Genomic DNA, 115,343 nt, shown 5'->3' with positions numbered 1-115,343 from the left:
GGCCGGCTTCGCGGGCGACCATCCGGCCGGCCTCCGGCTGGCGCCCCTCGTGACGGACGCGCCCGGCGCCCGCCAGGACCGGCGTGCGTGCTGCGGCACGATGAACCTGCCCGAATACCACGACGTCGAACGGGTGCTGCAGGCCGAAGCGGATGCGCTGGCGCGCTGGTGCGCGGCGCACGGCCGTCCCGGCGCCGCCCCTGCCGCCCCCGTTGCGCTGGCGACGGTCACGGTGACGGACGACAGGGGCGCCGCCGTCGGGACCACGGCGGTGATGCACCTGCCGGCGCCGGACAAGCGCCCCGTGCCCCCGGCGCAACCACTGCCGGACGGCACCCGGCCAGCCGCGCCGTAAGGCCGCGCCGCGGCGGCGACGGATCCGCGGACGGGCCCGCGCAGGCCCCTTTCCGCAGCCGGCACGGGCGTACCGACCACATTTGCTTATGTGTATTGTGTATAAGCCTGATTTGTCGTAGAAGCAGAATTGCCCTAAAATACAGTGCTTTGCCGCGTCCGGCGAACGCTCTGTAGAAAATCACACGCCGCCGCTTCCACTCATTGATAGGACTGTTATGACCCACGTTGTCACCGAATCGTGCATCCGTTGTCGCTATACCGATTGCGTGGATGTATGCCCGGTAGATTGTTTCCGGGAAGGCCCGAATTTCCTCGCGATTGACCCGGACGAGTGCATCGACTGCGCCGTGTGCGTGGCGGAATGCCCGGTCAACGCGATCTATGCGGAAGAGGACGTGCCGTCGGACCAGCAGCAATTCATCAAGCTCAACGTCGACCTGGCGCGCAACTGGCCGTCGATCACCAAGACGAAGCCGGCCCTGCCCGACGCGGACGAGTGGAAAGACGTCAAGAGCAAGCTGGACCAGCTGGCCCGCTAATACGTTCGTGAGCGCCGGCCGCCGGAGCGCGGGGCGGCGGCCGCCACGGCCAGCGTCCTTTGCCGGCCCCTGCAGGCGTGCGCCGTTCGTGGCACACTATCCGCCCTCGCCCTACCACAGCACATAATTTTCAGGAAATCTAGCATGACTACGACCCCCGAAGCGGGCACCATCGCTCCCAACAGCTCCTTTGCCGGCGCCATCGAAGCCGATGCCGTGATCATCGGCGCGGGCCCGGTCGGCCTGTTCCAGGTGTTCGAGCTGGGCCTGCTGGAGATCAAAGCCCACGTGATCGATTCGCTGCCGGCCGTCGGCGGCCAGTGCGTGGAGCTGTATCCGGACAAGCCGATCTACGACATCCCGGCCGTGCCAGTCTGCACGGGCCAGGAACTGACCGACAACCTGCTCAAGCAGATCGAGCCGTTCGAGCCCACGTTCCACCTGGGCCAGGAAGTCACCACCGTCCAGCGCCGTGAAGACCACCGCTTCAACGTCGAGACGTCGACCGGCACCCGCTTCATCACCAAGACGATCTTCATCGCGGCCGGCGTCGGTTCGTTCCAGGCGCGCACGATCAAGGTCGACGGCATCGACAAGTTCGACAACAGCCAGCTGTTCTACCGCGTCAAGGACCCGAGCCTGTTCGAAGGCAAGAACCTCGTCATCTGCGGCGGCGGCGACTCCGCGCTGGACTGGGCCCTGAACTTCGTCGGCAAGGCCGAGTCGGTCGTGCTGGTGCACCGCCGCGAAGATTTCCGCGCCGCACCGGCTTCCGTCGCCAAGATGAAACAGCTGTGCGAAGACTATGAAATGCAGCTGATCATCGGCCAGGTCACCGGTTTCGACGAGAAGGACGGCCAGCTGTCCGAAGTCAAGGTCACGGGCGCCGACGGCGTCACGCGTCGTGTCCCGCTGGACATGCTGATGGTGTTCTTCGGCCTGTCGCCGAAGCTGGGTCCGATCGCCGAATGGGGCCTGGACATCGAACGCCGCCAGCTGAAGGTCATGGACACGGAAAAGTTCGAAACGAACGTGCCGGGCATCTTCGCCGTGGGCGACATCAACACCTACCCGGGCAAGAAGAAGCTGATCCTGTCGGGCTTCCACGAAGCCGCGCTGGCCGCCTTCGGCGCCGCGCCGTACATCTTCCCGGACAAGAAGATCCACATGCAGTACACGACCACGTCGCCGAAGCTGCACAAGATCCTCGGCGTCGAAACGCCTGTGTTCGACTGATCGTTCCGTAACGGTTGTACGACGAAAATGCCCCGCCGATGCGGGGCATTTTTCTTATGTACTGCACTTAACGAACCAGCCTCGGACAACTGTGATACAAGTTGTGCAATGCAGTAAATGAACAATTGTGACTCAAATCTTAGTTGCCCCAAGCCAAGCAGAATGAGCCTATAATTGACCGAACACGTAGCGCAAACGTTTGCAATTGCGCACAGAGTCATGAAGGAAATAATTATGCTTTACCAACTGCACGAGATGCAACGCTCCTTCCTGAACCCGCTGATGCAGTGGGCCGATGCCTCTGCCAAACTGTTTTCGAATCCAGTCTCGCCGTTCGCGCACACCCCGTTCTCGCAGCGTATCGCTGCCGGCTACGAGTTGATGTACCGCCTCGGCAAGGACTATGAGAAACCTGCTTTCGGCCTGACTTCGACCATCATCGACGGGAAGACGGTCGGCATCATGGAACGCGCTGTCGTCAGCAAGCCGTTCTGCAAGCTGATGCATTTCAAGAAAGACATGAGCGACGGCGACTTCGCCGCCCTCAAGCAGCCGACGGTGCTCGTCGTCGCCCCGCTGTCGGGCCACCATGCGACCTTGTTGCGCGACACCGTCCGCGCGCTGCTGCCGGACCAGGACGTTTTCATCACCGACTGGGTCGACGCGCGCATGGTGCCGCTGTCGGACGGCCCGTTCCACCTGGACGACTACATTTATTACGTGCAGGACTTCATCCGCCACCTCGGCCCGGACGTGCACGTGATCTCCGTGTGCCAGCCGACCGTGCCCGTGCTGGCCGCGATCTCGCTGATGGCAACGAACAAGGATGCCAAACTGCCGAAGTCGATGGTCATGATGGGCGGCCCGATCGACCCGCGCAAATCGCCGACCGCGGTCAACGACCTGGCCGTCGAAAAACCGTACTCGTGGTTCGAGAACACGGTGATCTATGCCGTGCCGGGCAATTACCCGGGCTTCGGCCGCAAGGTGTACCCGGGCTTCCTGCAGCACGCCGGCTTCATCGCGATGAACCCGGGCCGTCACGCCCAGAGCCACCGCGAGTTCTACCAGCACCTCGTGCGCGGCGACGACGATTCGGCGGAAGCGCACCGCAAGTTCTACGACGAGTACAACGCCGTCCTCGACATGCCGGCCGAGTACTACCTGGAAACGATTAAAACGGTATTCCAGGAAACCCGCCTGCCGAAAGGCACGTGGGAAGTCGGCGGCCAGCTCGTGCGTCCGCAGGACATCAAGGACGTCGCGCTGTTCACCATCGAAGGCGAACTGGACGACATCTCCGGCGCCGGCCAGACCCATGCCGCGCACGACCTGTGCTCGAGCATCCCGGCCGACAAGCAGCAGCAGTTCACGGCGCCGAAGTGCGGCCACTACGGCATCTTCTCCGGCCGCCGCTGGCGCGAGATCATCTGCCCGATGATCGGCCAGTTCATCCGCAAGAACGCCTGATCCGCCCGGCGGATTCGCGACGATGCCGCGGCCCGTGCCGCGGCATTTTTTATTGGGCCGCGGCTTACGCGGCTTTTTTTTATTTGCCCGCGGGGTACGCGGCTTTTTTTACTTGCCCGCGGCGTGCGCGGCACGATAGCGCTGCAACTCGTCGCCGAGCCAGCGGCCGCTCGGCACCGGCTGGGCCGTCCCGCAACGTACCTCGTAGGCCTTGCCGCTCATGCTGCTCGCGGTGGCCGCCCGCGTGATGAACGCCTGGGTGTCCGGCACGAGGTCGCGCTTTTGCAGGTAGGCGTATTTTTCCTCGAGGTGGGCGCGGGCCTTTTGCGCGTCGTACCACGTGCCGTTACGGTTGAACTGGCAGCCGGAGTGGCCCAGGTAGTCGAGCAGGTGGGCGACTTCGTCGCGCGTGCGCGCGTCTTCGGCCGCGAACGCGGACGGGCCGGCGGCCAGCGCGGCAAGGATGCCCACTGCGCACAGGCGGCGGGCAAGGTTCAGCAGCTTCGATGTCATCGGATCAAAATGGGCAGGTTATTCACCCGCCCAGTGTAAGCGATCAGGCCGCGTCGTGCCGCTTGCCGGCCTCGATCGTCCAGTGCAGGCCGAAGCGGTCGACGACGGTGCCGAACACCTCCGCCCACGCCGTCGCGCGCAGCGGGATCAGCACGGTGCCGCCGTCGGCCAGCGCGGCCAGCGTCCGCTCAGCCTCGTCGGCCGACGCGCAGGACAACGTTACCGAGATGCCCTGGAAGCCCGGACTGACGCCGTGGCCGTCGGCCAGGTAGAAGCGGAGACCGCCGATGACGAGGCCCGCGCGCAACGTGCGGTGCGCGGTGCCGGGCTTGACGTGGGCAGCGTCGACGATGTCGCCGACGCGATGGTGGAACAGGATGTCGGCGCCGATGGCGTCGCGGTAGAAGGACAGTGCTAGGTCGCACGCGCCCGGGAAGTACAACGTAGGTATCGCTTGCATGATTGCTCGCTCGATGATGGCTAGACTGGCCCACCGAGCGGCATCATGCGGTCAACATGACGACAGTCGGGCCTCGTGTGCGCTCGGCGGGAATGCGGTGTTCACGATGGCCCTCCTTTCTTCAGTTGAATGCCCGTCAAGTCTAGACCAGATGTCCGCCCAGTTCAAGATGTGCGGCATTTCGACGGGCCCCGGCTTTTAGCGGATAATGACGGTTTATCCAGATTCGAAGCAGCACCGCCGTGACCAAGACGCTCGCCGACCAGATCGAAGACCTGCTGCCGCAGACCCAGTGCACCAAATGCGGCTACCCTGCCTGCCGCCCGTACGCGGAGGCGATCGCGCGCGGCGAGGCCGAGATCAACCAGTGCCCGCCCGGCGGCATGGAAGGCGTGGCGCGGCTCGCGCGCGCGACGGGCCGTCCCGTCATCCCGATCAATCCGGCCAACGGCGTCGAGCGCCCGCGCCCCGTCGCGTTCATCGACGAAAGCCTGTGCATCGGCTGCACGTTGTGCATCCAGGCCTGCCCCGTCGACGCGATCCTCGGCGCGGCCAAGCAGATGCACACGATCCTGCCCAGCCTGTGCACGGGCTGCGACCTGTGCGTGGCGCCCTGCCCCGTCGACTGCATCGCGATGATTCCGCGCACCGACGACCCCGCACACGAGCCTACCGGCTGGGCCGCATGGTCGCAGGAACAGGCCGACGCGGCGCGCGCCCGTCACGATTTCCGCACGGAGCGCCTGCGCCGCGAAAAGGAAGAGAACGACGCGCGTCTCGCCGCCAAGGCCGTCGAAAAGATGCGCGCCGTGACGGCGGAACAGACGAATACGGCGGAAGAGCTGGCGGAAAAAGAACGCAAGCGGGCCATCATCGCGGCCGCCATCGAACGCGCGAAACAGAAAGCCGCCTCGGACAAGAAAGACTGACGCATCGATGAATCCCGCCAAACGCCTCGCCATCTTCACGCGCTTCCGCGACGCCAATCCACATCCGACCACCGAACTCGAATACACGACGCCGTTCGAACTGCTGATCGCCGTGCTGCTGTCCGCGCAGTCGACGGACGTGGGCGTCAACAAGGCCACGCGCAAGCTGTACCCGGTGGCGAACACGCCGCAGGCGATCCTCGACCTGGGCCTCGACGAACTCAAGACGTACATCTCGACGATCGGCCTGTACAACAACAAGGCCAAGAACGTCATCGCCACGTGCGAGATCCTCGTCAACCAGTACGGCGGCGACGTGCCCCGTTCGCGCGAGGCGCTGGAAGCGCTGCCCGGCGTGGGCCGCAAGACGGCGAACGTCGTGCTGAACACGGCGTTCGGCGAACCGACGATGGCCGTCGACACGCACATCTTCCGCGTGGCGAACCGCACGAAGATCGCCCCCGGCAAGAACGTCGACGAGGTGGAGATGAAGCTGCTGAAATTCGTGCCGAAGGAATTCCTGCACGACGCCCACCACTGGCTGATCCTGCACGGTCGCTACACGTGCGTGTCGCGCAAGCCCAAGTGCTGGAACTGCATCATCAACGACCTGTGCGAGTACAAGGACAAGACCCCGGCGCCGGCCGACGCGTGACGCCCGTCACTTCGTCAGGACCAGCGAAAAGAAGATCCGCGTCGGCCCGTTCGACAGCTTGAAGAACAGCTTGTTGCGGCCCTTCCTGAAGTGCACCCTGCGCTTGCCCTCGCTCAGGTTGTAGTCGCGCACGAAGGTATTCCGCGTCTCGTAGACCTGGCCGAAGAACCAGTCCTTGTGGACGTTCCCGCCTGCCCAGGCCAGCCTGTCGTTGAGCCACAGCTGTGCATCGTCGTCGGCGCCGACCCAGATCGTCAGGTCCTGGTCCGCGTCGATCATCAACTCCGTATAGCCGTAGTACACGGCGTCTTCCGCGTGCACGGGCGGCATCAACGGATAGCGTGCCATGTCGACGTAATCCCATGTGACGACGCGCCCGCCCTTGCCGCGGTAGGCGGCGTCCAGCACCACGCCCTGCTCGGGCGGATGGCGGTAGTTGGCAAACACGCCCTCGCCGTGGCGGCCGTCGAACGGCCCGATCACATACCAGCGGTTGACCCAGACGCGGTTCGCGTACGTGCCGCCGGGGCCGATGATGCGGCCCGCGCCCTTGACCATGGTGGCCGCGTCGACCTCGGGAACGTGGCCGACGCCATCGTCCAGGAAGGGACGCAAGCCGTCGCCGGCGTATGCCTTCGTCACGCGGTCCGGCAGGTCGGGGTTCTTGAATGCGGCGATCCGGTCCAGCATGACGGTGCCCGCGCCACTGGTCGTCCCGTCCCCGATGCCTTTTCCAATCTTGCCGCGGCCATTCGCATTCGCATTGGCATTGGCATTGGCGTTGGTGTTGGCGTTGCCTTTGCCTTTGCCGGCATCGCGCTGCGCTCCGGCCGACGCGTCCGCCGCGACCTGCACGCCGTTCTGCTGCTGTTCCAGTTGCTGGCGACGCTGTTCCAGCGCGGCGCGTGCCTTCGCTTCGAGCTTCTCGATCTGGGCCGCCGCGTCGGCCGCATCCTTCGGCTCGGGCGCGGGCGGCTCGTCGGGTGCGGGCGCCTTCGCGATCTGTTCCAGCGCCTTGTCCTTCGGGATGCCGAGCAGTTGCGCCAGCCGTTCGGCCTTCGCGTCGCGCTCGAGTTCATCGATCTTGCGCGACAATTCCTTCGCCTGTTTCAGCAACTCGTCCGGCGCCTTGGGCTGCGCGCTGAATTGCACCTCGTCGTCCTTGCTCGGAGCAGGACGCGCGGCCGCGCTTTGTTCGAGCAGCGACTTGATCCGCTCCATATCGTGCACGCGCTTGTCGAGGCGGGCCTGTGCCGTCAGACGCGCGCCCACTTCGACCTGCCGTTGCTGCCGCTCGATACGGAGGTGTTCGATGTGCCGGCTGCCCAGGTGGACCAGCACGGCGAGCGGCACCGCATGCAGCACGAACGACAACAGCAGGAACGGATGCCGCCGCACGTGCTCGAGCAGCGCCGTGCGGGGAGCCGGGGCGTCGTCGAGGACCATCTTCAGCGCGTGTGCATCGACACGTGCGTGAGACCCTCGAACTGGCACAGCTCGAGCACGTGCACGATGTCCTGGTAGCGCGTGGACTGGTCGCCGTCGATGCGCACCGGACGCGCCGGATCGCGCGCCGCTTCACGCTTCAGGAGGTCGTGCAAGGCCTGCGTCGACACGGCCTTGCGGTCGACGTACAACGCACCGCCCGCGTCGACGCCGATGACGAGCGGCGCCGGGCTCGCGGCGGCGCGGTCGAGGGTGACCTGCGACGTCGGCAGCACGATGGTCATGTCCTTTTCCGGCTTCTCGCCGTCCGGGTGCCGGAACGACGTCGCCACCATGAAGTACATCAGCAGGAAGAAGATGCAGTCGATCAGGGCGATCAGGCCGATCTCGGGCTGCTCGTCGTCGCCGAGATCAATGCGCATGGACGACCTCCAAGGTGCGCGCCGGCATGCCGTCCAGCACGCGGTTCAACTGGCGCTCCAGCGCGATCCCGATGCCGACCATGCGATTGCGGAAGACGTGGTGCATGGCCAGCGACGGCAGCGCCACCGACAGGCCGGCCGCCGTGTTGACGAGGGCTTTCGAGATGCCGCCCGCGAGCAGGGTCGGATCGCCCATGCCGTTGAAGGCGATCACGTGGAACGATTCGATCATGCCGACGACGGTGCCCAGCAGGCCGACGATGGGCGCGACGGTCGCGACGACGTTCAGCGCATACGCCTTGTGCTGCTGCAGGCGCAATTCGACGCCCGCCATCTCGGCGACGCGCGCGGCCAGCTTCTCGGGCGGCAGATGGCGCTGCTCGACCATCCAGCCGAGGATGCGCGCGAGGCTGCTGTCGCCGTCTCCCACGCGTGCGCGCAACTGGTCGAAGCGCCCGGTGCGCCACAGGTTTTCCGCCTCCTCGGCCAGGTCGGGCGGTGCCACCTTCCGCAGCCGGAAATTCACGAGCCGCTCGAGCGTCACGGCCACTGACAGCACGGACAGCGCGCCGATCAGGAAGATGGCCACGCCGCCATGGACCAGTTCCGAACCGATGTTCAGGTCCTGCGCGTGGGCCGGCAACGTGAACAGAGACAGGCAAAACAGACCAAGGCGCGGCAGTCGGGGCATCGTCTTCCTCTCGTGGAAATCGTGGCAGTGCCCGCCAATCTAACACAGGATGATCGCAATATTGCGATACTTTCTTCCATTTCTGAGCATAATTTTTACCATTAAATGGAAATTCATAATGCCAGACGAGGGTTGCCCACATGAAATTGCCAGACGTTATAAAATTTCTGACAACACCTAACGCGCGGAGGCGGCAACGATGTATTCCCACGTATTTGTCGGCACTGCCGATTTCGACAGGGCACTCGCGTTCTACGAACCGCTGATGGCGGCACTCGGCATGGAACAGCGCTTCTGCGACCGGTCACGTCCATGGGCTGGCTGGCAGGTGCCTGGCCAGGCGCGTCCGCTGTTCCTGATCGGCGCCCCGTACGACGGCGCGCCCCATGTACCGGGCAACGGCCAGATGACGGCCTTCCTGGCGCCCGACCGGGCGACCGTCGATGCCGCCCACGCGCTCGCGCTCGCGCACGGCGGCAGCGACGAGGGACCGCCCGCGCTGCGCCCCGACTACCACGCGAACTATTACGGCGCGTATCTGCGCGACCCGGACGGCAACAAGCTGTGCGTGGTGTGCCACGATGCGTCCTCCGACAACCAAGCCTGAAGGATCTGGCCATGCTCCTGCCCCACCTCACCGGCGCCCATGCGCTCCTCGGTTACACCGCGTTCGCGATCGGTGTCGCGAGCCCCGGCCCCAGCGTGCTCGCCGTCATGGGCACGGCGATGGCGCAGGGCCGCGCGCGGGCGCTGGCCCTCGCGTCCGGCGTCGTCTGCGGCTCGCTGTGCTGGGGCCTGTGCGCCGCGTTCGGCCTCGCCGCGCTGATGGAACGCTGGTCCGGCGCGCTCGCCATCGTCAAGGCGATCGGCGGCTTGTACCTATTGTGGATGGCCTGGGGTGCTGCGCGCAGGATGCGCGGCGCGGCGCGCCTGGAGGCGGCGGCGCCCGTCGCGGAAGGCTACGCACGCACGTGCGCGCGCGGCGTGGCCATGCACCTGACGAATCCGAAGGCAATCGTCGTCTGGCTGTCGGTGGTGTCGTTGGCCCTGCCGGCGGGCGCGCGCCAGGAAGATGCGCTGGCGTTCGTCGTCTCGTGCGCGTCGCTGAGCGCGACGATCTTCTGCTGCTACGCGCTGGCCTTTTCGACGGCCGCCGCGCGCCGTGCCTATCGCGCAGCCGAGCGCTGGGTGAACGCCGTGCTGGCGGGCGTGTTCGCGTACGCGGGCGTGCGCATGCTGATCGCGAGCCAGGCGCGCTGACGCCGGGGTGACAATCCGCGTATTTATCGCGGCCTGGGGCGTGCTACAGTCACGGCCGCCCGACCATCACAGCGAGATGCCATGCCCCGTGCCATTCCCCGCGCCACCGCGCTCCCCGTCCTCCTGATCGCGCTGGCGGCCTGCGGCCGCAAGCCGGCGACCGACACCAACGAGACGCTCGCGAAGGCACGCCAGGAAGCACAAGCCATACAAGCCAGGCTCGCGGCGCTGCCGCCCCAGTGCACGGTCGGCGATGCTGGCGGCACGGCGGGCCAATGGATCGATTCGCGCAATGGCGCAGGCGAGCCGGGTCAGCCCTACACGTATGTCTTCACGTTCAAGACACCCGTGCGGACCGGTGCCTTCCGCATCGCGCTGAACGCGAAAGCTGCGCAGAACCTCGAGAAAGTGGAAACCCGCGACGCCGGGGGCGCGTGGACCGCTGCCTGGACCGGCGCCCCGGCGGGCGCGCCGGCCGGCTGCGAGTTCGTGAAGATGGCGCAGCGGTTCGAGGCGGGCGCGCGCGAGGTTGCCGCGCTGCGCATCATCGTCCGTCCCGACACGGAAAAAGTCGTCGTCGCCGACCCGGGCCTGCTGCAAGCCGACTGAGCGCCGGGTGACCAACCGCGCATTGACCGATGCGCGTGGCTCGGCGGGGATCAGAGCAGGACGAGATTATCCCGATGCACGAGCTCGGGCGCCTCGACGTAGCCGAGGATGCCTTCGATCTCGCTGGATGCATGGCGCATGATGCGTTTGACTTCGCCGCTCGTGTAGTTGGTGAGGCCGCGCGCGATCTCGTGGCCCGCTTCGTCCACGCAGCCCACGAGGGCGCCGCGTCCGAATTCGCCGCGCACCGCGGTGACGCCGATCGGCAGCAGCGACTTGCCTTCCTTCGCCAGCTTCTGCACGGCGCCGGCATCCAGCACGAGCTGCCCGACGGTGTGCAGGTGGTCGACCATCCACTGGCGGCGTGCCGTCAGGCGCGCGGTCGGTGCCGTCAGCTGCGTGCCGATCGCTTCGCCGTGCGCGAGGCGCGTGAGGACGTTGTCTTCGCGGCCCCACGCGATCACCGTGTGGGCGCCGGAGCGCGCGGCGCGCTTCGCGGCCAATACCTTCGTCAGCATGCCGCCGCGGCCGATGCTGCTGCCGGCGCCGCCGGCCATCGCTTCCAGCGACGTGTCGCCGGCCTGCGCCTCTTCGATCAGGCGCGCGGCCGGGTCCTTGCGCGGATCGGCCGAGTACAGGCCCTTCTGGTCCGTCAGGATGACGAGGGCGTCCGCCTCGATCAGGTTCGCGACCAGAGCGCCCAGGGTGTCGTTGTCGCCGAACTTGATCTCGTCCGTGACGACGGTGTCGTTCTCGTTGATGATCGGGACGACGCCGAGGCGCAGCAAGGTGGTGAGCGTGGAGCGCGCGTTCAGGTAGCGTTCGCGGTCGGCGAGGTCGGCGTGCGTGAGCAGCACCTGCGCCGTTTTGACGCCGTGGCTGCGGAAGCTCGTTTCGTAGATCTGCGCGAGGCCCATCTGGCCGCATGCGGCGCAGGCCTGCAGTTCGTGGATGTCGGTCGGGCGCGCCGTGAAGCCCAGGCGCAGCATGCCTTCGGCGATGGCGCCAGACGACACGAGCACGACTTCCTTGCCGAGCGAACGGAGCGACGAGATCTGCGCGGCCCAGCGCGCGATGGCTTCATGATCGAGGCCGCGGCCTTCGTTGGTGACGAGCGAGGAGCCGACCTTGACGATGATGCGGCTGGATGACTGGAGGACGGAGTTCATGGCGACGGTCGGATAGACAGGAAGCGTCCTCGCGGGCGCAGGCCGATCAGCGCCAGGCCGACCGCCAGCTCGATCCCGCTGACGACGAACAATAAGCCCTGGGGCAGGCCGATCGCGAAGGCCGCGACAAAGCGGCCGAGCGGCTGCGCCAGGATGGACAATGCGGCGAGGTCGCCGAGGATGGGCTGGTCGCCCTCCCTGGCTGCCAGCAGAGCCAGCCCCGCGGTGGCGAGGCGCACTCCGACGTACAGGGCGTAGAACTGGCTGTAGCCGTTCACGCCCACGAGGAACAGTCCCATCGCATCCGCCACGCGGTCGGGATTCAGCAGCGCCGCGAGCGCGGCCAGCGACTGCGCGGTGGCGGCCACCGACAGCAGCCGGCTGCGCAGGCGCGCGCGCACGGCCGCGTTGGCGATGTGGGCGAAGGAGACTGCCAACGCTTAATCTTCGAGGATCTTGAAGCGGGGATCGTCCGGATCGATCGACGAGATGCCGCGCGCTTCCTCGGTCATCTGCGTCTCTTCCGAACGCTGCTCGGAGTGGCGCGTCTCTTCGAGATACTTGTAGATCGCGTGCACGAGGTCTTCGCAGCCCTCGCGGTTCAGCGCCGAGATCTCGAAGAAGGGGCCTTTCCAGGCCATGCGCTTGATGAAGTCCTTGACGACCTTCTTGCGCTCGTCTTCCGGCACGACGTCGAGCTTGTTCAGCACGAGCCAGCGCGGCTTGTTGACGAGCTCCTCGTCGTACTTCTCGAGCTCCTTCACGAGCGCCTTGGCTTCCTTGACGGGGTCCGTCTTGCCGTCCATCGGCGCGACGTCGACGATGTGCAGCAACAGGCCCGTGCGGCTCAGGTGGCGCAGGAACTGGTGACCGAGGCCGGCGCCTTCGGCCGCGCCTTCGATCAGGCCGGGAATGTCGGCGATGACGAAGCTCTTCGCATGCGACACGCGCACGACGCCCAGGTTCGGGTGCAAAGTGGTGAACGGATAGTCCGCGATCTTCGGACGCGCGTTCGACACCGCGGTGATGAACGTCGACTTGCCGGCATTCGGCATGCCCAGCAGGCCCACGTCGGCCAGCACCTTCAGTTCGAGGCGCAGTTCGCGGCGCTCGCCGTCTTTGCCGTCCGTCTTCTGGCGCGGCGCGCGGTTGGTGGACGTCTTGAAGTGGATGTTGCCCCAGCCGCCCTCGCCGCCCTTGGCCAGCAGCTCGACCTGGTCGTGCTCCGTGAGGTCGGCGATGATCTCGCCATTCACGTCGTCGACGATCAGGGTGCCGACCGGCATGCGCAGGTAGACGTCTTCCGCGCCCTTGCCGTAGCAGTCGGAGCCGCGGCCAGGTTCGCCGTTGCGCGCCGTGTGCACCTTGGAGAAGCGGAAGTCGACCAGCGTGTTGATGTTGCGGTCGGCGACTGCGTAGATCGAGCCGCCGCGGCCGCCGTCGCCGCCGTCCGGGCCGCCGAACGGGCGGAATTTCTCGCGCCGGAACGAGGCGCAGCCGTTGCCGCCGTCGCCGGCGATGACTTCGATGCGTGCTTCGTCGATAAACTTCATGATGGGACCACCAAAACGTAGGGCTGTGTCACTGTTAAACGCGGGCCAGGCATCATGATAGACGAAGGCCGCGGAACGATCCGCGCTTAACGGTGACAACGCCGAAAATTAAAAAGGCCCTACCGGAGGGCAGAGCCTATCGATTGCAAGGCTTGACGCCTTACTGCGCGGGACCTCGCCTTGGCGCGATCCCGCCGCCGCCTGATTTAGGCAGCTGCCGCTTCTGCAGCGATGACGGTCACGTACTGCTTGGAACCGACGCCTTGCTTGACGAACTTGACCGTGCCGTTCACCAGGGCGAACAGGGTGTGGTCTTTGCCGAGGCCGACGTTGGTACCAGGACGGATCGTGGTGCCGCGCTGGCGCATGATGATGCCGCCTGCGTTGATCGACTGGCCGCCGTAGACTTTCACGCCGAGGCGTTTGCTTTCTGAGTCACGGCCGTTTCGCGTAGTGCCGCCGCCTTTTTTGTGTGCCATTTCAAATGCTCCTTGATGACTGAAGAAGGGACGCGCGGCGATTAGCCGTTGATCGCAACCACTTGGATTTCGGTGTAGTTCTGGCGATGGCCCTGACGCTTCTGGTAGTGCTTACGACGACGCATCTTGAAAATGCGCACTTTGTCGTGACGACCATGCGACACAACAGTCACGCGAACCGAAGCACCTTCCACCAGCGGAGCACCAAATTTGATGCTCTCGCCCTCGCCGACGGCGAGAACCTGATCGATAGTGAGTTCGGAACCAATGTCTGCCGGTATCTGTTCTACTTTGAGTTTTTCGCCAGCGACAACTTTATATTGCTTGCCACCGGTTTTTATGACCGCGTACATGATTTGAAACCTCATTGATTGTTAAGAAATATTCCCTGATCCAGGCGAGGTGAACAGCCGGGGATTCGGGGAACAGAGGATTATACATGGAATGGTGCGCAGCGTCAAAACGGTTGTGATGGCGCGGCGGGCCTTGCCGGCTGGCCTCTGGCGCCACTGGGAAAAAGGGCGGGATTTCATTGCATGTCGTATAATCGCGACTCAACAAAACCTATCCGCATCCAACGTCAGCAGGTCCGCCTTGTCCGCCGCTACCCAAAACGCACAACAGAACCCCATCACCCGCACGATCGCAGCCGACATGGAGGCCGTCAACACGGTGATCCGGGCACGGTTGCAGTCCGAAGTCGCGCTGGTGAACCAGATCGCCGAGTACATCATCAGCGCCGGCGGCAAGCGGATCCGTCCCGTGCTGGTGCTGCTGCTGGCGAACGCCTACGGCTACAAGGGCACGGGCCACCACGAGCTGGCGGCCGTCGTCGAATTCATCCACACGGCCACCCTGCTGCACGACGACGTCGTCGACGAATCGTCGATGCGCCGCGGCCGCCAGACCGCGAACGCCATGTTCGGCAACGCGGCCTCCGTGCTCGTCGGCGACTACCTGTATTCGCGCTCGTTCGAGATGATGACGAGCCTGGACAACATGCGGATCATGCAGATCCTGTCGCGCGCCACCACGGTCATCGCGGAAGGCGAAGTGCTGCAGTTGCTGAACATGCACGATCCGGACGTCACGCAGGACAGCTACCTGCGCGTGATCCGCTCCAAGACGGCGAAGCTGTTCGAGGCCGCCGCGCAGCTGGGCGCCCTCGTCGCCGGCGCGAACGACGCGCAGATCGACGCGGCCGGCGAATACGGCCGCTCGCTGGGCACGGCGTTCCAGCTCATCGACGACGTGCTCGACTACGCGGGCGACGCCGCCGAGATCGGCAAGAACGTGGGCGACGACCTGCGCGAAGGCAAGCCCACGTTGCCGCTGATTTATGTGATGGAAAACGGCACGCCGGAACAGCGCGAACTGATCCGCAGCTGCATCGAACAGGGCGACGAAACCCATTTCGACGCCGTGCTGGCGGCCGTCACGAACAGCGGCGCGCTGGACTATACGCGCCGCGAAGCGGAGACCGCGGCACGCCGCGCGGCAGCCTCGATCGCCGACTTGCCGGACAGCGAATACAAGGCCAGCCTGCTGCAGCTATGCGCCTTCGCTGTTGACAGAAACCATTGAGACAACTATAGTAATGCCTTCCCGAGATTTCGGTGACGAAGTCTCAAACAGTCGGGGTGTAGCTTAGCCCGGTAGAGCGCTACGTTCGGGACGTAGAGGCCGGAGGTTCGAATCCTCTCACCCCGACCATCTGTTTTTCTCCCTCAGAAGTACCCATACCAGTCGGGGTGTAGCTTAGCCCGGTAGAGCGCTACGTTCGGGACGTAGAGGCCGGAGGTTCGAATCCTCTCACCCCGACCACTCCCCTTTCCCCCCTGCTGTTGCCGGTCTGCTTGACAGGCACCGTCTCGTCCCCTACGCTCCGCCCGCTACCGACGGACGAAGGAACCCATGCGCGCAACGACCTTTTGCAGACTTCGGCTGCAGCCAGCCATCCTTGTCGGCCTGCTGGCAACCGCACTGGCGCCGGCGCACGCGAACCGGCTCGACGACATCGCCGCGCGCGGCGTGCTGCGCGTGGGCGGTACCGGCGACTACAAGCCGTTCGGCTACCGGTCGGCAGATGGCGGATTCGTCGGCATGGACGTGGAGCTGGCGGGCGAGCTGGCGCGCTCGCTCGGCGTGCGGCTGCAACTGGTGCCGACCAGCTGGTCGACGCTGATGGCCGACCTGGATGCGGACAAGTTCGACCTAGCCCTGAGCGGTGTGTCGGTGACGGCCGAGCGGCAAAAGCAGGCGCTCTTTTCGGTGCCCTACCTCCACGACGGCAAGACGCCGATCACGCGCTGCGCAAACGTCGGCCGCTTCCAGACGCTGGCGCAGATCGACCGGCCGGACGTGCGGCTGATCGTCAATCCAGGTGGTACCAACGAACGCTTCGCGCGCGCCCGCGCGCCGCACGCGCAGCTGACCGTGTACCCGGACAACGTGACCATCTTCGGCCAGGTGGTCGACGGCGCGGCCGACCTGATGGTCACCGACGCCATCGAAACCCGTCTGCAACAGCGCCTGCATCCGCAACTGTGTGCCGTGCATCCGGAGGCGCCGTTCGACGCGGTGGACAAGGCCATCCTGCTGCCGCGCGACCCGGCGCTGAAGACGTATGTCGACCACTGGCTGCAGCAACGCCTGGACGGCGGCGGCATGCAAATCCGCCTCGATCGGTGGCTGGCGTTCCCTTGGGGACTGGAGCCATTGCGCCAGGCGATCGACCAACGCCTGCTGCTCGCGCAGCACGTGGCGCGCGCCAAGTGGAATGCGAAGGCCGCCATCGAAGACCTGCCGCGCGAAGAACAAGTGATCGCCGCGGCGGTGCGCCAGGGGACCACGCTGGGCCTGCCGGAGGCCTGGGTGCGCACCGTGTTCCGCGCGCAGATCGAAGCCTCCAAGACCGTGCAGCGCGCGCTGTACCGGCGCTGGGAAGCGGAAGGCATCGGTCGCTTCGACGACGCGCCCGACCTCGCCAAGACCATCCGTCCGCAGCTGGACCGCCTGACCACCGAACTGCTTCGCTCCATGGCCGACAACGAGGCCGTACTGCACGACGCCAGCCGCAAGGCCGACGTCGCCGTCGCCATGCATGCGCTGCAGGCGCGCGCCCTCGACCCGGCCGCGGCCGACCAGGCACTGGCGCCCTTCCTGCCTCCGAAGTAACCCACGGCGATGCTGCGCTGACGGCCCAGCGCCAGGCCGCGTTGCCGTGGCCTGGCGCTGGTCGATTCTCCAATCTGATTACTTACCGGCCGCCGCCCGCATCCGCACCGCCAGCGCCGCAAGACTCGACACGACAGCCAGCGCGACGACGCCATTCCAGCCCCACGCGGCCAGCGCCTGGGCACCCAGCGCGCCGCCCGTCGCCATGCCCACGAACATGGTCGTCATCAGGATCGCGTTCAGGCGGCTGCGGGCTTCCGGGGCGATGCCGTAGACGATGGTCTGGTGCGCGATCAGGCTCGCCTGCACGCCCAGGTCGAAGCCGACGGTGGCCAGCGCCAGCAGCACGAGTTGCGCCTGCGGCGACAGCGACGGCAGCGCGAACATGACGGCAAACGACGCGACACTCAACGTGGCGCCGAGGCGGGTCACCCATTGCGGACCGCGACGGTCGGCCAGGCGGCCGGCGAACGGCGCGGCCAGCGCGCCGACGGCACCGGCCAGGCCGAACGAACCGGCGGCAGCAGAGCCCAGATGGAACGGGGCGCCGTGCAGCATCACGGCCAACGTGGACCAGAACGCGGAGAAGCCGACGGCCAGCAGGCCCTGGGCCAGCGCGGCGAGACGCAGTGCCCGGTGCTCCTTCCACAGCGCGGCGAGCGATGCCAGCAGCGCGGGATAGCCGACGGTGCTCGTCGGCTTGAAGCCCGGCAGGCCGCGGGCGAGGATCGCCGTCATGAACGCGGCGACGACGGCCGCGCCGCCGAACACGGCACGCCAGCCCAGCGCTTCGGCCACGAGGCCACCCACGACGCGCGCCAGCAGGATGCCCAGCAGCAGCCCCGTCATGACGGTGCCGACGATTCGGCCCCGATGTTCGGGCGGCGCCAAGGTGGCGGCAGCGGGGACGATGTCTTGCGCGACGGTCGCGAGCAGGCCGACGGCGAGACTGCCGGCGAGCAGCACGGTCAGGCTCGGCGCGGCGGCGATCGCGACCAGCGCGACGGCCAGCAGCAGCGACTTCACGACGATGATCGTGCGGCGGTCGAAGCGGTCGCCCAGCGGCGCGAGGAACAGCAGGCCGAGGGCGTAGCCGAACTGCGTCAAGGTCGGGATCCAGCCGACCGCCCGGTTGCTGGCGTGCAGGTCGCCCGCGAGGGTGCCCAGGATGGGCTGGCTGTAGTACAGCGCGGCGACCGACAGGCCCGTGCTGGCGGCCAGCAGGAAGATCAGCGGCGAGGTCAGCCGGGGCCGGATCGGGATGACGGTCGCCGTCGTGGTTGCGATGTTCATGGTGAGCTCCTGAGTGGTGAGTTGTTGCATCGCATTATGCGGAGGCACGCCACGGCCGGGTAGCAGCAGCCGGCGTCAAACTGTTATACGATACGCGTATGAACACAGACTTTTCATCCATGAATCCATCTGCCGACCGTATGATGCTGGTCGAGACGTTCGTGCGTATCGTCGATGCCGGCAGCCTGTCCGCCGCGGCGCGGGCGCTGGCGACGACGCAGCCCACGATCAGCCGCCGCCTGAAGGCGCTGGAGAAATCGCTGGGCGTGCGGCTGCTGCAGCGGTCGACGCACGCGATGAAGCTGACGGACGACGGCATGCGCTGCTACGCCCGCGCGAAGGAACTCATCGCGGGGTGGCAGGAATTCGAGAGCGAGATCCGCGGCGCCGTGGACGAGCCGGTGGGCATGCTGCGCGTCGTGGCGCCGCACGCGTTCGGGCAGCAGCAGCTGGTGGCGCCGCTGGCGGAATACCTGGCGCGCTATCCGCGCATGACGGTGGACTGGACCCTGCATGACCGCACGCCCGACTTCATCGGCGAGGGCATCGATTGCGCGATCCGCGTGGGCGACATTCCCGATCCGTCCGTCGTGGCGATCCGGCTGGGCGACGTGCCGCGCATCGTCGTCGGCTCGCCCGCGCTGCTGGACGGCGGCGCCCTGCCCGCCCATCCGGACGAGCTGGCGCGGCTGCCGTGGATCGCCGTCAGCCATTTCTATCGGGACGAGGTCGCGCTGACCCATGCGGCGCGCGGGGCGACGGTGCGGCTGCCCATCCAGCCGCGCCTGTACACGGACAATCTGTACGCGATGCGCAATGCGGTCGTGCTGGGTGTGGGCGCGGCGATCGGTTCGCGCTGGGCGCTGCGCGAAGAGCTGGACGCGGGCCGCCTGGTGCAACTGGTGCCGGAATGGCAGGCGTCGCCGCTGCCGATCTGGCTGATCTACCCGCCCGCGCGCTTCTATCCGGCGCGGCTGCGCCGGTTCATCGACATCATGCGCGTGGCGGTGCCGCAGGCCTTCGGCGTCGTCGCGCCGCCGGCGCGCTGATCCGCCGCGTCACTGCCACGCGTGGGCACCCGCGCCCACCCGACGGTATCCATCACATCGTAGGGTGGACAGCTCCGCTGTCCACGCGTTCAACGATCAGGAAGGTCGCCGCAACGCATGCGGGAATTGAACGCGTGGACGGGAGACCCGTCCACCCTACGAATGGTCAAGACGCCGGAGATGTGTAGGCGTTGTTTCAGGCTTCCGCCGCCTGCGCCTGCGCCTCGGCCAGCAGCGAGCGGATCTCGGGAATGCACGACCCGCAGTTGCCGCCCGCCTTCGTGCACGCCGTGACAGCGGCCGCGTCGCACAGATTGTCCCGGCGGATCGCGATCTCGATCGTCTTGCGGCCCACGCCGAAGCACGAGCACACGGTCGGCCCCGCGTCGAAGCCCGGCTCTTTCGCGCGGCCCGCGAGAAGGCTCATGCGGTCGGCCGGTTCCAGCTGGTCCTTGTCGAACATGCTGGCAAGCCAGGCGCGGGCCGGCAGGTCGGCGCGCTGGGCGACGAACAGGCACGCCTCGATGCGGCCGTCGACGAGGTGCACGGCGCGGAACATGCCACCGTTCTTGTCCTCGACGTCGATCCAGTCCGCGTCGTCGTCGTGCACGTCCAGCAGCTTGCGGGCCCAATCGTGCGCGGCGGCGAACGGCTTGCGGCCCGCCAGTTCGTAGCGGATGAAATCCTTGCCCTGCACACGCGTCCAGTTGGCAGCCTCGCGCAGCGGCAGTTCCGTGCGCGACAGGATGAAGCCGTACCACGTGACGCCGAACGGTTCGATGCGCACGGGCGTGTGCTTGAATTCCGGCTCGCCCGACACGGGGTCGACGGCCGGGTTGACGACGGTGCCCACGCGCGCGTCCGACGCTGTCTGGCCGCTCCAGTGGATCGGCATGAACACGCTGCCGCGCGCGATGCCGCCGCCGTGCTGCACGCGCGCCACGACGGCGCCCCAGTCGCTCGTCACGCGCGCCAGCTCGCCCGCCTTCACGCCGCAGAGCAGCGCATCCTGCGGGTGCATGTCGATATACGGTTCCGGGATGTGCTCGGCCAGTTTCTGCGAACGTCCGGTGCGCGTCATCGTGTGCCACTGGTCGCGCACGCGGCCCGTGTTCAGGACGAGCGGATACTCGCCGCCCGGCAGGTGCGCGGGTGCGCGCGGCACCGTGGGCACGAAGCGCGCGCGGCCGTCGCCATGGGCAAAGTGGCCGTCGCCGAACAGCCGCTCCGTGCGCTCTCCCGGCGTCCGCACGGGCCACTGGACGGGGTCGAGCGCGTCGTAATCGGCACGCGTCATGCCGGCGAGGCCCGTGATGTCGAACACGCGGCGGCGCTGGCCTTCGGTGCCGTTCTTCCAGCCGGAGAGGCGCGCGTGCTCGTCGAAGATCTCGTGCGGGCCCTTGAACTCGAAGCCTTCGAAACCCATGCGGTGCGCGACGTCGCACATGATGTCCCAGTCAGCGCGCGCGCTGCCCGGCGCGGACAGGAACGCGCGCTGGCGCGAGATGCAGCGCTCGGAATTGGTGACGGTACCGTCCTTCTCGCCCCAGCCGAGCGCGGGCAGCAGCACGTGCGCGGCCTCGTTCGTGTCGGTGCCGAGGACGATGTCGGATGCGACGACCAGCTCGCATTTTTCCAGCGCGCGCCTGGCCTGGTCGGCGTCGGGCAGGCTCACGAGCGGGTTCGTCGCCATGATCCACACGGCTTTGATCTTGCCGTCCTCGATGGCGCGGAACAGGTCGACGGCCTTCAGGCCCGGCTTGCTTGCTACGTGCGGCGAGCCCCAGAATGCCTGCAATGCCGCGCGCTGCGCCGCATCGTCGAGGTCCATGTGCGCGGCCAGCATGTTCGCGAGGCCGCCCACTTCACGGCCGCCCATCGCGTTCGGCTGGCCCGTCAGCGAAAACGGTCCCATGCCGGGGCGGCCGATGCGGCCCGTGATCAGGTGGCAGTTGATGATGGCATTGACCTTGTCCGCGCCGGCGGTCGACTGGTTCACGCCCATCGTGAACGCCGTCACGACTTTTTCCGTCTGCGCGAACAGCGCGTAGAAGCGCTCCAGGTCGCGCGGATCGAGGCGGCAGGCCTTGGCCACGTCGGCCAGCGAACCCGCCTTGCCGGCCGCGTCCAGCGCATCCGCCAGACCCGTCGTGTGGGCGTCGATGAAGCCGTCGTCGGTCGCGTGTTCGGCCAGGTGGGCCAGCAGGCCGTCGAACAGCCACACGTCCGTGCCCGGCTTGACGGGCAGGTGCAGGTCGGCGATGTCGCACGTGGCGGTGCGGCGCGGGTCGATCACGACGACCTTCATCTCCGGGCGGTCCTGCTTCGCGCGCGCGATGCGCTGGTACAGCGTGGGGTGGCACCAGGCGGCGTTCGAGCCGACGAGCACGACGAGGTCGGCCAGCTCGAAGTCCTCGTAGCTGCCCGGCACCACGTCCTCGCCGAACGCGCGCTTGTGGCCGGCCACGGCGGACGACATGCACAGCCGGGAATTGGTGTCGATGTTCGCGCTGCCGACATAGCCCTTCATGAACTTGTTGGCGACGTAGTAGTCCTCGGTCAGCAGCTGGCCGGAGACGTACAGCGCGACGGCGTCCGGCCCGTGCTCGGCGATGACGCGCGCGAAGCCTTGCGCGACCTTGTCCAGCGCTTCGTCCCAGGTCGCGGGGCGCAGAGAGCCTTCTTCTCGCAGCATCGGTGCCAGCAACCGGCCGTGGTTGCCGAGCGTTTCGCCGAGCGCGGAACCCTTGACGCACAGGCGGCCCTGGCTGGCCGGGTGCGCCGTGTCGCCGGCAATGGCGATGACGCCGTCCTGCCCGACCTTGGCATTGACGCCGCAGCCGACGCCGCAATACGGGCACGTGGTACGGACGGTGGAAGCAATGGGAAACTGCGCGGACAACTCCATGTGAAACTCCTCGTCAGGCCGCCTGCGCTGCGACGTCATCCGAATGCGCGCGGCCGAACAGCAACTGGTCGCGGATGGACGAGATGTCCGTCCGCTGTTGAATCAGGTCGAAATACCACGGGCCGTCCGCGACGTCCCCGTACAGCACGGCGCCCGTCAGGCGGTTGCCCGCGACGACGAGGCGTTTATAAATGCCGCTGCGGCGGTCGCGCAGCACGAGGTCTTCGCTGCCCTCGCCGCCGACGATGTCGCCGGCCGAGTACAGGTCGACGCCCGTCACCTTCAGCTTCGTCGCCGTGGCCTGCTGCACGTAGCGGCGATGGCCCGAGCCCGCGAGGTGGGCGGCGGCGACGCGCGCCTGGTCCCAGATCGGCGCGACGAGGCCGAACGTGGCGCGGCGGTGCTGCACGCATTCGCCGACGGCGTACACGCGCGGGTCGTAGGTCTGCAACGTATCGTCGACAACGATGGCGCGCTCGCAGTGCAGGCCGGCGGCCTTCGCCAGCTCGACGTTCGGACGCACGCCGGCCGCCATCACGACGAGGTCGGCGTCCACGGACTCGCCATCTTCGAAGCGCACGGACGTGACGCGGTCGGTGCCTTCGATGGCGACGGTCTGGCGGTTCAGCAGGATGCGCAGGCCGCGCTGCTCGAGGCTCGCGCGCAGCAGTTCCGCGGCGGGCGGATCCAGCTGCTGGTTCATCAGGCTGCCCATCACGTGCACGACGGCGACTTCCATCCCGCGACGCAGCAGGCCGTTCGCGGCTTCCAGGCCGAGCAGGCCGCCGCCGATGACGACGGCCTTCCCGCCCGCGCGCGCGGCCGCGAGCATCGTGTCGACGTCGCTGATGTCGCGAAAGCCGATCACGCCCGGCAGCTGGTGGCCCGGCACCGGCACGATGAACGGCTTCGAGCCGGTGGCGATCAGGAGGCGGTCGTACGGCACGGCGAGGCCCGACGCGGCGTGCACGACGCGCTTCTTGCGGTCGATGCGCACGACGGGGTCGCCCGCGTGCAAGGTGATGCCGTTGGCGTCGTACCACTCGCGCGTGTTGAGCATGATGTCGTCGACGGTCTTTTCGCCGGCGAGCACGGGCGACAGCAGGATGCGGTTGTAATTCCCGTGCGGCTCGGCGCCGAACACGGTGATGCGGTACATGTCGGGCGCGAGCTTCAGCAGCTCTTCGACCGTGCGCATGCCCGCCATGCCGTTGCCGATGACGACCAGCCGCGGATGTTTTTCATGCGCATGTGGCGTTTTCATTTACGCCCCCACCCAGACCTTGCCATCCTCGACGCGCACGGGGTAGCTGGACACCGAGTGATGCGGCGCTTCCAGGCATTCGCCCGTCTGCAGGTCGAAGTGCTGCTTGTAGATCGGCGACGCGACGACGACGCGCTCGCCGATGCTGCCGACGATGCCGCGCGACAGGACGGCCGCTTCCGAGTTCGGATCGTAGTTATCGATGGCGAACAGGCGCGGCTCCGCGGCGCCCACGCGGAACACGGCCACCTGGCGTCCGTTCAGCAAGGCGGCGACGCCCGTGTCCGGGACGATCTGGTCGAGCGAGCAGACGGCATTCCACTGATTCAGTTGGATATCGCGATGCATGGTGTTCTCCTTGTTCGGGTCAATAAATCAGGCGACGGCAATCGGGATGGTGCGGCGGCGTTCTTCCACGGTGGCCGGACGGATCTGGCCGCGCTCCGGCATGAACACGACGTTCTCGTCCGTGTTCTCGCTGTTGACGAAGCTGCGGAAGCGCTGGCGCACGGCCGGGTCTTCGACGGCGTTCTTCCACTCGTCGGCATACGTGTCGACGACGCGCTGCATGTCCGCTTCCAGTTCGGCGGCGATGCCCAGCTTGTCGTCGACGACGACCTGCTTCAGGTAATCCAGGCCGCCTTCGAGGTTCTCGCGCCACGTGCTCGTGCGCTGCAGGCGGTCGGCCGTGCGCACGTAGAACATGAGGAAGCGGTCGACCAGTTTCACCACGGTCGCTTCGTCGAGGTCCGACGCGATCAGTTCCGCGTGACGGGGCTTCATGCCGCCGTTGCCGCACACGTACAGGTTCCAACCCTTCTCCGTCGCGATCAGGCCCACGTCCTTGCCCTGCGCCTCGGCGCATTCGCGGGTGCAGCCCGACACGCCGAACTTGATCTTGTGCGGCGCGCGCAGGCCCTTGTAGCGGTTTTCCAGCGCGATGGCGAAGCCGACGGAATCGCCCACGCCGTAGCGGCACCACGTGGAGCCCACGCACGATTTCACCGTGCGCAGCGACTTGCCGTACGCATGGCCCGACTCGAAGCCGGCCGCGATCAGCTCTTCCCAGATCGCCGGCAGCTGGTCCACGCGGGCACCGAACAGGTCGACGCGCTGGCCGCCCGTGATCTTCGTGTACAGGCCGTATTTCTTGGCGACCTGGCCCACGGCGATCAGGCCTTCCGGCGTGACTTCACCGCCCGGCATCCGGGGCACGACGGAATAGGTGCCGTCCTTCTGGATGTTGCCGAGGAAGTAGTCGTTCGAATCCTGCAGGCTCGCGTGCTCGGGCTTCAGCACGAAGTCGTTCCACGTCGACGCGAGGACGCTTGCCGCAACCGGCTTGCAGATGTCGCAGCCCAGGCCCTTGCCGTGCTTGTGCAGCAGCTCACCGAAGGTCTTGATGCCGCCCACGCGCACGAGGTGATGGATTTCCTGGCGCGAGTACGGGAAGTGTTCGCACAGGTGGTTGTTGACGGCCATGCCGGCCTTCGCCATCTCGGACTTCATGATCTGCGTGACGAGCGGAACGCAGCCGCCGCACGACGTGCCCGCGTTCGTGCACGACTTGATCGCGCCGATGTCGCAGGCGCCACCCGCGACGGCGTCGGCGATCACGCCCTTGCTGACGGCGTTGCAGGAGCAGACCTGCGCCGATGCCGGCAGGGCCTCCACGCCCAGTGCGGGACGGGCACCGCCTTCGGCCTGCGGCAGGATCAGGAATTCCGGCGACTCCGGCAGCTCCATATCGTTGAGCATCATCTGCAGCAGGCTGCCGTATTCGGCGGCGTCGCCGATCAGCACGGCGCCCAGCAGCTTCTTGCCGTCGTCGGACACGACGATCTTCTTGTAGACCTGCTTGCGCTCGTCCGTGAACTGGAAGCTGCGCGCGCCCGGCGTGTTGCCGTGGGCGTCGCCGATCGACGCGACGTCCACGCCCATCAGCTTCAGCTTCGTGCTCATGTCGGCGCCGGCGAACTCGGCTTCCTGTCCGATCAGCGCGCGCGCGACGATGCGGGCCATTTCATAGCCCGGCGCGACGAGGCCGAACGTCTGGCCGCCCCACGATGCGCACTCGCCGATAGCGTAGACGTGCGGGTCGGACGCGAGGCAAGAGGCGTCGATGGCGACGCCGCCGCGCGGACCCAGTTCCAGGCCGGCAGCTTTCGCCAGTTCGTCGCGCGGGCGGATGCCGGCCGAGAACACGATCATGTCCGTCTCGAGGAAGCTGCCGTCCGCGAATTCCATACGGTGCGTGGCCGACTCGCCGTCCACGATGCGCAGCGTGTTCTTCTGCGTGTGCACCGAAACGCCCAGCGCCTCGATCTTGTTGCGCAGCACGCGGCCGCCCAGGTCGTCGACCTGCACGGCCATCAGGCGCGGTGCGAATTCGACGACGTGCGTGTCGAGGCTCATGTCGCGCAGCGCCTTGGCGCATTCGAGGCCCAGCAGGCCGCCGCCCACGACGACGCCGGACTTCGAGCGGGCGCCGCATTCCGTCATCTTTTCCAGGTCTTCGATGGTGCGGTAGACGAAGATGTCGTTGCGTTCCTTGCCCGGGACGGGCGGCACGAACGGGTACGAACCGGTCGCGAACACGAGCTTGTCGTAGGCCAGCACGGCGCCGTCGGCCAAGGTGACAGTCTTCGCAGCACGATCGACCGCCACGGCCTGCGCGTTCAGCTTCAGGTCGATCTGGCCCGCATGCTTCTCGAAGAAGCCTGGAGCGACGAGCGACAACTGGTCGGCCGTCGTGCCCGAGAAGTACGAGGACAAGTGCACGCGGTCATAGGCCGGACGCGGTTCCTCGCACAGCACGGTGACGTGGAAGTGCGCCGACTGCGCGGCTTCCGCGAACAGGGTTTCGAGGAATTTGTGGCCCACCATGCCGTGGCCGATGACGATCAGTTTCATGTTGCGACTCCTTGCTTGCTGCGACGTGTATGTGGTTCAGGCGGCTGCGGGTGCCGGCGTTTCGGGGACGGTGAGCGAGAAGCGCACACCGATCGCGCACAGCGCCGAGACGAGGACGGCGCCGCCGAGGATCAGTAAGGTCTGGCGCACGTCACCGGTGCCCTTCATCAGGAAGCCGGCCAGCACGGCGCCGACGTTGCCGCCCGCGCCGACGATGCCGGCCACGCCGCCCAGCGCCTTGCGGCTGACGAACGGCACCAGCGCATAGGTCGAGCCGCACGCCATGTGGGTGCACAGGCCGAACGCCAGCATGGCGATGATGGCCATGGTCACGTTGCTGGTCTGCGAGAACCACAGCAGGCCCAGGCCCTCGCCGATCATCAGGATGAACAGCAGGTTCACGCGGGAATTCAGGTCGCCGCGGGCGGCGGCGCGGTCCGACAGCCAGCCGCCGAGGGCACGGGCGAACAGGGCGAGCAGGCCGAAGCTGCCGGCGGCCATGCCTGCTGCTTTCAGCGACAGGCCGAAGTGGTCGACGTAATAGGTGGCCGCGACGTTGTGGATGAACAGTTCGATGCCGAAGCACGCGCCGTACGTGACGAACAGCAGCCAGGCGCGGTAGTTGCGGCAGGCTTCGAAGAAGCTCGCCCAGCCGCCCTTGCCGCCCGATTCGAACGGGATGCCGGCGGCGCGCAGTTCCGTGAAGTTACCTTCCGGGCAGTCCTGCGTGAATTTGTAGTAGACGACGGCCATGATCAGCATCAGCACGCCCGGCACCAGCAGCGCGACGCGCCAGCCCATCGTTTCGCTCACGCCCAGCATGATCACGGCGCCCATCAGCAGCGGCATCGTGGCCTGCGCGACGCCGCCGCCGCTGTTGCCCCAGCCGGCCGACGCCGCGTTCGCGGTGCCGACGACCTTCGGGCCGAACATCACCGAGGTGTGGTACTGCGTGATCACGAAGCTGGCGCCGACGGCACCGATGCCGAGGCGGAACAGCAGGAAGCTTTCATAACTCTGCGACATCGCGACGCCCAGCACGGGGATCGCGCCCAGCGCCAGCAGGCCGGTGTAGGTCTTGCGCGGGCCGAAGCGGTCGCACAGCGGGCCGACGATCAGGCGCACGATGATCGTGATGGCGACGGCGGCGATGTTGATGTCGGCGATCTGGCCGACGGACAGGTGGAATTGGCCTTTAATCACCGGCATCAGCGGTGCGCAGGCAAACCAGGCGAAAAAGCAGACGAAGAAGGCCACCCAGGTCAGGTGGAACGCGCGCATCTGGGGCGTATCAAAGGAGAATAGCTTGATGCTGTTTGCTTTGCCGGCCATGTTTTTCTTCCCTTCTTAAAAACGAAAAGGCGCCCGCTGCGTACCGCTGGCGCGAAGATGGGAATCGCGTGTGCGGTGCAGCGGACGCCGTTGTCCTGTTGCCGCCCCTCCGTTGGGACAGCGCTGTGATGGGAGGTCGCCTTTGACCCCTTACCTCCCTATGTGCAAGACCCGTGCCAGATGGGTTTCCCTCGGAGGAGCGTATTTACCGAGCCCTTCCCGCTTCATTGCAGTGCACCACGCACGGTAATAACGCACGTAAATGAGGCACGCGGTGACGCACCCGTTTGGCATGGTGCATGCGGCTAGGCGCCGGCCAGGGCGACGCGGCGGATCGGAAAGGCGGCGGCATACGCGGCGGGCGCGCTGCCATCCCAGACCTTCCCGTCCATGAGCACGGAGCGGCGGGTCAGGCTCGAAGGTGCGGGCACGCCGGCCAGCACGGCGGCCTCGCGGTACAGGCCCACGCGGTTCACGCGCGCGGCCACGGCCGCGTAGTCGACGTCGTCGCGCAGCAGGCCCCAGCGCCGGTGCTGGGTCATGAACCACATGCCGTCCGACAGATAGGGGAAGTTGGCCTCGCCGTCGGCGTGGAAGCGGACGGGGTCGGGATCGGTCCAGCGCCGTCCCAGGCCGTTCTCGTACTCGCCGTGCAGGCGCGCGGCGATGGCGTGGCGGTCGGCATTCACGTAGCCGGGGCTGGACAGCACCTCGGCGGCCGCGTCGCGGTTCTCGCCCGCCGCGTCGAGCCAGCGCGCCGCTTCCAGCACGGCCGCGATCAGCGAGCGGCTTGCGTGCGGATTGGCGTCGACGAAGGCCGCGGTCGCGCCCAGCGCCTTGCCGGGATGGTCGGGCCAGATGTCCTGGCTCGTGGCGGCCGTGAAGCCGCTGCCGTCGAGCAGCGCGCGGGTGCTCCACGGCTCGCCGGCGCAGAAGCCGTCCATGTGGCCGGCGGCCAGGTTCACGGCCATCTGGCTCGGCGGCACGGTCACCGCCTGCACGTCGCGCAGCGGATCGATGCCGCCGGCGGCCAGCCAGTAATAGAGGAACATCGCGTGGTTCCCCGTCGGGAAGGTGTGAGCGAACGCGAAACGGCGCCCGCCCTTGCGGATGGCGGCGGCCAGCTGCGGGAGGTCGGCGATGCCCTGGCGCGCGAGCGCGCGCGCCAGCGTGATGGACTGGCCGTTGCGCGACAAATTCATCAGCACGGCCATGCGCCGGGTCACGCCGCCGATGCCGTTCTCCACGCCGTACAGCATGCCGTACAGGACGTGCGCCACGTCGATCTCGCCCTGCAGCAGGCGGTCGCGCATGCCCGACCACGAGTGCTGGCGGCACAGGTCCAGCTTGATGCCGTATTTGTCGTCCAGCCCCAGCACGGACGCCATCACGAGGGGCGCGCAATCCGTCAGGGGCATGAAGCCGGCCCTGATCACGGTCTTTTCCGGCCGGTCCGATCCGGACACGAATGCGTGTGCCATGCTGTTCCCTATTCTTACTTTCACCCGAGGAGATCCTCGACATCCAGGATGCGCTGAGCCACTTCGGCCAGCTTGAGTTTCTTGTTCATCGCCATCGTGCGCAGCCGCTGGTAGGCCTCTTCTTCCGTGAGCTTGTTGCGCGCCATGAGCACCCCCTTCGCGCGCTCGATCAGCTTGCGGTCGGCCAGCTGGCGGCGCGTGTCCGACAACTCGTCCAGCAGCTTCTGCTCGCGCTTGAAACGCTTAAGGGCCACGTCCAGCACGGGCTTCACGCGCTCGGCCTGCAGACCATCGACGATGTACGCGGTCACGCCCGCGTCGATCGCGGCGTCCATGCTGGATGGCGTCTGGTCGTCCGTGAACAGCACGATCGGGCGCGGCTCGTCGCGCGTGGCGATCACGATGTGCTCGAGGACGTCGCGCGCGTCCGATTCGCTGTCGATGATGATCATGTCCGGCTGGATCTGCGCGATCCGCTCGGGCAGGAAGATGTCGGCCGGGAGCGACGCGACGATGTCATAGCCAGATTCCAGCAGGCCAATGCGCAGCGCCGTGTTGCGCCGTGCCTGCGCGGCGCGCGCGGACTCGTCCGTGGCGTGATCCGGCACGGTGTTGACGACGACGATGCGCAGGGTGCGCTGGACCTTGGAAGGCGGTTTCATGCCCTTGGGGTATGCAAGTTTCGGGCCAGAACTGCAGGGTACGACAAGGTGTCGGGCGTCAGATATTCACGAACTGAATCGCGAGACTGCACACACGCAATAGTTGTCACGCAGAAAATATTCACGAAACGCATGGTAAGCATCACAAATCAAAAGTTCATTTATGACGCGACTGTCCCTATACTGCATCGCAACACGACAGATTTCTCACCGGAGATGACCATGACGACCGCAACGATCACCCAGGCAGACAAGGGTCTGCGCCACCACCTGGCAGACGCATTCGGCAAGATCCGCGCTTTCGCGATCGAGCTGTACACGGCACACGGCGGCTGGTTCGCCCACGACGCCGCGCAACCGGCCAGCGGCGCCTTCGCCCGCAACCGCACCGTGGCGGACCGCGTCATCCTGGGCCCGTTCTGCGCCTCCGCGCTGACCGCCGACATGGCACGCAAATCGTCGACCAACTAATTACATCATTCAAGGATAAATCATGACCCCCATCGAATACGTCACCGTCGCCATCGCCGCCGCCGCCGTCATCACCCGCATCGTGATCTTCGTGCGCAACCCGTCCGTCACCGCCCCTGCCGACCTGTGGCTGGCCGACGCGCCGACCGAACTGTGGATGGGCGAATACGCCCGCCCGAAACACGCCGCCTGATCGACGGCAGCGCAACGACGTCTCCCGACGCCCGGCACTGGCCGGGCGTTGTCTTTTGTGCGGCGCACTGATAGTTGGTACTTACGCACGCGCGCCACGTCCCCTTCGCGATTCCGCCCAGCACGTAGTCGGCTGAGATAGAATGCTTTTTTGCAATTTCTTACCAAGAAAAGCACGCTGTTCCTCATTTATCCACCCGACTGATGATGCGACTTCCCGCCCTTGCCATTCTCGCCGCCCTGCTGGCGTCCCCTGTTTTTGCCGCGACACCCGTGACCCTCGACGAGGCCATGGCCAACCCCGACTGGATCGGCACGCCCGTGGAAGCGGCGTGGTGGAGCTGGGACGGCAAGCAGGTGTTCTACAAACAGAAGCGCACGGGCTCGCCGCTGCGCGACACGTGGCACCTCGATGCGGCCCGGGGTGGCCGCGCGGCGCAAGTGGCGGACGCGGACCTCGCGAAGCTGGACAGCCCGGAAACGCTGTACAACCGTGCGCGCACCCGCGCCGTCATCGTGCGCAACGGCGACCTGTTCGAGCGCGACCTGAAAAACGGCGCGCTCGTGCAGATCACGCGCAGCCAGGGCGCCGTGCAGGCCGTGCAGTACTCGGCCGACGAGCGCAGCGTGCAATTCCGCATCGGCGACGACTGGTTCGGGTGGGACCGCAACGAGCGCGTGCTGGCACCGCTCGCCCTGGCCCGCGCCGCCAAGGACCCGAACGCGCAGGAACCGGATGCGCTGCGCGACATGCAGCTGCGGCTGTCCACGATCCTGAAGCGCCAGAAGGACGAGCGCGACGCGACGCGCGCCCAGGCCGAGCAGGAACGCCGCGCCGACCCGACCCGCGCCCCCGCTCCGATCTACCTCGGCGACAAGATTGCCATCGTGAACACCGCGCTGTCGCCGGACGGCCGCTGGCTGCTCGTCGTGACGGGCCCGAAGGATGCGCCCAAGGGCCGCGTGGGCAAGATGCCGCGCTACGTGACGGAAAGCGGCTACGAGGAATTCTCGGACGAGCGCACGCGCGTGGGCCGCAACCCGCCCGCGGGCCAGGGCCTCAAGCTCGTGAACCTGGCGACGCACGAGGTGCAAGACCTGGCGCTGGACGTCCTGCCCGGCATCGCGACCGATCCGCTGGCGCAGCTGCGCGCGGCGCACACGCTCGATCCCCTGAAGGGCCTGCGTCCGGTGACGATCGGCTCCGAAGGCGAAGGCATCGTGTGGAGCCAGGACGGCGGCGACGCGGCCGTGCAGCTGCGCGCCGTCGACAACAAGGACCGCTGGATCGCCACCGTCGACCTGCCGCACGCTGCGCTCGAACCCGTGCATCGACTGACGGAAGAGGCCTGGGTCAACTACGACAACAACGACTTCGGTTGGCTGCCGGACGGCACCACGCTGTGGTATCTGTCCGAGGAAACCGGGTATTCGCACCTGTACGTGCGTGACGCATCCGGTCGCACACGCGCGCTCACGCAAGGCGCGTGGGAAGCGACGGACGTGGCGTGGTCCGCCGACGGCCGCACGGCCTGGCTGATGTGCAACCGCAAAGCGCCGCACACGTACGAAGTCTGCGCCGTCGACGCCGCGGCCGGCGTCACACGCGAAGTGAGCAGCCTGGCCGGCGTGCAGGACTTCCGCCTGTCGCCGGACCAGAAGAAGCTGCTCGTCCATTATTCCGGTCCGTACCTGCCGGCGCAGCTCGCGACCTTGCCCGCGTCCGGCGGCGACGCGGTCCGCCTGACCGACACGCGCACGCCCGAATTCAAAGCGCACGAATGGATCCAGCCGCAGTTCGTGACGGTGCCGTCGACGCACGGCGGCGCGCCGATCTGGGCGAAGCTGTACCGCCCCGCGCAGCTGGAGCCCGGCAAAAAATATCCGGTCGTGATGTTCGTGCACGGCGCGGGCTATCTGCAGAACGTCACGCAGCGCTACACCCCGTACTTCCGCGAGCAGATGTTCCACAACCTGCTCGTGCAGAACGGTTACGTCGTCCTCGACATGGACTACCGCGCGTCGAAGGGCTATGGCGTCAAGTGGCGCACGGCGATCTACCGCCAGATGGGCCATCCGGAGCTGGACGACTACCTCGACGGCGTGAACTGGATGGTCGCCAACGAACAGGGCGACCCGGCGCGCGTGGGCATCTACGGCGGCAGCTACGGCGGCTTCATGACCTTGATGGGCATGCTGCGCGCGCCCGATGTCTTCAAGGCCGGCGCCGCGCTGCGTCCCGTGTCCGACTGGACCTCGTACAACCACGAGTACACGTCGAACATCCTGAATACACCGGACGTCGACCCGGAAGCGTACAAGGTGTCATCGCCCATCGAGTACGCGCAGAACCTCAAGGGCCACCTGCTCATCGCGCACGGCATGGTCGACGACAACGTGTTCTTCCAGGACTCCGTGCGCATGGCCGAGCGCCTGATCGAATTGAAGAAAGACCACTGGGAGCTGGCGCCGTACCCGCTCGAGAAGCATTCGTTCGTGCAGCCGGAGAGCTGGTATGACGAGTACCGGCGCATCTTCCAGCTGTTCGAAAACACCTTGAAACCGTAGGGTGGACGGCTTCGCCGTCCACGCGTTCAACCCATGCCGGCACAGCCGCAATAAATCGAAAGACGCGTATCACCGCGTCGTCGCACCTGCTTCGAACCACGCGGCGATCTCCGCCCGCTCCGCATCCGTCATGCCGGTCATGTTCGCGAGCGGCATCGCCTTCAATTGCACGGCCTGCTGGTAGATGCGGGGCGCGTTCTGCGCGATGCCGTGCGCGTCGTCCAGCATCACGCCCGCGGGCGCGCTCGCGAAGCCCGGCTGCGTCGGATGCGCCGCGTGGCACGACACACAGCGCCGGGCGACGATCGCCTGCACGCGCGCGAAGTCGACCGTCCCCTTCGCCGCGACGGGCCGTGGCGGCGCCAGCGCCACCGCGAGCCCCAGCAGCAGCGCCACGCCGATGGCCGGATACACCCACTCGACGCGTCCCTTGTGGCGCAGATTGAAGAAGTGGCGGATGAATACGCCCGCCGCCATGATCACGCCCAGTACGGCCCACGCATGCGGATGGCGGTAGGTCATCGCGAAGTGGTTGCTGATCATGATGAACAGCACGGGCAACGTGAAGTAGTTGTTGTGGACGCTGCGTTGCTTGCCGCGGATGCCGTAGACCGGGTCGGGCTTCTGCCCGGCGCGCATCGCCTCCACCATCCTGCGCTGACCAGGAATGATCACCATCGCCACGTTCGCGACCATGATGGTGCCGATCATCGCCCCCACGTGGATGTATGCGGCGCGGCCGCTGAGCACATGCGTCAGCACCCACGCCGCGCCGACGAGCAGCGCGAACACGACGACGCCGAACGCGAGATCGTGTTTGCCGAGTGGTGAGCGGCACAGCAGGTCGTACACGATCCAGCCCGCGACGATGCAGCCCAAGCCGACGCCGACGGCCTGCCACGGCGCGAGGTCGGCCACGGCGCGATCGACCATCATCGCCTGCGCGTTGAGCCAGTACACGATGACGAGCAGCGCGAAGCCCGACAGCCACGTCGAATACGCTTCCCACTTGAACCAGTGCAGCTCCGCCGGCAGCTCGGCCGGCGCGACGAGGTATTTCTGCGGATTGTAGAAGCCGCCGCCGTGCACGGCCCACAGCTCGCCCGCGACGCCCTTGTCGGCGAGGTCGGAGCCGGGCGCGGGCGGACGCAGCGAATTATCGAGCCAGACGAAGTAGAACGAGGCGCCGATCCAGGCGATGCCCGTGATGACGTGCAGCCAGCGCACGAGCATGTTCATCCATTCGAGTACGTACGGGACCAGGTATTCCATCGGGGCTCCTCAGCGTGACCGGCAGGCGACACCACCGCCGATATAGTTTCTGGAACATGAAAAATAACGTATATTTAAAATCAGACTACGTATATAACAATCATACCAAGCAAGCCCCATGTCCAGCCTGCCCCAGCACCTCGACCTGCACCTGATCCGCATCCTGTATCTGCTGCTCGTCGAGAAGAACGTCTCGCGCGTCGCCCTGAAACTGAACCAGCCGCAGCCGTCGATCTCCGCGTCGCTGCGCAAGCTGCGCGAGCTGACGGGCGACCCGCTGCTCGTGCGCGGCGCGCGCGGCATGGTGCCCACGCAGCACGGCGAAAGCCTGCTCAAGCCCGCCAAGCGCATCCTCGACGAGACGGAAAACCTGTTCGTGCGCAGGACGCCGTTCGTGCCGGAACAGGCCGACCGCACGTTCCACATCGCCGCGCCCGACTACCTCGACACGCAATTCCTGCCTGGCGTCGTCGCGTCGATCCGGCGCGGCGCGCCGAACAGCCGCGTGACGATCCACCACCTCGGGCCGGGCACGGACTACCTGCGCATGCTGTCGGACGGCGAGATGGACCTCGTGATCGCCAACTGGGACGAGCCGCCGCCGCACCTGCACATCTCCAAGCTGTTCGAAGACCCGATCATCTGCACGATGCGCGCCGACAGCGCCTACGCCAAGCGCACGGCGTCCGACGCGATGACGGTCGAGGACTACCTCACCTTGCCCCACATCGCGCCCACCGCGATGCTGCCGGGCTACCACGGCGTCATCGACGCCTTCCTCGAACGCCAGGGCCTGCACCGCAAGGTGGCCGTGGAATCGCCCTATTTCGGCCTGATCCCCTACATGCTCACGCAGACGGACCTCGTGCTGACGACGGGACGCCAGTTCATCCGCTTCTACGAAAAGACGCTGCCGCTGAAGAATTTCACGGTGCCGATCAAGTTCCCGCCGATGCGCTTTTACCAGCTGTGGCACCAGCGCGTGCACCAGTCGCCCGAGCATAAATGGCTGCGCGATCAGGTGACGGCCGCGGCCAAGGTCGTCGTGAATAGGTAGGGTGGACGGGTTCCCCGTCCACGCGTTCAACCAATGCCGGCACAGCCGCGATAAATCGACAGCCGCGTATCACCGCGTGGACGGCGAAGCCGTCCCCCTACTGCATCTGTGCCGTCATCCGCTGGAACTGCATCGCCAGTCGTCGGCACGGTTCCTGCTTAGCTTGGCACGGCACTTTCATCTCGGCCGGCCAGGACCAGCGCGGCGGCGACGAAGGGCAGTGCAAATCGTTTCATGGGGCAATATCGGGTTGTCATAGCGGCATCGTGACACGGGCGGCGGATCGCGGCAACACGATTCGCGCGGCCCCGAAGGCGCCGATCCGTGTGAGAATCAACGTGCGGCAAAAAATATTTGCGCCGCGCATGAACCTTCGCGCGGCCGGCAGGTATTCACGGCAAAACAGCAGAGAGCGCATGGGTGGACAGACATACTGAAGGATTGCCGCCTGCGGCCGGCGCGGCCGAGGGCGAAGCCAGCCTGGTCGGCCGCGTGGCCGCCGGGGACCGGCACGCCTTCGAGACGTTGTACCGCATGTATTTCCCGCGGCTGGCGCGCTTCCTCCAGCGCATGACGCACAGCGTGCCGCTGATCGAGGAAATCGTCAACGACACGCTGCTCGTCGTCTGGCAGAAGGCCGCCACGTTCGACGGCAGCTGCAAGGTGTCGACGTGGGTGTTCGCGATCGCGTACCGCAAGGCCTGCAAGGCGCTGCACGCCCTCGACGAGCCGACGGCCGACGCCGCCGACGAGTACGCGGGCGACGACGCCGGCCGGCCCGACTGGCGCTTCGAACAGCAGCGCCTCGCGCATGCCGTCGACGCCGCCGTCGCCACCTTGCCGCTGGCACAGCGGGCCGCGTTCCAGCTGACCTTCTATCACGACATGGGCTACGCAGAAATCGCAGAAATCATGGAATGTCCCGTCAACACCGTCAAGACGCGCCTGTTCCACGCGCGCCGCCGCCTGGCAACGCTGCTGGAAGACCAGCTGGAGGTCCGGCCATGAACCCGCATAGCGACCGCGCCGCCGCGCGCCACGCCGAAGCCCAGGACGCCCTGCCCTGGCTCGCCAACGGCACCCTCGCGGGCACCGAACTGGAACGCATGCAGGCGCACGTGGAGACGTGCGCCGACTGCCGCGCCGACCTCGCCGCGCTGCGCACCGTGCGCGCGGCCGGGCCCAGCCTCGAACTCGATGTCGATCCGGACCGCGCGCTGGCGCGCCTGCTGCCGCGTCTCGATGAGGCGGTGGCCCTGGACGACGACGGCGCGCTGCCGGCGTGCGCGCCAGCCGCGGCGCCAAGCGCAGAGCCGATTGCCGCCGCACCCGGCCTGCTGCAGCGCTGGCGCGAACGCTTCGCCGCGAACGACGGTGCCTGGCTGCGCGCAGCGGTCGCCGCGCAATGCGGCGTGATCGCCGTGCTCGCGGTGCTGCTGGCCCGTCCGGCCGCGCACCTTGACACACCGGATGCGTACCGCGTCCTCGGCGCCGGCGGCGCGAACGGTGCGGCGCGGCTCGTCGTCACGTTCCGTCCCGACACGCCGGAGCGCGAACTGCGCCGCATCGTGCGCGCCAGCGGCGGACGCATCGTCGGCGGGCCGACCGTCACCGATGCGTGGCTGGTCGGCGCGGACGGCCAGGCCGCCCCCGTGCTGGCCCGGCTGCGCGCGGAACCGGCCGTCACCCTGGCCGAACCCCTGACCATGGACGGCCGGCCGTGAACCACCGACATGCCGGCGTCCTCGCCCGCCTCCTCGCCTTGTGTGCCGCCCTGTGCGCGCTCGCGTGCGTGGTGCCGCGCGCGAGCGCGGACGCGCCCGACGCCCGCCCGGCGGCACAGTCCGGGCGCCAGGTGCTCGTCATGCTGCGCATGCCGTCGCCGCACTTCCGTCCCGACGGCGCGTACGGCGGCGGCTACACGGACGACGGCACGCGCGCCGCGCGCCGCCGCGTCGCGCGCGAGCTCGCGGCCGCGTACGGGCTGCGCGTCGTCGACGACTGGCCGATGCCCGCCATCGGCATCGACTGCTTCGTGATGGAGGAAGCGCAGGCGGGACGGGCCGCCCCCGTCGACCGGCTGCTCGACGCGCTGGCCCACGACCCGCGCGTGGAATGGGCGCAGGCGATCCAGGAATACCGGGGCCTCGACGCCGGCGACCCGCTGCTCCCCGTGCAGCCGGCCGCGCGCGCTTGGCAGCTGACGTCGCTGCACCGCGCAAGCACCGGGCGCGGCGTGACGGTGGCCGTCGTCGACAGCGGCATCGACGAGACGCACCCCGACCTCGCCGGCCAGGTCAAGCTGCGCCGCAACTTCGTCGACACGTACCCGGACGCCGCGGAGGCCCACGGCACGGCCGTCGCCGGCATCATCGCCGCGCGCGAAGGCAATGGCGTCGGCATCGCGGGCATCGCGCCGGACGCCCGGCTGCTCGCCCTGCGCGCCTGCTGGGAAACGGAAGGCCCGCCCGCGCGCTGCAACAGCTTCACGCTCGGCAAGGCGATCAACTTCGCCCTGATGAGCGACGCACGCGTCATCAACATGAGTCTCGGCGGACCGCGCGACCGGCTGCTGCAGGCGCTGCTCGACGCGGCCCTCGCGCGCGGCGTGACGCTCGTCGGCGCGGCCGATCCGAACCAGCCCGACGGCGGCTTCCCCGCGTCGCATCCGGGCGTGATCGCCGTCGCGTCGGACACGCAGCCTGCCCCACCACCCGGATCGCTGCGGGCGCCGGGGACGGACGTGCCCACGTCCTTGCCGGGCGCGCGCTGGGGGATGGTGTCCGGCTCGTCGTACGCGGCAGCCCATGTGGCGGGGCTGGCCGCGCTGATGCTGCAGGTGCGCCCGGACTCTTCCCCGGCCCGGTTGAAGGCCGACATCGACAGCGGCGCGCGCATCGTGCCTGCTGTGCTGGCATCGGGACCTCGACAAGCTGGTAGCATAGACGCCTGCGCGGCCGTTGCGCGCGCCGCCGGAACCTGTCTCTGCCTATGCCCTTCGACCGCCACGACCGCCAGTCTTCCCGCCCCGCGCCCGCATTGACGGGCGCGCGACCATTCTTCCTTGTCCTCGCCATGCTGGCGCGCGGCGCCTGTGCCCAGACCAGCGCCGAAGTCTCTCTCGTGTCCGAATACGCCATGCGCGGCATCTCGCTGAACCCCGATCCCGCGCTGCAGCTGCGCGTCGACCATGACGCCGACGGCGGCTGGTACACGGGCGCCTTCGCCTCGCCCATCAAGCTGTACGGCCGCGGCCAGGGCCTGCTGATCGTCTACGGCGGGCGCGCGGCGCCGCTGACGTCGCGTCTGTCGTGGGACGCGGGCATTGCCCGCACGATCTACCTGCGCAACCACGAGGTCGATTACCACGAGTTCTACGCCGGCCTGACCCTGGACCGCGTCAGTGCGCGCCTGTCCTATTCGCCCGCCTATTTCGGCGCCGGCCGCACTGTCTATCTCGACGTAAACACCGGGGTACCGCTGGGCGAGCGGATCTCGCTGGCGCTGCACGGCGGCATCCTGCACCCGTTTGCCGATTACCGCCGCAGCGGCCACGACCGCGCCGACTTGCGCGCCGCGCTCGCGTACGACACGGCCGACTGGCGCCTGCAGGCCGGCTGGCAGACGCTCATGCACCCGTCCGACTACGAACGGCCGCGCGCCCGCGCCCTGTTCGCCAGCGCCAGCCTGCGCTTCTGAAAAGACCTGCGATTCGATTGAACCTTGCACGCGGACGGGGGCATTAACGTCGTCCCTTCGACGCGTCCATAGAGGAGCAATCATGAACCTGCAACCGAAAGCGGCCGTGCGCATGGTCACGGCCGGCCTGTCCAGCATCGTGCTGGGCGCCTTCGTCGCATCCTGCGGCGGCGGCAGCGACCATTCGATGACCACCCCGCCGCCGACCATGACGAGCGCTTATGCGACGACAGCCCTCGTCTCCGACCAGAGCACGGCGGGTGCCGCGCACACCGACACGAATCTCGTGAACGCCTGGGGCCTCGCCTTCAACCCGACCGCGTTCGTCTGGGTCGCGAACAACGGCACGTCGACGTCGACCTTGTACGACGGCAACGGCGTGCCGCAGACGCTCATCGTCGCGATTCCGGCCGGCACGGCGGGCTCCGCTGCCCCGACGGGCATCGTGTACAACGGCAGCACCGACTTCAAGGTCACGCAGAACGGCGTGACGGGCGCCAGCCCGTTCATCTTCGTCGGCGAGGCCGGCACCGTGTCGGGCTGGTCGCCCAGCGTCAACCGCACGAACGCCGTGACCGCGGTCGACACGGGCGGCAACTCGGTCTACAAGGGCCTCGCGATCAACAGCTACGCAGGCGCGAACTACCTGTACGCCGCAGACTTCCACAACAACAAGGTCGACGTCTACGACGCCAACTGGCAGAAGGCCACGCTGCCCGGCAGCTTCACGGATCCGGGCCTGCCCACGGGCTATGCGCCGTTCGGCATCCAGGCCATCGGCGACCGCATCTACGTGGCGTACGCGCAGCGCGAAACGGCCGGCAACGACGAAGTCAAGGGCGCTGGGCTCGGTGTCGTCGACGTGTACGACACGGGCGGCACGATGGTCAAGCGCCTGACGAGCGCCGGCGCGCTGAACGCACCGTGGGGCATCGCGCTGGCACCGGCGAACTTCGGCGACTTCAGCAACGACATCCTCGTCGCCAACTTCGGCGACGGCAAGATCAACGCGTACAACCCGACCACGGGCGCGTTCGTCGGCACCTTGTCCAAGGCCGACAAAACGCCCATCGTCATCGACGGCCTGTGGGGCATTGCGTTCGGCAACGGTGTGAACAGCCAGCCGACGAACACGCTGTTCTACACGGCCGGGCCGGGCGACGAGGCGCACGGCCTGTACGGTCGCATCGACCTGAAGTAAGGGGTCAGCCCGGCAGGAAGGACGCGAACATCGCGATCGTCGCCGCCGCCATCACGCCCGTGCACAGCCAGCCCAGCACGCGCAGGCGCGGCGCGATCGCGAGGTCGCCCATGATGCGCTTGCTCATCGCGACGAGCATCATGATCGCCATCACGGGCACGGCGATGACGCCGTTCAGCACGGCGCTCCAGTACAGGGCCTTGATGGGGTCGAGCGGCATGAAGTTGATGCCGACGCCGGCCAACGTGGCGACGATGATGATCGCGTAGAACTTGCGCGCGGCCGAGAATTCGGCGCCCAGGCTGCTCTTCCAGTGGAACGTGCCGGCCATCGCGTACGCGGCCGACCCTGCGAGCACGGGGATCGCGAGCAGGCCCGTGCCCACGATGCCCAGCGCGAACAGCATGAACGCGAACTCGCCCGCGACGGGCTTCAGCGCCGACGCGGCCTGCGCGGCCGACTGCAGGTCGCGCACGCCCTGCGCGTGCAGGGTGGCGGCCGTCGTCAGCATGATGAAGAAGGCGACGGCATTCGACACGCCCATGCCCACCCACGTGTCGAAGCGGATGCGCTTGAACTGGCGCACGGCCTGCTCGGGCGCGTGGCGCAGCGGCTGGGCGGCATCGTCCGCGCGCAATTCCTCGACTTCCTGCGACGCCTGCCAGAAGAACAGATAGGGGCTGATCGTCGTGCCGAACACGGCGACGATGGTGGTCAGATAATCCTTGTTCCACGCGATGCGCGGCCACACGGTGGACTTCAATACGTCGTGCCACGGCACGTGGACGACGAACACGGTGGCCACGTACGCGAGCAGCACGAGCGTGAGCCACTTGAGCAGGTTCACGTAGCGCTGGTAAGGCACGAACACTTGCAGCAGCACGGACAGCACACCGAAGCCGACGGCATACCAGTGCGCGCGTCCGGGCGCGACGAGCGACATCGCCTCGCCCATCGCCGCCACGTCGGCCGCGATGTTGATGACGTTCGCGACGAGCAGCAGGCCGACGATCGCCCACACGACCTGGCGCGGCGCGTAGCGCTGCAGATTGGTGGCGAGGCCCCGGCCCGTCACGCGGCCGATGTTCGCGCTGATGACCTGGATGGCGGCCATCAGCGGATACGTCAGCAACAGGGTCCACAGCAGGTTGAACCCGAACTGGGCGCCGGCCTGCGAATAGGTGGCGATGCCGCTCGGGTCGTCGTCCGCGGCCCCGGTGATCAGGCCCGGGCCCAGCTTCGACAGCCACGTCGAGGCTTCCGGCGACGGCGCCGCGATGGTGCCGTCGGCATCCTTGTTGTCGTGCTTGTCCATGAGGCCATCATGCACCCGTGCACGCAAGCGATATGTACGCGTGCGCACACAGTGCACGGGCCGTAATGCTCAGCGGGCGGTCACTTCTCCGCCGCGATCCACTTCTCCACCTGCGCCTGCAGGATCGGGAGCGGCAAGGTGCCGTCGCCCAGCACGACGGCGTGGAACTTCGCATAGCTGAACTTCGGCCCCAGTTCCTTCTGCGCCCGCGCGCGCAGCTCGAGGATCTTCAAGGCGCCCGTCTTGTACGCCAGCGCCTGGCCCGGCCACACCATGTAGCGTTCGACCTGGTTGGCGGCGCGCGCCTCGCTGTAGCCGAGGTTGTCCATCATGTACGCGATCGCCCGCTCGCGCGACCAGCCCTGCGCGTGCATCCCGGTGTCGACGACGAGGCGCACGGCGCGCAGCAGTTCGTCGTTCAGGTGGCCGTAGTACGCGGCCGGGTCGTCGTACAGGCCGAATTCGTGGCCCAGCGTCTCGCAGTACAGCGCCCAGCCTTCGCCGTACGCGGCGGCGCTCGGGTGCTCGGTGAAGAACTTGCGGAAGTCCGGCAGCGGCAATTCCTTCAGCAGCGCCGCGTGCAGGTGGTGGCCCGGCACGCCCTCGTGCAGGAACAGCGTCGTCATGCCCACCGTGCTGTAGTCCTTCGGGTCGTTGACGACCGCCCAGAACACGCCCGGATGCGAACCGTCCGCCGCGACGGGCGTGTAATGGTCGGACGCCGTGGCGCGGGTCAGCTCGGGCTCCAGCTGGATGTCGAGCTTCGCCTTCGGCAGCAAGGAAAAATACTGCGGCAGCTTCGCCTCGACGGTCGCGTAGATCGCGCGGTAGCGGTCCAGCACTTCGCGGTCGCTCTTGAACGGCTTGAAGCGCGGCTGGGCGGCGACCCATTGCGGGAAGGTCTTCAGCGGGCCGTCATAGCCCAGCTTCGGCGCCAGCGCCGCCATCTCGTGCTGGATGCGCGCCACTTCGCGCTCGCCCAGCGCGTGGATCTCCGCCGGCGTCTGGTCGAGGTTCGTGTTGTTGCGGATGCGGGCCCGGTACCACGCGGCGCCGTCCGGCAGCGCGCCGTAGCCCGCCGTCGTGCGGCCCGCCGGCAGGTAGTCCTTCTCGAGGTAGGTGTTCAGGCGACCCAGCGCGGCATCGATCTTTTGCGCGGCGTCGCGGTAGCCGGCCGTCAGCGTCTTCTTGTCCTGGTCGGAGAAACCGGCCGGCAGGTTCTTGATCGGCGTGTAGAAAATGCTCGCTTCCGGATCGCTGGCGGCCAGCTGGCGGAACTGCGGCAGCATCGACGCCGTGATGGCCTTCGGCTGCACGACGCCCTTCTTGACGCCTTCCTTCATGTTGGCGATGGCCTGGTCGATCCACGCGGGCAGTTGCTGCAGGCGCGCCAGGTAGGCGCGGTACTGGGCCGGCGTCGCCAGCGGTTGCGAGCCCGTGCCGCTCGCGTAGTTCGCGAGATTGCTCGGCACGTTGTCGAAGTGGTTCAGCGGCAGCAGGTGCTCGGGGAAGCGTTCGAGGTCGAGCTGGGCGCGGATCTCGAACACGAGGATGTCGTAGTTCAGGCGCGCCTTGTCCGACAGGCGCGCGCGGTCGATCTTGCCCAGTTCATTCAGCAGCTTGTGGTTGGCGGCGAAGTAGCGCGCGCGCACTTGCGGCGCTATCGCCATGCCAAGCTGGTCGTCGTAGCGGCTGTCGCCGTTGGCGGTGGCGTACAGCATCGGGTCGAAGCGGGCACGCGCGTCGTAGAAACGGGCGGCGATGCCATCCACCTGGCGCTCGGCAGCGGATGCGGACGGGGTGGCGGGAGTCGTCGCGGCCTGGGCGGACAGGATAGGCGCGCCGGCCGACAACAGGGCCGCGAGGATGGCGGCGTTCAGGGTGCGGTTCATGGGTCTCCTTTGTAAGGTGCACCCGCAAGGATACTACGGGTTGCCCGATCGACCACACCATCGCCGAGCCCCATTTTGGCGCATTTACGCACCGCAATAGTGCTTATGCACGTTTTAGGAGCAACCCATATCGCATGCCCACTAGGAGTGCGCCTTTTCACCAAATTGGAACGTTTATTGCTACGTAGAAGTGCTAATTCGACCAACTTGCACTTTTTTGGAGTAGTAACGCATGGATGCATATAAAAGCGGCGCGGATGCGCTCTTCATCTTGCTCGGCGGGATCATGATCCTGGCGATGCACGCCGGCTTCGCCTTCCTCGAGCTGGGCACGGTGCGCCGCAAGAACCAGGTGAACGCGCTCGTCAAGATCCTGATCGACTTCGCCGTCTCCACCATCGCCTATTTCTTCGTCGGCTATGGCATCGCCTACGGCATCCACTTCATGGGCGCCACGAGCACCCTCGTCGCGAAGAACGGCTACGAACTCGTGAAATTCTTCTTCCTGCTGACGTTCGCCGCCGCGATCCCCGCCATCATCTCCGGTGGCATCGCGGAGCGCGCCAAGTTCCACCCGCAGATGGCCGCGACGGCCCTGCTCGTGGGCCTCGTCTATCCGCTGTTCGAAGGCATCGCCTGGAACAACCGCTTCGGCATCCAGGACTGGCTCGCGGCCGCCTTCGGCGCGGGCTTCCACGACTTCGCCGGCTCCGTCGTCGTGCACGCCGTGGGCGGCTGGGCCGCGCTGCCGGCCGTGCTGCTGCTGGGCGCGCGCCGCGGCCGCTACACGAAGGACGGCCGCATCTCCGCGCACCCGCCGTCGAACATCCCGTTCCTCGCGCTGGGCGCGTGGATCCTCACCGTCGGCTGGTTCGGCTTCAACGTGATGAGCGCGCAGACCCTGGACAAGATGAACGGCCTCGTCGCCGTCAACTCGCTGATGGCCCTCGTGGGCGGCACGCTCGTCGCGTTCGTGATGGGCAAGAACGACCCGGGCTTCGTCTACAACGGCCCGCTGGCCGGCCTCGTCGCCGTGTGCGCGGGCTCCGACCTGATGCACCCGATGGGCGCCCTCGTGACGGGCGCGATCGCCGGCGCCATCTTCGTCGTCATGTTCACCCTGGCGCAGAACCGCTGGAAGATCGACGACGTGCTCGGTGTGTGGCCCCTGCACGGCCTGTGCGGCGCGTGGGGCGGCATCGCCGCGGGCATCTTCGGCAGCCAGGCGCTGGGGGGACTCGGCGGCGTGTCGTTCGCGTCGCAGCTGATCGGCACCGTGCTCGGCATCGTCATCGCGGCCGGCGGCGGCATCATCGTCTACGGCCTGCTGAAGGTCACCGTCGGGCTGCGTCTCGACGCCGAGGAGGAATTCGACGGCGCCGACCTGGCCATCCACCGCATCAGCGCGACGCCGGAACGCGAGACCACGTTCCAGTAAGCGTTTCAGCCGGCGTCAGGTTCCGTGCGCGGCCGCGGGCGCGTCGCCGCGCGCCACCGCGCGCCGGATGGCGTCGGCCAGCGCCGCCGGCTCGACCGGCTTGGCGAGATAGTCCGTGAAGCCGGCCTGCAGCGCCTTGACGCGGTCGTCCTGGCGCGTGAACGCCGTCAGCGCGATGGCGGGAACGCCCGCCGTGGCCGCGCGCCGGCGGATGCGGCGCATCAGTTCGAAGCCGTCGACGTCCGGCATCCCGACGTCGCTGACGATCACGTCCGGCACCTCGCGTTCCAGCAGCGCGAGCGCCGCGCCGGCGCCCGGCGCCGTCATCGTGGCGGCGCCGCTGTACGCGAGGATCTGCTCGAGCACGTCGAGCGTGTCGGGCGCATCGTCGATCACCAGCACCCGCACGCCGGTCAGGTCAGCCAGCTCGGCCGTGTCGCCCGGCGCGGCAGGCACGGGCGCGCGCACGCCCGCCACCGCCGCCACGATCGCCGGCTGGTGCGTCAGCGGCAGGCGCACGGTGAACGTCGTGCCCGTATGGGGGCCGGCGCTGTGCACGGCGATGGTCCCGCCATGCAATTCGACAAGTTGCTTCGCGATCGACAGGCCCAGCCCCAGGCCGCCGTGCTGGCGCGAGATCGATGCGTCCTGCTGGCGGAAGCGGTCGAACACGTACGGCAGGAAGTCGGGCGCGATGCCGATGCCGGAATCGATCACGCGGATCACCGCGTCGCCGCCGTCGCGGCCCAGTTGCACCTGCACGCTGCCGCCCGGCGGCGTGAACTTGACGGCATTCGCCAGCAGATTCCACAACACCTGTTGCAGGCGGCCCGGATCGGCGCGGACTTCGAGCGGCAGCGCGCCCGCATGACGTCCGAGATCGGTGCGCAGGGCGATCGTCTTGGCCGCGGCGGCCGGGTGCACGGTGCCCACGGCCGCCTCCACGATCCGCGCGGGATCGACCGTCTGCACGTCCAGGCGCACGGTGCCGGCGATGATGCGGCTCATGTCGAGCAGGTCGTCGATCAGCTGGCCCTGGGCGCGCGCGTTGCGTTCGATCGTCTCGAGCCCGCGCTTGAACGTGGCCTCGTCCTTCACGCCCCGCTGCAGCATGCCGGCCCAGCCCAGCATGGCATTCAGCGGCGTGCGCAGCTCGTGCGACAAGGTGGCCAGGAATTCGTCCTTCAGCGCGGACAGGCGCTCGGCCTGGTCGCGCGCGATGCGCTCGCGTTCGAGCAGTTGCTGGCGCTCGGCGGCCGTCGCCTGCGACATCGCGAGGATGCGCGCGTTCGCTTCCAGCCGGGCGTCGAACACCGAGGCGATGAGGGCGAGCCCCAGCACGCAGAACGTCGCGAGCACGATCAGCGAGGCGAGGCCGTCGCGCTGCACGCCCTCGCGGGCGGCCATGCAGACGCTGTCGGCCGGGAAGTTCGCGGCCGCCATGCCAGTGTAGTGCATGCCGACGATGGCGAAGCCCATCACGACGGCGGCGCCCACGCGGGGCAGCAAGACGTCCGGCGTGCTGCGGCGCAGGCGGAACGCGATCCATAGCGCCAGCGCCGACGCGCCGACGGCGATCAGCACGGACAGCGCGAACAGCAACGGGTCGTACACGATTCCCGGCTGCATGCGCATGGCGGCCATGCCCGTGTAGTGCATCGCGTTGATGCCGATGCCCATGATCAGCGCGCTCACGCCGAGGCGCACAGGACCGAGGTTCGCGCGGCTGACCTGCCACAGCGCGAGGCCCGACGCGCAGATCGGCAACACGAGCGACACCAGGGTGATGGGAATGTCGAAGGCGATCGGGATCGGCAGGCGGAACGCCAGCATCCCGACGAAATGCATGGCCCAGATGCCGGAGCCCATCGCGATCGCGCCGCCCAGGATCCAGGCGAACCGGGACCGCCCCGCCGCTTCCGTCACGCGGCCGGCGAGGCTCAGTGCCGAATACGACGCGACGATCGCGACGAGAATCGACACCAGGACCAGCGGGGTCTCGTAAAATCCTGTCAACATCGTCGACGTGCTCGGTAGCGGTTGGCGGAAAGCCCACAGTATGCTACCGGCCCGCGCGTTCAGCCAGCGTGGTAACAGGAATTCACACCTTGTTACTTTTGTGCAACAACCGCATCGGGCTCCCGCACGGCGGTGCCGACCACGCGCGCCCGCTCCAGCATCGCGTGCAGCAGCACGTTGCACCCCGCTTCCAGGTGCCCCGGCTGGGCATCCTCGATTTCGTTGTGGCTGATGCCGTCCTTGCACGGCACGAAGATCATGCCGGCCGGCGCCAGCCGCGCGACGTAGATGGCGTCGTGGCCTGCGCCCGACACCACGTCCATCGTCGAATAGCCCAGCTTTTCCGTGGCCGCCCTCACCGCGCCCACGCAATCGGGATGGAACGGGCACGGCGGGTAGTACGACACGCGCTCCAGCACGATGCCCAGGCCCGTCTCGCGCCGCGTGCGCTCGACGAACGCCTCGATCTCGCCATGCATCGTGTTGAGCAGGTCGTCCGTCACGTTGCGCAGGTCGATGCTGAACTTCACCTGGCCGGGGATCACGTTGCGGCTGTTCGGGAACACCTGCACCATGCCCACGGTGCCGCGGCCGTACGGCGGATAGCGGTTCGCGATGGCGACCGTCTCCTGCATGATCGTGGTCGCCACCTGCAACGCGTCGCGGCGCAGGTGCATCGGCGTGGGGCCCGCGTGCGCCTCCATCCCCGTCACCGTGCAGTCGTACCACGACAGGCCCATCACGGCGGGCACGACGCCGATCACCTTGTTCGCATCTTCCAGCACGGGCCCCTGCTCGATGTGCGCCTCGAAATAGGCGCCGATCGGGTGGTCGCCCGGCACTTGCCCCCCCTGGTAGCCGATCCTTTTCAATTCGTCGCCGACGGACTTGCCGTCGACGTCGCGCGCGGCGTATGCCGTCTCCAGGCTGAACGCGCCGCAGAACACGCCGGAGCCCATCATGACGGGCACGAAGCGCGAGCCTTCCTCGTTCGTCCAGAACGCGACTTCGATCGGCGCCTCCGTGCGGATGCCGTGCTCGTTCAGGGTGCGCACGACTTCGAGGCCGGCCAGCACGCCGTAGTTGCCGTCGAACTTGCCGCCCGTCGGCTGGGTGTCGATGTGGCTGCCCGTGACGACCGGTGGCAGCGTGGGATTCGTGCCCTCGCGGCGCATGAACACGTTGCCGATTTTGTCGACGGTGACGGCCAGGCCCTCGGCCTTCGCCCACTGCACGACGAGGTCGCGGCCCTGGCGGTCGAGGTCCGTCAGCGCGAGCCGCTTCACGCCGCCCTTGTCGGTGGCGCCGATTTGGGCCAGTTCCATCAGCGAGTTCCACAGGCGCTTGCCGTTGATGCGCAGGTCGTTCATCTCGTTCTCCGTTCAGGGGGTTGTGCCGAACGCCGGCCGTTCCACATAGCGGCCCGCGCCGCGCTCCGCGCGCAGGTCGCCGTTCGCATACACGAGCTTCCCGGCCGCCACCGTGTGCGTGGGGATGCCGCGCACCGTGCGGCCTTCGAACACGTTGAAGTCGCCCTTCGAATGCTGCGTGGCGGCCGACAGGATGCGCGTGCCGTGCGGGTCCCACACGACGATGTCCGCGTCCGCACCGACGGACACGGAGCCCTTGCGCGGATAGATGTTGAAGATCTGCGCCGCGTTCGTCGACGTGATGCGCACGAATTCGGACGGCGTCAGGCGCCCGGTGTTGACGCCGGCATCCCACACGACAGCCATGCGCTCCTCGACGCCGCCGCAGCCGTTCGGGATGCGGGTGAAATCGTCCGCGCCCATCGCCTTCTGGCCGGCGCAGAACGTGCAGTGGTCCGTCGCCGTCGTGTGCAGGTTACCGCCCTGCAGGCCCTGCCACAGCGCGGTCTGATGATGACTGGAGCGGAACGGTGGACTCATCACGTAGGCGCGCGCGACTTCCGGATCGGGATGGCGGTACACGCTGTCGTCGATGACGAGGTGGCCGGCCAGCGCCTCGCCGTACACGCGCTGGCCGCGCGCGCGGGCACGCGTGATGGCCTCGAGCGATTCGGCGCACGACACGTGCACGATGTAGACGGGCGTGCCCAACACGTTCGCGATGGCGATCGCGCGGTTGGCCGCCTCGGCCTCCACTTCCGGCGGCCGCGACAACGGATGTGCTTCCGGCCCGCGGATGCCCTTCGCCACCAGCTCGCGCTGCAGCTGGTACACGAGTTCCCCGTTCTCCGCGTGCACGGTGGGGATCGCACCCAGTTCCAGCGCGCGGCGGAAGCTTTTCACGAGCGTCTCGTCGTCGGCCATGATCGCGTTCTTGTACGCCATGAAGTGCTTGAAGCTGTTCACGCCGTGGTCCCTGACGAGCGTGCCCATGTCCTCGTGGACCGAGTCGTCCCACCACGTGACGGCGACGTGGAACGTGTAGTCGGCCGCCGCCTTCTCGGCCCAGCCGCGCCATGTATGGAACGCGTCCATCAGGCGCTGCTTCGGATCGGGGATCACGAAGTCGATGATCGTCGTCGTGCCGCCCGCCAGGCCCGCCGCCGTGCCGGTATAAAAATCGTCGGCGGTGACGGTGCCCATGAACGGCAGCTGCATGTGCGTGTGCGGGTCGATCCCGCCCGGCATCACGTACTGGCCGCCCGCATCGACGACGGTCGCATGCGCGGGCAGGTCCAGGTTCTCGCCGACGGCGACGATCTTGCCGCCCTCGGTGAGGACGTCGGCGCGGAACGCGCGGTCCGCATTCACGACAGTACCGCCACGGATCAGGATGCTCATCTCTTCCCCTTGTTTGTCAGTCGAGCGAACGGGCAGGCCGCAGCGCGGGCGCGGCCCTGCCCTTCATCATCACGCCGTACACGAGCGCGGAGATCGCGATCCCCACGAACCACGCATACGTGTACACAGTCTTGAAGCCGGCGCCCACGTCCGGGAACGACGCGGGAAACGCGGCGTTCAGGAAGCCCGGGATGTTCGGCAGCACGCCGGCGACGAAGGCCACGATGGCGACCGGATTCCAGCCGCCGCGGTATCCGTAGATGCCGTCGTCCTTGTACAGCTGGGCGACGTCGAGCTCCGTGCGGCGGATCAGGTAGTAGTCGATGATCAGCACACCCGCGATGGGGCCCAGCAGCGCGGAGTACCCGATCAGCCACGTGAAAATATAGCCCTGCGTGGACTCCAGAATCTTCCACGGCATCATCACGAGCGCGATGCCCGCCGTGATGTAGCCGCCGGTCCGGTACGAGATCAGGCGCGGCGCGAGCGCGGAAAAATCGTACGCGGGGCCGACGAGGTTCGCGGCCAGGTTGACGCTCACGGTGTCGACGAGGAGGACGATCAGCGCGACCAGCACGGCGGCACCCGTCATGCGGCTCGCCAGGTCGACGGGATCCCACAACGCCTTGCCGTACAGGACGACGGTGGCCGACGTGACGATGACGGCCAGTGCGGCGAGGAGGCCCATCGGCACCGGCAGGCCGATGGACTGGCCCAGCACCTGGTCGCGCTGCGTGCGCGCGAAGCGGGTGAAGTCGGGGATGTTCAGCGCGAGCGTCGCCCAGAAGCCGACCATCGCCGTCAGCGACGGCCAGAACGTGGGCCAGAACTGGCCGGCCTTCTTGCCGCCCTCGACGAATTGCGACGGCGCGGCCAACAGGGGACCGAAGCCGCCGGCCTTCTCGTACACCCAGCCGAGCAGCACGAAGCAGATCACGATCTTCAATGGCGCCGTGTACGTCTCCAGCTTGCGGATGGCGTCCATGCCGTGCACGATGAACCAGAACTGGATAGCCCAGAACACGATGAAGCACAGCAGCTGGGCGCCGTTGATGCCGAGGCCGGCGAGCTTCGCGCCGCCGATCTCGTGGCCGGCCAGCACGCCCAGCAACGTGTAGATCATGCTGCCGCCGAACCACGTCTGGATGCCGTACCAGCCGCAGGCGACGATGGCGCGCATCAGCGCCGGCAGCCGCGCCCCGCGCGTGCCGAACGCGGCGCGCGCCAGCACGGCGTACGGGATGCCGTATTTCGTGCCCGCGTGGCCGATCAGGAGCATCGGCAGCAGCACGATGGCGTTCGCGAGGAACACGGTGAACACGGCCTGGTACGCGGACATGCCGCCTTCGATCAGGCTGGCCGACAGCGTGTACGCGGGGATGCACATCACCATGCCGACCCACAGCGCGGCGAAGTGATACCAGCGCCACGTGCGCTGCGCGGCGCTCGTCGGCGCCAGGTCTTCGTTCCACAGGTCCTGGTTCGTTGCGGGGTCTGGGCTCATCGGGGCGGTCTCCATCGGTTGCGGTGGATGTTCATGTTGTCGTTGGACGCGTGGACGGGAGACCCGTCCACCCGTTCAACCAGCAAAAGCGATGCCAACGACACGGAACGGCGTCATCGAATCACGCCTCGTCCAATATTACGCCCTCCGCCCGCGGATTCCGCGGGTCCTGCGTCCAGTTCATGTACGGCTTGCCCGTCTGCTGCGGCACCATCGTGATGCAGCCCTCGACCGGACAGGTGATCTCGCACAGGTTGCACCCGACGCACTCCGGCTCGATCACCTCGTACTTGCGCGCATTGCCATCGACGAGCCGCGCGATCGCCTGGTGCGACGTATCCTCGCACGCCACGTGGCAGCGGCCGCACTGGATGCACTTGTCCTGGTCGATGTGCGCAATGACCTGGTAATTCATGTCCAGGTATTTCCAGTCCGTCGTGTTCGGCACCGCCATGCGCGAGAACGCGGCGATGTTCTCGTAGCCTTTGGAATCCATCCAGCGCGACAGCCCGTCCTTCATCTCCTCGACGATCCGGAAGCCGTGCAGCATCGCGGCGGTGCACACCTGCACCGATCCGGCGCCCAGCGCGATGAACTCGGCCGCGTCGCGCCAGTTGCCGATGCCGCCGATGCCGGAGATCGGCAAGCCTTTCGTGACGGGATCGCGCGCGATCTCGGCCACCATGTTCAGCGCGATGGGTTTCACCGCCGTGCCGCAATACCCGCCGTGCGTGCTGGCGTTGCCGACGGCGGGGAACGCCACCATGCGGTCCAGGTCCAGGTGCGTGATCGAATTGATGGTGTTGATCAGCGAGACCGCATCCGCCCCGCCCGCGAGCGCCGCCCGCGCAGGCGCCCGCACGTCCGTGATGTTCGGGGTGAGCTTCACGATGACCGGGAGCCGCGTGTACATCTTGCACCAGCGCGTGACCTGCTCGATCAGGTCCGGCTGCTGGCCCACCGCGGCGCCCATCCCGCGCTCCGGCATGCCGTGCGGGCAGCCGAAATTCAGTTCGATGCCATCGGCGCCCGTCGCCTCGACGAGCGGCAAAATCTCGCGCCACGGGGCTTCCTCGCACGGCAGCATCATCGACACGACGAGCGCCCGGTCCGGCCACGCCTTCTTGACGGCGGTGATCTCGCGCAGGTTGATTTCCAGGCTCCTGTCCGTGATCAGTTCGATGTTGTTGAAGCCGATGACCTCGCGGTTCTTGCCGTGCAGCGCGGAATAACGCGACGACACGTTGACGGCGGGCGGGTCTTCGCCGAGCGTCTTCCACACGACGCCGCCCCATCCCGCCTCGAAGGCGCGGATGACGTTATAGGCCTTGTCGGTCGGCGGTGCGGACGCCAGCCAGAAAGGGTTCGGCGACTTGATGCCGCAAAAATCGATGCTCAGGTCGGCCATCATGCCTCCGTTTTGGAAAGGATGTCGTCATGGATCGCCAGCGCGGCCAGCTTGCCGTGCTGGACAGCCTGCACCGTCAGGTCCTGCCCCGGCGCCACGCAGTCGCCGCCCGCGTACACGCCCGGCAGCTTGGTGCGGAAGCGGGCGTCCACATGGATCTTGTCCCCCGCGCGTTCCAGCTCGCGCGCGAGCGGGTCGGACAGCGCATCGTTGTCCATGTGCTGGCCGATCGCCTTGAACACGGCATCTGCCGCGATGTCGATGAAGGTGCCGGTGCCGGCAAGGCGGCCGTCTTCCAGCCGCGTCTCCTCGAAGCGCATGCCGCGCACACGGCCTCCATCGTCCAGCAGCACTTCATGCGGTGCGGCCCACGTGCGGATGCGCACGCCGTTCATTTTCGCGATCTCGATCTCGTGACCGGTCGCGCTCATCGCGTCGACGCCGCGGCGGTACACGAGCGTCACCTCTTCCGCGCCGAGGCGCCCGATCTGCACGGCCATGTCGACTGCGGTATTGCCGGCCCCAATCACGACGGCCCGTTGCGGCACGGGCAGCGCCGCGAGGTCTTGCGCCTGGCGCAGCGTGGCGATGTAGTCGACGGCGGCCATCAGCCCCGGCGCATCCTCGCCCGTGAGACCGAGGCGGCGGCTGGCGCCGAGGCCCAGGCCGAGGAACACGGCGTCGTAGCGCGTGTGCAGGTCTTGCAAATGCAGGTTGCTGCCGAGGGTGCGGCCATGCTGGATCTCGATGCCGCCGATAGCCATCAGGAAGTCGACCTCCTGCTGGGCGAAGTCGCCGGGCAGTTTATATTTCGCGATGCCGTATTCGTTGAGGCCCCCGGCCTTCTCGCGTGCCTCGAACACGACGACGTCGTGACCCAGCATTGCCAGCCGGTGCGCGCACGACAGCCCGGCAGGGCCGGCGCCCACGACGGCGATCGTCTTGCCTGTCGCCGGACCGCGCTGGAACGGGTGGTGCGTAAAGTGTGCGTTGTCGATGGCGTGGCGCTGCAGCAGGCCGATTTTCACGGGCTGGCCTTCCGCATCGTGATTGCGCACGCAGGCGTCCTCGCACAGGATCTCCGTCGGACAGACGCGGGAGCAGGCGCCGCCGAAGATGTTCTGCTTGAGGATGTTGACGGCCGCGCCCTCCACGTTACCGTCGTGGATGTTGCGGATGAAGCTCGCGACGTCGATGCCCGTCGGGCACGCGCGCGTGCACGGGGCGTCGTAGCAGTACAGGCAGCGCGCGCTCTCGATGGCGGCCTGGCGCGCCGTCAGCGCCGGCGCGAGGTCCGTGAAGTGCTCGGACAACGCGTCGTGCGTGCCGGCCGCGTGCGGCAGGTGATGGAGTGACTCGATCATTTGGCATCCCTTCTTTATTCGTCGTCGGTCATTCGGGCGTGGCTCGGCGCTACTTCATCTGCGGGAACGCGAACTCGGCCCCGCTGCTCGCCGTGTTCGGCCACCGCTGCATGACCGCCTTGTGCCGCGTGTAAAACCGCACGCCTTCCGGCCCGTACGCGTGGTGGTCGCCGAACAGGCTTTTCTTCCAGCCACCGAAGCTGCTGAACGCCATCGGCACGGGCAGCGGCACGTTCACGCCGACCATCCCCACCTGGACCTGGCGCACGAATTCGCGCGCGACGCCGCCGTCGCGCGTGAACACGGCGACGCCGTTGCCGTACTCGTTGCGGTTGATGAGTACCAAAGCGCTTCCGACGTCCGGCTGGCGCACGACGCACAGCACGGGCCCGAAGATCTCTTCGCGGTAAATCGACATCGACGGCTGCACGTGGTCGAACAAGGTGCCCCCGACGAAGAAGCCGTTGTCGCGACCGGGCACCTTGAAGCCGCGGCCGTCGACGACGAGCGTCGCACCCTGCTCCACGCCTTCGCCGATCAGCTTCTCGATGCGCTGCTTGGCTGCCTGGGTCACCACCGGCCCCATCTCGGCGCCGTCCGCCATGCCGTCCGCGATCTTCAAGGCGCGCGTGCGTTCGGCCAGCCGCGCGACGAGTGCATCGCCCGCGTCACCGACGGCGACGGCCACCGAGATCGCCATGCAGCGCTCGCCGGCCGAGCCGTACGCGGCGCCGATCAACGCGTCGACGGCCATGTCCATGTCGGCGTCCGGCATCACGACCATGTGGTTCTTCGCGCCGCCCAGCGCCTGCACGCGCTTGCCGGCTGCCGAGCCGCGCGCATAGATGTATTCGGCGATCGGCGTGGAGCCGACGAAGCTGACGGCCTGGATGTCCGGATGGTCGAGCAGAGCGTCGACGGCGGCCTTGTCGCCCTGCACGACGTTGAACACGCCGTCCGGCAAGCCCGCTTCCTTCAGCAGCTTCGCATGCAGCAGCGACGCCGACGGATCGCGCTCGGACGGCTTCAGCACGAACGTGTTGCCGCATGCGATGGCGACGGGGAACATCCACATCGGCACCATCACGGGGAAGTTGAACGGCGTGATGCCCGCGACGACGCCGAGCGGCTGCCGCATCGACCACGCGTCGATGCCGCGCGCGATCTGGTCCGAGAACTCGCCCTTCAGCAGCTGGGGGATGCCGACGGCGAATTCGACGACTTCGATGCCGCGTGCGACCTCGCCTTTCGCATCGGCGAACGTCTTGCCGTGTTCGCGCACGACCATCGCCGCGAATTCGTCCGTGTGTCGCTGGCACAGTTGCAGGTAGTTGAACAGCACGCGGGCGCGCGCCAGCGGCGGCGTCGCGGCCCAGGCGGGAAACGCGGCGCTCGCGGCGGCGACGGCCGCGTTCACGTCGTCGCCACTTGCCAGCGCCACGCGCGCGCAGGGCTCGCCCAGCGCCGGATTGTAGACGTCGGCGTAGCGTCCGCCGCTGCCGTCCTGCGCGCTGCCGTTAATAAAATGGTGGATCGTTTCCATGGTCGCTTTCAGTCGAGGTTCTTGAGGACGGTGGCCAGCTTGCCGAACAATTCGTCGATGTGCTTCTTCTCCAGCACGAGCGGCGGCGACAAGGCGATGATGTCGCCCGTCGTGCGGATCAGGATGCCGTCGGCAAAGGCTTGCTTGAACGCGGCGAACGCGCGCGCGCCCACCTTGCCAGGGATGCTCGCCAGCTCGATGCCGGCGACGAGGCCGATGGTGCGGATGTCGATCACGTGCGGCAGGCCGCGCAGGCTGTGCACGGCGTCTTCCCAGTACGGCTGCACCTCGCGCGCGTGGTCGAGGATGCCCTGCTCCTGGAACACCTCGAGCGTGGCCAGCGACGCGGCGCACGCGAGCGGGTGGCCCGAATACGTGTAGCCGTGGAACAGCTCGATGCCGGCCGGCGCGTCCATGAACGCGTCGTGGATGAATTTTTTCGAGAACACGGCGCCCATCGGCACGGTGCCGTTCGTGAGGCCTTTCGCCGTCGTCATCATGTCGGGCTCGACGTCGAAATAGTCGACGGCGAACGGCGTCGTCAGGCGGCCGAAGCCCGTGATCACTTCGTCGAAGATCAGCAGGATGCCGTGCTTCGTGCACAGCTCGCGCAAGCGCTTCAGATAGCCCTTCGGCGGGATCAGCACGCCCGTCGATCCGGCCACGGGTTCGACGATGACGGCGGCGATCGTGGACGGGTCGTGCAGCGCGACGATGCGTTCCAGTTCGTCCGCCAGCTCGGCGCCGTGTTCCGGCTCGCCGCGCGAGTACGCGTTCTTCGCGAGGTTGTGCGTGTGCGGCAGGTGGTCGACGCCCGGCAGCAGCGGGCCGAACGCCTTGCGGTTCGGGCCGATGCCGCCGACGGACAGGCCGCCGAAGCCGACGCCGTGGTAGCCGCGCTCGCGCCCGATCAGCCGCGTGCGGCCCGCGTCGCCGCGCGCCTTGTGGTAAGCAAGCGCCATTTTCAGGGCGGTGTCGACGCTTTCCGAGCCGGAGTTCGTGTAGAAGACGTGGCCGAATTTGTGGTTCGTGTAGTCCATCAGGCGTTCGGCCAGATCGAACGCGGCCGGGTGGCCCATCTGGAACGTGGGCGCGAAGTCGAGCTGCCCCACCATCTCGCGCACGGCGGCGACGATCTTCGGCTGCGCATGGCCGCACGGGACGCACCACAGGCCCGCGGTGCCGTCCAGCACGGCGTTGCCGTCGACGTCCTTGTAATACATCCCTTCGGCCGAGACGAGCAGGCGCGGATGCGCCTTGAAGTCGCGGTTGTTCGTGAATGGCATCCAGAAGGACGACATCGATTCGGGTCTAGACTCGTTCATGCGACTCCCCTTTTTGAATTCAACGGCCAGTCGGCCCCGCAAAATTTACCAACTGGCAAAAACAATGATGCAATAATAGACAGCAGGACAACAGTGGCACATATACACAATCTGCAAAAACGCCCAACCGTACTGGTAGCATAGCCTGTACAGTTGCCGGCGTCGCGCCGGTGGAATCGCAATGGAGACAATGGACAAGAACGACAGTGGCGCATGGCCCGTGCTGGCGATCGATCGCCAGCGCCGGGGCAGCCTGGTCGACCAGATCGTCGCAGCCATCGCCGAGATGGTCAATCGGCGCACCCTGCCGGCCGGGACGAAGATGCCGTCCGTTCGACAATTCGCAAAAGTGAACGGCGTGTCCACGTTCACCGTCGTCGAATCGTACGACCGCCTGCTGCACCTGGGCCTGTTGTCGTCGCGGCGCGGCTCGGGCTTCTTCGTCGCGCGCGGCGAGGCCCCGGCGCAACCGGCCGCCCTGCCCGTCTCCGCCAATGTCGTCGACACGCTGACGCCCGACCTGTATTCCGGCCAGTCCGATGCGCTCCCGGTCGGTGCCGGCTGGCTGCCGCCCGAGTGGTATGGCGAATCGACGATCCTCGACGCCGTGCGCCACGCGATGAAGATCCCCGCCGGCCGCCTGCGCGGCTACGGCCACCCGCTCGGCTTTCCCAGCCTGCGCCAGCATCTCGCGGCCACGTTGTCGGCCGATCTGTTCGCCGTGGAGCCCGAGCAGATGCTGCTCACGCACGGTGCCACGCACGCGTTCGACCTCGTGCTGCGCACGCTCACGCGGCCGGGCGACGTCGTGTTCGTCGAGGACCCCGGCTACAGCAATCTGCTCGCGCTCGTGCGGCACCACGGATGCATCCCCGTCGGCATCCCGCGCGGCGCGCAAGGCCTCGACATGGACGTGCTCGCGCGGGAGGCGCAGGCGCGCCAGCCCAAGCTCATGTTCGTCAACACGGTGCTGCAGAATCCCCTCGGCACGTCGCTGTCGCAGGCGCAGGCGCACCGGCTGCTGGCGCTGTCCGAGCAATTCGATTTCTGGCTCGTCGAAGACGACATCTACCGCGAACTGGCCGCACGCGGCGACTCGTCGCTGGCCGCGATGGACGGGCTGCGCCGCGTGATCCGCATCGGCAGCTTTTCCAAGACCCTGTCGCCCGTGCTGCGCGTGGGCTCCATCTGCGCATCCGGGTCCCTGATGCCGGAACTGGTGCGCGTGAAAATGGTGACGGGCCTGACGACGTCGGAAGTGAACGAGCGCGCCGTGTACGAGGCCGTCAGCAGCCGCGCCTACCGCAAGCAGGTCGAACGCCTCGTGCTGCAGCTGGACGGCGCGCGCGAACTGGCGCTCGAACGCCTGGGCGACGCGGGCCTCGTGCCGCTGGCGCGACCGCGCGGCGGCATGTTCGTCAGCGCCGGCTGGCCCGAGCCTGGCCGCAACGGCCGCGCCATCGCCGAGCGCGCGCTGCGGGCCGGCATCCTGCTCGCGCCCGGAGAATTCTTTGCGCTGCAGCCGCCCGCGACCGCGTGGTTCCGCTTCAACGTCGCCTATGCCTACGAGCCCGCGCTGCTCGACTTCCTGCGTTCGATCCAAGGAGATATGCCATGACCACCGCCACCGTCAAGCGCCGCGCCGTCAACCGCGACAAGGTCGAAGCCGCGATCCTGGGCGAGGCCGTGCGCCAGTTCGCCGAATGCGGCTACGAAGGCACGTCGATCGCCACGGTCGCCGAGCGCGCGGGCCTGTCGAAGCAGAACCTGATGTACTACTTCCCGACCAAGCAGGCCTTGTACGAACGGGTGCTCGACAACGTGCTGGACGACTGGCTCGCGCGCATGGCGAGCCTGTCCGACCCGACGCAGGAGCCGGGCGACGTCCTGCGGGGCTATGTGCGCGCGAAGCTGAAATTCTCGCGCGAGCAGCCCCTCGCGTCGCGCGTGTACGCGATGGAAGTGATCGGCGGCGCCAAGCTGTACGCGGACCAGATCCGGCGCCGCGTGATCCCGCTGCTGCGCGCCGACATCGCCGTGTTCGAGCGCTGGATCGCGGACGGAAAGATCGCCCCCGTCAATGCCACCCACCTGCTGTTCGCCGTCTGGGCCATGACGCAGTCATACGCCGACTTCGCCGCCCAGATGACGCTCGTGCTCGACCGCGAACAGCTGCTGCCATCCGACTTCGACGACGCCGAGCGCCTGATCACGGGCATGGTGCTCGCCGCCGTCGGCCTGAAGGAGACCCCATGCCAGTCTTGAGCCCCGTCGAATTGTTCACGCCGCGCCTGAAGCTGCGCTGGATGGATGAACGCGATGTCGACGCCCACTTTGCCGTGTTCTCCGACCCCGACGTCACACGTTACTGGAGCAGCGGTCCGTGGACGTCGCTGGAGCAGGCGCGCGAACACATCGCCGCCGCGCAGGCCGCGTACGCGGACGGCAGCGGCATGCGCCTGGGCGCGGAACTGATCGGGACGGGAAAACTGATCGGCAGCGTGAGCTTGCACCGCTTCGTCGACGCGAGCCGGCGCTGCGAGGTGGGCTACGCGCTGGCGCGCGTCCACTGGGGTGGCGGCTACGTCAGCGAAGCGCTGCGTGCGCTGTTGAACTACGGGTTCACCGCCCTCGACCTGAACCGCATCGAGGCCGACGTCGACCCGCGCAACGGAGCGTCGGCGCGGGTGCTGGAAAAGCTGGGATTCCAGCGCGAGGGCTATATGCCGGAGCGCTGGATCGTGCAGGGCGAGCCGGCCGATACGGTGTATTACGGCCTGCTGCGCCGGCACTGGAAAGGCTAGGAAGCGATCACCAGGCGTGGTCCGTCCGCTGCCACGCCGGCAGCGCCTGGATGCGCTCGAACCACGCCAGCAGGTGCGGATAGCCGTCCAGCGGCAGCTGCGCCTTGTCCTTGTACATGAGCGAGCCCACGACCGCGTAGTCGGCCAGAGAGACATCATCGCCGACGAGCCAGCGGCGCGTGGCCAGGTGCTTGTCCAGCACGCGGGCCGCTTCCGCCAGGTCGGCCTCGCCGCGCGCCACCTCTTTCGGGTCCGCATCCTGGCCCGTGACGAATTTCTTCCAGATGTGCTCCCACGTGAGCACGCCGATGGCCGGCGCGAAATGCTGGCATGCCCAGAACATCCAGCGGCTCGCGTCCGCGCGCGCCCGGCGCTCCTGCGGCCACACGGTCTGGCCCGGCGTGCCGTCGGCCAGGTATTGCATGATCGCGCACGATTCCCACAGGACGAAGTCGCCGTCGACCAGCACCGGCAGCTTGCTGTTGTCGTTGACTTCCCCGAGGCGGCGGCGGTCGTCCTGGCTGGCCAGGTCGATCTTGACGAGGTCGAGTTCGATGCCGAGGTGGTCGGCCGCCAGCAGGACGCGGCGGGTGTTGGACGAGTACGGATTGTAGTAGAGCTGCATGTCGTCTCCTGGTTGGGTGGCGGATGAAACGATGTTAAGCCCGGGCACTGACAAGTCCTGTCAGGAGTGTCAGGTGTACTCTGGGATGTCGTACTCCTGGCGCCACTGCCGCAGCAGCTGGTGGCGCGGTGCCGGATAGCGTTCCGTGCTCGCCTCGGCACTGACGATGCGGTCCATGCGGAAGTGGCGGATCGCGTCGCGCAGCTCGCACCAGGCGGCCATCACCCGCTTGCCCTCGAAGAAGGCGAGCGCGAACGGCCACACGACACGCTCCGTCGCCGCCTCGCGCTCGTCGCGGTAGGCGATGCGCAGCTTGCACTGGCGCCGGATCGCCTCGCGCGTGGGCTGGATGTAGGCCTCGACCGGGACCGCGGCGGGAAACGCGGGCACCCACAGGCTCGTCTCGGCCATGTGGTCGCGCAGGTCGCGCGGCGTCGCGGTCGCGATCTTGGCCAGGGTGCGGTCGGCGGCGTCGGACAGCGCGGGATCGCCCTGCTGGCGCACCCAGCGCGCGCCCAGCACGAGCGCTTCCAGCTCGTCCGCGTCGAACATCAGCGGCGGCAGGAAGAACCCGGTGCGCAGCACGTAGCCGACGCCCGCCGAGCCGTCGACGGGGGCGCCCAGCTGGGCGAGCGTCTGGATGTCGCGGTAGATGGTGCGCTCGGACACGCCGAGGCGTTCGGCCAGCGTGGCGGCCGTCACGGGGCGGCGATGGCCGCGCAGGGCATCCATCAACTGGAACAGGCGTCCGGTGCGGCTCATGGTGTCGGGCGTCTCGGCAGGAAGTGGAAAAGTTTCACGGACGACATCATAGTACGACGGACCGGCCCCGTCCATCCGGCCGCACGACCAGTCATCCCGCATTTCCGGCAGTTCGTCGGCATGCCGTAGCCGCCTTGCCGCGACGGATGTAGAGTGACTCCATCGCAACACGCCATCACACAAGGAGCCATCATGACCAGCACCCATTCCCGCAGCTTCGGCGCCACGCTGGACGACCTCGCCCGCGACATCGTCGATGCCTGCCGCCGCGCCGCGCGCGCCATCGCCGTGATGTCGTGGCCCGCCATGCTGGCCTGCTGCATCGCCCTCGCCTTCGTGATCAGCATCCTGCCGCTCGCGCTGTTCCTGTTCGTGCTGTTCATGGGCCTCAAGGTCATCGCGGGCGCGTTCATCGTCGACCGCCGCCGCGCGCATCGCGAACAATTCGACGACCCCTACGGCAAGCAATAAGGGGAGGACGCCATGCGCGCCAGCGACATCAACCAGGTGCTCGACTTCGTCCGCGACGCCTTCAACGAAGCCAGCAAGGTCTGGTGGCGCTTCTTCGACTGGGTCGCCGTCGTCGAATGGCGCCAGCTGCTCCTCACCTGGTTCTTCGTCCTCGTCTTCTTCGCGATCGTGCACACGCCCGAGCCGGCGCTGTGGTACATCTTCGTCTCGTTCGCCGTGAAGGTGCTCGCAGGCGGCAAGCGCCGCGCCGAGCTGATGGCACGCGAGGCGACGACGCAGGCCAATGTGGCCACCTTGGAGCGCCGCCTGATGGAGGCGCAGATGGCCGCCCTGCAGGCCCAGGTCGAGCCGCACTTCCTGTTCAACACGCTGGCGCTGATCGGCCAGCTGATCGAGACGGACCCGCCGGAAGCGGCGCGCGTGCACGCCCACCTGATCGACTACCTGCGCTCCACGCTGCCGCAGATGCGCCAGCGCGGCGGCGCCACGCTCGGCAAGCAGGTCGAGCTGTCGCGCGCCTACCTGGCCATCATGCAGGCGCGGATGAAGGAACGGCTGCACGTGCGCTTCGAGGTGCCCGACTTCCTCGGCAGCGCCCCGTTCCCGCCGATGATGCTGCAGACCCTGATCGAGAACGCCATCAAGCACGGCCTGGAACCGAAGATCGAAGGCGGCACCGTCGCCGTGCGCGCCCACGTCATCGATGCAGACCTGCACGTGGAAGTGTGCGACGATGGCGTCGGCATCGACCCGCACGCTGACGACGGCGTGGGCCTCGCCAACATCCGCGAGCGCCTCGCGCTGCTGTACGGCGCGAGCGCGTCGCTGGACATCAGCACCCCGCCGGGCGGCGGCGCCTGCGCCACGATCCGGCTTCCGTACAAGATGATGGAGGATGCATGAACCCCGACGTTCGCCCGCTGACTGCCCTGATCGCCGACGACGAAGCCCCGATGCGCGACCTGCTGCGCGCGCGCCTGCAACAGGCGTGGCCGGACCTGCAGATCGTCGCCGAGGCCGCGAACGGCGTGGAAGCCGTCGAGCTGGGCGAGAAGCTGCGGCCCGACATCGCCTTCCTCGACATCCGCATGCCGGGCCTGTCCGGCATCGAGGCGGCGCGGCGGCTGTACGAGCGCTCGCACATCGTGTTCGCGACCGCCTACGACCAGTACGCGCTCGACGCGTTCGAGCAGGGCGCGCTCGACTACCTGCTGAAGCCCGTGTCGGCCGAACGCCTGGCGACGACGTGCGCGCGGCTGCAGGCGCGGCTGCGCACGCGCGCGCAGGGCGCGGCCGCGGCCCCGCAGGACATCGGCCAGCAACTGGCGAAGCTGACCACGTTGCTGGAAAACCGCGGCAAGCCGGAGAAGCCGACGTACCTGCGCTGGATCCAGGCCCAGGTGGGCGCGAGCCTGCGCATGGTGAGCACGCGCGAGATCCTGTTCTTCCAGTCCGACGAAAAATACACGCGGGTGCAGACGGTGGGCGCGGAATTCCTGATCCGCAAGACGCTGAAGGAATTGCTGGACGAGCTGGACCCGGATGAGTTCTGGCGCATCCACCGCTCGACGCTCGTGCGCGTGGACGCCATCGCCGAAGTCAAGCGCGACCTGCGCGGGCGTCAGATGCTGAAGGTGCGCGGCTGGCCGGGTGAGCTGGAGGTCAGTCGCAACCACAGCTATCTGTTCCAGCAGATGTGAATCTCACGCTGTGCTGCTAGCATGGAGGCTCCACCCGACAGGAGCCTGCCATGCCCTCGATCGCCATCCCCTGCCTGCGCTACCGCGACACCCCGGCCGCCATCGACTGGCTGTGCGAAGTCTTCGGCTTCGCCTGCCAGGTCGCCGTGCCCGGCATCGACGGCGCCATCGCCCACGCGCAACTCACGTTGGGCGACGGCATGATCATGCTCGGGTCCGTCAGCGGCGAGGGGGAATATGGCAAGGTGCTCGTGCAGCCGGACGAGATCCGCGGCCGCCAGACCCAAACAGTCTACCTGCAAGTGAACGACGCCGACCGCGTGTGCGAGCGCGCGCGCAATGCGGGCGCCATCATCCTGCAGGAACCGGCCGACACGGAATTCGGCAGCCGCGGCTTCATGTGCCGCGACCTCGAAGGCCATGTGTGGAACGTCGGCACGTACGATCCGTGGAAGCCCGACGATTTGTTCTTGCCGAACCGATAGAAACGCATCTCGGTAGGCGCCATTCCGCAGGGTGGGCACCCCGTGCCCACGCGTGACGTATGCGCACCGTTGGCGTCAGTCAGCTGAACAGGCCCTCGTCGGAACCGTCACCATCGAAAAAGCCGTGACCGCTGTCGAGGTTGTCGTTGTCGACGCTGCTGTCGAACAAGCCTTCCGACTGCGAACCATTGTCCAGCATCCGCTCGACGTCATCGACCCCGGCCTGCTCCGCCAGCGGGCTGCCGGACTGGTCGCTGAACAGGTTGTTCGCGGGATCGTCGCTGTTGAGCAGGCGGTTGCCGCCGCCGTAGTTGTGGTGGCCGAACATGTTTTCCAGGCCCTGGAACAGGAAACCGCCCGCCGCCACGCCGGCCGCCGTCGCCGCGATGGAGCCCAGCGTGCTGCCAAGGCCGCCGCGCAGGAAGCCCGACGACGGCGCGCTCTGGTATTGCGGCTGATACTGCGGCTGCGGCTGCGATTGGTACGGCTGCTGCACGTCGCGCTGGTACGACTGCGCCGGCTGCGACCTGCCGCTATTTCCCCAGGTATTGGCGTCGAGGAATTGTCCGCCGCCTTGCTGGCCGGCATGTTGCTGGTCGAGCTGGCTTTCCAGGCCGGCGATGCGCTGCTTCGCATTCTTCAGCCCCTGCTCGAGCAGCAAGGCCCGTTGCACCAGCAGATAAGCAGCGTCCGGCTGCTGGGCCATCGCGCGCTGGATCAGGGCATCCGCCTCGGGATCCTTCTGGATGCCATGGGCCTGGACCAACTGGTTCAGGAAGTCGTTCAACATCTGCGAATCTTGCGGGCTCATGACGTCTGCTCCTTTGAATGTCCGGATAGCCCCCATGTTGTGGGACTGTCCCCGAATTCAAGTTTGACACCATCCCGGCCCGCCTGCCTTAAACGGCGCTGAACCGTGCGCCGTGCCGCGTGGGCTTACTGCTTGAGGTCCCAGCCACCGAACGCGTTCGGCAGTTGCGCGGCGGCCGTGGTTTCCATCACGTCGCCCTTCAGGTTCGCGAGCACGACGGGCAGCTCGTTGCCGCCCAGTTCCAGGATCACCTGGCGGCACGCGCCGCACGGGGCGATGGGGCCGTCCGTGTCGCCGATGACGGCCAGCGCCGCGAAGTCGCCCGGCACGTAGCCGTGGGCGATGGCGGAAAAGAACGCCGTGCGCTCGGCGCAGTTGCACAGGCCGTACGACGCGTTCTCCACGTTACAGCCGCGGAACACGCGGCCGTCCTTCGTTTCCAGCGCCGCGCCTACCTTGAAGCGGGAGTACGGCGTGTACGCGACGTCGCGCGCGGCGCGGGCTTCATCGATGAGTTTCTGGTATTTCATGGGCGGATGGTCTTGTAGATCATCGGCTGCGCGGCCGGCTGTTCTTGCGCGATGCGGTACGCGACCTGCACTTCGCGCACGGCGCGCTCGGCCGCGTCCTGCGTGCGCGCATGCACGAGCGCGAGCGGCTGGCCGGCCTCGATCTGCGTGCCCAGCTCGACGAGGTCCGTCAGGCCGACGGCGAAGTCGATCGGGTCTTGCGGGCGGATGCGTCCACCGCCCAGGCCGACGACGGCCAGGCCCAGGCCGCGGCAATCCGTCGCGTACGCATAGCCGGATTCCGGTGCCGGCACCGGCACGACGATCGGCGCTTTCGCGAGGTGCGCGTCGGGATTTTCCATCAGGTCGGCCGGGCCGCCCAATGCGGTCACCATGCGCGCGAAGCGCTCGGCCGCCTCGCCCGAATTCAGTGCGCGCTGCAGTTTCGCGCGCGCTTCCTCGTCGGTGGCGGCGAGGCCGGAGATGACGAGCATCTCGGCGCACAGCGCCATCGTCACGGCGTGCAGGCGCGACGGACGCGCTGCGCCGGTCAGGTAGTCGATCGCGACGCGCACCTCGACGGCATTGCCGGCCGCCGGGCACAGCGACTCGTTCATGCCGGTCAGGATCGCGGACGTGCGCGTGCCCGCGCCATTGCCCACGTGGACGATGGACTCGGCCAGCTCGACGGATTTCTCATACGTCGGCATGAACGCGCCGCTGCCGGCCTTGACGTCCATGACGAGCGCATCGAGACCCGCCGCCAGCTTCTTCGACAGAATGGAACCCGTGATCATGGCGACGGATTCGACGGTCGCCGTCGTGTCGCGGATGCTGTAGAAACGCTTGTCGGCCGGCGCCAGCTGCGCGGTCTGGCCGATGATGGCGACGCCCACGTCCTTGACGATCTTGCGGAACAGCTCCGGGTCCGGCACCGTGCAATAGCCGGGGATCGAATCGAATTTGTCGAGCGTGCCGCCTGTGTGGCCGAGGCCGCGGCCGGAAATCATCGGCACGTAGCCGCCGCACGCGGCGATCATCGGGCCCAGCATCAACGACACGACGTCGCCGACGCCGCCCGTCGAATGCTTGTCGACGACGGGGCCCGGCAGGTTCAGCGACTTCCACTCCATCACTTGGCCGGAATCGCGCATCGCGAGCGTGAAGGCCACGCGCTCGTCCATCGTCATGTCATTGAAGTAGACGGCCATCGCGAGCGCGGCGATCTGGCCTTCCGTGACGCTGCCGTCGGGGATGCCGCGCACGAAGAAGCGGATCTCTTCGGCGGTCAGGGTGCCGCCGTCGCGTTTTTTGCGGACGATTTCTTGGGGGAGGAACATAGCCATCGTTTCGTTATCTCACACGCCGTACGGAATCCACACATTTTTGACCTGGCTCGCGTGCTGCAGAACGGCACGCCCGCCCGCCTGCTTCGCATCGAACCAGTCGCGCCCTTTCGCGCCGCCCGTCCACGTGCGCTTGAGCGACTCGGCCGACAGCTTCTCCACTTCCGCACAGCCCTCGGCCGACCCATCGTGGCGCCACACGGCATCCACGTCGAAGTGCGACGCCAGCGTGCGCGCCAGCTCGTCGTGGCTGCCCGTGACGATGTTCAGCGCGCCACCCGGCAGGTCGGACGTGTCGAGCACCTGGTACAGGTCGAGCGCGGACAGCGGATGCGCTTCCGACGGCACCGCGATTACGCGGTTGCCCAGCGCCAGCGCGGGCGCCACGAGCGAGATGAAGCCCAGCAGCGGGTTCTCGTTCGGGCACACGATGCCGATCACGCCCACCGGCTCGTTCAGCGCGACGGTGATGCCGTGCATCGGCGGCTGGTGCGCGAGGCCGTCGTATTTGTCGGCCCACGCGGCCCAGTAGAACAGGCGCTCGATCGACGCCTGCACTTCGCGTGCGGCATCCTTGGCACCCGTCTGCGCGGCGATGCGGGCGCTAAATTCGTCGGCGCGGATCGCCAGGTTCTCGGCGATGTAGTACAGCACCTGCGCGCGGTTGTGCGCCGTGGCCTTCGCCCAGCCGGACGCCTTGTGCGCGGCTTCGACGGCATTGCGGATGTCCTTGCGGTTGCCCTCGCCCACGTCGGCGAGGAAGTCGCCGTTCGCACCAATGATCGCGCGGCTGTACGCGCCGTCCGGGCGCGCCTGCTTGCCGCCGATGTACAGCTTCGCGGTGCGGTCGACGGCGAACGGGCTGTCGCCACCGGTCGGTTTGACTTTCCCTTTTTCGGCAACGACCGGTGCAGCCGGACGCGCATCTTCCGCCAGCGGCACGAGGTACTCGGTCATGCCTTCCTTGCCGCCTTCGCGGCCGAAGCCCGATTCCTTGTAGCCGCCGAAGCCGCACGCGGCATCGAACTGGTTCGCCGTGTTGATCCACACGACACCGGCCTTGATCTGCGGGGCGACGTCCAGCGCGAGGCTGATCGACTCGCTCCACACGCATGCCGCCAGGCCGTACACGGTATTGTTCGCGAGCTGCACGGCTTCGCCCGGCGTGCGGAAGCTCGACGCGACGAGCACGGGCCCGAAGATCTCCGTCTGCGCGACCACGGCGGACGTCGACGCGCCCGTGATCAACGTGGGCAGGTACCAGGCGCCTGCCTGCGGCGTCTCCGCTTCCGGCTGCCAGATCTCGCACCCTTCCGCGCGCGCCGATTCCACGAGGCCGTGGATGCGCTGCTGCTGCACGGGGTCGACGAGCGCGCCGATATCATTCGATTTATCCAGCGGCGAGCCGACGCGCAGGTTGCGCATGCGTGCCTTGACCTTCTCGATGAAGCGCGGGTAGACCGATTCCTGCACGAGCAGGCGCGAACCGGCGCAGCAGACCTGGCCCTGGTTGAACCAGATGGAGTCGACGAGGCCTTCGACGGCCGCATCCAGGTCGGCGTCGTCGAACACGATAAACGGCGACTTGCCGCCCAGTTCCAGCGACAGTTTTTTACCGGTACCGGCCGTGGCCTTGCGGATGATGCGGCCCACTTCCGTCGAGCCGGTGAACGCCAGCTTGTCGATGCCGGGGTGATTCACGATCGCCTCGCCCACGCGGCCATCGCCCGTGACGATGTTGACGACACCGGCCGGCACGCCGGCCTGCTGGCAGATCTCCGCGAACAGCAGCGCGGTCAACGACGTGAATTCGGCGGGCTTGAAGACGACCGTGTTCCCCGCGGCGAGCGCCGGCGCGATCTTCCAGGCCAACATGAGCAGCGGGAAGTTCCACGGCACGATCTGGCCGACGACGCCGACGGCGCGGTAGTCCGCGAATTCTTCCGACTGCAGCTGGGCCCAGCCGGCGTGGTGATAGAAGTGACGAGCGGCCAGCGGCAGGTCGGCGTCGCGCGTTTCGCGGATCGTCTTGCCGTTGTCCAGCGTTTCCAACACGGCGAACAGGCGCGAGTGCTTTTGCAGCAGGCGCGCCAGCGAATACAGCACTTTCGCGCGGCCGTGACCACCGAGGGCGACCCAGCCCGGCTGCGCGCGGCGCGCGGCGTCGACGGCGCGGTCGATATCCGCCTGCGACGCCTGCGTCACTTGCGCCAGTTCGCTGCCGTCGGCCGGGTTGAACGAGCCGAACGTCTCGGTCGCATCCGTCCAGGCGCCGTCGACGAACAGGCCGAAACGGCGGCCATGGGTGTCCAGCCACGCTTGCGCTTCCTTGGTGCTCTCGGGTGCGGGGCCGTAGTCCATAGTTTGCAGAATCTCTTTAATAGTGGGCATGACAGGTCCGATCAAGGTTGCGCGTGACGATGGGCGGCCGAATAGCTGCCGGTGACGTAATGCTCGAGCTGGCGCTCGATGTCGGTCAGGAGGCTGGAGGCACCGATGCGGAACAGATGCGGTTGCAGCCATTCGTTGCCCAGCTCTTCCTTCATCACGGTCAGGTATTGCAGCGCGGTCTTGGCGGAGGACACACCCCCGGCCGGCTTGTAGCCGACCTTGTAGCCGGTGCGTTCATAGTACTCGCGGATCGCTCGTACCATCACCAGCGACACGGGAATGGTCGCGTTCACACCTTCCTTGCCGGTCGATGTCTTGATGAAATCGGCGCCTGCCATCATGCAGACCCACGATGCTTTTGCTACGTTTTCCAATGTGACGAGATCACCCGTCGCGAGGATCGCTTTCACGTGTGCGTCGCCGCACGCCTGGCGGTACGCGACCATTTCGTCGTACAGCGCCTGCCAGTTGCCCGTCAGGACGTGCTGGCGCGTGATGACGATGTCGATCTCGGTGGCGCCGGCCGCGACGGACAGCTCGATCTCGCGGATCTTCGTCTCGAGGCTCGACAGGCCGGCCGGGAACGCGGTCGACACGGCGGCGATCGGCAGGCGGCCCTGCAGCACGTGCACGGCCGGCTGGATCATCTCGTGGTACACGCACACGGCGCCCGTCGTCAGGGAGTCGATGCCCAGCGCCTGCATCAGGTCCGCGCGCAGCGGCCGCATCGCCTTGCGGCACAGGCGCTCCACGCGGCCCGGCGTGTCGTCGCCGGACAGCGTGGTCAGGTCGATGCACTCGATGGCGCGGATCAGCCACGCGGCCTGGTATTCCTTCTTGACCGTGCGGCGGTTCGCGAGGCTCGCGGCGCGGCGGTCCGCGGCGTTGCGGTTGACCTTCAGGTGGTTGATCCAGCCCAGGTCCAGGTCGATCGCGGTATTACGTTTGAAATCGAGGTTCGGGCTCATAACAATGCGGTTCCGTTGGCAGTAGGTTTGACGCCGAGGTGGTGCGCCAAGGTGGCGCCGATGTCGGAGAACGTGTCGGACACGGGCAGCTCGCGCGCGGGCGCGGCCGGGCCGAAGAACAGCATCGGGATGTGTTCGCGCGTGTGGTCGGAACCGGGCCACGTCGGGTCGCAGCCGTGGTCCGCCGTGATGACGACGAGGTCGCCCTCTTTCAGCTTCGCGATGAAGTCCGGCAGGCGCGCATCCAGCTCGTGCAGCGCGTTCGAATAGCCCGCGACGTCGCGGCGGTGGCCGAAGTGCATGTCGAAGTCGACGAAGTTCACGAACGTCAGCGACTTGTCGGGTGCCGTGTCGGCGACTTCCAGCAGGCGGTCGAACAGCGCCATGTTGTCGGCGCCCTTGATCAGTTGCGTGACGCCCTGGCCCGCGAAGATGTCGCTGATCTTGCCGAGCGCGATCACTTCGCCGCCGGCATCCTTCACGTGGTCCAGCAACGTGGGCGCGACGGGCGGCACGGCGTAGTCGTGGCGGTTGCTCGTGCGCTTGTAGTTGCCGTTGGCGCCCGTGAACGGACGCGCGATCACGCGGCCGATGTTGTACGGCTTGACCAGTTCATACGCGGCTTCGCACACCTGGTACAGGCGCTCGAGGCCGAAGTGCTCTTCATGCGCGGCGATCTGCATCACGGAGTCGGCCGACGTGTAGATGATCGGCTTGCCGGTGGCGACGTGCTCGTCGCCCAGCTCCGTGATGATCGTGGTGCCGGACGCATGGCAGTTGCCGAGCCAGCCCGGCACCTGCGTGATCTCCGCCAGTTTATCCGTCAGCTCTTGCGGGAACGTGGGGACCGTCTTCGGGAAGTAGCCCCAGTCGAACAGCACGGGCACGCCGGCGATTTCCCAGTGGCCGCTCTGCGTGTCCTTGCCGGTCGAGCGCTCGCGCGCGACGCCCCAGGCGCCCGTGAAACCGTCGCGCTGCGCGAAGCCCGCGGGCCACGCGCCGCTGGCCTTGTGCGCGGCGGCGCCGAGGCCGATCTTTTCCAGGTTCGGCAGCGACATGGGCGTACCGGCGTCCGCCGCCCACTTCGCGATATGGCCGAGCGTGTTCGCGCCCGCGTCGCCGTATTTGTCGGCATCGGGCAAGGCGCCCAGGCCGAAGGAGTCCAGCAGGAGGATGAATGCGCGTGACATGTTATCCCTTCCTTAAAATCAAGCCGTCTTGCCCAGACGTTCGATGAAGCCGTGGATCAGCGTGACCATGTCCTTGGCCGCAACCGCAGCATACTTCAGCGTCTGCTCGTGCGACAGCGGGAACGGCGTCAAGCCTTCCGCCAGGTTGGTGATGGCCGACATGCCCGCGACCTTCAGCCCGCAGTGGCGCGCCGCGATCACCTCGGGGACGACGGACATGCCGACGACGTCCGCACCCAGCGTCTTGAATGCGCGGATCTCGGCGGCCGTCTCGAAGTTCGGGCCCGGGCACGCCAGGTACACGCCTTCGTGCAGGGTGATGCCCTTCTCGGCCGCCGTCGCCTTGACGAGGTCGCGCATGTCCGCGTCGTACGCGTTGGCCATGCTGAAGAAGCGCGGACCGAAGCGGTCGTCGTTCGGGCCGGCCATCGGGCTGCCCGGCAGCAGGTTGATGTGGTCCGTCAGCGCGACGACGCTGCCCGCGTCCACCTCCGGCCGCAGCGACCCCGCGGCATTCGTCACGAACAGCAGTTCGCAGCCGATCAATTTGAACGTGCGCACCGCGGACGTCATCACGCCCGGGCCGTAGCCTTCATAGAAATGGCCGCGGCCCTTCATGCACGCGACAGGGACGCCCGCCAACGTGCCCAGCACCAGTTCGCCCGCGTGGCCATGCACGGTGCTGATGGGGAAGCCCGGCAGGTCGGCATAGCTGATCGCCACCGCGTCCGTCATCTGTTCGGCCAGCACGCCGAGGCCGGAACCGAGGATCAGGGCCACGCGCGGCGTGAAGCCCGGCTTGCGGGCGCGGATGACGTCGGCGGCTTCGAAGGGGGAATTGCTGAACAGGTGAGTAGTCATTGTCGCGGTCTGGTCGAGGATGAGGCGCGGCGGTGCACCGAAATGTGGCAACTATGCATGATTGTCGATTGGTATGGCAAATACCATTTTTCTGGTCGATTTATATCTTCACAGTATAAATCCGCGCTAGACTGGTTGCGAACGCGTTGACCGCGACCAAACAAATGTTTAAGATTAAAAACAAAAGTTTAACCCATCTCCAACCGTGACCGAACCGTCGAAGAAACAACAGCTGTACGAGGCCATCCGCGCGAACCCGTTCATCTCGCAGCAGGAGCTGGCGAACCAGCTCGGGCTGTCGCGCTCGGCAGTCGCCGGCTATATCGCGGGCCTGATCCGCGAGCGCAAGCTGCTGGGACGCGCCTACGTGCTGCCGGACCGCCGCCCCGTCGTCTGCGTGGGCGCGGCCAACCTCGACCGCAAGCTCCGTTCCGTCGACGCCATCGCGCTGCGCACGTCGAACCCGGCCAGCCAGAGCGAATCGTTCGGCGGCGTGGCACGCAATATCGCGGAAAACCTCGCGCGCCTCGGCACGACGGTCGCCCTGCTGACGGCCATCGGGACCGATTCGTCCGGCGCCGCCCTGCTCGACCATGCGGAAACCCTCGGCATCGACGTACGCGGCGCGCTGCGCCTCGAAGGCTGCTGCAGCGGCACGTACACGGCCGTGCTGGACCGGGACGGCGAAATGGTCGTCGCGCTGGCCGACATGGCATTGTACGACCGCATGGAGCCGGCGTTCATCGATGCGCGCCAGGCACAGCTCGCGGGCGCGGGCCTCGTCGTGGCCGACCTGAACCTGCCGCAGGACACCGTCGCCGCCCTCGCCGCGCAGGCACGCCGCGCCGGCACGCCGCTCGTGCTCGTGGCCGTGTCCGAACCGAAGATGGCGCGCCTGCCCGCCGATCTGGCCGGCGTGCGCCTGCTGATCCTGAACGCCGGCGAACTGGCGGCCCGCGTCGGGCGCCCGCTGCCTGACGACGATGCGATCGGCACCGCCATGCGCGACGTGCAGGCGCAGGGCGCGCGCGACGTGATCGTCACGCGCGGCGCGCGCGGCGTGCTCGTCACCGCGGGCGGCGGCATCGTCGACCTGCCCGCGCCGGCGGCAAGCGTCGTCGACGTGACGGGCGCCGGCGACGCGTTCGCCGCGGCCGTCTGCTGGTCGCTCGTGCAGGACGACGGTGCCGACGACCTCGTGCTCGCGTGCCGGCGCGGCCTGCACCTGTCGTCGCTCACCTTGAGCGTGCCCGAGACCGTGCACCCGGGCCTGGGGCCGGACAGCCTCGCCACCGAACATCCTTTGCTTTCACAGGACTGAACATGCAAGCCTTCCTCCAGTTTTCCCCCGAAGTGGCGGCCGCGCGCGCGGCCGGCAAGCCCGTCGTCGCGCTCGAGTCGACGATCATCTCGCACGGCATGCCCTACCCGCAGAACGTGCAGACGGCGCGCGAGGTCGAGCAGGTCATCCGCGACGCGGGCGCCGTGCCCGCCACGATCGCCCTCATCGACGGCAGGATCTGCGTGGGCCTGTCCGACGCCCAGCTCGAACAGCTGGGCAACGCGCACGACGCGCTGAAGGTCAGCCGGCGCGACCTCGCGTACGTGCTGGCCGAGAAAAAGCTGGGCGCGACGACCGTGGCCGCGACGATGATCTGCGCGGCGCTGGCCGGCATCGAGGTGTTCGTCACGGGCGGCATCGGCGGCGTGCACCGCGGCGCCGAGACGAGCTTCGACATCTCGGCGGACCTGCAGGAACTGGCGCGTACGAACGTCGCCGTCGTGTGCGCGGGCGTGAAATCGATCCTCGACATCGGCCTCACCCTGGAATACCTGGAAACGCACGGCGTCCCGGTCGTGAGCGTCGGCCAGCCGGGCTTCCCCGCGTTCTTCACGCGCGAATCCGGTTTCAATGCGGACTTCCAGCTCGACACGCAGGCACAGCAGGCCCGCTTCATCCGCACCAAGTGGCAGCTGGGCCTGACGGGCGGCGTCGTCGTCAGCAATCCGGTGCCGGTGGAATCCGCGCTGCGGAACGACGAGATCGGCGGCATCATCGCGCAGGCGCTGCGCGAGGCGGATGCGCAGGGCGTGAAAGGCAAGGCCGTGACGCCGTTCCTGCTCGCCCGCATCAAGGACCTGACGGGCGGCCGCAGCCTCGCCACCAACATCGCGCTCGTGAAGAACAATGCGCTCGTCGGCGCGCGCCTCGCGGTGGCGCTGCACGCGGCCGCCCACGTGTGAGACCATCATGTCGATCGACCTGAAGCAGCTGAAATACTTCCTGGCGGTGGCCGAAGAAAAGAGCTTTTCGCGCGCGGCCGAGCGCCTGCACATCTCGCAGCCCCCGCTGTCGCAGCAGATCATGAAGCTGGAGAGTGAGCTGGGCGTGCGCCTGTTCGCGCGCACGACGCGCAGCTTCGAGCTGACCGTGGCCGGCAAGGCGCTGATGCACGAGGCGGCCGACCTGCTGGGCCGCATGCGCATGACCATCGACACGATCCGCCAGATCGACCGCGGCGAGGTGGGACGCCTGCGCGTGGGCATCGTGGGCTCCGCGATGTGGGGCCCGATCCCCGGTCTGCTGGAACAGTTCCAGAGCCAGTTCCCGCGCGTGACGTGGACCATCCACGAGCTGGGTCCGAACGACCAGTGGGATGCGCTGCGCGGCAAGCAGATCGACGTCGGCTTCTGGCGCGAACCGAAAATCGACGAGGACATGCTGAGGAATGCGGGCCTGCGCCAGGAACTGTGCTTCCGCGAGGACGTGTGCGTCGCGATCAGCGACCAGCACCCGCTCGCGCAGCAGAGCGCCATCGAGCTGATCGACATCGCCCACGAACCGATGCTGACCCTGCACCTGGACCAGTCGGCCGAGCCGCGCTACCTGATCCAGTGCTGCGTCAACGCGGGCTTCCAGCCGACGATCTTCCAGGAAGCGGCCGAGCCGCAGACGCTGCTCGCGATGGTGGGCGCAGGGCTCGGCGTGGCACTGATGCCGTCGACGACGAGCCGCATCGGCTGGCCGGGTGTGCGCTTCCTGCCGATCCGCACGAATCCGCCGTCGGCCAATCTCTACATCAGCTACCCGACGCAGGACGATGCGCCCGTCGTACGGGCGTTCCTCAACATCCTGAATCCGGCGGGCGAGTAAGCCGTCAACGCAGGGAGCTGTAATTCAGCGGCGCCCACGTATAGGCGCTCCCGTTGCGCTCGATGTAGCCCAGGCCGGGGAACGGAGTGTGTGCCGCGGCCACGATGATCCCGCGCGCGGCGGCATCCGCGAACAAGGCCTCGCGCTGGCGCCGCGCCGCGTTCGCGTCTTCGTCGAACCGGATCGTCACCTGCGGCTCGGCCATCTGCACGTCCTTCGCATGCAGCGTGTCGCCCACGAAGCGCATCGTCTGGCCGCCGCCCGTCAATTCGTACACGGTGTGGCCCGGCGTATGCCCCGGTGCCGGCACGGCGCGGATGCCGGGCACCACCTCGCCGGGACCGTCGAACGTGCGGACCCGGCCCGCCTGCCGGTAAGGCGCGAATGCCGCCAACGCTTCATCGATGACGTGGACGCTGTCCGGACGCACCTTGGTGCGGTTGGCCGGATCGAGCCAGGCGTCCGCTTCGCGCTTCGCCACGACCACTTCCGCATTGGGCAGCACGGCCTTGCCGTCGATCGTCAGGCCATTCGAGTGGTCGCCGTGGATGTGCGTGAGCAGCACGGTGTCGACGTCTTCCGGCCGGTAGCCGGCGGCGCGGATGCTGTCCGCCAGGTGGCCGCCGTGCGTCCCGAAGCTGGCGCCGGCGCCCGTGTCGATGAGCACCAGCCGCTTGCCGGTGTTGACGAGATAGGCATTGATCGACGTCTCGACCTGCGTGCCGAGATGGTGGGTGGCCAGCACGCCTTTCACATGGGCCGCGCCGGTGTTCGTCAGCAGCGTGTCGAGAGGGATGGTCACGGTGCCGTCCGACAGCGCGGTGATTTCGACGTCGCCCAGCAGAACGCGATAAAAGCCGGGCGCCTGGGTACGCACCTGCGGTGCGGCCGCGTGCGCCGCCGGCAGCCAGGCTGGCGTTGCCAGCAGCGCCGTGGCGGTCAGGAACAGGGGTGGCAGGATGGTCGAAAGCTTGGTCATGGTGGACTCCTCTGGTGTTGAACGATGCATCCATGATCCAATAGCGCACCACATCAATCAAATCGATTATCGAGATCATGGGAATCAGCGAAAATGATTTTAGAGGCGTCGACCTGAACCTTATGGTGACGTTCCTCGTACTGATGCGCGAGCGCAGCGTGTCGGCCGCCGCCCACAAACTGTTCCTTGGCCAGCCGGCCGTCAGTGGGGCGCTGGCACGCCTGCGCCAGTTGTTCGGCGACGAGTTGCTCGTGCGCGGCACGCGCGGCATGGAACCGACCCCGCGTGCACTCGAACTGGAAGCCGCCATCGCGCCCGCGCTGACGATGCTGCAACAGGCGATCGCCGTACCGCCGGCCTTCGACCCGGCCAGCGCCGAGCGGCTGTTCGTCGTCGGGATGCCGGACTGGGTCGAGCACTGGCTGATGCCCGCCCTGCTCGCACGCGTACGCGAGCAGGCGCCGCACGTGCGCATCGTGCTCAAGGAAAGCAATCCGTTCGCCGTCAGCGACATGCTGGACAAGGACGAGATCGAACTCGGCGTGGCAGCCATGCGTCCCGGACCGCGCTGGCAGCGCCTGCGGCCGCTGCGCGCGATGGGATTCCGCTGCGTCTACGACCCGCGCCAGCTGCCGTTCAAGGGCGAGGTGACCCTGGCGCAGTACGTCGCGGTGCCGCACCTGCTGGTGAGCTACCGGGGCGCCGTCGAGGGCCCGACCGACGCGGTGCTGGCCGGGCTCGGGCTGCGCCGCGAGGTGCGCTACACGACACCGCGCTTCTCGTCGGTGCCCGGCGTGCTCGCTGCGAGCGCCATCGTGGCGACGGTCCCGGAGGTGCTGGCCGACCGTTGGGCCGCGGCGGGACAGCTCGCGTCGAGTGCGGTGCCCGTCGCGCTGGACCGCTTCACCGTCTCGATGGGGTGGCATGCACGGCGCGACGACGACGCCGCGCTGCACTGGTTGATGGGCGTGATCGAGGACGTGGCGCGTGCCGCCCCGTGACCCGGGGCGTCAATGCGTGGCGCCGCCCACTTCGCGCGTATCCGTCTCCATGACCACCGCCACCTCCACCGCGATGCGCAGCGCGTCGACGATGTCGCGCAGCGCCATCGACGGCGGCCGCTCCGGCCGGTCGGCCGCCTGCTCGGGCAGGAACGGCACGTGGATGAAGCCGGCCTTCAGCGGCTGTCCGGCCGCATGGTGCATCAAGCCGTAGAACACGTGGTTGCAGACGTACGTGCCGGCCGTCTGCGACACGCTGGCCGGAAAGCCGCGCAGGCGCAGCGCCTTCACGATGGCCTTGAGGGGCAAGGTGCTGAAATAGGCGGGCGGGCCGTCGGCCACGATGGGCGTGTCGACGGGTTGCGCACCCGCGTTGTCGCGGATGGACGCGTCGTCGATGTTGATGGCCACGCGTTCCAGCGAGATCTCGGAGCGGCCGCCGGCCTGCCCGACGGCGATCACGACGTGGGGCTTGACCTCCGCCACGGCGTCGCGCAGGACGTCGGTGGCGCGGCCGAATTCGCACGGCAGCTGGCGCGCGCTAACGGTGAAGCCGGGCCCGGACCAGCCGTCCAGCGCGCGCGCGGCTTCCCACGACGGGTTGATGGTGGCGCCGTTGAACGGATCGAAGCCGGTCAGCAGCACGGTCTTGACGGGAGCAGGTGTGGTGGATGCGGTCATGTTCGCCTCATCGATACATCAAACAATACAGCAGGACGATATTCGCGCCCAGCAGCGGCAGCGCGGTCGGCAACTGGGCCTTGATCACGGCATTCTTGTCGGGCAGGTCGAGCAGCAGCACCGGCACGACGTTGAAATTCGCAGCCATCGGCGTCATCAGGGTACCGCAGTAGGCGCTGAACATGCCGATCGCCGCCATCACGGCGGGATTCGCATGGTAGACGCCGACCAGCACGGGAATCCCGATGCCGCCCGCGATGACGGGAAACGCGGCGAAGCCGTTGCCCATCACGACGGTAAATAATGCCATGCCCACGCAGAATGCGGCGCAGGCGAGCAGGCGCGAATCGAGCGGCAGGTACGCGGTCGCGACGTGCGCCACGGCCTTGCCCACGCCCGCCTCGGCAAACAGCAGGCCGAGCACCGCGAGCATGTGCGGCAGCACGACGGCCCAGCTCATCGCGTCGATCAGCCGGCGCGCCTCGCGCACGCCCTGCAGCGGCGTCGCGCGCGTGAGCCCGCACGCGAGCGCCAGCGCGGCGACGCTGCCGCAGCCCATGCTGACGAGCGTCACATTGTTCGGGTCGAGCAAAAAGCGGGCGCCGAGATGGACGTCCTTCAGCGCGACGGAACCCAGCATCGTCACGGCGGGAATCGCCAGCGCCGGCACGAGCAGCCGGTTGCCCAGCCGGGCGGCGCTGGCTTGCCGCTCCGCCTCCGGCACGACGGCGGCGCGGCCGGGCCGCACGAGGCCCGCGCCGGCGACGAGCGCCATCACGATCATCAGCACGCCCGCGACGGCCGGCGGCAGCCGTTCGCCCAGCAAATAGACGAGCGCGTACAGGCCCCAGAACAGCGCCGTCGTCATGCGCCGCGGGTTCGCCCTGTCGCGCACCGTCATGACGGCCGTCGCCGCGAACAAGAGGCCGACCAGGACGTAAAAGATGTCGAGCGAAACGATCATCGCGCGGTCTCGCGCCGGATGCGCGCGTCGAGCCGGCGCAGATTCCACGCGTGGATGACGAACGCGCTCACCGCCGTCGGGATGCCCCACAAGGCCATGCGGATCGGATCGACGTCCAGCCCTTCGGCCTTGAGGATCGTCTGCATCAGCACGATGGCGCCGAACGCGACGAAGATGTCCTCGCCGAAGAACAGGCCGACGTTGTCCGTCGCGGCGCACATTGCCCGGATGTGCCGGCGCAGCGGCTCGGACAGCGTACCGTGGCGCGCCTCGGCCGCCGCCTCCGCCATCGGCGCGACGAGCGGGCGCACCATGTTCGGGTGGCCGCCCAGGCTCGTGAGGCCGAACGCGGCCGCGACCTCGCGCGCCAGCAGGTAGACGGTCAGCAGCCGTCCCGTCGTCGCCGAGCGGATGCGCGCGACGCTGGCCTGCGCATGCTCCTTCAGGCCGAAGCGCTCCAGCAGGCCGATGGCGGCCAGCGGCAGCAACAGGATCAGCGGCAGGTTGCGGGTCTTGATGAACGCACGGCCGAGCGATTCCAGCAGGTGCATGACGGGCATGTGCGCGGCCCACCCGGTCACGCCGCAGGCGGCGATCACGACGAGCACGGGATGGAGACGCAACAGGAATCCGGCGGTGACGACGGCGATGCCGAGCAGCGGCCACAGGTTGACGGCGGTGTGCATGGTCCTCCAGCGGTTGTGGTTGCGTGCGGAATCTTACCTTACGGACAAGCCGATGCTCGTCGCGGAGTCGTCAGTGCAGAAATAATGAATCAGCGAATCTGTTGCCACTACGCAACATATGTTGTAAGTGCTTGTAAAGTTTCGCCCTGCCCCAACCGGTTACACCGCTACACTGCAAGCTATCTCTGCAGACAGGAGCTTGCATGCCTCGGTTTTCCGGTGGCGTCGCATCGCGCGGCCCCTCCACTTCTTCCTCTTCGGTTCACGCTGTCCACCCTCGTTTCCCCTTCCACCTTGCCTTGTTGGCAACCGCCGGCCTCGTCGCCGGACTGACGGCGCAGCCGTGCTTCGCGTCGCTGGGCCGTGCGCCGAGTGCGCTGTCCGCCGCGACGAGCGCGCACCAGGCAAGGACGCTGGCGGCAGCCGGCAGTACCGCGGCCGCCGGCTACACCGTCAACACGACGGTGCTGGAGACGGGCACGACGGTGCGGGAATACGTGGGCAGGAACGGCGTCGTATTCGCCGTCACCTGGAACGGCCCGTTCCTGCCCGACCTGCGCGACCTGCTGGGCCAGCATTTCACCACGCTCACGAACGAAAGCGCACGCCACCCGAAGGCGGGCCGCAACTGGGTCCGCGCCGCGAACCCGGACGTGACGATCGAATCGACCGGCCACATGCGCGCCTACACGGGCCGCGCCTGGGTGCGCAGCCTGCTGCCGGCCGGCTTTGACACGGATACCCTCGAATGACGACGATGCTCGATGTACGCCGCGGCCTCGCGGCGCTGGCGACCACGTGCGCCTGTCTGATCCTGACCGCGTGCGGCGGCGGCGGTAGCAGCAGCACCGGCAGCACCGGCTCGACCGCCGTGTCCGCGGCCAGCCCATCCGCCCCGTCCGCCGTCCAGCCGACGGCCACGATCTCCGCATCCACCGCGACCGTCACGGCCGGCCAGCCGCTGACCTTGACGTGGAGCGCCCAGGACACGGGCGCGACGGCATGCACGGCGTCCGGCGCCTGGTCCGGCCAGGTCGCCACGAGCGGCAGCCAGCCGGTGACGCCGGCCGCGCAGGCCGGCACCTATACCGCCACCTATACGATCACGTGTGGCCAGGCAAGCAACAGCGTGGCCGTGACAGTGGCGGCGCCCGCGAACTCGATGCCGATCATCGTCGACAACGGCCCCGCGGGCGCGGGCGGCCAGTTCAACGCGCCGTTCGTGAGCGTCACCGTCTGCCGCCCCGGCACGACGGTCTGCCAGACGATCGACCACGTGCTGCTCGACACGGGTTCCTATGGCCTCCGTCTCATCGCCCCGCTGGACGGCGCGCTGGCACTGCCGACCGTGACGTCGAGCACCGGCGCGGCCGTCGGCGAATGCGGCCAGTTCGTGAGCGGCTACACGTGGGGCGCCGTCGTGCAGGCCGACATCAAGCTGGCCGGCGAGACCGCGGCGGCGCAGTCGATCCAGGTGATCAGCCAGGCGCCGGGCGGCATGTCGACAGCGCCGACGTCGTGCAGCAGTACCGGCAGCGGCATGAACACCGTCGCGACGCTGGGCGCCAACGGCATCCTCGGTGTCGGACTGTTCAAGGAAGATTGCGGCCCCGCGTGCGCGAGCAGCGCCATCAGCGCAACCTATTACGCCTGCGCGAACGGCACGTGCACGTCGACGGCGCTGGCGCTGGACAAGCAGGTCGCGAATCCGGTCGGCGCATTCGCCAACGACAACAACGGCGTCGTCGTATCGCTGCCGTCCGTCGGCACGGGCGGCGCGACGTCGCTCAAGGGGACGCTCACGTTCGGCATCGGCACGCAGCCGAACAACGGGCTCGGCACGGCAACGCGCTACGTCGCCAATTCCAGCGGCGACTTCACGACGGTGTACAAGGGCACGACGATGAGCGCCAGCTTCATCGACAGCGGGTCGAACGGCCTGTACTTCAGCGACACGAGCCTGCCGGCCTGCACGTTGAGCACGGACTTCTATTGCCCGACGAGCCCCCAGAGCCTGAACGCGACGGTGATGGCCTACGACGGCAGCGCGTCGAGCGACGTGGCGTTCACCATCACGGACATCGACCGCCTGCCGGGCGGCACCGTGGCGGGCTGGGTCGGCGGCAAGTACGACACCAAGAAGCGCGGCAGCAGCGCGTTCGACTGGGGCCTGCCCTTCTTCTTCGGGCGCAACGTCTACGTGGGCATGGCGACGAGCACGAGCCGGCCCTACTGGGCGTTCTGACCGGCCTTACTCCGGACGGACCGGGTTGGCGGCATCGTTGCCGACCACGGTCGTCCACGGCCGCACGCGCCATGCCTTCACGAGGCCGTGCACGACGTACGGATCGGCGCGGGCGAAGCGCTCGGCCGCATCCGGCGAATCGCCCGTGAACAGCAGGACGGCCTGGTCGGCCGGGTCGGCCAGGGCGCCGGCGATGACGATTTCGCCCCTCTGCTGCGCCGCCCAGGCGAGTTGCAGGTGTTCATTGCGGAATTCGCCGCGGCGCGCCAGATAGTCGGGCGCCAGCTCATAGATCAGCAAAAAGTGCACTTCGTTCTCCTTGGACGTGGTTGCAACATCGGTCGACGACGAGTGTAACCGACGGCGGACCGGGCCACGCCCGTCCGCCGAGCCCATGCTGCACTAATGCGCCGACGCGTTGCCCGCTGCAGGACGGACGTGGCGATTGGGCGCGCCCGGCGTCGCCAGGTCGCCCGTCGCCGTCATCACGGTGCCCACGGGATGGGATTTGGCGAGCGGGCCGGTGAAGGCGATGCCCGTCCCCGCCACGGTCGCTCCCGCGTCGTGCGCATGCGCCAGCGGCGCCGCGAGCGTCAGCTTGCCCGCCCGCCAGGCGGTATCGACGGCCGTGACGACACCCGTCTCCTCGTCCGCGCCGCTGCCGACGACGAGCGCCTGGCCGGCGACGAACGGATGCGGGTCGTCGACGCGGACGACGGTGGCGCCCTTGTCCGCCGGCGCCGACGTGCGCGTGATCCCGTGCGAACCGACCGTCGCGACGGTCAACGTCTCCGCATCGGCGCCCGCATCGAGGACGACGCTCTGGCCGGGCGCCAGATGCCCTGTCGTGGTGACGTTGATGCGCGCCGCGCCCGCCACGGCGCCGCCCGTCCGGATCGAGGCGGCCGTCACGAAGTCAGCGCAATCGTGGTCGCTGTCCTGGCCGTCCGGATAACGGCCCGTGCTGCCCTGCGTCGCATCGACTTCCGCGACGGCGCCGCTGAACGGGATGCCCGCGAGTGGCCGTTCCCACGACCGCGCGGCGGGGACGCCCGGCGCGTCCGCGTGACAGGTGGCCGCCTTGCCGGCCGCGCCGCGGAAGCCGCCGGACGCCCACGGATCGACGACATCGCCGTAATTCAAGCTGTCGACGACGTGGCCCGCCGCATCGCGCAGCACCATGCTGCCCGCCTCGCGCGAGACGGCCGGGCCGCCGAACCACTGGTCCGGCGGGCCCTGGAACCCGGCCGTCGTCACGGTCGCGACCCGCACCACATCATCCGTGGCATGGGCGCGGGTGAGCGGGCGATCCAGCACGATCCCGCTGCCGGCCGGGCGCACCGGTTCATTGCTCGCATGCGCGTGACGGGTGGCGGGCGTGAACTGGATGCCCGTGCCGCGCACGCTGAACGGCAGGTTGGCGGCATGGTCGTACTTCAGCGGCGCCGCCAGCTCGACACCCGTGCCCGGCTCCACGAACGGTTCGCTGGCCACGTGGTTCTTCGCGAGCGCCGGCGCGATCGTCAAGGTGAGGTCGGTGCCGGGCTGGCCTTCGACTTTGACGATCTCCACCGTTTCGAGGCTGCCGGGTGCGCCGATCACGGCCTTCCCGGCCGTGTACTCGACGAACTTCGGCGTGGGGAAGCCGGTCGCGCCATGCACGACAACAGTCGTCGCGCCCGCGGCGGCAGCGCGCGCGAGGCTCGTGCGGCGCGCGGCCGTGCCTACGTTCTTGACGGCGACCGTGTCGATGCCGTGGTCGACGCTGTCGATGTCGAGGCGGATCGTATCGCCGGCGGCGATGCCGTCGGTCGACGTCACCTGGATCGAGGTCGAACCCGCCGCCGCATCGAGGCCGAGCCACGCCTGGCTGCCCGCCGTGCCGACGCCGGTGATGGTCACTTTCTCGTAGTGTTCCGTCGTGCGCCCGACGGCGGGATACGTGCTGCCGTAGCCCAGCGCGAGCGTATCGCCGACGGCGAACCCCACGGTCGTGGTCACGGGAACGCTCGTCGCACCGGCCGGGATGGTGATGATGGGGCCATCGGGAAGGGGCTGCCACAGCGGCGTTGCCTGGCCGGCCGCCGTGCCGACGCGGACGACCTTGCGCGTTTCCCCGTCCGCACCGTTGCCGACGACGATCGTGTCGCCCGGCTGGATGCCGTCGACACTCCGCACGTGGATGGTCGCGTCGCCGGGCGCCGCGGGCAGCACCAGGCCGGAGTTGGACAGGCCCAGCACATAGAAGCCGTGCGGCGCCAGCGTCGTGTGGGCGGGCATCTTCACTGCGGAGAACACGGGCTCGCGCGCCGCGTGCTGGGTGAAGGTCCAGTGCGAGATATCGGCCGGCTTTTCGCCCGCGTTGTACAACTCGATGAAGGCATTCGTCGCGTTGCCGCGCGCGCCGTCGCTCAGGCGGAATTCGTTGATCTTCACGGGCGCCGCGTTGCGCACCTTCGCTGCGGCCGATTCGACGCGGCGCGCATGAGACGTGGCATCGGTCCACGTCGCGATGCCGTTCACGTCGGCATTCAGTGCCGCCGCGCCCGACGTCACCTTGAACACGGCATGCACGCTGGCGCCGGGCGCGATCGCGTCGGCGAAGGACTTCGCGGCGCCGGCGCGCCAGCCCTTCGGCACTTTCAACGACAACGTGACGCCACGGAGGGGTTGGCTCGTCGTATTCGTGAACGTGACCGTCATGTCCTGGGCGTCCCGCGGCGCGAACGTGTGCAGGGCGGACGGAGTGTCGGGCGCGGTCCCGACGGTGACGGCCGCCACGTCGTAGCGGGCGGCGGCCACGTTCCGCGCGACCTGCTGGTCCGTCTCGTTCGACGGATAGGTGCGCGGCGCCGTCATCGCGCCTTCGTAGAACGTGCCTTGCGACGCCGTGCTGTTGTCACCGCCATTGCCGAGAATGACGGCGCCTTGCTTGCGCATCGGGTCGTACGACGCATCGATGCGGCGGCCTTCATACATGACGGACAATTGCCCCCGCTGGGCATCGCCGCCCAATGTCGCCCAATGTCCCGGCTTGCCTTTCGTGACGGCGGTGACGAAGCGCGCAGCGAGCGTGGGCAGGTTGGCGCACAGCTTCGATTTGTCGTCGTTGACGCAACCGACCAGGTTGTTTTCGTGGTCGGCCATCACCCACGGCCCCGGCCCGCTGCCGTGATACCAGCCGGTCGCGTTGCCGAAATAGATCGCCTCCATCGTGCCGTTGTCGTCGTCGATGCTGTCGATCTCGCCGTTGCCGTAATCGAAGCAGCAGCCCTGGTCGTAGTGATAGCCGTTGATGACGGCGTATTGGCCGCCCGCCTGATCGTCGACGGGCACACCGTGCGTATCGTTCAGGCGCAGGCCCATGCCCGGCGCGATGTACACGCCATAGACCTTGTGCCCCATGACGGTGACGGGCGCCAGGTCGGCGAGCGGCAGATTGTCCATGCCGCCCAGGGCGGGCCCCGTCCACGTGCCGCGCGGCGCCTGCACGAGGTGGTTGCGCTTGCCCGACTGGTCGTACAGGATCGTGATCCAGCAATAGGTGTTGGCGCAGAAGGCGTCCTGCGCCTTCGCATTCGCGTAGCCGCCCGGGTCGGGAACGGGGCCGCGCGCCGGTGGCACGACACCGATGTCGAGCGTCTTGCCGTCCGACTGGCGCATGACCTGGTACAGGGGCCCGTCGTAGGCGGCGTACAGCGCGCGCGTGCTGCTGTGCGCGGCCACGCAGGGCGCGCCCGCCTTCGCGTAGACGTCGCAAGGGCCCTCGGGCCGGGACGGGGCGGCGCGCGCGGCGGCTTTCGGGACTGCCTGGGCGGAGGCCCAGGCCTGCAGTGCACTCGACGTCAACGCCAGCGTGAGCGCCAGGCCGACGGCTACATTCAGGATTCGCATGAATTCGTTCTTTTCAAGGATCGATTAGTTATCGATAACCAATTGTGGAATCATCCATCGTAGAGCGAACTACATGGCCTTGACCAATTGCTTTTTCTTCTTGATCCATATCGGATTTGTAATGCCTGAGCCCGACGCTATGGATTGCCCGCGGGTTGTACCAGGTCGACCCCATACGGAGCGAGGTGCAGATTGCCCTTCCAGCTGGCACCCGAAAGCACACCTGTGCCTTGCGCGGCGATCGGTATGTCCTTGGCCTCGGTCGTCGTATTGACATACAGGACCCGTCCGTCCACCACGCGAGCGAACACGCCATCCGGCGTTTCGGGACCGGGCACGATCCCCAGTTCCGCATAGAGACTGCGATACAAGGGCCGCATGATGGACGGTTGGGCCGGCGTCGCAACATAGATCGCCCGGCCCTTGCCGAAGCTGTTGACCGTGACGACGGGGGGCGAGCCGTCGACATTCGAAAACCGCGCCACGACCTTGGCGGTGGAAGGCTCCAGCACTTCGTAGAAGTTGATCGTGGTCTTGAATTCGGCGCCGTTGATCATGCCCGCCAGCGGCTCGTCACGCTGGTAGAACTCCTTGGTCTTCAAGCCGAAGACGTCGGCCAGGCGACCGGGCAAGGGGGTGTCGTACCATTGCGCGGTCTCGTTCACCTTGTCCGAGAACGCCGTCATGATGACCGTGCCGCCATTGCGGACATAACGGCGGACGGCATCGGTCGCCGCCTGGTCCATCAGATACTCGCCGGCGATGACCAGCAGCTTGTAGCGGCTGAGGTCTTCATGCCCGATATTGATGACGGCGACGTCGAGATTGTCCTGGTACAGCGGGCCGAACGCATTGTGCTTCTGGTCGATGTAAAGCGTCGTATAGTAGCGCTTCACCGCATTGCCGGCGATTTTCGGCGCCGACGCCGCCCTCGATTCGAACGAATACGACATGGCGATCCCGGGATTCGGCTGCCGCGGAAATCCCAGGCCCTCGATCTTCCTGAATTCGGCGGCCATGGTGCCCCACTCGGCCAGCCGCCATGACGGCGTGCCGTCGTGATCGAGGAGGCCCCAGAACGCCTGCTCCTCGCCGCCCAGATGGGTGTTGAAGGTCCACGCCAGCGCCGCCTGGCCGCCGTTGAGCAGGCCGAAATAGGCCCACATGCGCGACCTGCCCTTGACGCCGTGCGACGCGAAGCCGCCGGTCTGGAATTCGTTAAACCAGACCGGCGTCGACAGCGCGCCCTTCATCAGCAGGGTTTCGAAGGCGCCAGGAATCGCCTCGGTGTGGTAGTAGCCGAACGCGCCGTAGCTGACATACTGGCGGTGCGTCGCCAGATAGTCGAATCCCTTGTTCGCATGGACATCGTACAGGTTCGAGATGGCCGGCTTGCCGGGCACGTTCTTCTTGCGGACGGCTTCCAGGTCCTGCAAGACCCCGATCGTCACGTCCGACCAGAAGCGGCGCAGGTCGAGATTGCGTTCGTTCGGCCCCGGACCATCGACATACGGCAGGCGCACCTGGTCCCAGTCGCTGATGCGGCGCGACCAGCGCTGCGTCGCCCATGCCTTGTTCAACGCCGCCAGGCCGCCATAGCGGTCCTTCAGCCAACGGATGAAGCGCCGGCGCGTGGGTTCCGAATACGACATGAAGCTGGCGCCGATCTCGTTGTCGTAGCCGATCGCCAGCAAGGCCGGATGGTGCGCGTAGTGCCTGGTGAGCGCGTCGCCCAGGCGCCTGGCCAGGCGCCGGTAATCGGGGTCGCTGATGTCGTCCATATAGCGCGTGGCCGGGTACAACGTCGTGCCGTTCTGCGCGACGATATCGACGCCGGGATATTTCTGGTGCAGCCACAGGGGTGCCGGCAGCCCGGGAATGTCGAGAATGACCTTGATGCCGGCAGCCTGCATCTGGTCCATCACGGCGTCGAACGCCTTGAACGTGAAGACACCGTCGGCCGGCTCGAAATAATCCCAGGACAAATCGCCCATCCTGACCACCGAGAATCCCGCCGCCTTCATCAAGGCGATGTCCGTGCGGATCTGCTCCGGCGAGCGGTCGACAGGCTGGTAGCACGTACCGATAAACAATTGCCCCTTCCCTGGCCAGTCGGTGTGCCCGTCGGCGCTTTGCGCGTGCGCGTGTCCCGCGCAGGCGAGCGCCACGGCGGCGGCCAGGCATAATGCCGTCAACTTCATGCGAGGTTCCTTATCGTGTGTTTTTTCATCGAGCGCGGCAGTGTGCGCGGGGCGATCACCACGCTCCCACCGGCTCGATGGTGAAGCGGTAGCTGAGAGGCTTGAGCGGAATCCGGTATTTGACCAGGGGGCGGCCTTCCGGCGACCAGCTGGTGTCGCCGCCGAGGCCCGCCTGCACGGCGTCGATCAGCATGCTGCCGTTGCCGTGCGGCGTGATGTCGACATCATGCCGTTCGCCTGGCTTGCGCAAGTACAGGTCTTCGTAAGGAAAGGCCAGCACGTTGACGGACAACGGCTGCTCCCCCCTGACGCGCAAGCCCGCGCCGGCCTCGTTGGTCAGGCGGAACCAGCGGACGTCGGTCTTGTTCCCGCTTTCCTGCGGACGCATGTAATGCTGGTACTGGGCGGCGACCGGCCCCTTGTACAGGCCGAGCGCGGCGCTGGTCTGGCGGTCGACGTAGGACTCGTGCGGCCCGCGGCCATACCATGCGAGCTGGCTCAGTTCCGGGGCCGAGTCGAAGCGCAAGCCGATCCGCAGCGGGTCCGGCAGATCGTCCTTGAGCGGCGTGAACGTGCTGTCCACGACCAGGCTGCCGTCGCCCTGCAGGCGGTACGTGGTCTCGAAGTGGACGAAGCCCGCGCCCAGGACGAAGTGCACCGTTACCGTGTCGGCGCCCACGTCGATCTGGGCGACGCGGCGTTTCTCCGTCATCCGCTGCCACACGGCGTGCGATTTTTGCACGCCCGCCCCATCGTCGTTGTCCGTCAATCCGCGCCAGAAATTCGGTGTCCCTCCCGTGAAGAGCGTCTTGCCCTTGGCCGAGTACGCCACCAGTCCCGTCGTCTTGTCGATGGCCAGGCTGGCGCCGGCGCTCGTCAGGGTGACGGCGGCATCGGTCTGCGCCATGTCCACCTTGCCGCCGGCGGGCCTGGCGGGCAGCTGCGCCGGGGCGATCACGAATTGCGAGAACCCCAGGACTTGACCCGCGGCGACGCCGGGAATGGCGCCGGCCTTCGCGTGGCCGCGGATGGTCAGGACGCGTTCGGCGCCCGGGCTTTTCTTCACCGCCGGCAGGTCGATGACGACCTCCTCGCTCCGTCCCGCCTGGGCATTGGCCCCCACGAGTTTGCCGCTGGCCACTTCGCGGCCATCATCGGCGAGCGTCCAGATGAAGTCGAACCCGGACAAGTCGTTGAAGTCATACCGGTTGACGAGGGTGAGTCTGCCGCTGGCCGGGTCGCCCTGGAATACGAAGGGCGAGTGCACCTGCTGCACCTCGAAGTACTTGGGATAGGTGGTGCGGTCCGCGCGGATCAGGCCCTTGGCGACATGGTCGCTGCCGTCGCCGCGGAGCGGATTCAGATCGAGGCCGGTGGCCCAGTACGTGCGGCCCCCGGCATCCTTCGCATAGACGCCCTGGTCGACCCAATCCCAGATGAAGCCGCCCTGCAGCTTCTTGTGGGCACGGATGACCTGCCAATAGTCCTCGAAGTCGCCGAGGCCATTGCCTTCCGCGTGGGCGTATTCGCACTCGATGAGAGGCTGCGTGAAGTGCGGGTCGCTCGCGTAATCGCGCAGCTTGTCGATGTCGTCGTACATCGGGGCATAGATGTCGACGTACGCATTCGGCCGGTGCTCCTCCTCGTGGGTACCCACGCCCAGGAAACTGATCAGCCGGGTCGGGTCGTTCTTGCGGATCCACTGTGCGGCCGCTTCGAAATTCGGGCCGATACCGGACTCGTTGCCGAGCGACCAGAAGATGACGGACGGATGATTCCGGTCGCGCGCGACCATGCGTGTCACGCGGTCCAGCTGGGCGGCCCGCCAATGGGCCTTGTACCCCAGCAGCATCGCTTCGCGCGCCGGGCTGCCGGCCCGGTCCCCGGCCCGCATATAGCCGTGGCTTTCCATATTCGCTTCATCGAGCACGTACAAGCCATACTCGTCGGCGAGATCGTACCAGCGCGGATCGTTCGGATAATGGGAGGTGCGCACCGCATTCAGGTTCGCCTGCTTCATCAGCTCGATATCCTTGCGCATCAGCGCTTCGGACATCACGTGGAACGTCACGGGATCATGCTCGTGCCGGTTCACCCCCTTGATCATGATGCGGCGACCGTTGACCTCGACTTCGCCATTGCGGATTTCGACCGTCCGGAACCCGATCTTGCGCGCCGTGGCCGAGATCAGCCTGCCCTTGGCGTCGAGGAGCTGGATCACGAGACGATAGAGGTACGGCGTCTCGGCAGTCCAGTGCCTGACGGCGGGGATCTCGCCGCGCAGTTTCGCCGGCTGCGTCGCGCTCCCTTGCGCACGGCTGCTCAGGACGGCCGTGTCGCCGTCATACACGGTGGCGACGACGGTCGCGTCGCCGGTGAGCTGCGCATCGAGCGCGAACACGCCGTTCACGTAGGCCTTGTCCAGCCCGGCCGTGACGGCATAGTCGCGCAGGCGGGTCGCCCCTTCCGCATAGACGTAGACGCTGCGCTCGATCCCCGCGACGCGCCAGAAATCCTGGTCTTCCAGATACGACCCGTCGGCATACCGGTACAGCTCGATGGCAATCATGTTCTTGCCAGGCTTGACGAACCGGGTCAGTGCGAACTCGGACGGCAGTTTCGAATCTTCCGCATAGCCGACCTTCGCGCCGTTGACCCAGACGTAATAGGCCGCCCCGGCCGCCCCGATGTGCAAGAAGACCTGCTGCCCGGCCCACGCGGCCGGAATCTCGAACTCGCGCCGGTACGAGCCCACCTCGTTGGTGTCATGCGGGATGAACGGCTCGTTCATGGGAAATGGATACGTGATGTTGTAGTACTCGGGCAGGCCATAGCCTTGCGCCGCCATCATCCCGGGCACCTTGATGCTTGTCCACGTCGACACGTCATAGCCCGGCTTGTAGAAATCGACCGGGCGATTGTCGACGCCTTTCGTCCACGTGAAGCGCCAGGTCCCGTCCAGCGAGCGGTACCGGCCCGATCTCGCCATGTCGCCGGCGTTCGCCAGTTCGACGCTCTCGTAGTTGAAGAACGTCGACTTCATCGGTTCGCGGTTGATCGCGACGACCTCGGGCTGTTCCCACTCCGCGGCTTCGGCGGCGTGCGCGGATGGCATGCAGAGAACGGACAGGACGAACGTGATCGTCACACAGGGTTTGCTACGCATCGCTTGCTTCATTCCTTTGCTGCGCGGGAGGGCGCCTGCTCGTTGTACAGGCCGATCACGGTGCCGACGAATCCGCCGGCCAGTCTGGTGCTCAGGAAGGTCGCATCCACGCCTGTCGCCAGGGGCGTCCACTGGTCCTTGCGCAGCGCGTAGGAGGCACCGAGGACGCCGCCATCGATGGACAGCCTGAGGTAGACGGGCCTGCCGGCGCGGGCGAGCGGCGCGCGGGCCAGCACGCGCCCCTGCTGCGGATCCTGCGCCGTCTTACGTACGCTCAGCGTCACCATGTCCCTGCCCTGCTCCCGCTGCACCCCGAGGAAAAGATAGGCGTCGTCGCTTTGCATGGCGACGAGGCCGGCGCGGTCACCGTCGCTGTCGGGCGTGTAGCGCAGTGCCGTGCTCACCGTGGCAATCGCGTGCGCCTGCTTGCGGCCGACGAATGCGGGCACGTGGTGGATGTCGCCGATCCCTCCCTCGCCGGCTTTCAGCACCAGGCTGCCGTGGTCCAGCGTGTAGGGCGCGGCGGCGGGAATGCGCACGCTCATCCAGCCCAGGCCCAGCTTGCGGCCCGTGAAATCATCGGCGTACGCATAGTCGCCGCTCTGCGGCTGTGCGGGACGCGGTTCCCGCGGCAATCCCGGGCGCTCGACCACGAACGGCACCGGCTTGCCGCGTTCCAGGATCACGGGCCACCCGTCCTTCCACGTCACGGGGAGCAGGAACGTCTCGCGGCCGATGTTGTACAGGTCCGGGCCGTAGTTGCGGGTCGCCAGGAACACCGACCACCACTGCCCGTCCGGCGTCTGCACGAATTCCGCATGCCCGGCCGTCCCGACCGCATGCGCCCGGTTGTCCGGCAAGTCGCGCTGGGTCAGGATCGGATTGCCGGCGTAGTTTTCGTAGGGGCCCGTGATGGCGCGGCTCCTGAACACCACTTCGGCATGCTGCTCGCCGGTGCCGCCCTGCGCGTCGATCAGGTAGTAGTAGCCACCCTTCCGGTACAGGTGCGGCGCCTCGGTCCAGAACGGCCTGGTGGACAGGTCGGCGCCGCCGTCGATGATCTGCCGGCGCGGTCCCGTCATGGTCCTGGTCGCCGGGTCGAACTCCTGCAGCCAGATGGCGCGGTGCCCCGGATAGAGGGCGCCGCCCTGGGGCGCGCCATTGTTCACGATGTACGCCTTGCCGTCCTCGTCCCAGAACAGCGACGGATCGATGCCGTCGAATTCGAAGGTGACCGGATCGGACCATGGGCCGGCCGGATCCCTGGCCGTGATGACGAAGTTCTTGCGATTGGTGCAGACGATGTAGAACAGGCCGTCGTGATACGAGATGGACGGCGCCATCAGGCCGGCCGACACCTTCATGCCGGAAAAGTCGACCTGGCCCGGACGGTCGATGGCGTTGCCGATCTGGGTCCACGTCACCAGATCGCGCGAATGGTAGATCGGCAGGCCCGGATAATGGACGAAGCTCGATGTGACCAGGTAGTAATCGTCGCCCACCCGGGTGATGCTGGGATCGGGCGCATACCCCGAGATGACCGGATTGACGAACTGGCCCGGCGCGGGCTTTGCCAGGGCGCTTTCCTGGCTCTTCCCGCTGTACGAATAAAAGCCGAACCTCGCATCGCCGGCATGCGCCGGCGATGCGAGGACGAGACCGGCGCACGCGACGGTCGCGATCAAATACTTCATCGATGTTCCTGTTTTAAAAATACGGATTCGCTACTGCGCCAGCGCCGCCACCTGCGCCGCGCTCAATGCGCCGCGGTAGATGCGGAAGTCGTCCAGCTTGCCGTTGAAGCACGGATCGCCCGAGTACTGCGAACGTCCGATCCAGTTCTGCATCGTGGCGCCGAGGCGGAACGGCGCGTGCGCGATGGCCGTGCTGGTGCCGACCGCGACGCCGTTCACGTACAGGGTGCCGGTCGTGCCGGACAAGGTCACCGCCACGTGCACCCACTGCCCCGTGGGCAAGGCCGCGCTGCCGTTGATGCCCTGCTCGCCGTAGTTGCCGTCGACGGTGGTGGCGAAGCGCACGACGCCGGCGCCGTTCCTCGGCGTCAGGTACATGTAGCGCCCCGTTCCCGAGCCCAGGTCGAAGATGCGCGTCCAGGTCTGCGCGGCATTCCAGTACACCCACGTGGCGACCGTGAAGTCCGACAGGTCGGCGAGCGCGCCGGTGGGCAGCGCCAGGTAATCGTCGGCGCCGTCCAGCGAAACGGCATTGCCGCTGCGGCCGGCGACCCACAGCGGGCCATTGGTCAGCGTCGCGTTGTGGCCGTTGCCGGTGGCATCGGTCGCCGTCGTGCCGCTGCTCTGGTCGAAGGTCAGCCAGGTGTGCAATTGGGTCGCGGTGACGACCTTCGCCTCGTTGGACGGCGCGGATTCGCCGGTCGGCGTCACGGCCGTCACCACGTAGTACCAGGTGCCGGCGGCCATGCCGCTGTCGGTGCAGGTGCGCGGATCGACGATGCTGCTGGCGACCGTCGTGTAGGGGCCGCCCGGCGTGGCCGAACGTTTGACGTTGTAGCTGGTCGCGTAGACGGTGCCCCACCACGACAGCACCACCTGTCCTGCGACCAGGATTGCAGTCAGGCCGCTCGGGTTGGCGCCGATGGCGATTGGATCGCGCGTGAACGTCAGCGTGCCCAGGCCCAGCTGGTCGCCGCTGCTGGCGCTTTCGGGGCGCAGTTTCGCAGCCATCGCGGCGACCCACGGCGCGTCGATGCCCCTGCGGTTCACGTAGTGGTTGTAGATCATTTCCCAGACCGGGCGCAGATTCGGCTGGCTCGCCGTGGAAAACACGCTCTGCGTGGTGTCCTTGTTCTGGTACGTCGTGTACGGCATCGTGTAGTAGCTGCCGTTGGCGTCTGCCAGGTTCGACTTGGCGACGTACTCGGCGCCGGCCAGGAAGCGGTTGGCGTTGTAGCCGTACATGTCGTCGCCCTGGTTCCAGGCCATCTCCATGAACGCTCCCGCCAGTCCCGCGCCAAGCGTGCAGTGGCCCTGGTCGCGGCCGCTCTCCTGCCACTGCCCCATGTAGCCGGGATGCAGGTAATAGACGGCATTGATGCTGGCGCCGTTGCCGCCACCCGCCTGGAAGTAGCTCATCGCCTCGTTGTAGATGTCCGCGCGATCGCACAGGATGCCGATGGCCAGCATCGACGCCAGGTTGCATTGGTCCCAGTTGGCCCAGTAGTGGAAGATGTTGGCGCCGTAATGATTGAGGAGGAAGTCATGGTTAATGGAATAGAACACGCTGACCATCATGTCCTGGAACTGCTTGAAATCCAGCGCCGCATAACCGGCATAGCCGCGCATGAGTTCCGCCGCGTTGGCGAACTGGTAGCCGTAAATCCCCGCGGCCAGCGCGGCGTTGGTGTCGCCGTTGATCGCCGTGAGCTTGTAGGCCCAGGCATTCAGGAAGGCGACAGCCTGGTCGGCGTAGCGCGTGTCGCCCGAAATCTGCCAGCGGAGAGCCGACTGGTAGGTGCGCGCGATATCGTTATAGAGAATGCTGGAGTTGTTCGTCGTGCTGCTGCGCGTGATCGTCGTCTGCGCGTTCGGCGTCTGCCCGAGCTGCGACATGGCACTGGCGGTCAGCACGTTCCAGCCGTCGAGCCACGGCTGCGCACGCGCCGCGACCTTGGTGCGCATCCGGTCGAGGTCGGCCTGGGCATGCAGCATCCCGGGGTGCACGAAAGCGCGCGCCGTGCCCGTCGTGGCCAGCTGGACCGCCGTCCGTTCCCCGGCGCCCGCCGTCGATCCGGCGCCGGCACCGCATCCCGCCAAGCCGAGCGGACCGAGAACCGCCAGGCCCAGCGTGCCCGCGCAAAAATTCCTGCGCTCCAACGACATTTCTTGCTGATCTTTTTTTGCCATGTCATCTCCTCTCTTGCGTCAAGGTGACGCTATCGATGGCGGCCCGGGCCAGGCGCCGCCCGCCTCAGTGTGTCGCCGGCTTGCCGCCGAAATAGGCCTGCAGGCGCGCGAGCTCGGCCGCGGTGATCGGCATCACGGCGCCATGCTTCGGCCCCGTGAAATTGGTCGCCTTCATCGGCGACCCCGGATCGTTGAAGCGGCCCAGGTTCTTGTACGTGACGAAGTCCTTCGTTTCCGAGAACCCCATGTTGTTTGGACGGGCGCCGAATACGTCGTACATCAGCACATACGTGTCCGTGCCGATGCGGCGCCACACCGTGGGGGCCTCGCACGGCACCGTCTCCGGGTCGACCTTGCGCGGATCGAAGACGAATCCGTCATTGATCCGGTCCGACACGGCGTGCCGCAGTCCGCCCGGCGTGTCGTGCGCGACATAGAACAGGTGGTATTTGTCGCCGACTCTGGTGATGTCGCCGTCGATCGTGCTCTTGCCCGGCTTGGGATACGTGAACAAGGCCCGGGGGGCCGTCTCCAGCGTCGTGAATGCGTCGTTGGCGTACGAGTAGACCATGTGGTTGTCGCCGCCCTTCACCCGTGTCGTGTAGTAGACCATGAGCTTGCTCTTCTCCGGATCGAAGATGGTCTCGGGCGCCCAGGCGGCGCCGATGTCGCCGTAGGCGGGGAACAGTTCGCCCGGATGGACCTCGGCATGCGTCCAGTGGATCAGGTCATAGGATTTCATCAGGATCAGGCCGCGGTTGTTGCCCCAGCCGTAATCCTGGGGACGCTCCCAGGGCGTGCTGCGCAAGCCTTCCCGCTGGGCGAAGATGTGCAGGTCCGTCATCGACATGTAGAACGCGTTGTCCGGCCCGCGCATGATGTGCGGATCGCGCACGCCCTTCTGCTCGGCGATGTCCTTCCCCAGCACGACGGGCTCGCCCCCGTTGACGTCGGTGAAGCTGTAGCCATCCGTCGAGGTGGCGAAGTGGATCGAGTGGTCTTCGTCGCGGAAGAACACGAACAGGTAGGCGGCCAGGTCGCGCTCCGCGGGCGGGCGGGCGTCCGCGCGCGGGGCAATCTTCGGCACCAGCTGCAACACGGTCGCGCCGGGCGTGCCGGCGGACAGCGCCAGCCCGAGGCCGACGACGGCATTCAGGACAATACTTTTCATCGAGGTCTGCACGTTGTTTCGCGTTTCACGCATGGACGTCACGTACGCTGGCCTGCCGTCGCAGCACCAGCACCATCGCCGCCACACCAATGACCACCAGCAGCACATCCGCCGGCTCCGGCACCACGGTCACGCTGTCGTCGAACACGGTCGCCAGCACGTCGCCGCTCGCGCCGGCGACCTGCGGCGGCGTCCACAGGAAGGTGGCCAGCGCGCCGGAGATGGGGTCGACGTTGCCGAGGTAGTTCGCGCCATCGAACGCGTCGACCTTGAAGACCGACACGTAGCCGGCGCTCGGGTCGTCGGCGCCCGTGATCGCCAGGTCGAACGACACGACGCCGCCGAACGTGGCCGCATGCGACAGCAGGTTGAGCGTGTCGTTGCCGAACTTGTAGCCTCCGCTGACCTGCTCCACGCCCCACTGGATGTCCGGCGTCGCGGCCAATCCCGCCAGGTTGCTGACCACCGCGGTGGCCAGCGGCGCGCCGGCAATGGCGCTGAACTCCATGTCGATATAACCGCTCGCCGCGCCGAAGGTGGAAGTATCGATGGACACGTGGAGCATGGTGGCCGACGCGGCGCCGCAACCTGCCGCCAGCGCCAGGGCCAGCGCCACACGCCGCAGCAGTTTTGTTGCCTGGTTTTGAAAATCGAAGAGCATGACCGATCCTTAGAAGTTACCCATGAACAGGGAGGGTGTGTAGCCGATGACCGAGCGGCCCGGGTCGCTGAAGGTCAACGGGATGCTGACGCTGGCGCCGGGGCTGAGCGAACCCGCCAACGTCACGTAAGGCGCGCCGCCGCTGTTGCCGCTGGCATTGTCCAGCGTCACGCCACTGGTCAGATTGCCCAGCTTGACTTGCAAAGGGGCGGACAAGGTCGACGACGTGTTGTTGGTCACCGTCACGCTGCCGACATACTTGCCGGTGCTGCGGTTCAGCGTCGCGCCGGTTTGCGTGAACTTGACGCTGGCACTCAGGTCGATCGGGCCGATGTTGATGGCCAGCGTGCGCGGCGCTTCCGCATTGCCCGCCTGGTCCACACTCCAGTAGTCCACCGTGTGGGCGCCCTTGGCGCTCAGCACCACCGCGCTGCCGCTTTGCTGCGCGCCGCCATCCACCTTGAACCAGGTGGTGACGCCGGGACTCGCGTCGGCGGCCGTGAAGCCGAGCGACACAGTCGAGCTGTACCAGCCGTTCGCCGGTGCGGCCGGGCTGCTGGTCACCGTGGTGACGGGCGCGCTCTTGTCGATGGTGACGGTGACGTTGTGCGGCTGCTCGACGTTGCCGGCCTTGTCCACACTCCAGTACGACAGCGCGTAACTGCCCTCGTAGCTCAGCAATACCGCGTTGCCCGTCTGCTGGGCACCGCCATTGACGTTGAAATAGGTCGCGGCAGTACCGGAGCTGTTATCGGTGACAGCGAAGGACACCGTGGTATCGACGTTCACCGGCACCTTCGGCGCGTTGTCGCTGGTGACGGGCGGCGTGGTGTCCGCGCCCTGCACCGTGCCGTGGAAGCGCACCTCATTCAGGTTGCCGTACCAGGCGGCGCCGTTCCAGATACGGATGTAGCGATACGGCACGCCGCCCGTGACCGGGAATGTCTGCCACTCGGGCGTTGCGGCCGCCGCCGTGGTCAGCGTCGTCCAGTTGGTGTTGTCGTTCGACCCTTGCACCACCGTATATTTCGCACGGGTGTAATACTGGTCCTGGCGCGCCAGCAGTTCGACGCCGGTCAGCGTGGCCTGGTTGCCCGCCTTGAAGTCGAACGTGATGGAGCCACCCGAACCGCTGGTGCCGAGCCGGTAGTCCGTCCCCGTGCCGGCATTGGCGTCGAACAGGTAGCCCGTGATCGTCGCGGTCGATGCGGCCGTCCGGTTGGACGTGGTATCGATCAGCGTGGTGCTGGCGGTCAGGTTGCGCAAGACGTCCGACTCGTCGACCAGGTACAGGACCGTGCCGTCGCTGACCTCTTTGAGCGGGTAACCGGTCTTGCCGGACGCCGTCGTGTAGTCGACTTCGAACTTCACCTGGCCGGGCGCGGTGCCTTGCGGCAGCGTGGCCGTGGCGACGAAGTTGATGTTGTCCGCCGTCGTGAGGGTGGCCGGCACGCCCTGGATGGTCGCGGTGACGTTATTGATCGCTTCCTTGGCCGTGAAATTCAGCTTCACGGTGTTGCCCGGGACGATACGGGTGCGCAGGGCCTGGGGCGAGCTGATCGAAGCGGTCGCAATCTTGTTGGTCGATGCGACCACGCCGTACAGCTTCAGCTCGTTCATGTTGCCATACCAGTTGCCGCCGTCGTAGACACGGATGTAGCGGTAGGGCTGGATGCTGGTCATGGACAGGGTCTGCCACTCCTGGGTCGCCGTGGCCGGGCTGGAAATCGTGTCCCAGTTCACGTTGTCATTGGAACCCTGGATGACGGCGCCACCGATCCGGCCGTAAAAACTGTCCTGGCGGGAGAGGATTTCGGCCTTGGACAGGGTCACCGTGCCGCCGCCCTTGAAGTCGAAGGACACCCAGGCGCCCCAGCCGCTGCCGTTGACACGGAAATCCGTACCGGTCGTGATGTTGTTATCGAACAGATAGCCGGCCACCGTCAGCAAGTCCGACATGCTGCGGCCGCTCGAATCGCTCGGCACGGTGATGGCGAGGGGATTCGCGATCATGCCGGTCTCGTCCGCGACGAACAGCGACGTGGCATCGGTGGTGAACAGCGTCGGCTCGGCATCCACGCCGTCGGCGGTCTTGTAGTTGATGAGGAACTTCACGTTGCCGGCCGGCGCGCTGTTATTGACCACCCAGGTGGCGGTCCAGTTCAGGTTGTCGGCGGTGGTCACGGTGGCGGGCTGGCCCTGTACCGTCGCCACGACGTTGTTGATCGGCTCGCTCGACGTGAAGGTCACCTTGACGGTGTTGCCGGCCACGACGCGTTTCTTGAGCGCCTGGTCCGAGCCGAGCGACACCGAAGTCAGCTTGTTGACCGTCGGATAGCGTGTACCGAAAATCCGGAATTCGGACATCTCCAGGATGGCGAATGGCTGATAGACGGGGACGAACGGCTCGATCATCTGCATCTTCAGGAACCGGAACTTCGTCGTCTTGACTTCATCCGAGACCGGCAGGTCCTGCATGAAGTCCGTCCTGACGGACAGGCCCGGCGTCAGGCGGGTCCAGTTTTCCTTGTCGTTGGAACCGAAGATGGCAACGCCGCCGGTACGCTCGGGGAAGCCGCCGACCGTCCGGACCTTGAAGTCGTTGGCTGCGACCTTGAAGCTCGGTCCGAAGTCCATGTTGAAGGTCAGGTTCGGTCCCCAGCCGCTGCTGGTGTCCTGGCTGTTGTCCACCAGGTTCGGGATCAGGTTGGCGGCGAAATCCGAACTGAAGAACATCTTGCGGAAGTCCAGGCTGCCATCGCTCAGCAGCGGGTTGACTTGCTCGAGCCCTGCCGCCGCGGTCCGCAATGCCGCCAGCTTCTGGTAGAACACGGCGTCGCTTGCGGTGTCGATCACGCTCATCATGTCGGCGTACGCGGCGTTGTAGGCCGGCAGCGTCGACTCGACATATTGCGTGCCCGCCGTGTATGGAGCGGTGGCCCGGTCGACCGCGCCCTGCCGGCCCGCGTCGACGATGACGGTGACGGTCTTCATCGTCACCGTGGTGCCGTCCGATGCGCCGACGTAGAAGGTATAGGTGCCGGCCTGGGTCGGATTCCACGAGAAAGCGCCGGTGGACGTATTGAAGGACGCGCCCGCGGGCAGGTTGTCGGCCTGGTACGTGACGGTTTCGCCGGCGCCCGGGTCGGTTGCCGACAGGTCCAGCGTGGCCGCTTGCGTGGTTCCCGCATAGCTGTAGAGCGTCTGGTCGGCCGTGCCGATGTTGAATGCCGGCGGGGTCAGCAAGGTGCTGGCCTTGACGTTGATATGGTCGACGTCGACCGTGGTGCCGTTGCCCGTGATCGTCAGCGGAATGTAGTCGCTCACATTGCCGGTAAAGATCACGTAACGCCACTCGCCATGCGTATTCGGCAAGGGGATGCTGGTACCGTAGTTGTCCATCAGCGCCGTGCCGTTGGTGCGGATGCGGATGCCGTAGTACGTCGCGCCGTAGCCGTAGCCGTACACGGAAAACCTCGTGCCTTCCGGCGCCGCGGTGGCCCGGATGAAGGTCGCGGAACCGTCGTTCACGACCGCGGACCGGCTGTCCAGCAACCGGTAGCGGTCTTCCGCTTCGCGGTACGGGTCGGTGGTCGGCTTCACCAGGTATTTGGCCCCTTCGGCTTCGGCCGCCTTCGGAATGCCGATCCAGAAATCGCCGCCGCCATCGGGACTGTCCCAGCCATACCCGATGCGGTCGGTGTAGAACCTGGTGAAATTGGGTGCGCGCTGCGTGAGGTCGATGCCACGGCCATATCTGTAGTAGTAGAACGGCTCCCAGTAGTTCAATCCTGACCTGCCGCGATATGCCCAAGACACGGCTTTATAGACAATGGTCGGCGTGCCGTCCGGGTCCATATGGGACGCGGTCGGAACCCAGGGAATCTCGAGGCCCGTCATGTAAGAGCCATACAGTTCGGCGGCGTCGAGAATGCGGTCATTCAGGAATTCATAGGGGCCGACCGCATTGGTCTCGGTGGACGGCGTGCCCGTCACCGGATCGACCTTGGTCCCCTGCGCCATCATCAGCCGCGCCAGGATGCCGGCATTGGTGATGTCGCCGCCGCCGTGCGCCTGGTCGCGGCCCATTTCGACGTGCTGGATCGCCGGCGCCACGTCTTCGCCCGTCAGGTCGTTCTTCGTCACCATGCGGAACAACTGCTTGATGGCGCCGTTCTGCCCCTGGTCCACCGCGTCCTTGTTCACCATGAACCATTCGACCGACTGGTTGTACAGGTCCCGGTTTTCGGAAAAGATGGCGCCTGTCATCGCGGCGATCGTCGTGTACAGGTGCTGGTTCATGAACCGGCAATTGCAGCTGTTGAAGGTCTGGACGACCGGGATGACCAGGTTGTCCGTGAACCTCGTGGTGTCATCGTCCGTCCACGCCAGCGCCGGCGTCTGCGTGGTCGTGTAGCGCAGGATTTCCGCCCCGCTCACCATCTTTTGCAGCGGGATGCCCGTGTGGATATGGGAATCGGTGTAGTACGCGTACTGGGCCGGGTCCATCAGCTCGTACAGCCGGATGATGCGCATCGCGTTGGCGCGATAGGTATCGTCGCCCGTCACCAGATACAGGACGGCCTGCGTATAGGCGGTGTTCGCATCGTCGATGAACAGTTTTTCGATCCCCTGCGTCGAGATGCCGTAGTAGCGCGGCTGCGTGGAATCGGTGGCGCTGATGTTCTTGATCGCGGGCGTCTTCGAGGCCGCGGCGGAGAGAAGCATGTTATTGAAATAGGTGTTCCACGGCTCTTTTTGCGCACGCACTTCGGCCCGCATGTTTTCCAGCTGGTCCTTGGTGAATCCGATACCGGGATGGCGGAAGCCGCTGGCATCGACCCGCTCGCTGAGCGTCGGCAGATAACCGGTGGCCAGCGTCTGGATCGTGTCGGCGGCGCACGCGCTGTCGACCTGGATCGTCAAGAGCATCGCGGCGAGGCTGGCGGCCAAGGCGATCCGGCCAATGTGCCGGAACCGCATCGCGGGTCCGGTTCTGGTTCTCTTCATAGTCTCCCCTCCTGATGTTATGTATTTGACGCGGTGACTCGTGCAGCCTGCGGCCGCTCTAGGTTATCGATATCATGCGTAAAGATCCGGCGTGCCGCATCGTCCGTTCGGACTATGGAAAAACGAAGATGCGCTGCCCTCTATTTCTCTGTCGTCGAGAGCGCGAGCACGCCATTGAGCAGGACCCGCACGAGTTCGCTCTGCCGTGTGACGCCGGTCTTCGAGAAAATTGCGCGCAGGTGGGCGCGCCCCGTATTGCGCAAGATGCCCAGCTTCCCGGCGGCTTCGTCCAGGCTGAGGCCGTTGAGCAGTTCGATCGCCAACTGGGCCTCGGCGGGCGTGAAGTCGAACAGCTGGCGCGCGATGTCATGCGCGGGTTCGGCAGCCACGTCCGGGTCGCGCAGGAATATCGCCACCATGGGCCGCGCGCGCGCGTCCGCCACCTCCGCCAGCGGAAAACCGCGGACCACCGCCGTCAGCTTGCGGCGCCCGGACGGCCGGCTCAGGCACATGGCCGTGACGCGCTTCGGGTGCTCGCGCGCGCTGGCCAGCAAACGGTGCAGGTCGCGCGTCTCGGCCTGGGTATTGGCCGCCAGGAGGCTGCCTGCCAACCTGACGCCGTCGGCGCTGTCGAGCATCTGGCACGCAGTGGGATTCGCCCGCAACAACTGACCGGCTTCGTCGAGCACGATCACGCCGATGTTCAGCCGCGCCAGCCCCTCTTCGTAGATCTTCATTTGCAGCTCGTTGCCGCTCAGGTGAGCCGTCAGCGTCAGTGCCTGCTTTATATGCGGCACGAACATGGCGAGCCGCTGCTTGTCCTCGATGTCGAATGGCGGTGCATGCTGGACGCGGCGAAGGCGCAGCATGGCCGTCGTTCCGGCCTGGGTCGTGATGTTAACCCCCATCACATGGCGCGCGTCGGCGGGCAAGGCCTGTCTCAAGTCATCACGGCAAAATGCACTGCCCTGCCACTGCGCCTCCGTCATGAGGTTCGAGCCCAGCATGACGCATTCCGGCGGCACGTCGATGAAGGGATCGAATTCGTACCATTTGCTGCGGCAGGCCTGCTCCATGGCCGGGTCGCCGGCCGGCACGCACACCAGATGGCCGGGATCGCTCGCGGATGAAGGCCGCACCATGAGCGCTGCGTTCGCAACCCGAAAATACTTCACCATGAGCGAGAGACAGCTGCGCCAAGGGTCCGTTTCGTGTACCGATTGATAGACCGCGTGGATCGTCAGATTGAACAAACCTGTCTCGTCGCCGGTCGCGGACGATAATAAAGTCGAGATAGCCATATCGAGGGTTCAGTTCAAAAGAGGTACCGCATTTGCACGCCGTAACGCTTGTTCAGCGGTACATAATTCATTTGATGATGCGTATCGCCGTAGTACTGCTCGATGTGGGCGCCGGTCATGTTGGCGCCGTCAAGTACGAGCGACAGCTGCCGGGTGATGTCGAAGCCGACGGCGAAGTCCAGCGTGCCGAAGGCCTTGACGAACACCGGCACGCCCTGCGCGCCCGACGAACTGGTCGTCGCGACGAAGCTGCTGCGGTGGTTGTAGGCGAGATGCGCCTTGACCCTGCCCCGCTCGTAGATGCCGATGACGTTGCAGCTGTTCCTGGACAAGCCCACGAGCGGGACGTCCCGGCCGGCGACGGACGATGGCGCCTGCGTATCCACGAACGTGCCGCTCGCCTGCACGCCCAGGCCGTCGAATGGCGCCGGCAGCCGGTCGAAAAACTGCCGGTAGGCGATTTCGATGCCCTTGATCCTGGAAAGACCTGTCTGCTTGTAGGTCGCGACCCGATACGCTTCCCCATCGATCGTCCGCGTTTCCGCCACGGTCTGGATGAAGCCCTCCGCCAGTTTGTAGAACAGATTCAGAGACGCCATGCCCTTGGCACCGGAATAGTGCTCCAGCGCCAGATCAACATTCCTCGACGTATAAGGCTTCAGGTCCGGATTGCCTTCCTCGGCGTCGTGCTGGACGGGATTTAAAATTCTCAAGCCCGCGTGCAGGTAAGAAAAATTGAGCTGTCCCACGGTTTTCGATGCGGCCAGCCGGAATACCAGGTCATCCCGCACCTGGACCTTGGCATTGAACGATGGCAGCACGTCCTGCCGCGTCGAATCGCTGGCCCGCGGCGCCAGTGCGCCCGCCGCATCCGCGGCATACGAGTCACCGTGCAGGGCCGTGTCGACATAGCGCACCCCGACATTGCCGCTGGCGGGTTTACCGGCAACGTCAGTGGCGAAATTGAACTTTACGTACGCCGCCGTGGTTCGTTCGTGATTGCGCTGCGCATAGTCCGGCATGGTCGTGTCGACAGCCGGCAGGCCGTACAGGGCGCGCAGCGCCGCCTGCTGGCGCACCGCGGCGATCGCGAACGCGGGATAGGCGCCGATCTCGCGCGACTGGGCCGCGGGAACCTGGTACAGAAGCGCCGGATCGACAGCGGCGAGGGATGTGCCGCCGTTGCACCCGTCGATGCAATACTCGTGGACGAAACCGAACGCCCGGCGCGTGTAACCGTTCAGGCGCACGCCGACGTCGACCGAGCGGAGCGTGGCGCGATCGAGGCGGACGTTTGCGTCGAGCGTCGCCGCGGTACTTTTCTGCGTCCCGTCCGCAGCGATCGAGAGCAGATAGGCCGGGCGAAAATTCACGCGATCGGTCAGGTCGACGCCCGACACCGACACGTGCGACGCCGCGCCATCGTTGATGGCCAGGCTCATCATCGGGATGCTCGCGTAGGTTCCCCATTCGACCAGCGTATTGCGTACGGCCGTCTCGTTGCGAGAAAGGCGCGCCTTGACGGTCAGCCTGCCGCCGTCGCCCCATTGCCCGCCCAGGTCGTAGAGCTTGATCTTGCGGCCTTCGTTGCCGACGACGGACGCGGTGGTCATCGTACTGTCGGCGAACGTCCCGCGCCGCAGGTTGTCGCCGCCGTCGCCATTGCCGTCACCCCACAATTCATAGTCCGAGGTCGGACGACCCGCATACAGGCGCGCCGTCTGGAACCGCTGGTCCAGGAGGTAGTGCATGTCGAAATAATCGGCGTAAAGACTGATGGCTGCCCCGGGGCGCCACTGGAATGCGGCGACGTGGGTGTCGCGTTCACGCTCGCCGTTGTGGCCATTACCGGTGAACATGCCGACCGGCAGCGTGACCGTCTTGCCGGAACCGGCGTAATTGCCGACCGAATGGGGACGCTGCACCTCATCCTCGGTCAGGCCGAACACGCTGCCGGCATGTGCAAGGTTGAGCAGTACGCCCAGCTCGCCGACGCCCGTCGTCCAGCGCCTGCTGATCAACCCGGACGCCTGCGCGCGGCGCTTGCCGCCAAAACCCGGCGCCATCTCGTAATACGTTTCCTTCACGGTGAGGTTTGCCGTCGAACCCTTGATATCAAACGGTTGACGGGTACGGAGATTCAGGATGCCGCCCAAGCCGCCTTCCACGTCGCTGGCCACGGCACTCTTGACGACGTCGACGCCGGCCAGCACGTCCGCCGGAACGTCCTCGAGGTCGAGGTTGCGGCCATTGGCCTCGCCCGACTGCGCCTTGGCACCGTACACTTCCAGCCCGTTGAGCAAGACCTTGGACTGCTTCAGGCCGCGAATCGCGAACGCGCCGCCCTCTTCCAGATAGCGCTGCACCTGCACACCCGGGACGCGCTGGGCGGCTTGCGCGGCATTCTGGCCCTGCAGCCTGGCGATGTCGGCGGCGGCGACGGCATCGACCATCGCGTCCGCGTCGCGCTTCCGGTCGCGCGCCTCTTCCGGCCCGCCACGGACGCCGCTGACGATCACCGTCGGCGCCTCGCCTCGCGGTTCGACCGCCACCCTGGCCGCCGGACGCGCAGCGGCACGGACGATCACCACCGCATCGGCGGCGTCGCGCACAGCCCGCAATGGCGTCCCATCGAGCAGCCGGGACAAGGCCGCTTCCGGCGTCATCCTTCCCCTGACCGCCTTGCCGGCCAGGCCGGCGACTTCGGCCACCTTGTACAGCAGTTGCGCGCCCGACTGTGCCGCATACGTGTCGATGGCAGTCTTCATGTCGCCGGCAGGAATATCGAACTCCCGGACCGCCGACTGCGCCCTGGCATCGAGGCAAACGGCAAGCAAGCATGCGATGGCCAGCTTGGCAGCATGGGGAGGTTGTCTCATGGTTTCTCGTTACAAAGGCGGACCGTCACTTCCATGGTAAGACGATGCACGCCAGAAAATCCCCCATCTTTATCGAAATTTATTTTCGACAATCCGCGCATGGGTATGGCATGCTGTTTCCATGTCATCCGATTTACATGAAGCGCTGGACAACTGGTTTGTTCAAGAAGTGCTTCCCCTTGAACCCATGCTGATCGGCTTTCTTCGGCATCATTGCCGCGAAACCGATGACATCGTGGATCTGCGCCAGGACGTGTACGTGCGCGTGTACGAAGCCGCCGAAGTGGGCTTGCCGGCCAACACGAAGGCCTTCGTCTTCGCCGTCGCCCGCAACCTGCTGATCGACCGCGCGAGACACAGGCAAGTCGCCGCGGTCGTCGCGCTGGCGCCGTCCGGCGAGCTCCCGGATGCCGTCGACGAGTTGTGTCCCGAGCGCCATGCCATGGGCCGGCAAGCCGTCGAACGCCTCGAGGAAGCGTTCTCCGATCTGCCCCCCAAGTGTCGTGAAGTCGTCGAACTGCGCAAGATTGCGGGATTGTCGCAGCGCGATGTGGCGGCCCAGTTGGGAATCACCGAGGGCACAGTCGAAAAGCAGATCGCGAAAGGCATACGGTTTCTTGCGGCCGCCCTTGGCGCCTGCCGCAACAAAGTGAAGACGATCAGCGAACCCGAGGTTGCATGAGCAAGCATCTGGACATCGAACGACAGGCGGCGGCGTGGCTGGCCAGGAAAGACAGCGGCAATTGGTCGGCTGTCGATCAGGCGCAACTCGATCAATGGCTCGCCTTGGCGACGGCCCATCGTGTCGCCTACCTGCGCCTGGCCGCGGCGTGGTCGAAGGCCGGCTCGACCGCCGCTTGCGCAACCGGGCCAGCCGCGCCGCCGGCACAGCCCGATCCGGCCCCGGCGCAAGCGGAACGCCGGTCCCTGCCGCGATTCTCCCAATGGCGCATCGCCGCCGCCATTCTGGTGGCGGTAGGCGCTGCCGCGGGCTGGTCGGCTGTGCGGAGTCCTCCTGCCGAAGTTCGCTACGCGACCCGGCTCGGCACCCACCGGACGTATGCGCTGCAGGACGGAAGCAAACTCACGTTGAACACGGCAACGTTGCTACGCGCGCGCGTGAGCCGGAGCGCGCGCATGGTCTGGCTCGACGAAGGTGAGGCCTATTTCGAGATCGCACACGATGCCGCCCACCCGTTCGTCGTGATGTCCGGAGCAAACAGGATCACCGTGCTGGGCACGAAGTTCACCGTTCGGCGTGAAGCCAGCGGCACCGAGGTCGTGGTCGTCGACGGTCGTGTCCAGGTCGAGAATGGGCAACTGCCGAGCCGGACGCCGGTCATCCTGGCAAGACACCAAAAAGTCGTCGCCACGCCGGTCACGATGCGCGAGTCCGACGAGAGCGACGCGGCAATCGACCAACTGTTGAGTTGGCGGGAAGGCAAGCTGGTATTCGATCAAGTCACGCTCGACGAGGCCGCCAGCGAGTTCAACCGCTACAACAAGCGACGGCTGGTGCTGGCCGACGCCGACGCGGCCAAGCTGAAAATCGGCGGTCGCTTCGACGTGGACAATATCAAAGGCTTCACCAACTTGTTACAGCGAGGCTTCGGCCTCGACGTGCGCGAAAGCGGTGACACGATCACCATCGCAAGTCGCCGCCCGTCGACGGAGCGCCGGGCCGGCATGGCACATGCGCATCGCGATTGACGCCCGGTTCGCCATTTCCGTTCGTGCCTGCCCGGTCTTACAGCGGCGCTGAATGCCCCCGCTTGTCAGCGGCCCGCGCGACGATCGCGTCCGCGCGCGCCTGCGCCTGGGCTTTTTCGGCGGGTGTCAGGCCGGTGCCGATCTCGTCGAGGAAAGGCCCGTTGAACGGGATCGCCTGCGGTTCCGGCACGCCGTCCAGCTTGACCATGATGTCGCGCAGCGCGATGCCGTAGGCCAGCGCGCTCTGGCGGTCGGCGGCGATCGCGGGGTGCCCGAACCAGAATCCCGTGAACAGTTGATACAGGCTCGACCAGTAGCCATCCTCCGCCTGCGCGCTCAGCATGCCGTTGACGCGCGCCTTCCATTCCTTGACGAGCGGGTCGTCGGGACGCGTCATCAGCGCGGTCGGGTCGCCGAACGGGCCCTCCTCGACCAGTTCCGCCAGCGCGCCGTCCACGCCCGCGCGCGCGGCGCGCTCGAGGTGGTCGATGCGCGCCATCTTCGTTCTTTCGTTCAATGTCGCGCAGGCGTGCGCGGGATCGGCGAGCGTGTCCGGCTCGTTCCCGTCGCGCTCCGGCTGCCGGCCCGTGCGCTCGAACACGACGCAGGCGTGCAGCAGCCACCACGCGCGGTAGGCGTCGCGTGCATCGCCGCTCGCGGCCAGGCGGTCGATGCGCTGCGCCAGCGGCTCAACGGGCGCGGGCGTCGGCGCAAGCGCGGGCACGTCGGACAGCCACGCCGGCGCCCCAGCTGCGGGCGGGGCCGCCGCAGGCACAAGAAGGGGTGCGGTCGCGGCCGGCTGCGTCATCCGCCACGCGGGCACCGCCAGCACCACCACCAGGCCCAGTGCCGCACATGCCGGCACGACCGTTTTCCACTTCACCTTGCCTCCTGCGTTCTTCGTTCATTAACAGCCTAACAAAGCCGTGACCACCAGGGCAACGCCGATGCTGTAACAGGATGTTGCGGCAAAGCTACTGTTCAAGAATCCGATCCATAATCGAGCCGTATTTGATGGGCAGCGCACAGAATTGTCCGGCACGCGGGGGTAGACTGTAATCATGAGCACAAACAAAAAATTGGCGGCAGGTATGGCTGGGTTTGCCAGCATGTTGTGGCTGGGCCTCACGGCCGCGGTCGCGGCGAACCAGCGCCGCCTCGTGTTCAATCCCACCGTCGAGCGCGAAGTGGAACATCCGCGCAGCAGTGGCCACCGCACCCGCCCCGTCGTGCTGCGCGCGAAGGACGGCACGCGGCTGTCCGGCTGGCTGATGACGCCGCGCACGCCTGGCTTGCGTCCCGCCGTCATTTATTTCGGCGGCCGCTCCGAGGAAGTATCCTGGGTCGTGCGCGATGCCGGCAAGTTGTTTCCCGGCATGGCCGTGCTGGCCGTGAATTACCGCGGCTACGGCGACTCGCAAGGCGATCCGGCCGAAGCGCACATGATCGACGACGCCTGCATGCTGTTCGACTGGATGGCGGCGCACCACCACGTCGATCCGCGCCGCATCGCCGTCGTCGGCCGCAGCCTCGGTTCCGGCGTGGCCGTGCAGGTGGCGAAGGAGCGCCCCGTGCACTCCGTCGTCTTGATCACGCCGTACGATTCGATCCTGGCGCTCGCCAAGCGCAAGTTCCGCGTGATGCCGATCGAATACATGCTGCGCCACCGCTTCGAATCGATCAAGTACGCGCCCACCTTGAAGGCACCGACGTTCGTGCTGCGCGCGGCCAGCGACGACATCGTGCCCCACTCGCACACCGACCAGTTGGTCGGCAAACTGGCCCAGTTGATCGGGGACGAGACGGTGCCGGATTCCGACCACATGAACATCCCCTACCTGGAAGACACCCAGGGCCGCATCGCCCGCTTCCTCACGTCGCAGTTCGCCAAGCCGGTCGAGGCCGCCGGACTGCCGTCGACGGCCTCCATCCCCGCACCGGCCGCGACGGAGATCGTCGTCGCACCCGCCACGACGGCCGCCGCCGTGGTCGCGGCCGCGGCGATTCCCGCGCCCCTCGCCGAGCAATAAAGACAACGTCTCGCTGTCCGCAAGAAATCGTGCGGACCCATGCCTATTTATATGATGGGCAAATAAATCACTAAGCAAAATCGTATTTGCCACGAATAAACGGGCTGATGCATAGTGCCAAGATGGGTTGCGAAGGTCACCACATTCCCGCACAGCATCATGGTCCAGACGCCTGCCGAGCTTGTTGCGACGACACGACAGCGCGGCTCCGGCCAGGCGCAATCATTCCCCTCCCAGCACAGCCGTTGCGCCGGTACAATACGGGATTCAGGAGCCAATCGATGAAATTCAAGCATATTTGCATGACGATCGCGGCGTTGTGCCTCAGCGCCAGCGCCAGCGCCGACATGGCCGGCGCCAAGCTCGCGATCGTCTACGATGCCGGCGGCAAGTTCGACAAGTCCTTCAACCAGTCCGCCGCCGAAGGCGTCGCACGGTTCACGAAGGAAACCGGCGTCAAAGTGTTTGAAGCCCAGGCCAATTACGACACGCAGGCCGAGCAGGTGCTGCGCGCCCTCGCCCGCAAGAAGCTGAAACTGATCGTCTCCATCGGCTTTTCGCAGACGCAGCCCGTGCAAAAGATCGCGGCCGAATACCCGAACGTGCACTTCGTGATCATCGACGGCAATGCCCAGGGCAAGAACGTCAACTCCGTGCTGTTCAAGGAACAGGAAGGCTCCTACCTCGTCGGCGTGGCCGCCGCGATCGCATCGAAGACCAAGACGATCAGCTTCGTCGGCGGCATGGACATCCCCTTGATCCGCGCGTTCGCCTGCGGCTACGCGCAGGGCGCGAAGGCGATCAACCCGAAAGTCCAGCTCTTGCAGAACATGGTCGGCACGACGAGCGCGGCATGGAACGACCCGGCCAAGGGCGGCGAGCTGGCGCGCGCGCAATTCGACCGCGGGTCGGACGTCGTGTTCGCCGTCGCCGGCGGTTCCGGCATGGGCGCCCTGCAGATGGCCAAGGAAAAAGGCAAGCTGGCGATCGGCGTCGACTCCAACCAGAACTACCTGTACCCGGGCACGATGCTGACGTCGATGGTCAAGCGCGTCGACAACGCCGCGTACGACGCGTTCATGAAAGCGAATAACGGCCAGTTCACGTCGGGCATCACGTACCTGGGCCTGAAGGAAGGCGGCGTGGACTGGGTGCTCGACAAGGACAACCGCATGGTCGTCACCCCCGAGATCGAAAAACGCGTGCTGGCGGCGCGGGCCGACATCATCGCCGACAAGATCAAGGTGGTCGATTACCGCGCGGCCGGTTCGTGCCCGCAGTAAGCCGCCGTGAACGATGAAAGCGCGCCGCGCCGGGCCCATGCCGGCGCGGCGCGCTTTTAAATGAATGCTTCCTCTTTTATTCTGTCTACCGAAAACGGACCGCCATGCAGTCAGCCGTAGAATTTCGCAACATTAGCAAAGCCTTCGGGGCGGTGCAGGCGAATGCCGACGTCAGCTTCGCCATCGCCAAGGGCTCGATCCACGGCGTGATCGGCGAGAACGGCGCCGGCAAGTCGACCCTGATGAGCATCCTGTACGGCTACTACAATGCCGACAGCGGCCAGGTGCTGATCGACGGCCAGCCGCGCGACATCCGCACCAGCCACGAGGCGATCGCGCTGGGTATCGGCATGGTGCACCAGCACTTCATGCTCGTCGAGAACATGACGGTCCTCGACAACGTCATGCTGGGCAACGAAGGCGGCTTCAAGCTGGCCGCCACGCGCGGCGCCGTGGAAGCGAAGCTGCGCGAGATCTGCGACCGCTACCGCCTCGACGTCGACCCGCTCGCAACGATCCACGACTTGTCCGTCGGCGCGCAGCAGCGCGTGGAGATCCTCAAGCAGATCTACCGCAGCGCCGACATCCTGATCCTCGACGAGCCCACCGCCGTGCTCACGGCGCAGGAGACGGCGTCGCTGTTCGAGATCCTGCGGCTGTTCAAGGACCAGGGCAAGACCATCATCCTGATCACGCACAAGCTGCAGGAGATCATGGAGATCACGGACGAGGTGACGGTGATGCGCGCCGGCCGCGTCGTCGGTGCCGTGAAGACGGCGGAGACGTCGAAGGAACAGCTGGCGAACATGATGGTCGGCCGCCCGATCCAGAGCGAGCTGCCGCGCGCGCCGTACAATCCGGGCGCCGAGGTACTGAAGGTGTCGAACCTGCAGCTGAAGGATACGAACGGCGTGGCCCTGCTGTCCGACATCGACTTCACCGTGCGCGCGGGCGAGGTCGTCGCCATCGCGGGCGTGTCGGGCAACGGCCAGAGCGAGCTGCTGGAGATCCTGTCCGGCATGCGCCTGCCGACCGCCGGCCGCGTCGACTTTGTCGGCCAGCCGCTCCCGTACGCGGACCGCGCGAACGCGGACGGCCTGCCCGCGACGTTCCGCGCGCTGGGCATCGGCCACGTGCCGGAAGACCGCCTGCGCGACGGCGTGATCAAGGATTTCTCCGTCATGCAGAACACGGTGTTCGGCTACCAGGACAAGGTCAAGAACCGCTGGGGCCTGTTCGACTACAAGAAAATCGCGCAGCGCTGCGCGCACCTGATGACGGCGTTCGACGTGCGGCCGAACAATCCGGACCTGCGCATCGGCCTCCTTTCGGGCGGCAACCAGCAAAAGGTCGTGATCGCGCGCGAAGTGGCGGCGCAGCCGAAGCTGATGCTCGTCGGCCAGCCGACGCGTGGCGTCGACATCGGCACCATCGAAAGCATACACACGCAACTGCTGCGGCTGCGCGACGAAGGCGTGGCGATCCTGCTGTCGTCGGTGGAGCTGGAAGAGGTGCGTGCGCTCGCCGACCGCATCATCGTGATGTGCGGCGGCCGCATCGCCGGCATCCTCCCCGTCGACGAATTCGACACCACCCGCATCGGCCTGCTGATGGGCGGCATGCACAAGTCCTGATCATGAAAAAGACCGAACTCCCACGCTGGGCCACGGGCTTCGTCCTGCCCGTCCTGAACCTGATGTCGGCGCTGCTCGTCGCGGCGCTCGTGATCCACCTGCTGGGCGAGAGCCCGTCGGAATCGCTGCGCATCCTCGTCGACAGCGCGATCCTCGATCCGGAAGGCCTCGCGTACACGCTGTTCTACGCGAGCACCTTCATCTTCGCGGGCCTCGCCGTGTCGATCGCGATGCAGGCGGGCCTCTTCAACATCGGCGCCGAGGGCCAGATGTACATCGGCGGCCTGGGCCTGACGTGGGCCGTGCTGGCGCTCGACGCCCACCTGCCCGGCATCCTGATGATTCCCCTCGCGATGATCGGCGCGGCCGTCTTCGGCGCGCTGTGGGCCTTCATTCCCGGCTATCTGCAGGCCAAGCGCGGCAGCCACGTCGTCGTCACGACGATCATGTTCAACTTCATCGCGGCCAACGTGATGAACTGGCTGATCCTGAAGCTGATTCCCGAAGGCCAGCAGAATCCCGCGTCGCGCGTGTTCGCCGACAGCGCCGCCCTGCCCCTCTTGAACAAGGTGTTGCCCGTGCTGGGCGACGCGCCGCTGAACATCAGCTTCATTCTCGCCATCGTCGCACTCGTCATTTACGGCGTCGTCGTGTGGCGTTCGTCGTGGGGTTACCAGTTGCGTGCGACGGGCCTGAACGCGCACGCGGCACACTACGCGGGCGTGAAGATCAGCCGCACGATCATCGTCACGATGCTCGTGTCGGGCGCGCTCGCGGGCCTCGGCGCCGTGAACTCCGTGATGGGTTCCACGCACTACCTGTCGCTGAATTTCCCCGCAGGCGCGGGCTTCGTGGGCATCGCCATCGCGCTGATGGGCCGCCAGCATCCGGTCGGCATCTTCCTGTCGTCGGTGCTGTTCGGCGCGCTGATCCAGGGCGGCTTCGACCTGTCGCTGGAAAAGCCGAACATCCCGCAGGAGACGTTCATCTTCATCCAGGGCCTGATCATCCTGTTCTGCGGCGCGATGGAAAACTTCTACGCCCCCGCGATCCTGAAACTGATCAACGTCACCCGCACCACCAAGGAGGCTTGAATGGAAGACTTCCACATCGCCAGCATCATCGTCTCGACGATCCGCAACGCGCCCGTGCTGATGTTCGCCGCGCTGGCCGGCCTGTTCGCCGAGCGTTCCGGCGTCGTCGACATCGGCCTCGAAGGCAAGATCCTCGCCTCGGCGTTCGCCTCGGCCGCTGTTGCGTATGCGACGCAGAACCCGTGGTACGGCATCCTCGCCGGCATGGGCGTGTCCGTCGCCCTCGCGATGGTGCAGGCGTTCGTGTCGATCACGCAAAAGGGCAACCAGCTCGTCGCCGGCATCGCCATCAACATCGCGATGAGCGGCCTGACGTTCGTGCTCGCGCAATTCTTCTTCCAGCAGGGCGGCCGCACGCCGGACCTCCGCACCGCTCGCCTCGTCGACGTGATCCTGCCCGGCACCGCCGCGCTGGACAACATCCCCTTCATCGGCTGGTTGTACGGCCACGTGATCGGCGGCCAGTCGGTGCTCGTGTACGTCGCGTTCCTGCTGCTTCCGGTCGTGCACTGGGTCGTGTACCACAGCCGCTTCGGCCTGCGCCTGCGCGCCTGCGGCCAGAACCCGCACGCGGCCGACGCGGCCGGCGTCTCCGTCGAGCGCACGCGCTATCTCGCCATGCTCGTGGCGGGCGTACTGTGCTCGTTCTCGGGTGCCTATCTGACCTTGGTCCAGAGCGGCTTCTTCCTGCGCGACATGTCGGCCGGTGCCGGCTACCTGGCGCTGACGGCCCTCGTGTTCGGCAACTGGCGCCCGCTGCACACGGTGCTCGGCTGCCTGATGTTCGGCCTGTTCGGTGCGATCCAGATCCAGCTCGAAGGTGTCGACCTGCCCGTCGTCGGGCGCCTGCCCGGCTCCCTGATTCAGGCGATTCCGTACGTCGTCACGGTGGTCGTGCTGGCCGGTCTGATGGCCAAGTCGGTGGCGCCGAAAGCGATCGGCAAGCCGTTCGTCAAGTCGCGATAATTGTCCATACGCCGGTAGGCAAGCGTTCGTTGGACGCGTGGACGGCTTGCCGTCCACGCGTTCAACCGACACCGGCGTTACTCGTTCGCGCTGCGGGTCGACCGCGCCAACGTCCACGCGAAGCCCACGCCGGCCGACACCCCGGCCTTCTTCTCGAACAGCGGACTATCCCGGTTCGCATTCCCCGCATAGCTGTCCAGCCGCACGAACCCGAACACGCGCACGTCCGGGTTCACGCGCAGCGTGCCGAACACGCCCGTCCGCACGAGCATCAAGCCGCCGTCCGCGCGATAAGCCGGCCGGTCCGCCGTCGCGTACTGCGGTGCCACTTCGTAGAAATAGCGATGGATCCGGCGGTCGCCGAACACGGCGCCGAGTTGCGTCTCCAGCGTCCAGCGGCCGCCGTCGCCGCGCTGTTCCCACACGAGGCGCGGTTCCGTCGTCCAGCCCTGGCGGCGGAAACCGCCGCGGCCTTCGATGACGGCGCGCACGGGCAGCTCCGCGCGCAGGCGCCCCGCATCGCCCAGGTCGGCGAACTTGTATTTCACACGCGGGCCGAATTCGACGAGCGTGCCCAGATCGGGCATGCCGCGCCGCGCCTCCACGTCCTTCGAATACGCGGGCAGCGCGGCGGCGAAGCCGACGTCGAATTCCACGCGGTCCGTGTTCAACAGGCGCGCGCCCACGCCGCCCTGGTCGACGCGCAGCACCTTGCCGCGGTACAGTAGGAAAGGCAGTGCGATGCCGCGCGTGCTGCGGTCCGACGAGGCCGGGTACGCGGGCGTGCTGAACACGGCGGCGCCCACGCCCGCCTCCCACAAGGGCACAGTGCGCGCATCGCCATCGGCGGCGGCGGCCGGCAGCGCGATCAACAAGGGTAAAGGGAGGGCAAGGCGAAGCAAGGTGGGCATGGAAGCGGT

At 67.1% G+C, this 115,343-nt stretch carries 97 protein-coding genes, 2 tRNA genes and 1 pseudogene (1 of these 100 only partly in view); 45 read left to right on the top strand and 55 right to left on the bottom strand.

Annotated elements, in window-relative coordinates:
* The 4 genes from NX784_RS12025 to NX784_RS12010 all read left to right on the top strand — a co-directional run.
* Positions 1–355 carry the 3' portion of a gluzincin family metallopeptidase gene (locus NX784_RS12025; protein WP_258816896.1) on the top strand. It extends 1,226 nt beyond the left edge of the window, so 355 of the gene's 1,581 nt are visible here — the last part of the coding sequence; its start codon lies beyond the left edge, outside the window; it ends in the stop codon at positions 353–355.
* A gap of 217 nt (positions 356–572) precedes the next feature.
* On the top strand, positions 573–896 hold the full coding sequence (gene fdxA / locus NX784_RS12020; protein ID WP_258816895.1) for a ferredoxin FdxA: 324 nt from the start codon (positions 573–575) through the stop codon (positions 894–896).
* A gap of 144 nt (positions 897–1,040) precedes the next feature.
* On the top strand, positions 1,041–2,132 hold the full coding sequence (locus NX784_RS12015; RefSeq protein WP_258816894.1) for an NAD(P)/FAD-dependent oxidoreductase: 1,092 nt from the start codon (positions 1,041–1,043) through the stop codon (positions 2,130–2,132).
* Positions 2,133–2,366: 234 nt separating this feature from the next.
* Positions 2,367–3,602 carry a polyhydroxyalkanoate depolymerase gene (locus tag NX784_RS12010; protein WP_258816893.1) on the top strand — a complete coding sequence of 412 codons (1,236 nt, stop codon included), beginning with the start codon at positions 2,367–2,369 and terminating at the stop codon, positions 3,600–3,602.
* A gap of 108 nt (positions 3,603–3,710) precedes the next feature.
* Here the strand turns inward: NX784_RS12010 and NX784_RS12005 are convergent, their stop codons facing one another.
* Both NX784_RS12005 and NX784_RS12000 read right to left on the bottom strand, forming a co-directional pair.
* Positions 3,711–4,115, bottom strand: coding sequence for a YfeK family protein (locus NX784_RS12005; RefSeq protein WP_258816892.1), 405 nt, complete (start codon positions 4,113–4,115; stop codon positions 3,711–3,713).
* A 43-nt stretch (positions 4,116–4,158) separates the two neighbouring features.
* Positions 4,159–4,575, bottom strand: a complete 417-nt coding sequence (locus tag NX784_RS12000) for a VOC family protein (RefSeq protein ID WP_258816891.1) — start codon at positions 4,573–4,575, stop codon at positions 4,159–4,161.
* A 242-nt stretch (positions 4,576–4,817) separates the two neighbouring features.
* Between NX784_RS12000 and rsxB the strand changes: the two genes are divergently transcribed.
* Together rsxB and nth are read left to right on the top strand one after the other, a co-directional pair.
* Entirely contained in the window at positions 4,818–5,504 is a 687-nt protein-coding gene (gene rsxB, locus NX784_RS11995; protein ID WP_258816890.1) for an electron transport complex subunit RsxB, read from the top strand.
* 7 nt (positions 5,505–5,511) lie between these two features.
* Positions 5,512–6,159: an endonuclease III gene (gene nth, locus NX784_RS11990; RefSeq protein WP_258816889.1), complete on the top strand. Its 648-nt coding sequence runs from the start codon at positions 5,512–5,514 to the stop codon at positions 6,157–6,159.
* A 6-nt stretch (positions 6,160–6,165) separates the two neighbouring features.
* Here nth and NX784_RS11985 read toward each other — a convergent pair whose 3' ends face one another.
* Genes NX784_RS11985 through NX784_RS11975 form a run of 3 tightly spaced genes read right to left on the bottom strand, consistent with a single transcriptional unit; the run spans position 6,166 to position 8,718 of the window.
* Positions 6,166–7,605 (bottom strand): hypothetical protein, encoded by a 1,440-nt coding sequence (locus NX784_RS11985; RefSeq protein WP_258816888.1) that lies wholly within the window; start codon positions 7,603–7,605, stop codon positions 6,166–6,168.
* Between the two features lie 2 nt (positions 7,606–7,607).
* A complete protein-coding gene (locus NX784_RS11980) occupies positions 7,608–8,027 on the bottom strand; it encodes an ExbD/TolR family protein (RefSeq protein ID WP_258816887.1) in 420 nt (139 codons plus the stop codon).
* Positions 8,017–8,718 (bottom strand): MotA/TolQ/ExbB proton channel family protein, encoded by a 702-nt coding sequence (locus tag NX784_RS11975; RefSeq protein ID WP_258816886.1) that lies wholly within the window; start codon positions 8,716–8,718, stop codon positions 8,017–8,019. Before NX784_RS11975 ends, NX784_RS11980 begins: the two co-directional genes overlap by 11 nt.
* Before the next feature lie 199 nt (positions 8,719–8,917).
* On the opposite strand from NX784_RS11975, the gene NX784_RS11970 reads away from it, so the two are divergent.
* From NX784_RS11970 to NX784_RS11960, 3 genes are all read left to right on the top strand, one after another.
* Positions 8,918–9,325, top strand: coding sequence for a VOC family protein (locus tag NX784_RS11970; RefSeq protein WP_258816885.1), 408 nt, complete (start codon positions 8,918–8,920; stop codon positions 9,323–9,325).
* A gap of 11 nt (positions 9,326–9,336) precedes the next feature.
* Entirely contained in the window at positions 9,337–9,978 is a 642-nt protein-coding gene (locus NX784_RS11965; protein WP_258816884.1) for a LysE family translocator, read from the top strand.
* An 81-nt stretch (positions 9,979–10,059) separates the two neighbouring features.
* Positions 10,060–10,587 (top strand): hypothetical protein, encoded by a 528-nt coding sequence (locus NX784_RS11960; protein ID WP_258816883.1) that lies wholly within the window; start codon positions 10,060–10,062, stop codon positions 10,585–10,587.
* Positions 10,588–10,637: 50 nt separating this feature from the next.
* Here NX784_RS11960 and proB read toward each other — a convergent pair whose 3' ends face one another.
* The 5 genes from proB to rplU all read right to left on the bottom strand — a co-directional run bounded on the left by proB (position 10,638) and on the right by rplU (position 14,141).
* On the bottom strand, positions 10,638–11,756 hold the full coding sequence (proB, locus tag NX784_RS11955; protein WP_258816882.1) for a glutamate 5-kinase: 1,119 nt from the start codon (positions 11,754–11,756) through the stop codon (positions 10,638–10,640).
* On the bottom strand, positions 11,753–12,193 hold the full coding sequence (locus NX784_RS11950) for a hypothetical protein (RefSeq protein ID WP_258816881.1): 441 nt from the start codon (positions 12,191–12,193) through the stop codon (positions 11,753–11,755). The genes proB and NX784_RS11950 overlap by 4 nt, the downstream gene beginning before the upstream one ends.
* A 3-nt stretch (positions 12,194–12,196) precedes the next feature.
* Complete coding sequence (cgtA, locus tag NX784_RS11945) at positions 12,197–13,309, bottom strand: Obg family GTPase CgtA (protein WP_258816879.1); 1,113 nt, start codon at positions 13,307–13,309, stop codon at positions 12,197–12,199.
* Positions 13,310–13,515: 206 nt separating this feature from the next.
* On the bottom strand, positions 13,516–13,788 hold the full coding sequence (gene rpmA, locus NX784_RS11940) for a 50S ribosomal protein L27 (protein ID WP_166860862.1): 273 nt from the start codon (positions 13,786–13,788) through the stop codon (positions 13,516–13,518).
* Positions 13,789–13,829: 41 nt separating this feature from the next.
* Positions 13,830–14,141 (bottom strand): 50S ribosomal protein L21, encoded by a 312-nt coding sequence (gene rplU, locus NX784_RS11935; protein WP_036230184.1) that lies wholly within the window; start codon positions 14,139–14,141, stop codon positions 13,830–13,832.
* 241 nt (positions 14,142–14,382) lie between these two features.
* Here rplU and ispB point away from each other — a divergent pair, with 241 nt between their 5' ends.
* From ispB to aroQ, 5 genes and pseudogenes are all read left to right on the top strand, one after another.
* Entirely contained in the window at positions 14,383–15,372 is a 990-nt protein-coding gene (gene ispB, locus NX784_RS11930) for an octaprenyl diphosphate synthase (protein WP_258816877.1), read from the top strand.
* Positions 15,373–15,424: 52 nt separating this feature from the next.
* A tRNA-Pro gene (locus NX784_RS11925) sits at positions 15,425–15,501 on the top strand.
* Positions 15,502–15,535: 34 nt separating this feature from the next.
* Positions 15,536–15,612: transfer RNA gene (locus NX784_RS11920), tRNA-Pro, on the top strand.
* A 90-nt stretch (positions 15,613–15,702) separates the two neighbouring features.
* Positions 15,703–16,494 (top strand): annotated as a pseudogene (locus NX784_RS11915) (transporter substrate-binding domain-containing protein); the annotation flags it as partial.
* Positions 16,495–16,506: 12 nt separating this feature from the next.
* The gene (gene aroQ, locus NX784_RS11910; RefSeq protein ID WP_258817003.1) at positions 16,507–16,965 is read left to right on the top strand and encodes a gamma subclass chorismate mutase AroQ; all 459 of its coding nucleotides are present in this window, start codon (positions 16,507–16,509) and stop codon (positions 16,963–16,965) included.
* 78 nt (positions 16,966–17,043) lie between these two features.
* Here the strand turns inward: aroQ and NX784_RS11905 are convergent, their stop codons facing one another.
* On the bottom strand, positions 17,044–18,258 hold the full coding sequence (locus NX784_RS11905) for an MFS transporter (protein WP_258816876.1): 1,215 nt from the start codon (positions 18,256–18,258) through the stop codon (positions 17,044–17,046).
* A gap of 119 nt (positions 18,259–18,377) precedes the next feature.
* Between NX784_RS11905 and NX784_RS11900 the strand changes: the two genes are divergently transcribed.
* Complete coding sequence (locus NX784_RS11900) at positions 18,378–19,307, top strand: LysR family transcriptional regulator (RefSeq protein ID WP_258816875.1); 930 nt, start codon at positions 18,378–18,380, stop codon at positions 19,305–19,307.
* A gap of 196 nt (positions 19,308–19,503) precedes the next feature.
* On the opposite strand, the gene NX784_RS11895 is transcribed toward NX784_RS11900, so the two are convergent.
* The 7 genes from NX784_RS11895 to NX784_RS11865 form a co-directional block, all read right to left on the bottom strand.
* Positions 19,504–22,215 (bottom strand): nitrate reductase, encoded by a 2,712-nt coding sequence (locus NX784_RS11895; RefSeq protein ID WP_258816874.1) that lies wholly within the window; start codon positions 22,213–22,215, stop codon positions 19,504–19,506.
* A 13-nt stretch (positions 22,216–22,228) separates the two neighbouring features.
* Entirely contained in the window at positions 22,229–23,479 is a 1,251-nt protein-coding gene (locus NX784_RS11890; protein WP_258816873.1) for an NAD(P)/FAD-dependent oxidoreductase, read from the bottom strand.
* Positions 23,480–23,827, bottom strand: a complete 348-nt coding sequence (nirD, locus tag NX784_RS11885; RefSeq protein ID WP_258816872.1) for a nitrite reductase small subunit NirD — start codon at positions 23,825–23,827, stop codon at positions 23,480–23,482.
* A 27-nt stretch (positions 23,828–23,854) separates the two neighbouring features.
* Positions 23,855–26,392, bottom strand: coding sequence for a nitrite reductase large subunit NirB (gene nirB / locus NX784_RS11880; RefSeq protein WP_258816871.1), 2,538 nt, complete (start codon positions 26,390–26,392; stop codon positions 23,855–23,857).
* A 36-nt stretch (positions 26,393–26,428) separates the two neighbouring features.
* Positions 26,429–27,724: an MFS transporter gene (locus tag NX784_RS11875; protein ID WP_258816870.1), complete on the bottom strand. Its 1,296-nt coding sequence runs from the start codon at positions 27,722–27,724 to the stop codon at positions 26,429–26,431.
* A 305-nt stretch (positions 27,725–28,029) separates the two neighbouring features.
* Positions 28,030–29,205: a CmpA/NrtA family ABC transporter substrate-binding protein gene (locus tag NX784_RS11870; RefSeq protein WP_258816869.1), complete on the bottom strand. Its 1,176-nt coding sequence runs from the start codon at positions 29,203–29,205 to the stop codon at positions 28,030–28,032.
* 20 nt (positions 29,206–29,225) lie between these two features.
* Complete coding sequence (locus tag NX784_RS11865; RefSeq protein WP_258816868.1) at positions 29,226–29,867, bottom strand: ANTAR domain-containing response regulator; 642 nt, start codon at positions 29,865–29,867, stop codon at positions 29,226–29,228.
* A gap of 222 nt (positions 29,868–30,089) precedes the next feature.
* On the opposite strand from NX784_RS11865, the gene NX784_RS11860 reads away from it, so the two are divergent.
* The 3 genes from NX784_RS11860 (at position 30,090) to NX784_RS11850 (ending at position 33,098) form a co-directional block, all read left to right on the top strand.
* Entirely contained in the window at positions 30,090–30,338 is a 249-nt protein-coding gene (locus tag NX784_RS11860) for a hypothetical protein (protein ID WP_258816867.1), read from the top strand.
* A gap of 22 nt (positions 30,339–30,360) precedes the next feature.
* Positions 30,361–30,531: a hypothetical protein gene (locus tag NX784_RS11855; protein WP_258816866.1), complete on the top strand. Its 171-nt coding sequence runs from the start codon at positions 30,361–30,363 to the stop codon at positions 30,529–30,531.
* A gap of 203 nt (positions 30,532–30,734) precedes the next feature.
* On the top strand, positions 30,735–33,098 hold the full coding sequence (locus tag NX784_RS11850) for a S9 family peptidase (protein WP_307735956.1): 2,364 nt from the start codon (positions 30,735–30,737) through the stop codon (positions 33,096–33,098).
* Between the two features lie 69 nt (positions 33,099–33,167).
* Here the strand turns inward: NX784_RS11850 and NX784_RS11845 are convergent, their stop codons facing one another.
* Positions 33,168–34,370: a urate hydroxylase PuuD gene (locus NX784_RS11845; protein ID WP_258816865.1), complete on the bottom strand. Its 1,203-nt coding sequence runs from the start codon at positions 34,368–34,370 to the stop codon at positions 33,168–33,170.
* Between the two features lie 118 nt (positions 34,371–34,488).
* Between NX784_RS11845 and NX784_RS11840 the strand changes: the two genes are divergently transcribed.
* The 6 genes from NX784_RS11840 (at position 34,489) to NX784_RS11815 (ending at position 40,327) form a co-directional block, all read left to right on the top strand.
* Positions 34,489–35,427: a LysR substrate-binding domain-containing protein gene (locus NX784_RS11840; protein ID WP_258816864.1), complete on the top strand. Its 939-nt coding sequence runs from the start codon at positions 34,489–34,491 to the stop codon at positions 35,425–35,427.
* 420 nt (positions 35,428–35,847) lie between these two features.
* On the top strand, positions 35,848–36,435 hold the full coding sequence (locus tag NX784_RS11835) for an RNA polymerase sigma factor (protein ID WP_258816863.1): 588 nt from the start codon (positions 35,848–35,850) through the stop codon (positions 36,433–36,435).
* Entirely contained in the window at positions 36,432–37,151 is a 720-nt protein-coding gene (locus NX784_RS11830; RefSeq protein ID WP_258816862.1) for a zf-HC2 domain-containing protein, read from the top strand. The genes NX784_RS11835 and NX784_RS11830 overlap by 4 nt, the downstream gene beginning before the upstream one ends.
* A complete protein-coding gene (locus NX784_RS11825) occupies positions 37,148–38,470 on the top strand; it encodes a S8 family peptidase (protein ID WP_258816861.1) in 1,323 nt (440 codons plus the stop codon). Before NX784_RS11830 ends, NX784_RS11825 begins: the two co-directional genes overlap by 4 nt.
* Positions 38,419–39,126 (top strand): TorF family putative porin, encoded by a 708-nt coding sequence (locus tag NX784_RS11820; protein ID WP_258816860.1) that lies wholly within the window; start codon positions 38,419–38,421, stop codon positions 39,124–39,126. Before NX784_RS11825 ends, NX784_RS11820 begins: the two co-directional genes overlap by 52 nt.
* A gap of 82 nt (positions 39,127–39,208) precedes the next feature.
* Entirely contained in the window at positions 39,209–40,327 is a 1,119-nt protein-coding gene (locus tag NX784_RS11815; RefSeq protein ID WP_258816859.1) for a TIGR03118 family protein, read from the top strand.
* 4 nt (positions 40,328–40,331) lie between these two features.
* Here the strand turns inward: NX784_RS11815 and NX784_RS11810 are convergent, their stop codons facing one another.
* Both NX784_RS11810 and NX784_RS11805 read right to left on the bottom strand, forming a co-directional pair.
* Positions 40,332–41,642 carry an NRAMP family divalent metal transporter gene (locus tag NX784_RS11810; protein ID WP_258816858.1) on the bottom strand — a complete coding sequence of 437 codons (1,311 nt, stop codon included), beginning with the start codon at positions 41,640–41,642 and terminating at the stop codon, positions 40,332–40,334.
* Positions 41,643–41,722: 80 nt separating this feature from the next.
* Entirely contained in the window at positions 41,723–43,534 is a 1,812-nt protein-coding gene (locus NX784_RS11805; RefSeq protein ID WP_258816857.1) for a DUF885 domain-containing protein, read from the bottom strand.
* A 232-nt stretch (positions 43,535–43,766) separates the two neighbouring features.
* On the opposite strand from NX784_RS11805, the gene NX784_RS11800 reads away from it, so the two are divergent.
* Positions 43,767–44,972, top strand: coding sequence for an ammonium transporter (locus NX784_RS11800; RefSeq protein WP_258816856.1), 1,206 nt, complete (start codon positions 43,767–43,769; stop codon positions 44,970–44,972).
* Positions 44,973–44,987: 15 nt separating this feature from the next.
* On the opposite strand, the gene NX784_RS11795 is transcribed toward NX784_RS11800, so the two are convergent.
* From NX784_RS11795 to aptA, 8 genes are all read right to left on the bottom strand, one after another.
* Positions 44,988–46,991, bottom strand: a complete 2,004-nt coding sequence (locus NX784_RS11795; protein WP_258816855.1) for an MHYT domain-containing protein — start codon at positions 46,989–46,991, stop codon at positions 44,988–44,990.
* 92 nt (positions 46,992–47,083) lie between these two features.
* Complete coding sequence (locus NX784_RS11790) at positions 47,084–48,361, bottom strand: Zn-dependent hydrolase (RefSeq protein ID WP_258816854.1); 1,278 nt, start codon at positions 48,359–48,361, stop codon at positions 47,084–47,086.
* A 12-nt stretch (positions 48,362–48,373) separates the two neighbouring features.
* Positions 48,374–49,762, bottom strand: a complete 1,389-nt coding sequence (hydA, locus tag NX784_RS11785; RefSeq protein ID WP_258816853.1) for a dihydropyrimidinase — start codon at positions 49,760–49,762, stop codon at positions 48,374–48,376.
* Positions 49,763–49,778: 16 nt separating this feature from the next.
* The gene (locus tag NX784_RS11780; protein ID WP_258816852.1) at positions 49,779–51,266 is read right to left on the bottom strand and encodes an NCS1 family nucleobase:cation symporter-1; all 1,488 of its coding nucleotides are present in this window, start codon (positions 51,264–51,266) and stop codon (positions 49,779–49,781) included.
* 121 nt (positions 51,267–51,387) lie between these two features.
* Positions 51,388–52,674 carry an NAD-dependent dihydropyrimidine dehydrogenase subunit PreA gene (preA, locus tag NX784_RS11775; RefSeq protein WP_258816851.1) on the bottom strand — a complete coding sequence of 429 codons (1,287 nt, stop codon included), beginning with the start codon at positions 52,672–52,674 and terminating at the stop codon, positions 51,388–51,390.
* Positions 52,674–54,038 carry an NAD(P)-dependent oxidoreductase gene (locus tag NX784_RS11770; protein WP_258816850.1) on the bottom strand — a complete coding sequence of 455 codons (1,365 nt, stop codon included), beginning with the start codon at positions 54,036–54,038 and terminating at the stop codon, positions 52,674–52,676. Before NX784_RS11770 ends, preA begins: the two co-directional genes overlap by 1 nt.
* Before the next feature lie 49 nt (positions 54,039–54,087).
* Entirely contained in the window at positions 54,088–55,581 is a 1,494-nt protein-coding gene (locus NX784_RS11765; RefSeq protein ID WP_258816849.1) for a CoA-acylating methylmalonate-semialdehyde dehydrogenase, read from the bottom strand.
* Positions 55,582–55,589: 8 nt separating this feature from the next.
* A complete protein-coding gene (aptA, locus tag NX784_RS11760) occupies positions 55,590–56,906 on the bottom strand; it encodes an omega-aminotransferase AptA (protein ID WP_258816848.1) in 1,317 nt (438 codons plus the stop codon).
* Between the two features lie 190 nt (positions 56,907–57,096).
* Between aptA and NX784_RS11755 the strand changes: the two genes are divergently transcribed.
* The 3 genes from NX784_RS11755 to NX784_RS11745 are packed head-to-tail and all read left to right on the top strand — an operon-like array spanning position 57,097 to position 59,710.
* Entirely contained in the window at positions 57,097–58,524 is a 1,428-nt protein-coding gene (locus tag NX784_RS11755; RefSeq protein WP_258816847.1) for an aminotransferase-like domain-containing protein, read from the top strand.
* Entirely contained in the window at positions 58,521–59,171 is a 651-nt protein-coding gene (locus NX784_RS11750) for a TetR/AcrR family transcriptional regulator (RefSeq protein WP_258816846.1), read from the top strand. Before NX784_RS11755 ends, NX784_RS11750 begins: the two co-directional genes overlap by 4 nt.
* Positions 59,159–59,710 carry a GNAT family N-acetyltransferase gene (locus tag NX784_RS11745; protein WP_258816845.1) on the top strand — a complete coding sequence of 184 codons (552 nt, stop codon included), beginning with the start codon at positions 59,159–59,161 and terminating at the stop codon, positions 59,708–59,710. The genes NX784_RS11750 and NX784_RS11745 overlap by 13 nt, the downstream gene beginning before the upstream one ends.
* A gap of 7 nt (positions 59,711–59,717) precedes the next feature.
* Here the strand turns inward: NX784_RS11745 and NX784_RS11740 are convergent, their stop codons facing one another.
* Together NX784_RS11740 and NX784_RS11735 are read right to left on the bottom strand one after the other, a co-directional pair.
* Positions 59,718–60,335 carry a glutathione S-transferase family protein gene (locus NX784_RS11740; protein ID WP_258816844.1) on the bottom strand — a complete coding sequence of 206 codons (618 nt, stop codon included), beginning with the start codon at positions 60,333–60,335 and terminating at the stop codon, positions 59,718–59,720.
* A 69-nt stretch (positions 60,336–60,404) separates the two neighbouring features.
* Positions 60,405–61,097, bottom strand: a complete 693-nt coding sequence (locus NX784_RS11735) for a helix-turn-helix transcriptional regulator (protein WP_258816843.1) — start codon at positions 61,095–61,097, stop codon at positions 60,405–60,407.
* A 192-nt stretch (positions 61,098–61,289) separates the two neighbouring features.
* Here NX784_RS11735 and NX784_RS11730 point away from each other — a divergent pair, with 192 nt between their 5' ends.
* The 4 genes from NX784_RS11730 to NX784_RS11715 are packed head-to-tail and all read left to right on the top strand — an operon-like array spanning position 61,290 to position 63,753.
* Positions 61,290–61,568, top strand: a complete 279-nt coding sequence (locus NX784_RS11730) for a hypothetical protein (protein ID WP_258816842.1) — start codon at positions 61,290–61,292, stop codon at positions 61,566–61,568.
* A 12-nt stretch (positions 61,569–61,580) separates the two neighbouring features.
* A complete protein-coding gene (locus NX784_RS11725; RefSeq protein WP_258816841.1) occupies positions 61,581–62,471 on the top strand; it encodes a sensor histidine kinase in 891 nt (296 codons plus the stop codon).
* A complete protein-coding gene (locus NX784_RS11720) occupies positions 62,468–63,268 on the top strand; it encodes a LytR/AlgR family response regulator transcription factor (protein WP_258816840.1) in 801 nt (266 codons plus the stop codon). Before NX784_RS11725 ends, NX784_RS11720 begins: the two co-directional genes overlap by 4 nt.
* Positions 63,269–63,318: 50 nt before the next feature.
* The gene (locus NX784_RS11715) at positions 63,319–63,753 is read left to right on the top strand and encodes a VOC family protein (RefSeq protein WP_258816839.1); all 435 of its coding nucleotides are present in this window, start codon (positions 63,319–63,321) and stop codon (positions 63,751–63,753) included.
* 79 nt (positions 63,754–63,832) lie between these two features.
* On the opposite strand, the gene NX784_RS11710 is transcribed toward NX784_RS11715, so the two are convergent.
* The 7 genes from NX784_RS11710 to xapA form a co-directional block, all read right to left on the bottom strand.
* Positions 63,833–64,564: a DUF2076 domain-containing protein gene (locus tag NX784_RS11710; protein ID WP_258816838.1), complete on the bottom strand. Its 732-nt coding sequence runs from the start codon at positions 64,562–64,564 to the stop codon at positions 63,833–63,835.
* A 125-nt stretch (positions 64,565–64,689) separates the two neighbouring features.
* Positions 64,690–65,094, bottom strand: coding sequence for a cytidine deaminase (locus NX784_RS11705; RefSeq protein ID WP_258816837.1), 405 nt, complete (start codon positions 65,092–65,094; stop codon positions 64,690–64,692).
* Positions 65,091–66,413 carry a thymidine phosphorylase gene (deoA, locus tag NX784_RS11700; RefSeq protein ID WP_258816836.1) on the bottom strand — a complete coding sequence of 441 codons (1,323 nt, stop codon included), beginning with the start codon at positions 66,411–66,413 and terminating at the stop codon, positions 65,091–65,093. Before deoA ends, NX784_RS11705 begins: the two co-directional genes overlap by 4 nt.
* 18 nt (positions 66,414–66,431) lie before the next feature.
* Entirely contained in the window at positions 66,432–68,810 is a 2,379-nt protein-coding gene (locus NX784_RS11695) for an aldehyde dehydrogenase family protein (protein WP_370662928.1), read from the bottom strand.
* Positions 68,811–68,821: 11 nt separating this feature from the next.
* On the bottom strand, positions 68,822–69,778 hold the full coding sequence (gene deoC / locus NX784_RS11690) for a deoxyribose-phosphate aldolase (protein ID WP_258816835.1): 957 nt from the start codon (positions 69,776–69,778) through the stop codon (positions 68,822–68,824).
* A complete protein-coding gene (locus NX784_RS11685; RefSeq protein WP_258816834.1) occupies positions 69,775–70,968 on the bottom strand; it encodes a phosphopentomutase in 1,194 nt (397 codons plus the stop codon). The genes deoC and NX784_RS11685 overlap by 4 nt, the downstream gene beginning before the upstream one ends.
* Positions 70,969–70,986: 18 nt before the next feature.
* Complete coding sequence (gene xapA, locus NX784_RS11680; protein WP_258817000.1) at positions 70,987–71,817, bottom strand: xanthosine phosphorylase; 831 nt, start codon at positions 71,815–71,817, stop codon at positions 70,987–70,989.
* A 217-nt stretch (positions 71,818–72,034) separates the two neighbouring features.
* On the opposite strand from xapA, the gene NX784_RS11675 reads away from it, so the two are divergent.
* The 3 genes from NX784_RS11675 to NX784_RS11665 are packed head-to-tail and all read left to right on the top strand — an operon-like array spanning position 72,035 to position 74,983.
* The gene (locus NX784_RS11675; protein ID WP_258816833.1) at positions 72,035–73,150 is read left to right on the top strand and encodes a carbohydrate kinase; all 1,116 of its coding nucleotides are present in this window, start codon (positions 72,035–72,037) and stop codon (positions 73,148–73,150) included.
* Between the two features lie 2 nt (positions 73,151–73,152).
* The gene (locus NX784_RS11670; protein WP_258816832.1) at positions 73,153–74,073 is read left to right on the top strand and encodes a pseudouridine-5'-phosphate glycosidase; all 921 of its coding nucleotides are present in this window, start codon (positions 73,153–73,155) and stop codon (positions 74,071–74,073) included.
* 7 nt (positions 74,074–74,080) lie between these two features.
* The gene (locus NX784_RS11665; protein WP_258816831.1) at positions 74,081–74,983 is read left to right on the top strand and encodes a LysR family transcriptional regulator; all 903 of its coding nucleotides are present in this window, start codon (positions 74,081–74,083) and stop codon (positions 74,981–74,983) included.
* 4 nt (positions 74,984–74,987) lie between these two features.
* Here NX784_RS11665 and NX784_RS11660 read toward each other — a convergent pair whose 3' ends face one another.
* Positions 74,988–75,962, bottom strand: a complete 975-nt coding sequence (locus NX784_RS11660) for an MBL fold metallo-hydrolase (RefSeq protein WP_258816830.1) — start codon at positions 75,960–75,962, stop codon at positions 74,988–74,990.
* Positions 75,963–76,039: 77 nt separating this feature from the next.
* On the opposite strand from NX784_RS11660, the gene NX784_RS11655 reads away from it, so the two are divergent.
* A complete protein-coding gene (locus NX784_RS11655) occupies positions 76,040–76,963 on the top strand; it encodes a LysR family transcriptional regulator (protein ID WP_258816829.1) in 924 nt (307 codons plus the stop codon).
* A 9-nt stretch (positions 76,964–76,972) separates the two neighbouring features.
* Here the strand turns inward: NX784_RS11655 and pcp are convergent, their stop codons facing one another.
* The 3 genes from pcp to NX784_RS11640 are packed head-to-tail and all read right to left on the bottom strand — an operon-like array spanning position 76,973 to position 79,294.
* Positions 76,973–77,644: a pyroglutamyl-peptidase I gene (gene pcp / locus NX784_RS11650; protein ID WP_258816828.1), complete on the bottom strand. Its 672-nt coding sequence runs from the start codon at positions 77,642–77,644 to the stop codon at positions 76,973–76,975.
* A gap of 7 nt (positions 77,645–77,651) precedes the next feature.
* Positions 77,652–78,608 carry a DUF979 domain-containing protein gene (locus tag NX784_RS11645; protein ID WP_258816827.1) on the bottom strand — a complete coding sequence of 319 codons (957 nt, stop codon included), beginning with the start codon at positions 78,606–78,608 and terminating at the stop codon, positions 77,652–77,654.
* A complete protein-coding gene (locus tag NX784_RS11640; RefSeq protein ID WP_258816826.1) occupies positions 78,605–79,294 on the bottom strand; it encodes a DUF969 domain-containing protein in 690 nt (229 codons plus the stop codon). The genes NX784_RS11645 and NX784_RS11640 overlap by 4 nt, the downstream gene beginning before the upstream one ends.
* 299 nt (positions 79,295–79,593) lie before the next feature.
* On the opposite strand from NX784_RS11640, the gene NX784_RS11635 reads away from it, so the two are divergent.
* Together NX784_RS11635 and NX784_RS11630 are read left to right on the top strand one after the other, a co-directional pair.
* Positions 79,594–80,046 carry a DUF2844 domain-containing protein gene (locus tag NX784_RS11635; protein ID WP_258816825.1) on the top strand — a complete coding sequence of 151 codons (453 nt, stop codon included), beginning with the start codon at positions 79,594–79,596 and terminating at the stop codon, positions 80,044–80,046.
* Positions 80,043–81,539 (top strand): DUF3443 domain-containing protein, encoded by a 1,497-nt coding sequence (locus NX784_RS11630; RefSeq protein ID WP_258816824.1) that lies wholly within the window; start codon positions 80,043–80,045, stop codon positions 81,537–81,539. The genes NX784_RS11635 and NX784_RS11630 overlap by 4 nt, the downstream gene beginning before the upstream one ends.
* Before the next feature lie 6 nt (positions 81,540–81,545).
* Here the strand turns inward: NX784_RS11630 and NX784_RS11625 are convergent, their stop codons facing one another.
* The 11 genes from NX784_RS11625 to NX784_RS11575 all read right to left on the bottom strand — a co-directional run bounded on the left by NX784_RS11625 (position 81,546) and on the right by NX784_RS11575 (position 105,706).
* Positions 81,546–81,848, bottom strand: coding sequence for a YciI-like protein (locus NX784_RS11625; RefSeq protein ID WP_258816823.1), 303 nt, complete (start codon positions 81,846–81,848; stop codon positions 81,546–81,548).
* A gap of 93 nt (positions 81,849–81,941) precedes the next feature.
* A complete protein-coding gene (locus tag NX784_RS11620; RefSeq protein WP_258816822.1) occupies positions 81,942–85,433 on the bottom strand; it encodes an arabinofuranosidase catalytic domain-containing protein in 3,492 nt (1,163 codons plus the stop codon).
* 137 nt (positions 85,434–85,570) lie between these two features.
* A complete protein-coding gene (locus tag NX784_RS11615) occupies positions 85,571–87,634 on the bottom strand; it encodes a beta-galactosidase (RefSeq protein WP_258816821.1) in 2,064 nt (687 codons plus the stop codon).
* A gap of 55 nt (positions 87,635–87,689) precedes the next feature.
* Positions 87,690–90,800 (bottom strand): glycoside hydrolase family 2 TIM barrel-domain containing protein, encoded by a 3,111-nt coding sequence (locus NX784_RS11610; protein WP_258816820.1) that lies wholly within the window; start codon positions 90,798–90,800, stop codon positions 87,690–87,692.
* A gap of 8 nt (positions 90,801–90,808) precedes the next feature.
* Entirely contained in the window at positions 90,809–92,494 is a 1,686-nt protein-coding gene (locus NX784_RS11605; RefSeq protein ID WP_258816819.1) for a glycoside hydrolase family 43 protein, read from the bottom strand.
* A 30-nt stretch (positions 92,495–92,524) separates the two neighbouring features.
* Positions 92,525–94,684 carry a LamG-like jellyroll fold domain-containing protein gene (locus tag NX784_RS11600; protein ID WP_258816818.1) on the bottom strand — a complete coding sequence of 720 codons (2,160 nt, stop codon included), beginning with the start codon at positions 94,682–94,684 and terminating at the stop codon, positions 92,525–92,527.
* A gap of 64 nt (positions 94,685–94,748) precedes the next feature.
* Positions 94,749–95,855 carry a glycoside hydrolase family 43 protein gene (locus tag NX784_RS11595; protein ID WP_258816817.1) on the bottom strand — a complete coding sequence of 369 codons (1,107 nt, stop codon included), beginning with the start codon at positions 95,853–95,855 and terminating at the stop codon, positions 94,749–94,751.
* Between the two features lie 25 nt (positions 95,856–95,880).
* Positions 95,881–96,516 (bottom strand): NF038129 family PEP-CTERM protein, encoded by a 636-nt coding sequence (locus NX784_RS11590; RefSeq protein ID WP_258816816.1) that lies wholly within the window; start codon positions 96,514–96,516, stop codon positions 95,881–95,883.
* A gap of 9 nt (positions 96,517–96,525) precedes the next feature.
* Entirely contained in the window at positions 96,526–101,526 is a 5,001-nt protein-coding gene (locus NX784_RS11585) for an OmpL47-type beta-barrel domain-containing protein (protein ID WP_258816815.1), read from the bottom strand.
* A gap of 140 nt (positions 101,527–101,666) precedes the next feature.
* Complete coding sequence (locus NX784_RS11580) at positions 101,667–102,779, bottom strand: helix-turn-helix transcriptional regulator (protein ID WP_258816814.1); 1,113 nt, start codon at positions 102,777–102,779, stop codon at positions 101,667–101,669.
* A gap of 62 nt (positions 102,780–102,841) precedes the next feature.
* Positions 102,842–105,706, bottom strand: a complete 2,865-nt coding sequence (locus NX784_RS11575) for a TonB-dependent receptor (RefSeq protein WP_258816813.1) — start codon at positions 105,704–105,706, stop codon at positions 102,842–102,844.
* Positions 105,707–105,827: 121 nt separating this feature from the next.
* Between NX784_RS11575 and NX784_RS11570 the strand changes: the two genes are divergently transcribed.
* On the top strand, positions 105,828–106,388 hold the full coding sequence (locus NX784_RS11570; protein ID WP_258816812.1) for an RNA polymerase sigma factor: 561 nt from the start codon (positions 105,828–105,830) through the stop codon (positions 106,386–106,388).
* Entirely contained in the window at positions 106,385–107,416 is a 1,032-nt protein-coding gene (locus NX784_RS11565; RefSeq protein ID WP_258816810.1) for a FecR family protein, read from the top strand. Before NX784_RS11570 ends, NX784_RS11565 begins: the two co-directional genes overlap by 4 nt.
* 37 nt (positions 107,417–107,453) lie before the next feature.
* Here the strand turns inward: NX784_RS11565 and NX784_RS11560 are convergent, their stop codons facing one another.
* On the bottom strand, positions 107,454–108,299 hold the full coding sequence (locus tag NX784_RS11560; RefSeq protein ID WP_258816809.1) for a hypothetical protein: 846 nt from the start codon (positions 108,297–108,299) through the stop codon (positions 107,454–107,456).
* A gap of 208 nt (positions 108,300–108,507) precedes the next feature.
* Here NX784_RS11560 and NX784_RS11555 point away from each other — a divergent pair, with 208 nt between their 5' ends.
* The 5 genes from NX784_RS11555 (at position 108,508) to NX784_RS11535 (ending at position 114,423) form a co-directional block, all read left to right on the top strand.
* Entirely contained in the window at positions 108,508–109,446 is a 939-nt protein-coding gene (locus NX784_RS11555; RefSeq protein WP_258816808.1) for an alpha/beta hydrolase, read from the top strand.
* Positions 109,447–109,727: 281 nt separating this feature from the next.
* On the top strand, positions 109,728–110,729 hold the full coding sequence (locus NX784_RS11550; RefSeq protein WP_258816807.1) for a BMP family lipoprotein: 1,002 nt from the start codon (positions 109,728–109,730) through the stop codon (positions 110,727–110,729).
* Between the two features lie 104 nt (positions 110,730–110,833).
* Positions 110,834–112,363, top strand: a complete 1,530-nt coding sequence (locus tag NX784_RS11545) for an ABC transporter ATP-binding protein (protein WP_258816806.1) — start codon at positions 110,834–110,836, stop codon at positions 112,361–112,363.
* Between the two features lie 2 nt (positions 112,364–112,365).
* A complete protein-coding gene (locus tag NX784_RS11540) occupies positions 112,366–113,457 on the top strand; it encodes an ABC transporter permease (protein WP_258816805.1) in 1,092 nt (363 codons plus the stop codon).
* Complete coding sequence (locus tag NX784_RS11535; RefSeq protein ID WP_258816804.1) at positions 113,458–114,423, top strand: ABC transporter permease; 966 nt, start codon at positions 113,458–113,460, stop codon at positions 114,421–114,423.
* Between the two features lie 77 nt (positions 114,424–114,500).
* On the opposite strand, the gene NX784_RS11530 is transcribed toward NX784_RS11535, so the two are convergent.
* Positions 114,501–115,334, bottom strand: a complete 834-nt coding sequence (locus tag NX784_RS11530; protein ID WP_258816803.1) for a MipA/OmpV family protein — start codon at positions 115,332–115,334, stop codon at positions 114,501–114,503.
* Positions 115,335–115,343 lie beyond the last annotated feature (9 nt).

The sequence above is a fragment of the Massilia pinisoli genome, assembly GCF_024753285.1.
Taxonomy (GTDB): domain Bacteria; phylum Pseudomonadota; class Gammaproteobacteria; order Burkholderiales; family Burkholderiaceae_D; genus Telluria; species Telluria pinisoli.
This window is presented reverse-complemented; position numbering and strand designations above follow the sequence as displayed.

Coding starts and splice junctions, on each gene's coding strand:
- fdxA (WP_258816895.1), top strand. CDS start 573: ATGACCCACGTTGTCACCGAATCGTGCATCCGTTGTCGCTATACCGAT.
- NX784_RS12015 (WP_258816894.1), top strand. CDS start 1,041: ATGACTACGACCCCCGAAGCGGGCACCATCGCTCCCAACAGCTCCTTT.
- NX784_RS12010 (WP_258816893.1), top strand. CDS start 2,367: ATGCTTTACCAACTGCACGAGATGCAACGCTCCTTCCTGAACCCGCTG.
- NX784_RS12005 (WP_258816892.1), bottom strand. CDS start 4,115: ATGACATCGAAGCTGCTGAACCTTGCCCGCCGCCTGTGCGCAGTGGGC.
- NX784_RS12000 (WP_258816891.1), bottom strand. CDS start 4,575: ATGCAAGCGATACCTACGTTGTACTTCCCGGGCGCGTGCGACCTAGCA.
- nth (WP_258816889.1), top strand. CDS start 5,512: ATGAATCCCGCCAAACGCCTCGCCATCTTCACGCGCTTCCGCGACGCC.
- NX784_RS11985 (WP_258816888.1), bottom strand. CDS start 7,605: ATGGTCCTCGACGACGCCCCGGCTCCCCGCACGGCGCTGCTCGAGCAC.
- NX784_RS11980 (WP_258816887.1), bottom strand. CDS start 8,027: ATGCGCATTGATCTCGGCGACGACGAGCAGCCCGAGATCGGCCTGATC.
- NX784_RS11975 (WP_258816886.1), bottom strand. CDS start 8,718: ATGCCCCGACTGCCGCGCCTTGGTCTGTTTTGCCTGTCTCTGTTCACG.
- NX784_RS11970 (WP_258816885.1), top strand. CDS start 8,918: ATGTATTCCCACGTATTTGTCGGCACTGCCGATTTCGACAGGGCACTC.
- NX784_RS11965 (WP_258816884.1), top strand. CDS start 9,337: ATGCTCCTGCCCCACCTCACCGGCGCCCATGCGCTCCTCGGTTACACC.
- NX784_RS11960 (WP_258816883.1), top strand. CDS start 10,060: ATGCCCCGTGCCATTCCCCGCGCCACCGCGCTCCCCGTCCTCCTGATC.
- proB (WP_258816882.1), bottom strand. CDS start 11,756: ATGAACTCCGTCCTCCAGTCATCCAGCCGCATCATCGTCAAGGTCGGC.
- cgtA (WP_258816879.1), bottom strand. CDS start 13,309: ATGAAGTTTATCGACGAAGCACGCATCGAAGTCATCGCCGGCGACGGC.
- rpmA (WP_166860862.1), bottom strand. CDS start 13,788: ATGGCACACAAAAAAGGCGGCGGCACTACGCGAAACGGCCGTGACTCA.
- rplU (WP_036230184.1), bottom strand. CDS start 14,141: ATGTACGCGGTCATAAAAACCGGTGGCAAGCAATATAAAGTTGTCGCT.
- NX784_RS11905 (WP_258816876.1), bottom strand. CDS start 18,258: ATGAACATCGCAACCACGACGGCGACCGTCATCCCGATCCGGCCCCGG.
- NX784_RS11900 (WP_258816875.1), top strand. CDS start 18,378: ATGAATCCATCTGCCGACCGTATGATGCTGGTCGAGACGTTCGTGCGT.
- NX784_RS11895 (WP_258816874.1), bottom strand. CDS start 22,215: ATGGAGTTGTCCGCGCAGTTTCCCATTGCTTCCACCGTCCGTACCACG.
- NX784_RS11890 (WP_258816873.1), bottom strand. CDS start 23,479: ATGAAAACGCCACATGCGCATGAAAAACATCCGCGGCTGGTCGTCATC.
- nirD (WP_258816872.1), bottom strand. CDS start 23,827: ATGCATCGCGATATCCAACTGAATCAGTGGAATGCCGTCTGCTCGCTC.
- nirB (WP_258816871.1), bottom strand. CDS start 26,392: ATGAAACTGATCGTCATCGGCCACGGCATGGTGGGCCACAAATTCCTC.
- NX784_RS11875 (WP_258816870.1), bottom strand. CDS start 27,724: ATGGCCGGCAAAGCAAACAGCATCAAGCTATTCTCCTTTGATACGCCC.
- NX784_RS11870 (WP_258816869.1), bottom strand. CDS start 29,205: ATGGCACACGCATTCGTGTCCGGATCGGACCGGCCGGAAAAGACCGTG.
- NX784_RS11865 (WP_258816868.1), bottom strand. CDS start 29,867: ATGAAACCGCCTTCCAAGGTCCAGCGCACCCTGCGCATCGTCGTCGTC.
- NX784_RS11860 (WP_258816867.1), top strand. CDS start 30,090: ATGACGACCGCAACGATCACCCAGGCAGACAAGGGTCTGCGCCACCAC.
- NX784_RS11855 (WP_258816866.1), top strand. CDS start 30,361: ATGACCCCCATCGAATACGTCACCGTCGCCATCGCCGCCGCCGCCGTC.
- NX784_RS11850 (WP_307735956.1), top strand. CDS start 30,735: ATGATGCGACTTCCCGCCCTTGCCATTCTCGCCGCCCTGCTGGCGTCC.
- NX784_RS11845 (WP_258816865.1), bottom strand. CDS start 34,370: ATGGAATACCTGGTCCCGTACGTACTCGAATGGATGAACATGCTCGTG.
- NX784_RS11840 (WP_258816864.1), top strand. CDS start 34,489: ATGTCCAGCCTGCCCCAGCACCTCGACCTGCACCTGATCCGCATCCTG.
- NX784_RS11830 (WP_258816862.1), top strand. CDS start 36,432: ATGAACCCGCATAGCGACCGCGCCGCCGCGCGCCACGCCGAAGCCCAG.
- NX784_RS11820 (WP_258816860.1), top strand. CDS start 38,419: ATGCCCTTCGACCGCCACGACCGCCAGTCTTCCCGCCCCGCGCCCGCA.
- NX784_RS11815 (WP_258816859.1), top strand. CDS start 39,209: ATGAACCTGCAACCGAAAGCGGCCGTGCGCATGGTCACGGCCGGCCTG.
- NX784_RS11810 (WP_258816858.1), bottom strand. CDS start 41,642: ATGGACAAGCACGACAACAAGGATGCCGACGGCACCATCGCGGCGCCG.
- NX784_RS11805 (WP_258816857.1), bottom strand. CDS start 43,534: ATGAACCGCACCCTGAACGCCGCCATCCTCGCGGCCCTGTTGTCGGCC.
- NX784_RS11800 (WP_258816856.1), top strand. CDS start 43,767: ATGGATGCATATAAAAGCGGCGCGGATGCGCTCTTCATCTTGCTCGGC.
- NX784_RS11795 (WP_258816855.1), bottom strand. CDS start 46,991: ATGTTGACAGGATTTTACGAGACCCCGCTGGTCCTGGTGTCGATTCTC.
- NX784_RS11790 (WP_258816854.1), bottom strand. CDS start 48,361: ATGAACGACCTGCGCATCAACGGCAAGCGCCTGTGGAACTCGCTGATG.
- hydA (WP_258816853.1), bottom strand. CDS start 49,762: ATGAGCATCCTGATCCGTGGCGGTACTGTCGTGAATGCGGACCGCGCG.
- NX784_RS11780 (WP_258816852.1), bottom strand. CDS start 51,266: ATGAGCCCAGACCCCGCAACGAACCAGGACCTGTGGAACGAAGACCTG.
- preA (WP_258816851.1), bottom strand. CDS start 52,674: ATGGCCGACCTGAGCATCGATTTTTGCGGCATCAAGTCGCCGAACCCT.
- NX784_RS11770 (WP_258816850.1), bottom strand. CDS start 54,038: ATGATCGAGTCACTCCATCACCTGCCGCACGCGGCCGGCACGCACGAC.
- NX784_RS11765 (WP_258816849.1), bottom strand. CDS start 55,581: ATGGAAACGATCCACCATTTTATTAACGGCAGCGCGCAGGACGGCAGC.
- aptA (WP_258816848.1), bottom strand. CDS start 56,906: ATGAACGAGTCTAGACCCGAATCGATGTCGTCCTTCTGGATGCCATTC.
- NX784_RS11755 (WP_258816847.1), top strand. CDS start 57,097: ATGGACAAGAACGACAGTGGCGCATGGCCCGTGCTGGCGATCGATCGC.
- NX784_RS11750 (WP_258816846.1), top strand. CDS start 58,521: ATGACCACCGCCACCGTCAAGCGCCGCGCCGTCAACCGCGACAAGGTC.
- NX784_RS11745 (WP_258816845.1), top strand. CDS start 59,159: ATGCCAGTCTTGAGCCCCGTCGAATTGTTCACGCCGCGCCTGAAGCTG.
- NX784_RS11740 (WP_258816844.1), bottom strand. CDS start 60,335: ATGCAGCTCTACTACAATCCGTACTCGTCCAACACCCGCCGCGTCCTG.
- NX784_RS11735 (WP_258816843.1), bottom strand. CDS start 61,097: ATGAGCCGCACCGGACGCCTGTTCCAGTTGATGGATGCCCTGCGCGGC.
- NX784_RS11730 (WP_258816842.1), top strand. CDS start 61,290: ATGACCAGCACCCATTCCCGCAGCTTCGGCGCCACGCTGGACGACCTC.
- NX784_RS11725 (WP_258816841.1), top strand. CDS start 61,581: ATGCGCGCCAGCGACATCAACCAGGTGCTCGACTTCGTCCGCGACGCC.
- NX784_RS11720 (WP_258816840.1), top strand. CDS start 62,468: ATGAACCCCGACGTTCGCCCGCTGACTGCCCTGATCGCCGACGACGAA.
- NX784_RS11715 (WP_258816839.1), top strand. CDS start 63,319: ATGCCCTCGATCGCCATCCCCTGCCTGCGCTACCGCGACACCCCGGCC.
- NX784_RS11710 (WP_258816838.1), bottom strand. CDS start 64,564: ATGAGCCCGCAAGATTCGCAGATGTTGAACGACTTCCTGAACCAGTTG.
- NX784_RS11705 (WP_258816837.1), bottom strand. CDS start 65,094: ATGAAATACCAGAAACTCATCGATGAAGCCCGCGCCGCGCGCGACGTC.
- deoA (WP_258816836.1), bottom strand. CDS start 66,413: ATGTTCCTCCCCCAAGAAATCGTCCGCAAAAAACGCGACGGCGGCACC.
- NX784_RS11695 (WP_370662928.1), bottom strand. CDS start 68,810: ATGCCCACTATTAAAGAGATTCTGCAAACTATGGACTACGGCCCCGCA.
- deoC (WP_258816835.1), bottom strand. CDS start 69,778: ATGAGCCCGAACCTCGATTTCAAACGTAATACCGCGATCGACCTGGAC.
- NX784_RS11685 (WP_258816834.1), bottom strand. CDS start 70,968: ATGTCACGCGCATTCATCCTCCTGCTGGACTCCTTCGGCCTGGGCGCC.
- NX784_RS11670 (WP_258816832.1), top strand. CDS start 73,153: ATGCAAGCCTTCCTCCAGTTTTCCCCCGAAGTGGCGGCCGCGCGCGCG.
- NX784_RS11665 (WP_258816831.1), top strand. CDS start 74,081: ATGTCGATCGACCTGAAGCAGCTGAAATACTTCCTGGCGGTGGCCGAA.
- NX784_RS11660 (WP_258816830.1), bottom strand. CDS start 75,962: ATGACCAAGCTTTCGACCATCCTGCCACCCCTGTTCCTGACCGCCACG.
- NX784_RS11655 (WP_258816829.1), top strand. CDS start 76,040: ATGGGAATCAGCGAAAATGATTTTAGAGGCGTCGACCTGAACCTTATG.
- pcp (WP_258816828.1), bottom strand. CDS start 77,644: ATGACCGCATCCACCACACCTGCTCCCGTCAAGACCGTGCTGCTGACC.
- NX784_RS11645 (WP_258816827.1), bottom strand. CDS start 78,608: ATGATCGTTTCGCTCGACATCTTTTACGTCCTGGTCGGCCTCTTGTTC.
- NX784_RS11640 (WP_258816826.1), bottom strand. CDS start 79,294: ATGCACACCGCCGTCAACCTGTGGCCGCTGCTCGGCATCGCCGTCGTC.
- NX784_RS11630 (WP_258816824.1), top strand. CDS start 80,043: ATGACGACGATGCTCGATGTACGCCGCGGCCTCGCGGCGCTGGCGACC.
- NX784_RS11620 (WP_258816822.1), bottom strand. CDS start 85,433: ATGCGAATCCTGAATGTAGCCGTCGGCCTGGCGCTCACGCTGGCGTTG.
- NX784_RS11615 (WP_258816821.1), bottom strand. CDS start 87,634: ATGAAGTTGACGGCATTATGCCTGGCCGCCGCCGTGGCGCTCGCCTGC.
- NX784_RS11610 (WP_258816820.1), bottom strand. CDS start 90,800: ATGCGTAGCAAACCCTGTGTGACGATCACGTTCGTCCTGTCCGTTCTC.
- NX784_RS11605 (WP_258816819.1), bottom strand. CDS start 92,494: ATGAAGTATTTGATCGCGACCGTCGCGTGCGCCGGTCTCGTCCTCGCA.
- NX784_RS11600 (WP_258816818.1), bottom strand. CDS start 94,684: ATGGCAAAAAAAGATCAGCAAGAAATGTCGTTGGAGCGCAGGAATTTT.
- NX784_RS11595 (WP_258816817.1), bottom strand. CDS start 95,855: ATGAAAAGTATTGTCCTGAATGCCGTCGTCGGCCTCGGGCTGGCGCTG.
- NX784_RS11590 (WP_258816816.1), bottom strand. CDS start 96,516: ATGCTCTTCGATTTTCAAAACCAGGCAACAAAACTGCTGCGGCGTGTG.
- NX784_RS11585 (WP_258816815.1), bottom strand. CDS start 101,526: ATGAAGAGAACCAGAACCGGACCCGCGATGCGGTTCCGGCACATTGGC.
- NX784_RS11575 (WP_258816813.1), bottom strand. CDS start 105,706: ATGAGACAACCTCCCCATGCTGCCAAGCTGGCCATCGCATGCTTGCTT.
- NX784_RS11570 (WP_258816812.1), top strand. CDS start 105,828: ATGTCATCCGATTTACATGAAGCGCTGGACAACTGGTTTGTTCAAGAA.
- NX784_RS11565 (WP_258816810.1), top strand. CDS start 106,385: ATGAGCAAGCATCTGGACATCGAACGACAGGCGGCGGCGTGGCTGGCC.
- NX784_RS11555 (WP_258816808.1), top strand. CDS start 108,508: ATGGCTGGGTTTGCCAGCATGTTGTGGCTGGGCCTCACGGCCGCGGTC.
- NX784_RS11550 (WP_258816807.1), top strand. CDS start 109,728: ATGAAATTCAAGCATATTTGCATGACGATCGCGGCGTTGTGCCTCAGC.
- NX784_RS11545 (WP_258816806.1), top strand. CDS start 110,834: ATGCAGTCAGCCGTAGAATTTCGCAACATTAGCAAAGCCTTCGGGGCG.
- NX784_RS11540 (WP_258816805.1), top strand. CDS start 112,366: ATGAAAAAGACCGAACTCCCACGCTGGGCCACGGGCTTCGTCCTGCCC.
- NX784_RS11535 (WP_258816804.1), top strand. CDS start 113,458: ATGGAAGACTTCCACATCGCCAGCATCATCGTCTCGACGATCCGCAAC.
- NX784_RS11530 (WP_258816803.1), bottom strand. CDS start 115,334: ATGCCCACCTTGCTTCGCCTTGCCCTCCCTTTACCCTTGTTGATCGCG.